The organism is Microbulbifer pacificus (genome assembly GCF_002959965.1).
In the GTDB taxonomy this organism is placed as follows: domain Bacteria; phylum Pseudomonadota; class Gammaproteobacteria; order Pseudomonadales; family Cellvibrionaceae; genus Microbulbifer; species Microbulbifer pacificus_A.
In genome coordinates this window covers 288,357-403,699 of sequence record NZ_PREV01000027.1, presented here as the reverse complement: position 1 = coordinate 403,699, position 115,343 = coordinate 288,357, and the positions used below count along the sequence as shown (strand labels likewise).

Sequence of the window (115,343 nt, the reverse complement as noted above, 5' to 3'; positions counted from 1 at the left end):
TCCACCACGTAGGGGGATTTATTGCCGGCAACGCCAATGGGTTCTCGCACCGGGGTCACTTCTGGCGTAGCCAGCATGTCTACCGGCATCGCAGGGCCACTGTCGCGCATCTGATCAAAAGGGACTTCACCCTTCTCCGCCGGTTTATCCGCCGTTTTCACTGGCACGTTGCTACAGGCGGTGAACAAGGTCAGCAAAAAGGCTATGCCGACCCGGGTTATCCCCAGGGCAATCGTTGTTTTCATGGCTTCCCCCCGGCGCAGGACAAACAGCGCCTGCAACCGCGTTTTATCGTACTCGTTGTTCGAGTCTGTTTTTAACCGGTGCCGGGCACTGCATTGCCCCCGGCGCATTCTATCGCTTTATCGAACAGGGCTGGCCCGGTAATCAGGAACGGCCGCCACGTGCTTTGATGATTTCCTGCCCCAGTTCATAGACCGCCATGGCATACAGACGGCTGTGGTTGTAGCGGGTAATGGTGTAGAAATTATTCAGACCAATCCAGAACTGTTCCCCATCCCGGGTATCCAGGGAGAACACATTGGCGGGCATATCCTTGGTCACTTTGGCGGTGGTCGGGAAGCCCTTGGCTTCAAGCTCACCGACGGTCCATTTCGGTTCCAGATCGTCGTTGACGATGGTCATGTCCGCATTCGGCAGCGGCTGGGTAATGACCGTCACCGGCTCGCCGGCTTTCCAACCGTGCTCGACGAAGTAGTTGGCCACACTGCCGATGGCATCCTCGGTGTCGGTCCAGATGTCCACGCGGCCATCACCATTGAAGTCCACCGCGTAGTGACGGTAACTGGAAGGCATGAACTGGGCAAACCCCATGGCGCCCGCATAGGAACCGTTCAATTTCGTGGGGTCAATCTTTTCATCTCGCGTCAGCAGCAGGTAATTTTCCAGCTCCTTGGTAAAAAACTTGGAGCGCCGCGGATAATCGAAAGCGAGGGTGGTGAGCGCATCCAGCACCCGGTAGCTGCCCATATTGCCGCCGTATCGGGTTTCCACACCGATAATGGCTACGATCAGCTCTGGTGGTACGCCATATTTTTCTTCCGCCTTTTTGAGGGCTTCCGCATTTTTGTCCCAGAAGTCCACACCGCCACGAATACGGGTCGGGGTGATAAAAATTTCGCGGTACTCTTTCCAGGGTTTGGCCTTTTCCGCCGGGCGCTTGATGGCCTTGAGGATGGAGTCCTTGCGCTTGGCTTCCTGCATCAGGGCCTGCAGCTCGACACGATTGAAGTTGTGTGCGGCCACCATGTAATCCACAAAGGCCTGGGCCTGGGCGTTTTCACCGTGCCCCTGCTCCTGGGCACAGGCCCCTAGAACGAGCCCGAGGCCCGCCAACAATCCTGTGGTCCATTTCAAAACAACCGCTCCTGTTTTCATAACGTACTTCCGGCTACTTCTTCCATTATTAAAATCAAACTACTGTTGTGACTGCGGACGCGCCAAAAAGTGGCACGATACACAACAAAATATGAAGCCAGCCTGAACCGTTCCTGAAACGGTTCAGGAATCGGGTCAGAAAAGTACTCTGCGTCTTTCCGTGCTGATGGCCATCAGAATACCGAAGCCCGCCATCAACGTGATCACCGAGGTCCCGCCGTGACTTACCAGCGGCAGCGGTACACCCACCACCGGCAACAGGCCGCTGACCATACCGATATTCACGAACACATACACGAAGAATGTGAGGGTGATACTGCCCGCCAGCAGGCGTCCGAACACATGCTGGGCCGTAAAACTAATATAGATGCCCCGCGCGATGATCAGCAGATACAGAGTCAGCAGAATCAAGGCGCCGCGCATGCCCCACTCTTCCGCCAGTACCGCGATGATGAAATCCGTGTGACTCTCCGGGAGGAAATCCAGTTGCGATTGAGTGCCCTGCATGTACCCCTTTCCGGCCCAGCCACCGGAACCGATGGCGGCCTTTGACTGGAAGATGTTCCAGCCCGCGCCGAGACGATCCGCGTCGGGATTGAACAGGGTGAGCACCCGCTGTCGCTGATAGTCCCGCATGCCCCACATCCACATGGGCCAGGCCGCCAGCGCGCCGAGCAGGCCGGCGCTGCCGATCATCTTCCAGCTGAGGCCGGAGAGATACAGAGCGAAAATACCCGATGCGGCGATCAGGATGGAGGTGCCCAGATCCGGCTGGCGCACAATCAATAACGCTGGAACACCGATGATCGCAAGCGCGCCGATCACAGTCAGGAACGATGGTGGCAGCGCACGCTTGTGCAGGAAGGCCGCCACGGCAATAGGCACTGCCAGTTTCAGCACTTCCGAGGGTTGGAAGCGGAAACCGCCGACCTGCAGCCAGCGCTGGGCGCCCTTGGCGCCTACTCCCACGAACAGCACCGCGACCAGCAGACAGCAGCCGCCAAGATAGAACCATGGGGACCAGCGCCGGTAAAACTCCAGAGGGATTTGCGCCGCAATCACCATGCCGGTGAAGGCCAGCCCCATAAATATCGCCTGGCGCTTCACATAGTGAATCTCCTCGCCAGACGCACTGTAGAGCACCACCAGCCCCACGCCGGCCAGCACCAACAACAGCAACATCAACGGCAGGTCGATATGCCAGCGTCGGGAGAGGCTCTCCGGGCGACGCAGGCTGCTGCCCGCATCCGGCAACCGGTGCATATAGTCACGGCTAGCCACGGGTATATTCCTCCTCGGAAGGCGGCGACATCAGCGGCAACAACGGCGGCCGCCAGGTGTGGGTACTGGCCGTGTCCTCATAGGCACGCGACATCCAATCGTAGAAAACTTCCCGCGCCACCGGTGCAGCCACCCGGCCGCCACCTTCACCATTTTCCACCAGCACCGACACCGCGATCTGCGGATCGTCCACCGGGGCAAAGGCCACAAACAGGGCGTGATCCCGGTGGCGTTCCTTCAGCGCATCGGAATCGTATTTGGCCCCCTGGGCAATGCCCACCACCTGTGCGGTACCAGACTTGCCCGCCACCTTGAAATCGAGATTGGCTCCGGCCTTCTTACCGGTACCATGGGTACTGTAAACCACCGCTTCCATACCCTCGAAGACCAGGTCCCAGTGCTCGGGGCGCGCGTCCACGTGGTGCAGCACTTCCGGCGGCTGCTCCACACCGTCGATGGCCATGACCATTTGCGGGCGGTAATGGGTACCGCGATTGGCAATGGTGGCCGTCATCACCGCCAGCTGTAGCGGCGTGGCCAGCACGAAGCCCTGTCCCAGCACCGCGTTCAGGCTGTCACCCGGATACCAGGCCGCGCCCCGCGCCCCGCGCTTCCACTCACGGGATGGGAAAATCCCGGGGTATTCCCGTGGCAGGTCTATGCCGGTCTTGGCACCGAGACCAAACCGGGTGGCGATATCGTGCATACCGTCGATATTCCAGCGCGAGGCCATATCCCAGAAGTACACATCACAACTCTGCGCCAGCCCCTGGATCAGATCGACACTTTTTCCATGTCCCCAGCGTTTCCAGTCGCGGTAGACGCGGGAATCATTGGGCAGACGGAAAAAGCCCGGGTCGGCAACCCGGGTGTTCGCGGTAATCACACCGGCGGCCAGACCGCCCAGCCCCATCATCGGTTTCAGGGTAGAGCCCGGCGGATACTGCCCCTGCACCACTCGGTTGAACAACGGGACGTCGAGGGAGTCCCGCAGCTCGCTGTAGTCCTTGAAGCTGATGCCGGTGACAAACAGGTTGGGGTCGTAGGAGGGCTTGCTCACAAAGGCCAGCACGCCGCCGGTCTTCACGTCGATGGCCACCACCGCGCCGCGATGTTCGCCAAGGGCATCCGTGGCTACCTGCTGCAGGCGGGCATCCAGGTGCAGAGTCAACTCGGCACCGGGTTTGGGGTCGTGACGTTCCAGTACCCGCAGCACCCGGCCACGGGCATTGGTTTCCACATTTTCAAAACCCACCTCGCCGAGCAGCAAGTCTTCGTAGGAGCGCTCCAGCCCCACCTTGCCAATGCTCTGGGTGCCACGGTAGCGACGCACATCCTCTTCCGAGAACGCAGCGAGATCCCGCTCGGCGATACGCCCCACATAGCCGACGCTGTGGGCAAACAGGTCTGTCTCCGGGTAGTAGCGCACCAGCTCAGCTTCCACGGAAACCCCGGGAAGATCGAATTCATTCACGCTGATGCGGGCGATTTCCTCTTCCGTCAGCCGGTAGCGCAAGGGAACGGATTCGAATGGGCGGCGGCGCTGCAGGCGGCGTTTGAATTTTTCAATGTCGGCATCGTCCAGCTGCACCAGACTGCCGAGCAATTCGAGAGTAGCGTCCAGGTCCTTGACCCGTTCACGCACGATACCGAGGGTATAACTGGCCCGGTTGTCCGCCAGCAGCACGCCGTTGCGGTCGTAGATCAGACCCCGAGTAGGCGGTACCGGGCGCACCTGAATGCGGTTTTCATCCGACTGGGTGCGGTAGCTTTCGTAATTGACGATCTGCAGGTTGTACAGGCGCGCCACCAGTACTCCAAGCAACGCCACGACGCCAAAAATGGCCACAAGCATGCGGTTGCGGAACAGTCGCTGCTCGGTGTGGTGGTCTTTGAAGCGCAGGTTTTCAGACATTTCGGTGAAGTGGGATCATCGGTGGCGCGAAAATGACCACGAAGTGTACACAGTTTTGCCGTCCCTGCGGAGTATCTATAGAGAGTATCTGGGGAGCACCCAGGTCTCCTGAGACTACGGGGTGGCGAGCAAGTTCACATGAACAGGGACTATCTATTTATGGTACGGATGTCCCACCGACAGGGTCCAGGCACGGTAAAGCTGCTCCGCCAGCAATACCCGCACCAGCGGGTGCGGCATGGTGAGCGCCGACAGAGACCATTTCTGGTTAGCGCGCGCCAGACAATCTCTGGAGAGTCCGTCCGGTCCACCAATAAGCAGACACACATTGCTGCCGCCCAGTTGCCAACCCGCGAGCTCTCGGGACAGCTGTTCAGTGCTCCAGGCCTTGCCGGTAACCTCCAGCGCCACCACATGATCCCGCGGACCGATGGCCGCAAGCATGGCTTCCCCCTCTTTCTGGCGGGCCTTTTCCACCAGTGCTGCGGCATTCTTGTTACCGCGATTGCCGAGGGGGATTTCCACCATCTCCAGGGTGAGTTCCCGGGGCAGGCGCTTGGCGTATTCGCCATAGCCCTCCTGCACCCATGCGGGCATTTTGCCGCCGGCAGCCAGGATTCGGATCTTCATGCGCGCGTATCAGTCTGTATGCGGGTCACTGCCATCCGCATTGGCGCGGGTGTTCGGGGTCATGGACCAGAGTTTTTCCAGATCGTAGAAGCGGCGGGTTTCCGCCTGCATCACGTGTACCACCACATCGCCGTAGTCCACCAGCACCCACTCCCCAGTTTCCATCCCTTCGACACCGATGGGACGGAAACCGGCCTCTTTGCCGTCTTCGACGACGTTGTTGGCGAGAGACTTCACCTGGCGGTTGGAGGTACCAGTGCAGATGATGAGGGTTTCCATCACGTCGCTGAGTTCGGATACGTCGAGGGCGGTGATGTCGTGGCCCTTGAGGTCTTCCAGGGCATTTACGGCAATTGTCTTGAGATCAGTCATAACACCTGTATCTGGGGCTTCAGCCCCTGCTTTTAGCTCCGGTAGAGCTGATGAATCTGAATGTAATTGAGTACCCGCTCCGGCAGCAGAAACTGAGCCGAGCGGCCGCGGCCAATCAGGCTGCGGATTGCGGTGGCGGAAATCGGCAACAGGGTCTGCTCCCGCACCAGGATATGCCCGGCCGCCTGCCCGCGAATATCGTCCATGGTCCCGCGGCAGCGGGCCAGCAATTCCGCCACCTCACCGTCCCGTGGCATCTGCCAGCCGGGGCGGGTCACCACTACCAGGTGGGCCAGTTCCACCAGCCGCTCCCAGCGGTGCCAGCCCGGCAGGCCCAGCAGGGAATCGAGCCCCATGCAGAAGCTGATCGAGACTTTCTCGCCCAGCTCCTGCCGCAGTTCTTCCAGCGTATCCACGGTATAGGTGGGTCCGTCTCGCGCCAGCTCGCGCTCGTCCAGCACAAGCTCCGGACACCCTTCCAGCGCCAGCGCCAGCATGTCGCGTCGGGCACTCGCGCCCACCCCCGGTTCGGCGCGGTGCGCCGGCTGGTGGGAGGGCAGCAGGCGCATTTCGTCAAAGCCCAATGCTTCCTTCAGTTCCAGCGCCATGCGCAGATGGCCGAAATGCACCGGGTTGAAGGTGCCGCCGAACAGGGCGATGGTTTTTAAATACGCTCCCAAGTAGCCACCTTACCTTATGCGAAGGTGCTGATACCGGGTGCGGCTTTGTGAGACCGTCTGCGGCCTGGATGGCCGCAGCCGAGCCCCCATGGATGGGTTCACGGCGTGTCTCACAAAGCCGCACCCGGTAGCAGTACCGCCCATGCGCTTTCCGGAAATAACACTCTTTCCGCCACTACTGGCGGATATGCCCGTCCCCGAACACGATCCATTTCTGCGAGGTAAGGCCCTCGAGCCCCACCGGCCCGCGGGCGTGGATTTTGTCGGTGCTGATACCGATTTCCGCGCCCAGGCCGTATTCAAAGCCATCCGCGAAGCGGGTGGACGCGTTGACCATCACGGAAGCGGAATCCACCTCTGCCATAAAACGGCGCGCGCGGCTGTAGTCCTCGGTGACGATGGACTCGGTGTGGCCTGAGCTGTACTGGGCGATGTGGTCCATCGCCGCGTCCATATCCGCGACCACACGGATGGACAGCACCGGCGCCAGATATTCCGTAGCCCAGTCTTCCTCCGTCGCCGGCAGTGCCTGGGGCACGATGGCGCACGTCGCTTCACAACCGCGCAGCTCCACACCTTTCTCACGATAGGCCGCGGCCAGGCGGGGCAGGAAATCCGCCGCCACGGCCTCGGCCACCAGCAACGTTTCCATCGCGTTGCACACCCCATAACGATGGGTCTTGGCGTTCAGCGCAATATTGAACGCCTTTTCCGGATCGGCGCGGTCATCCAGATAGACATGACAAATACCGTCGAGATGCTTGATCACCGGCACCCGCGCTTCGCGGCTGATGCGCTCGATCAGTCCCCTGCCTCCGCGGGGAACGATAACGTCCACGTACTCCGGCATGGAAATCAGTGCACCCACCGCCGCGCGATCGGTGGTATCCACCACCTGCACCGCAGTTTCCGGTAATCCCGCCTGCTTCAGGCCAGTGGCAATGCAGGCGGCGATGGCGCCGTTGGAGTGCAAAGCCTCGCTGCCACCGCGCAAAATCGTGGCGTTGCCGGATTTCAGACACAGGCTGGCGGCATCGATGGTCACATTGGGGCGGGACTCGTAAATAATCCCCACGACTCCGAGCGGCACGCGCATCTTGCCCACCTGGATTCCGGTAGGGCGATATTTGAGGTCACTGACCTCGCCCACCGGATCCGGCAGCTCTGCGATCTGGAGCAACCCCTCGATCATTCCGTCGATACGGGCATCGGTCAGTTCGAGACGGTCCAGCAGCGCCGCGTCGAGGCCGCTGTCACGGCCCTTCTGCATGTCTACAGCGTTGGCCGTCGCCAGTTGCGGTCGCTGGGCATCCAGCTCCGCGGCGATGGCTCTGAGCGCAGCGTTTTTACTTCCGGTGTCAGCGCGGGCCATCAGGCGGGCGGCGGCACGCGCGGCGCGCCCCATGGCCTGCATTCTGGCTTCGGTACCTTCTTGTCCCTGTGCTTGTCCGACCGTGGTCGCGCTCGCCGCGCTCTCGCTGACACTGTTCACCGCTGATCTCCATTCAATTTACGCGTTTTATACGCAATCGAGCGGGATCTGCCTCGATCCCGCCGGGTTTTCCTTTTCGGTACATTGGCGTATACAAATGCACCCCCGGAAAACGGGCGCGCAGTATACCGTAACCTCGCCGGAATTCTGCCCCCACAAAATATGCTCAGGGGGTCTGGCCGGTGCTGATGCGCCCCAGTTTCTGGTGCAGATAGGCGATCCCCAACAGGGCCAGCCCCATCCCCATGAAGGAGGCCACCCGCAACAAGCCTTCGAGCCCCGCCATATCCACAAGGAACAGTTTCACGATCACCAGCGCCAACACCGCCATGCCGCCACGATAACAACGGCGCCAACCGCGCCAACTGCCAGACAGGATCCCCACCACTGCGAGCAACAGCCACACCGCGGAATAGGTGTACAACTCGCCGGTCTCGGTGGCCGTGTCGAGACGAATATTTCCCTGCCACAGGTGGCGCACTTCCAACGATATCCAGATAAAGGCCGCCGCTGCCGACACCAGCCCCGCCAGTCGGCGCACGCGCGGCAGGTACCAGCGGCTTACCAGCCACGCCAGCAGCACAGGACCGGCAAAGGCGGGCAACAGCATGTTCAGCAGCGGCCTGTCGCTCACCGAGCGCCACACCCAGGGCTCGCTGATGGCGGTGGCAAACAGAATCGCCGCATAGTTTGCCGCAGCCGCCAGGATCAACAGACGCCCGTATCCGTCGTACCAACGGGCGAAGCCGTCAATCAACAGACTCTTGCGGTAATACACCAGCCCAAGACCGGTAAACAGCCACATATTGATGACCGCTTCGGTAAAACTGTAGTGAGCGGCAAAGGCATTGCCGCCGTATAGCCAATAGCGACTCTCCGCCCAAAGCGCCAGCACCAGCAGGTGCAGCGTCACCGCTTCGGTCCAACGCGCCAGTGCCGGGTGCTGATCACGCAGGATTCGGGTGGCGAGCCAGGCGCTCAGTGCTGAGCCACCGTAGGTCCACAGAGACCAGTGAGTGCCGTCGCTGTAACTCAGCAGCCAGGGGTTCAGGGTCAGGCGCACCACTACCAGCAGCAACACGCCTTTCAGCAGCCACCCCAACGCCGGCACCTCGAAACGCCGGATGATCCAGGCGAGCGAAACCGCCTGCAGCGCCAGCGCGAGGGTCAGGCTCGCCTGCTCCAGCCACAGGCAGGCCGCGAGACTGTAGGCAAAATGCCCGGCGATAAACAGCCAGACCACCATGGACTTGTGCCAGCTGCGCCCGGCACCGTAACTGCCGAGATACAGGAACACGGCGCCAAACACCGCTGCGTACAGGCACCACCAGTAAAGCGGCAGTCCGTCGCTCGCCAATACGTACCCCAGTGGCAACGACAGCAACGGCGCCATCACTGCTAGAGACGCCCACCAGTATCGTGCGGCGCCGGCGCGGTAATTGAGCAGAGCGAGCCCGGTGAAGAGCCCGGCGGTAATGGCGAGAAACAGGAGGAAGCTACCCTGTAGCGCCGACGGCAATGGCACAAGCTGTACCTGCGCCGCACCCCACTGATCCATCCGCCCGGCCAGCCAGGCCGCCAACTGCCCCAGCAGCAGCAGCCAGGGAAGCGGTGCCAGCGCTGCCCGTCGGCGTGCCGCCGCCAACAGCACCAGTGCCAGTGGGCTCCAGGCCCAGAGCGCAGACAGAAGGGACGAGGACGGGAAACCCTCGCGGAAGATCGACAGACACTGGGCGGCAACCAGTAGCAGCAGACTCGGCAGCAACAACGGAGCGAGTTTGCTCGCGGTCACCCGGTCATCACCGGCATCGCGCCGCTGCAGCGCCCAGTCGCCCTGGATAACGGCCAGCAGCAGGTACGCCAGGGCCGCGAGATAGGGGCCGCGCCAGCCATCGGCCTGGTGCCCGAACATCGAGATTAACCACCACAACAGGGCGCCGGCGAGCAGCCCGAACCACAACCAGCTGCGATACACATGCCGCAGCAGCAACAGTACCGACACGGAAATGATCAGCGCGTACACCATGGCGCCAAGGACGTTGCCGTCACCGGTAGATACCAGAATCGGTACGGAATAGGCCCCCAGCATGCCGATCGCTGCGAGCACCGGACCATGCAGCCGCGCCAGCCACATAGTGACGAGCGCGACCAGCGCGAGCATTCCGAAGGCGAAACCGGGCTCGATCAACTGGTACAGGTGCACCGCAGACAGAATGGCCGCAAACGCCGTTATGGCACCGCCCCCCGCCAGCGCGGCAAACGACGGATGACTGCCGCCGGTCCTGCGGCGCAACACATCCGAGGCAATATACAGGGCCAGAGCGGTGACCAGCCCCATTGCCACGCGCACCCGCGGCCCCAATAACCCCTGCTCTATGCCGTAGCGCGCGAGAAAAACCCCCGACAGTGCGACACAGGCTCCACCAAGCCACACCATCCAGTTCTGCTGCATCCGTTCCCAGAAGCTCTCCCTGGCGGACACCGGATCTGAGGCGGGCTCCGGCGTCGAAATGTCCAGGTCGGGCAGCTCGAATTCATCGAGGGGCGCCGACGGGCCCGAGCTACTGCCCAGGCTACTGGCTGCCGGAGTGGGCACCGGAGGTGCTACCGATGCGATTGGAGGCGTCGCGGCAGGCACCGGCCCCCGCGCCGCGTCGATGGCGGCGTGCAAGCGGCGCACCTCGCCGCGCAGACTTTTCACTTCCGCAAAGGCAAAAATGCCCATGAAGGAGCCGACCACGACGGTCAGAACCAGCAGTACGCCGAGTAAAACCAGATTGTCCATGGATCCCCAAACTTCCGCTTATTGTTATCTCAGTGCTCCGCGGTAATCGCGGCCGTGTTTGCGCCGGACTACTGCCTGGCCCACTGGTCCAGATTGGCGGCGATATGCGCGAGCCGCTCCAGAGGATCCTGGCTGGCCAGCAGCTCCAGCCGCACGGCGTCATCCAGCGGCAGCAGTTGCGCCAGTTGCCACGACAGCGCCTCGGCACTCTCCACCGGCGCAAACTTGAGCGCGAGCACGGCGGTATGCTGTTTGAGCTCATTGAGGACCGCGAGCAGCCCATCGCAGCTGTCCGGCACCGGGTGGGACTCCTCATCCGGCAGCCACTCCACGTCCGCCATCAACAGGCCGTCGTCCTCCGCGTAGGTCTCCAGTATGCGAAAGCGCGACTCTCCTGCCACCTCGATATGCAGCAACCCCTCCTCGCCCTGACTCCAGTCGACGATACGCACATACAGCCCCAGCGGCCAGACATCCGCCGGCCCCACTTCACGACCACTGCGGATCAGCGCGACGCCGAAGCCGGTATCGTTCTTGAGGGATTCCGTCACCAGACGCAGATAGCGCTGCTCAAAAATCCGCAGCGGCAGGGTCACGCCGGGAAACAGCGCCATATGGAGTGGAAAAAGTGGAATCAACGACAAAGTATCCGCCCCTCGGTCAATTTTTAGGGAACCGCTGCACAATGAAAGACGCGGTCTGCTCGCCTCCAATGAGGCCGATAAGGCGACAAAGATACCACTGCTGCCTGCCGGTTAAGGATATGGTCGCAAAGATAAAACAGAAAATAGCGCCAGCTGTTCTATGCTGAAATCAATACGCGGATGTGAATCATAGGGGTACACCATGCGCTGGCGTCAGGGTCGCAGAAGTTCGAATGTGGAAGATCGTCGCGGACAGCCCTCCCCCGGTGGTGGCGGAATGGGCGGCGGGCTCGGCAACCTGCTGGCCCTGGCGCCATTCCTGTTGCGCAGCAAAACTGGCTGGCTGATTCTGCTGGCGCTGGCGGCGCTTTATTTTTTTGGCGGGAACCTGTTTTCCGGCAACACCAATACCGAGTCGCCCACGTTGCCGGATTCGCAAACGGCCCCGGGCACCGCAAGCGCGGGGGCGGAAGATGAGGTGGCTCAGTTTGTATCGGTGGTGCTGGCCGATACAGAGGATACCTGGGGCGGCCTGTTCCAACAGGCGGGCTCCCAGTACACCGCGCCCAAGCTGGTGCTCTACGACGACGCCGTGCGCTCGGCCTGTGGTTTGAGTTCCGCCGCGGTGGGTCCGTTTTACTGCCCGGGCGATGCGAAGGTGTATCTGGATCTCAGCTTCCTGAATGAACTCAAGCAGTTGGGTGCCCCCGGGGATTTCGCCTTTGCTTATGTGATTGCCCACGAGGTGGGACACCATGTGCAGAATCTGATGGGAACCTCGGAAAAGGTCCAGCAGGCGCGCATGCAGTCGGACAAAGTCACCGCGAACCGTCTGTCGGTGATGCTTGAGTTGCAGGCGGATTGCTTCGCCGGTGTCTGGGCCTTTTACGCCCACCGCGACCGCGACATGCTGGAGCCCGGCGATATTGAAGAAGGTCTGCGCGCCGCCGCCGCCGTGGGCGACGACCACCTGCAACGCCGTTCCGGCCGCGCGGTATCCCCGGATGCCTTCACCCACGGCAGCGCAGAGCAGCGCGCCTACTGGTTCAAGCAGGGATTTACCACCGGTGATGTGAACAAGTGCAATACGTTTGCGGCTTTATCGGGGCAGTAATTATTTAAGCTCTTCGTAGCGTGCTGCGAAAGCACTGAACAGATTCAGAGGCGGCGGCGCTACCGGGGTCAGGTTTATGAGACACGCCGTGAACCCATCCATGGGGGCTCTTCCGCGAGGTCCCTCTCGCGGAAGGTCTCATAAACCTGACCCCGGTAGCGCCGCCTTTGCGAATAGTTCATAGACCTAAATTAACTTTTGTCTGGCCCACATAAGCTTCAACCACTAAGCTTCTGCCCTCATTTTTGATATTCAATTTAAAAGGGAGTTTCCCATGCCAAAAGCAACAGCCCGCCACATTCTCGTAGAAAGCGAAGCCCAGTGTCAGGATCTGAAAAAGCAGATCGAAGACGGCGCGGATTTCGGAAAAATCGCCCAGCAATATTCCAAGTGCCCCTCAGGCCGCAGCGGCGGTGATCTGGGTGAATTCAGTCAGGGTCAGATGGTGCCGGAATTCGACAAGGTGGTATTCAACGATGAGTTGAATAAGGTACATGGCCCGGTGAAAACCCAGTTCGGTTATCACCTGCTGGAAGTTACCAGCCGGAAAGACTGATTGACACATTTCTGAGATCGATTCGAAGTATCGATCTCAAAAGCGAAGGTGGCGCTGCCGGGGCAGCCTTGCGAGACCTTCCGCGAGAGGGACCTCGCGGAAGAGCCCCCATGGATGGGTTCACGGCGTGTCTCGCAAGGCTGCCCCGGCAGTGCCACCGCCTCAGGGGTGAGTTAGAGTCACGCAATGTGCGGTTATTCCGCGCTGGTTTCCGCCTGCCACTCAAACAGATTCATCTCGATAAAGAAGAAGGCCACCAGCCACAGGAAGGCGTCCCAGAAATCCAGGAAGCTGCCGTTAAAGCCCCAGTAAATGGCGCATACCAACAGGGTGGAGTACAGCAGGCCCTTCACGATCTGGGAATAGCGCATGATCGCATCGGACAGTTCGTGGCGCAGTTGCAGCCATACGTCAAACGCGAGGATCGCCACCACCAGCAGCCAGGCGCCGGCGTTGATCACATCCACCCAGGCCAGCCACTGAATCTCGCGCCATACCGACGCGTCCCCCACAATCTGTGCGTCCGCCAGTCGCAACAGGTGCACATCCGCCAATGAGCCGCAATTCGCCGCCGTCAGTGCGGTGTAATCATCCTGCTCCAGAACCATCGACCAGCCGCCGCTCGCCGCCAGGTCACAGGCGCTGTCGGTCACCGGCAGCAGATGCGTGAGCGACACCATCTCCGACAGGTAGCCGTAGAACGAATAGGTGATAAACACGTAGCAGAAGGCGGAAATGCCATTGAGCAGCCACTTGGTACTGCCCTTCAGCCGGGCATCCGACAGCACCCAGGTTTCCAGCTCGAAGACCACCAGAAGAAGTACCCATGCGAGGGTGTCGATGGAGTCGTTATAGGCTTCGATGATCTTGCCGAAACTGATGCCATCGGCAAACACCGTGCTTGCCGCGGCGTGATTTTCTACAAAGAATGCGTAGACGTTGTACGTCAGCAGACAGTAGACGGTGTATTTGAAAAGTTTGAACAGCGTATAGCGGTTAACGGGAATACCGGCCAAAGAGACCACCTCAGTCATTGGCGACGCACCTCTGTTAGCGTGTTTTTATTCTGCTTGCGTTATTTTTGTTTAGAGAAGCGTCAATATCGAACAATTATTCGGTTATTGCAACCACTAACCGGCGCCCAGGGGGCGCGTCACACCCGCGGGGCCCCAGTGCTGTGGTTTCGCGGCGGGAACGGCCGGTGTGGTATCACTCTCGGTGTGCGCGGAGCCCGGATCTTCGGTCACCCGCTCGCCGGTACCTGCCGCGGCCTGCTGCTGTCGCTGGCGCTCGACATTTTTTCTCTGACGCTCCGCGCTTTCCCGCTGATGCTCCGCGACGGCACTCTCACCCTCGCGGTCCGCCGCACCGTCGTCAAACAGCCGGTCGAAACGCACTTCCGGATCGGACCATTCGCCATTGATGCGGTAGCTCACACTGGCCACGCGATCCACCTGCTTCTTGAACACCTTACTGATCAGGTAAACCCCCGCCGCCGCCGGCAGACCGCCGGCGAGTGCCGCCACAAAAGCCAGGTTGTTGCCCACCGGCAGCGTCGCCACGAGGGTGAGGTTCAGGTCTTCCCGCTGCAGATTTACACGACCGGCCATCTGCAACTCGCTGGTGGGCCCCACCACCTGGATCGGTACGGCGATCAGCAGTTCGCCGTCCCCCTCAAAATAGACCTCGCCATGTACCTGGTCGAAGGTGAGCCCACTCTGCACCAGATCCGAAAAATCCAGCCGCAGGCGGCGCGCCCAGGTATCGAAGTTGAACAGCGAAAGCAATCGCAGCAGCGACGTCCCCGCATTGTCGCTGGCGCGCAGGAAGCGGCCGCTACGGATATCGATACGGATTTCGCCGTTGAGACTGTTCGGGTTCACCATTGCCGGCGAACCGTTCCAGCGCAGTGCGGTGTCGAATACCGCACTGCGACTTTCGATCGCCGCCTCCTGGCCCCAGGCCTGCAACACATCCCCGAGATTTTCACCGCGCAGGCGGCCGATAAACTGGGATGACTCACCACCTTCCTCATCGCGCATCCACATCAGCTGGGCACCGAGGCGATTGTCCCCCTCACCGCGCCCCTCGATCTGGATTCCACGCATGGCACCGCGAATTTCACTCACCACCAGACGCTCGGCAGACGGCCGCAGGCGGAAAGACCAGGGCCCCATGGGCTCTTCTCCCAACCACAGCTGGTCGGCGCTGAAATCCACATTCGGCAGGCTGGCGAAATCAAAGCCTTTCCAGCGGTCGCTCGGGGGCGTGGTCGCCTCCGGAGGCGCCTCCCCATCCGCCGCTTCACTCCCGGACATCGCCGGCAAACGCAGGTGCGAAAGCTTCACCTGCAGCGGCGTGTCGGAGTGCAGCATACCGGCAAGCTCGCCGGCGGCGGTCTCACTCTCGAACTGCAACTGCCAGTCCTCGCCGACACCACGACCACTCACATGGATGTTGTCGATCCCGGCGGAATCGGAAATCCGCAGCCGGTCTGTGCTCAAATCCAGGATGATGGGCAGGCGGCGGGTATCCGCCAATGCGTCTGGCGCACTTTCCGCACCGGCGATTTCAGCCGCGGGCTTTTCCGCGGTGTAAATCGCAAGTGCCTTCTTCCACGGCTGCAGATCTACCAGCGGCAGGTCGCCAATAATCGAAATCCCCGGTGACTGGGGCAACCTTGCTTCCGCATTCAATGCGATGGAGGCCCGCTCCAGCTGACCATCCACCTGCCAGATCTGGCCCTGAAGATGCTCGCCGTAACTCAGATGGTAGAGATTACCCTGGTCACCGATCGGTACCCGCAATACAAAGCGGGACTTCTGGCCCGCGGGCTTGGTCAGGGGGGCCGGCAGATTTACCGCCACCTGCTCCAGGTCCGACTGCAGCTCCAGAACCGCACCGTAGGGCTTCTGCTTGGCGCTGGCTGGAATGGTGATGCGGGCGGTGTAATCGAGGGCACCGTCGAGCCACCGCAGTTCCGGGCGCCCACTCCAGTGCGCGACGCTTTCGGTCTGCGCCTGACCGCGCACCACTACCTGCGTGTCGCGGTCCTCACCCTGCCCAAGATGCTGTATAGACGCCTTCAGTGGCTGCCCCCAGAGCTGCCCGCGGAAAGCCGATCCTTTGAGCCCCTCGACACTGTGATAACGCACCGTGCCGTTCAGGTGTTCGATGTCGAGTTTCAGGTTCTGCAGCCTCAGCTCTGCGTCCGCAATCTGCAGTTCGATCTCCTGGCTCGGCGCGACATCGGCACCGCCGAGCGGTTGGGCAATACGCAGGGTACCCTGCATTTCTCCGTCCAGCTTCCAGCTGTCGAAAGCCTTGCCCAACTTGTCCCGCAGCGGCGATTCCCGCAACAGTTTGAGCCCATCCGCCGCCGGGCCCGCCAGCTCCGCGTGCACGTCGAGGCGTGAACCGGTCTCTTCTGGCGATATCCGTACCGCCACGTTGGCACCGTCGACATGCCAGAGCCGCGCGCGCGGTGCCACTACCAGGACCTCGCGGTCGTTGATTCCGAGATGCCCATCCACATTTTCCGCCATCGGCCAGCCGGGGGCGTACTCCAGGCTGCTGCCGGCGATATCGGCCTGCAGCTGCACCGTGTGGCGGTTCTCGTGCTGGCCGAGTGCCAGTAGATGCTTGTCTTCCCCTTCGCGATAGCTGTAGCCGCGGTATAGGAAACCGGCGCTGGGGATCACGCCCTTGTTGTGTTTGCCAATACTCTGGTCCAGCCACTGACGCAGACTGTCACTCACCACCACGGGCACCAGATGGCGCTGCTCGCCCACCGCGACATCGCGCAGACCGAGAGCAAGGGTGAAGTCCGCGGGGCGGCTGTGGGGGATCAGCGGAATCTGCAGCAGGAACTGGCCGCGAAAGGCGCCGCCAGCGGGATAAGAGGCGCCGCCAGCAGGGTGGGAATCACTGCCGCCGGCATCGGCACGATCCTCCGTATCGAGGATCAGAGGGCCGGAGTAGACCGACACCGTATTGTGCGCGCGGTCGATATCCCAGGCCACCGTACCGCGAGCCGCACCGAAGGAAAACGGGGATTCATACAGCAGGGGGAAGTGCGCGCTGAAGCCGCTGCCACTGTCGAGTTCCACGCGACCGCCCTGGCCATTGAGGGACAGGTAACCGTTGACGCCGGTCACCGCAGGCGCACCCAGATGGGCACCCGCCGCCACATCGTGGAGATTGGCCGCCACACTGACGTCACCGTCGCGGCGCGTCAGGCGCACGTTCATGAGTTCGCCGGTGGGTTCCAGTGCCTGCAACCATTCTTCCGCTTTCTCTGGAATCAGCTCCAGTACCCGCAGCACCCGATGCCAGGCCTGCAGTTCAATCTGGTCCACCGCCAATTGCAGATTGCCCTGTTGGTCGCCACTCGCCTGCAGGTTCACATCCGGCACTTCCAACTGCTGCCAGTTCAGCCCAAGCTGTTGCAGCACCAGCTCCCAGGACTCGCCGGGGCGCCAGCGCCCGGAGATGTTGCTGGACAACGCATTCAGGGTTTCCAGTGCTCCGCGGGGCCGATCATCCGCCGTCAATGCCTCCTGACTATTGCCGGCGTCTTCCGTCACTTGCGCGAGGCTCAGGTCGCCGCGCAGGCTGTAGCCGTTTTTCGCGTCAGAGCTGAGCCAAAGGCGGCCGCCGGCGAGCTTGCGCCCGGGCCAGTAGAGTTTTTCCGGCAGCGGCGACAACTGGTACAACAGCCCTACCAGATCCTCGTCCACCAGCAGCTCGTTCAGTTGCGCGTATCCGCGCAGGGAAAATTCATCACTGCGACGCGGATTTCCACGTCCCTCCAGCACCAGATGAAAACTCTCTTCACCGCGATGCAGACTCTCCATGGCGCCAGTGACATAGGCCCGAGCCACCAGGCGGTGGAAGGTACCACTGTTTTCCAGCTGGATTTCCCGCAGGTCGAGATTGGCGGACTGGCCGTCATTCAGGGTCAGTTCGATGCTCGCATCCCGCACCAGCACTTTCGGCCCCAACTGAAAGATGCGGGCCGGATCGCCGAGCCGCACACCCGCCGCACTGTCCACGTTCTGCCCGGGACTGGCGGTCGTCGTCAGCGGGAAGCCCTGTACCTGCCAACCGCCCTCGGCTCGCTGCTGCAACTGTGCGGAAAAACCGTCCACTTCCAGGTTTTTCCACACCAGTTCGCGGTTCCACAGGCTCGACAGCAGGTCGAGATGGAACAGGCCGCGGCGCAGCTTCACCTGCCCGTCGGCGCCGATATTGAGACCGTCGATCTGCAGCGCCACCTCCAGTGCCTGCCAGCGCAGGGAGATATGCTCCAGATCCACCGGCGCGCCGAGGCGCTCGGACAGCCAATGGCTGATCTGCGGGCTGTATTTGCCCACCTGTGGCGACAGGATACGTCCGGTCTGTACCAGGATCGCCAGCGCGATCACCAGGGTGACCACCAGCAACCAGAACTTGCGGACGAACCAGCGCAGCCACAGCATCAGGCCCCACCTCCCAAGGTGGTCCCGGCGATGGCCGCGAGAACGCGATCACGCTGACGGCGCCTGCGGCGGCCGGCGTTCACAAGCTCACACCAGAACAATGTCGTACTGCTCCTGGTTGTAAATGGGCTCCACCTGAAACTGGATGGGGCGACCGATGAATTCCTCGAGATCCGCCACATTGGCAGACTCCTCGTCCAACAGCAGGTCGATCACCACCTGCCCCGCCAGCACCATGATCTTGTCGCTGTCATAGGCGCGGGCCTCGCGAATGATCTCCCGGAAGATTTCATAGCACACTGTCTCGGCCGTTTTTAGGGTACCGCGCCCAGAACAGACGCTGCATGGCTCGCACAGCATCTGGCCGAGGGACTCGCGGGTGCGTTTGCGCGTCATTTCCACCAGTCCGAGCTCCGAGACACCGGTGATACTGCTCTTGGCGTGATCCCGCTCCAGCGCCTTCTCCAGAGTGCGCAGCACCTGACGCTGGTGCTCCGGATCCTGCATGTCGATAAAGTCGATAATGATGATGCCACCGAGATTGCGCAGGCGCAGCTGGCGGGCGATGGCGGTGGCCGCCTCGAGGTTGGTCTTGAAGATGGTTTCTTCCAGCGTGCGATGACCGACGAAGGCACCGGTGTTGACGTCGATGGTACTCATTGCCTCGGTCTGTTCGACGATCAGATAACCACCGGATTTCAACGTCACCTTGTTCTGCAACGCCTTGCGGATTTCCTCTTCCACACCGTAGAGGTCGAACAGGGGACGCTCACCGGGATAGTGCTCAATGCGCGGGGCAATTTCCGGGGCGTATTTGCTGGTGAACTTGGCGGCACGGGCGTGGGCCTCGCGGGAGTCGATGCGGATCTTTTCCGTGTGCGGCCGCGCCAGGTCGCGCAGCGCGCGCATGAACAACGGCAGATCCTCGTAGATGATCGCCGGTTCCTTCTCGGTCTTGATGCGCTGTTCCAGCTCCTTCCACAGTTTGTACAGGAAGGGGATATCCCGCAGAAGCTCCTCTTCGCTCACCCCCTCCGCCACGGTACGCAGGATGAAACCGCCGTCGCCACTGTGGCCCTCTTCCGCCAGTTTCGCCGCCGCCACGTCCACCAGTGCACGCAGACGCTCGCGCTCGGCCTCGTCTTCGATGCGGTTGGATATACCGATATGGCGGGTCTGGGGCATGTACACCAGATAACGGGCAGACACCGAGAGATGGGTAGTGAGGCGTGCACCCTTGCTGGAAATGGGGTCTTTCACCACCTGCACCACCAGCGACTGCCCCTCGCGCACCAGCGCGCGGATGTCCGCCACGTCACCCTCACGGGACTCCATGCCGTTTTCATCCAGCGGCGCGATGTCGGAGGCGTGGATAAACCCGGCGCGCTCCAGGCCGATATCCACAAACGCCGCCTGCATGCCCGGCAACACGCGCACCACCTTGCCCTTGTAGATATTACCAACGATCCCGCGGCGGGCGGTGCGCTCGAGATAGACCTCCTGCAGCACACCGTTTTCCACCAGCGCCACGCGGGTTTCCATCGGTGCCACGTTGATCAGTAATTCTTCACTCACAGGCCGGATACTCCCAACTTCATCCCTGTCTGCCAATAGGCGATGCCCGCCCGCTCCAGAAGCCCGGCCAGGGTTTCCAGCGGCAGCCCCACCACGTTGCTGTAACTGCCGTGAATGGACTCCACCAACAGCGCACCCATACCCTGGATGCCGTAACCACCCGCCTTGTCTCGCGGCTCACCGGTGTTCCAGTAACCTTCCATCAAGGCGCGATCCAGTGTGCGAAAGCGCACCCGAGTCTCCACCACGTCACTGAACTCCGCGCCCTCGCCACTCAGGCACAACGCCGTGAGCACCGAGTGCTCACGACCGGACATCAGGCCCATCATGCCGACAAAATCATCGAAATCGCGGGGTTTTTCCAGGACCAGACCGTCGATAACACCGAGGGTATCGGCGCCCAGAGACCATATATCGGTACCCGGCACCGACGCGCGACCGGCGCGGGACTTCTCGCGCGCCAGGCGCAGCACGTAATCCCGCGGGGATTCATCCGTACCGCGGCATTCTTCCACCGCGGTAGCGGCGACGACAAAAGGCACACCGATCTGCCGCAACAGCTCCGCCCGTCGTGGTGATGCGGACGCAAGAATCAGGCGCGGTGTGGGTTCTGGTTGTGGCACGGATTCGACTTATCGTTATGAATTAGGACTAAGAGTTCGGCTGAAGGCCTGATTATAGCGGTCCCGCTCGAAAAATAACCGCACCTGCGATGCGACTTAACATTTATTTGCGAATTGCCAGACGCTCAACGGATTCTGAGGCGCGATGCCATACCACCCAGCCAGGGTGTGACCAATGGCCACAACAGTGCCGTCGTCAGTGCCGGCCACAGGAACGTGAGTCCGGGCACCGTCTTGCCCGCTAGACCATGCACCCAGTTGCCCAGCAACTGGTTGATCCCCACCAGCACAAACACCCACATGAGCTGTTGCCCGGGATTGAAGGCACGGGTGCGGCGATAAGTGAGCAGGCTGAAATAGGCGAGTACCCCGAGAGAAAGGGCGTGGGCGCCGAGTGTCGATCCGGTGACCAGGTCTTCCACCAACCCCACCAGCCAGGCAAACCCCACACCCAGATTTTCCGGCATACGCGTAGTCCAGAAGATGACCAGCAACGCGCAAAAGGAGGGGCGAAACCACTGCCAGTTGGCCGGCAGCGGCATCACCGCCAGCAACAGGGCAACGAAAAAGGTAAACAGGATGAACCAGCGGTTGTGGGCTTCCATGGCATCAATCCAGCGTCCCGTTGCCGAGGCCTCGTGCGGGGTCGACGTCTTCGTTACCAATTACCGCCAGCACAAAACGGCTGCGGTTCATCAGCCCGCGGGGCTGCACATCCACATCGGCGAAGGCTTTGCCTGGATCGCGCTTGACCGCGATCACCTCCCCCACCGGATATCCCGCAGGAAAACGTCCGCCGAGACCGGAGCTCAACAGCAGATCGCCCTCACGGATATCGCTGGTATTCGCCAGATGCCGAAGTTTGAGGCGGTAAAGGTCACCCGTGCCCTCAGCCACCGCGCGCAGGCTGTTGCGCAACACCTGTACCGGCAGTGCGTGATTGGCATCGGTGATCAGCAGGACACGGCTGGAGAAGTCCCCCGCCTCAATCACTTGTCCGAGCAGGCCGCTGGCGTCCATGATGGCGGTGCCATCGCGTATCCCATCACTGCGACCCTTGTCGATGATCAGCACATGCTCTAGCGGGTCCGGGGAAACACCGATTACCTGCGCCACCAGCACCCGCTGGTCGACACTCTCGGCGGAGTTCATCAGCTCCTTCAACTGGGTGTTTTCCGCGCGCACGGCAGCGAGTAACTGGGTCTGCTGCTCCAGCAACATCACCTGGTGCTTGAGGCGACTGTTTTCTTCCACCAACTCTTCGCGGGTACGCAGCTGATCTTCCGCCCAATCACCCACGCGAGACGGTGTTCCGGTGAGCCAGTAGAAAGGTGCGGCAAGGCTGGAGAGACGTTCGCGCACAGGATCCAGCCAATCGGTATAGAGATTGACCAGAATCAGCGCGGTCGCCGCCAGCCCCAGCACCACGATGCGGGATTCCGGCGACGGACCTCGGGTAAATAGCGGTTTAATGGGCGGCCCCCATCGACCTGTTCAGCAATGATGTTGTTATTGGCTGTAGGCGCGATCCATGCGCGGTGATACGGCGGTGCTCATGCATCCCTGAGCGCCGCCGAAGCAGACAGTAACCGGATCAGTTAGTGACCAGGTACAGGCGGCTCTTGTCCATCATATCGAGAGCCTTGCCGCCGCCGCGGGCGACACAGGTCAACGGGTCGTCGGCGACAATCACCGGCAGACCGGATTCTTCCATCAGCAGGCGATCCAGGTCGCGCAACAGCGCACCACCGCCGGTCAGCACCATGCCGCGCTCGGCGATATCGGAAGCGAGTTCGGGGGGAGACTGCTCCAGCGCACTTTTCACCGCCTGCACGATACCGGTGAGCGGCTCCTGCAGCGCCTCGAGAATTTCATCGCTGTTCAGGGTGAAACTGCGCGGCACGCCCTCGGCCAGGTTGCGACCACGCACGTCGATCTCGCGCACCTCGCTGCCGGCATAGGCGCAGCCGATTTCCTCTTTAATACGCTCCGCGGTCGCATCGCCGATCACACTGCCGTAATTACGGCGTACATAGTTGACGATGGCCTCGTCGAAGCGGTCACCACCGATGCGCACGGAATCGGAGTAGACCACACCGTTCAGGGAGATGATCGCGATCTCGGTGGTGCCACCACCGATATCCACCACCATGGAACCACTGGCTTCTTCCACCTTCAGGCCGGCGCCGATAGCCGCGGCCATGGGCTCCTCGATCAGCCACACCTCGCGGGCACCCGCACCGAGAGCGGATTCGCGGATTGCGCGGCGCTCAACTTCGGTGGACTGACACGGCACACACACCAGCACACGCGGGCTCGGGCGCATCCAGCTGTTTTCGTGCACTTTCTTGATAAAGTGCTGCAGCATCTTCTCGGTGACCTGGAAATCGGCAATCACGCCATCTTTCAGCGGACGGATAGCGGTGATGTTACCCGGCGTGCGACCGAGCATACGCTTCGCCTCCACACCCACGGCTTCCACGATTTTGGTGCCGTTGTAGTGACGGATGGCGACGACAGAGGGTTCATCGAGGACTACGCCGCGATCGCGTACGTAGATCAGCGTGTTGGCAGTACCCAGGTCGATGGAGAGATCACTGGAGAACATGCCCCGCAAACGTTTAAACATGGAATTCGGTTACCTTAATTCTGATGTACAACACCTGAAGCAGAATCGGGCTCAGGTGTCGCAGAGCGCTGACACACGGCCCGATTGCGCTTCCGGCGGGGAAAGCGTTACAGGGTAGTTAGTCCACGCAAATAATTCTGTGTTCCGGGCAGCGTTTTCGCCCGATCTTCGCCAAACAGGCCAGCGGCGAGAGGGGCCCTGGCCAGAATCGGCAAACTCTAACAATGGCGCCGGTTCAGAGCAAGGATGAATAATCGCCATCTGCTTCTTTGCGGAGCGTATTGCGGACGACCTACAACGTTCACCAACCAGAGCTTTCAACTGCACACTCAAACCATCTCGGGAGATTCCCCCGCAGATATGCTAAATTTGCGCCCTTCTTTTCCACCGGCCCCCCGCATCCGGGCGGCCGCTTGTAAGCCTTTGAGAAGCTGGAGTCTCTATCCCCATGGCCGTGGACGCGCAAACCGTTGAAAAGCTGGCCGAACTGGCCCGCATCGCCATCTCCAAAGAAACCATCGACGACGTCAGCAGCCGCCTCGGCGACGTCCTGCAACTCGTGGATCAGCTGCAGGCCGTCAATACCGACGGTGTGGAGCCCATGGCTCACCCGCTGGACGAAGTGCAGGTACTGCGTCGTGACCAGGTCACCGAGCCCAATCGCCGAGAGGAATTTCTCGCCCTCGCGCCCCAGACCGAAGCAGGCCTGTACCTGGTACCGAAAGTGATCGATTAGCGGGTCACCAACCGACCCACCAGCCTCACGCGAATACAGAATAGACAAGAAACCGGATTTCCCATGCATCAGTTGACCATCGCCGAGATCATCCGCGGCCTGCGCGACCGGCAGTTCTCCAGCGTCGAGATCACCAGCCATCTGCTGGAACGCATCCAGCAGCTGGACAGCCAGTTCAATAGCTTCATCAGCGTCACCGGCGAACAGGCCATCAAACAGGCCGCCGCCGCCGACGCGCGCCTCGCCCAGGGCGACGCCCCCGCCCTGTGCGGCGTACCCATTGCCCACAAGGACATATTCTGCACCACCGGCGTGCGCACCAGTTGCGGCTCCAAAATGCTCGACAACTTCGTGCCCCCCTACGACGCCACTGTTGTGGATAACTTCCTGCAGGCGGGCGCGGTGAGCCTCGGCAAAACCAATATGGACGAGTTCGCCATGGGCTCCTCCAATGAATCCAGTTTTTACGGTGCAGTGAAAAACCCCTGGGATGTTGAACGCATTCCCGGCGGCTCTTCCGGCGGTTCCGCCGCCGCGGTGGCCGCACAGCTGGTGCCCGGCGCTACCGCCACCGACACCGGCGGCTCCATCCGCCAGCCTGCGGCCATGACCGGCACCACAGGTTTGAAGCCCACCTATGGACGTGTGTCCCGTTGGGGCATGATCGCGTTTGCGTCGAGCCTCGACCAGGGCGGCCCCATCACGCGTACTGCGGAAGACGCCGCGCTGATGCTGTCGGTGATGGCGGGGCCGGACAACAAGGATTCCACCTGTCTCGATCGCCCCACACAGGACTACACCGCCAACCTCAACGATTCCATTTCCGGCCTGAAAATCGGCGTGCCCGCCGAGTACTTTGGCGAAGGCCTCGACCGCGAAGTGGGTGTGCGGGTGCAGGAAGCTCTGAAGGAATACGAAAAGCTCGGCGCAGAGCTGGTGGAAATCAGCCTGCCCCACAGCAAACTGGCAATACCTGCCTATTACGTGATTGCCCCAGCTGAAGCCTCCGCCAACCTGTCCCGCTTTGACGGCGTGCGCTACGGTTACCGCTGCGAAAACCCGGCGGACCTGCGCGACCTGTACATGCGCTCCCGCGGCGAGGGTTTCGGCGAGGAAGTGAAGCGCCGCATTCTTGTCGGCAGCTACGCCCTGTCCGCAGGCTATTACGATGCCTACTACAACAAGGCACAACAGGTGCGCCGCCTGATCAAGCAGGATTTTGTCGACGCCTTCCAGAAGGTCGATGTGATCATGGGCCCCACCGCGCCGAACCCGGCGTTCAAACTCGGCGAGAAAAACGCCGATCCGGTGGCCATGTATCTGGAAGACATCTACACCATCGCCACCAACCTCGCCGGCCTGCCCGGCATGTCCATCCCCTGCGGTTTCGCCCACGGCCTGCCCGTCGGCCTGCAGCTCATTGGCAATTATCTGGACGAGGCGCGCATGCTCAATATTGCGCACCAGTTCCAGCAGGCCAGTGACTGGCACCAACAAATCGCCCCGGCAGCACAATAAGGAGACATGACGTGGAATGGGAAGTCGTCATCGGGTTGGAAGTTCACGTGCAACTGGCCACCCAATCTAAAATTTTCTCCGGCGCCAGCACCGCCTTCGGTGCCGAGCCGAATACCCAGGCCTGCGCGATCGACCTCGCCATGCCGGGCACCTTGCCGGTGCCGAATGAAGAGGCCTTTCGCTTCGCGGTGATGTTCGGCCTCGCGATGAATGCGGAGATCGGCAAGCGCTCCGTGTTCGAGCGCAAAAACTATTTCTACCCGGATCTGCCCAAGGGCTACCAGACCACCCAGCTGGAGCAGCCGATCGTCGGCGCGGGCCAGATCGAGATCCATCTGGAAGACGGCAGCAGCAAGACCGTGCGCCTGCACCACGCACACCTGGAAGAAGACGCAGGTAAATCACTCCATGAAGATTTCCACGGGATGTCCGGCATCGACCTCAACCGCGCCGGCACCCCGCTGATCGAAATCGTGTCCGAGCCGGATATGCGCAGTGCCGCCGAAGCCGTGGCCTACCTGAAAAAAATCCACAGCATCGTGACTTACCTAGGTATTTCCGACGGTGACATGTCCCAGGGCTCTCTGCGCTGCGACGCCAACGTTTCCGTGCGTTTGAAAGGCGAGGAAAAACTTGGCACGCGCGCCGAGATCAAGAACCTGAACTCCTTCCGTTTTATCGAAAGGGCGATCAAGGTAGAGGCCCAGCGCCAGATTGACCTGATCGAAGACGGCGGCAAGGTCGTGCAGGAAACCCGCCTGTACGACGCCGACAAAAACGAAACCCGCTCCATGCGCAGCAAGGAAGTGGCCAACGATTACCGCTACTTCCCCTGCCCGGACCTGTTGCCGGTGGTGCTGTCCGATGAATATATCGAGCAGATCCGCGGCGAGCTGCCGGAATTGCCGGATGCCAAGCGCGCGCGCTTTGAAAGCGGCTACGGTCTCTCTGCGTACGACGCGGATGTGCTGACCCAGGAACGCGCATTGGCGGATTATTTCGAGCAAGTCGCCACCAAATCCGGCGAGCCTAAACTTGCCGCCAACTGGGTGATGGGCGAACTGGCGGCACTGCTGAACCGCGAGGAAAAATCCATCGGGGAGTCCCCGGTTTCTGCGGAGCATCTTGCCGGCCTGATCGCACGCATCAAGGACAACACCATTTCTTCCAAGATCGCGAAGCAGGTGTTTGAGGTGATGGCGAATGGTGAGGGCGATGCAGACGCTGTAATTGAAGCCAAGGGCCTCAAGCAGGTGACGGACACCGGTGCCATTGAAAAGCTGGTAGACGATGTGATCGCCGCGAACGCTGCGCAAGTGGAAAACTACCGCACCGCCGATCCGGACAAACGACCGAAAATGATGGGGTTCTTTGTGGGCCAGATCATGAAGGCTTCTAAGGGGCAGGCTAATCCGCAGATGATCAATGAGATTCTGCAGCAGAAGTTGAACGCCCTACTTTGACATTTAAGTTTTGAGGTATTGGTGGATTTGAAATCCCTCCGGTGGCGGCCAAGCACCGGGTGAGGCTTTTCGAAACCGCGGTGAATACGCCCCTGTACGCTGCGTCGCAAACATCCCTGTTTGCGACGCTTTCGAAAAGCCTCACCCGGCACTTGGCCTTCAATTTGAACTATTGAGCTTCGAAACCTGCGTTTTGATACACATTTATTTCGAACGCACATGACTCCGATGCGAAGGTGGTGCGGGCGGGGCCTGTTTGCGAAACCTTCTAAAACAGGGATGTTTTAGAAGAGCCCCCAAGGATGGGTTCACGGCGTGTTTCGCAAATAGGCACCGTCCGCACCACCGCCACAGTGCAACGGGTTTCCGCAGATCACAGAAACAGGAGCAAACTGTGAGCCTGAAAAAAGACAAACAAAAAGTCCTCGGTGAAATCTTTGACGACGAGCGTATCGCCGGTTTTCTAATTGGCGATGCACCGGAGGGATTTAACCGGGATTTCTACCTGCTGGAGCGCGCCTACCGCGGCATGAAAGTAGAAAACTTCGAAACCTTCGTGCACCTGTTCAAAGAACAGGGACTGGATCTCAATAGCCAGAGCCCCGAAGGCCAGACACTGCTGGCGCGAATCGGCGAGCACGAACAGAGCAGTGAATACGCCGACATCCTGAAGGCCGCAGGAGCGCAGTAAACGATGACATCCAACCCGGCACACGGCGTACACGCACTGATCCGGGGGGCGCAGCTGCTTACCCGGAAAGAGCTGCGCCCATTTATCATCGTCCCCCTGCTCATCAACCTCGTGCTGTTCATTGCACTCGGCGCCCTGATGATCAGCCAGTTCGACGACCTCGGCCGCTTCATCGGCAGCCTCATTAGTGACACCCCCGTCGACACCTCCAACATGTCCTGGTGGCGCGCCATCCTCGCCAAGGGGATCGACTGGGCTGCCGGCGTATTTCAGTGGCTGGCGTGGCTCATCGCCATCGCCGTAGTGCTCCTGTTCTTCCTCGTCTACGGCTACCTGTTCGCCATTATCACCAACATTATTGCCGCACCGTTTAACGGCTTCCTCGCGGAAAAAGTCGAGGAACTGCTCACCGGCCACGCGCCGCCACCGGAGCCGCTGCACAGCATGGTATTTCGCACCCTGGGGCGGGAACTGCGCAAACTGATGTATTTTCTCGGCTGGGGTATCGTGATTTTCATTATTGCCCTGCTCACCAGCTGGACGGTTTTCATCCCCGCCATCCTCACCGCCCTGTGGGGCGCCTGGTGCATGGCGATCCAGTATGTGGATTACCCGCTCGACAACCACCAGCGCTCATTCAGCGAGTTGAAGCGCGTGCTGATGCGCAAGAAACTCACCACCCTCGGTTTTGGCGGCAGTGTGATGCTGGCGAAGATGGTGCCGATCCTGAACATCTTTGTGATGCCGGCGGCAGTCGCCGGTGGCACCGCCCTGTGGGTAGAACGGATCTGGGCCGAGGGTGATCCCGGTAAGGGCCCCAATGGCGGCCCCGGCGGCACAGGGACTCGGGCGGACAGAACACCGCTGCCGCAAGAAAAAAAATGGCCGAAAGGTATTTCCGGCCCCAAAAAATAGAGACCAGCCTCCTCCGCCATAACACCTCGCCCCAATGCCCCGCCGCGATTGTCTAGTCTTGAACAAAGGCAGGACTTCCGGCGGACAGGCAGGGTATATGGACATCGACTGGGACGAAATCCGTTTCGAGGGCAAAAAGAAATATCGCCAGGGAAAGTCCCCCTCCCTGATCGACCCGCTGTATGCCGGCAAAAAGGACTACGAGAAAAAGATCCGCAAGTTGCGCCGCGCCATCGACGAGCGACAGCAGGTGATGTACGCCCATGACCGTTACAGCCTGCTGACAGTTTTTCAGGCACTGGATGCCGCCGGCAAGGACGGCACCATCCGCGCGGTATTCAACGGCGTCAATCCTCACGGCGTCGAGATCACTTCGTTCAAACGCCCCAGCGAAACCGAGCTGGAACACAACTTCCTCTGGCGCACCGCTGTCGCCATGCCACGGCGCGGCAATATCGGCGTGTTCAACCGCTCATACTACGAGGAAGTACTGGTGTGCCGGGTGCACCCGGAGCTGGTGACGAAATATCAGAAAATGCCCGGCGAGCAGACCCGCGATCTGGATGAATTGTTCGCCGGCCGTTTCGAAGCCATTCGCGCCCTTGAGCGCTATGGCGCGGACAACGGCACACTGACCCTTAAATTTTTCCTGAATATTTCCCGTGACGAGCAGCGCAGACGCTTCCTCGCTCGCATCGACGAACCGGACAAGAACTGGAAGTTTTCCGAAGCCGATGTGAAGGAGCGGGCCTTCTGGGACGACTATCAACACGCCTTCGAAGACATGATCAACGAAACCGCAGCACCCCATGCGCCCTGGTTTGTGGTGCCGGCCGACGACAAGAAGAACATGCGCCTGATCGTGGCGAGTGCCGTGCTGGAAGCACTGAAAAGCATGGACATGTGTTACCCGGAGGTATCCAGGGCTCGACGCAAGGAGCTCAAAAAATACCGCGAGCAACTGGCAAATGATTAGGACCAGGCCAATATGAAGTGGCTCCCGCCAGAGCGGCGGGAGCAAAGATGTTAGCGACGGGAACGACCGCCACCACCGCGACGCCCACCGCGATTACCACCACGGTCGCGATCACCGCGATCCCCACTGCTGTATTTCACCTGTACCTTCGGCGGCTCCACCAGCAATTCTTCCGGCGGCACTTCGCATTTCAGCTTGTTGCCGAGCAAATGCTCAATGGGCTCCAGACGCATCGCGTCGTCTTCGCAGGCGAAGCTGATGGACGTGCCGCTCTTGCCCGCGCGACCGGTACGGCCAATGCGATGCACGTAATCTTCCGGCTCTTCCGGCAGGGTGTAGTTCACCACATGGCTGATGCCGTCGATGTGGATGCCGCGGCCAGCCACATCGGTGGCCACCAGCACCTTGGACTTGCCACTTTTGAAATCGTCCAGGGTACGCACGCGCTTGTTCTGTGCCACTTCTCCGGACAGCAGCCCGGCGTTGATGCCGTGGGCCAGGAGGTGCTCGTGCAGACGGCGGCACTGGTCGCGGCGGTTGGCGAATACGATCAGGCTCTCCACCTCTTCCTGCTGCACGATGTTGTACAGCAGCGGGTATTTTTCCTCGCCGGATACCAGGTACACGTGCTGGGTAACGGTATCGGTGGCGACACGCTCCGGCTGGATTTCCACGATGATCGGTTCCGCGGTCCACTGCTCTACCAGGTCGTCCACTTCCGGGGTGAAGGTAGCGGAGAAGAACATGGTCTGACGGTGGGTCTTGCGCGGCGTCTGGCGCACGATGCGGCGCACCTGAGGAATAAAGCCCATATCCAGCATGCGGTCTGCCTCATCGATCACCAGAATCTCTACCTGGTCGAGGAAACAGTCACGATTGCTGACGAAATCCAGCAGACGACCGGGAGTGGCGACGAGAATATCGACCAGGCGCTCGTTCAGGGCCTTCTGCTGCTTCTGATAGTCCATCCCCCCGACCAGTGTGTGGATTTCAAGATCGGTGTATTTGCACAGGTTCTTGGCATCGTCGGCGATTTGCATCACCAGCTCGCGGGTCGGCGCGATAATCAGCGCGCGGGCCTCGCCGGCATAACGCTCGCCGTCGAACGGGTGCTTGAGCAGGTCGTCGATAACGGTAATGAGGAAGGCCGCAGTCTTGCCCGTGCCGGTCTGGGCCTTACCCACAAGGTCGTGGCCGTTAAGGGTATGCGGGAGTGACTGGCCCTGGATCGGCGAGCAGTACTGGTAACCCAGGTCGGCGATGGCGTGCATCAGCGGCAGCGGCAGATCCAGATCGTGGAAGCGCACCTTGCCCTCCTGCTCCGGCACCTGGAACTCGTCCAGACTCCAGGGCTTCTGGGGCACCGGCTTGCGTGGGGAGTCCTTGCGGGCGCGGTCTTTCTTGGGCGATTCATCTCTGGGTTGCTCTTTTCCGGGCTGGGCACGCTGGTCGCCCCGGTCGCCGCCCTTCTCGTTACCACTCTTGGAACCGCGGTGTCGGTTGCGCTGGCGACGGCCTCCGGACTGGTCTTCACGCTCCTGGCGGGGCTTGCCGGACCCGGCTTCGGCCATTTTTTTGCCCTCGGGCGCCGGTTCGGACTTGTCTTTGGAACGACGGAAAAACTTACCTATCAACGGATTGCTCGCTCAAATGTGCAAAGGTCCACCGGGTGTGGGCCTGAGAGCCACCTGGGCCAGAGATACAGCCGGGGCGGCAGGGGTTAAATAATCGGCGAGTATATCATCTATATGCCGAAATACAGGTAACGACATCGCCGGGCTCAATCCCGTACGATGTTCTGCCGGCGTGCGATCCAGTAGTCCAGGCTCACGTAGCGCCCACCGCCGCCAAACAGCAGCGCCAGCAACATGACGAAGTAAGTGGCCGCAAACTCAATGCCATTCTTCAGCACAGTGAAGCCGCCCGCCTCGGTAAGCCAGGGGTAATTGCCGTTTGCCTTGAGTAATTCCACCGCCTTGTCGCGGCGCTCGATCGCTTCCTCGATCAGGTCCCGCCGCCACTCCCAGGGCATGGTCAGGGTCTGTTCCGGCAGCGCGTGCCAACCGTACTGCCAGTGAGCACTTACCGCCGCCACCGCCATGGTCACCAGCAAAGGGATCGCCGCAAGCCGCACCCCCAGACCCAGCACCAGCGCCATACCGCCAAGAAACTCCGTCAGTGCCGCAAGCCACGCCAACAGGTGTGGTGCCGGCAGACCAAGCCCCCAGTCGGGGTTGCCGAACCAGGCCGCCACGTCAGCGATACTGCCGAGCTTGTTCCACCCCGCCAGAATAAAAATGGGCCCCAGAAACAGGCGCAATGCCAACAACCCCAGTCCATCGAAGGGCCGCAGAATCCGCAGGAAACACCGATAAATCCGATTGAACCCGTTGTCTGTGCCCGCCATAATCCGCTCCCGACAATCCACGCACCTGTTGCCCTCGCCATCCGACTGATCCGGAAACCGCGCCTACACTCTCGCCGGACCTTTCCCGACCAGTTTAGTCAGCCGTACAGATTCCCATGCCAAAGCTCTACAAACGCGCCACAGCCACTGAGCTGCGTCACCTCACCAACCTCGGCGGACCACTGGTGGTCAGCAATCTGGCGGTGGTGAGCATGGGGGTTACCGATACCATCGTTGCCGGCCAGTCCGGGGAAGTGAACCTCGCAGGGCTCGCGCTGGGCTCCAGTATCTGGGCCGTATGCGCGGTCACCTTGATCGGCATGCTGGCGGCCGTCTCCCCGGTGGTGGCAAATCTGCGCGGCGCGCGAGATGAAGCCGGCTGCGCGCGCCAGATGCGCCAGTCCGTGTGGATTGCGCTGATTGGCGGCCTGCTGGTGGCCGCCGCGCTGCTGGCCGCGCCGTTATGGAGCCAGTGGATCCAGACCGAGGAGCCGGTTCGACGGGTAATGGCACAGTACCTGCAGGCACTGGCTATCGGAACCCTGCCCTTTGCCTTTGGCAGTGCGCTGCGGGGTTACTGCGAAGGCATGGGGCAGGTGCGCCCGGTAATGCGGATTTATCTTGCCGCCGCAGCTCTGAACATCCCACTGGATATCCTGTTCGTGTTCGGCTGGGGACCGGTGCCCGCCATGGGGGGCGCCGGCTGCGGTCTTGCCACCAGTATCGTATGCTGGTGTATTGCCATCGCGCTTTACTGGCACGCCGGTTACGACCGCGGCGCTTCCCACGTGTATCGCGCTCTCGATCTGAAACTGCTGCCGCCACGCCCGCACTGGCCAACGCTCAGACATCTGCTGGCAGTGGGTATGCCCATCTGTATTGGCGCCGCCAGTGAGGTGACATTCTTCGCCAGCCTGACCCTGCTGCTCGCAGCCTATGGCGCCACCATTGTTGCCGCGCACCAGATCGGGCTCAGCATCGGCTCCATTTTCTACCTCGTCGCCCTCGCGCTGGCGCAGGCGGTGAGTATCCGCACGGCGCAGGTACTGGGGCAGAACCGCCCGAAACGGGCGCGTTTTGTCAGCACGGTGGGAGTCGGCACCGGCTTCGTGTACGCCCTGCTTACCGGCCTCATCCTGATCGGCCTGCGGGATCTGCTGGTGCTCGCTTACACCAGCAATCCCGACATCACTGCCGTGGCGAGAAATCTGCTGCTGCTCGCCGCCGCCTTCCAGCTGGTGGACGTAACCCAGGCGATGGCGGCGGGCGCACTGCGCGGCTATCGCGATACCCGGGTGCCTATGTACCTGCAGTTGTTTTCCTACTGGATAGTGGGGCTCGCCAGCGCCTGGTGGATCGGCGAACATTTCTGGGGTGTGTACGGCTACTGGGTCGGTATCTGTATCGGCCTCGGCACTGCCGCCGCACTGCTGCTGATGCGTCTGTGGCGCACCAGCAGACGCCAGCTGGACAAGTCACTGGCAACCGGTGAGCATGGGCACAACTTGAGCTGACCGCGCCGCGACCGGACCAGATCGCGAATTCGCCAAATATCGCGCAAATTCGCGGAAACCCTTTGGCTATACTCGCGACTCGCGCCCACTGCCTCAGACACCTGAATCGACCGTTTTCCCGCACTGGAGTATTTCATGCGCCGCCGCTCTCTGAGCCTCTCCCTGATAGTGTCCCTCACCAGCGTCTCAGCCCTGTTTACCTCGCCTCTGTCCGCGAACGAACCCACGGTTGAAGAGCCGGTACCATCGGCTCAACTCAGTACCGACACCAAAGCTGGTGAAAACAAAGGCGATGAATCCAAAAAACCGGCCATGCCACAGGCGAAGAGCATCGAGCTGGACAAACCGGTGAGCGAACAGGAACTGGTGGCTCCGTCTGTCGAAGATTCGACGCCCGATACGGAATCAGCCCCGGATACCCCGCCGAAACCCGACACGGAACCGGCCCGGAGTCAGGCTCAGGAAGAGTCCCCGCTGGAGCCGGCCGCTCCCGAGAGCCGCCCACTGCGGCTGCTTCGCGCCGAAGTGCCACCCGCCACCTCCACCCGCCTGGCCTGGTCGCCCAGCCAGCATTTTGAAGGTGTCTACAGCGCCACCCCGGTACTTGTGGTCAACGGCGCCGAGCCCGGTCCGACGCTTTGCCTGACGGCAGCAATTCACGGGGATGAATTGAACGGCATCGAAACCGTGCGTCGGGTGATGTACAACCTGGACCCCAAAACGCTGAAAGGCGCGGTGATTGGCGTGCCCATCGTGAACCTGCAGGGCTTCCACCGCGGCTCCCGCTATCTCACCGACCGCCGTGACCTCAATCGCCACTTCCCCGGTGACAAACGCGGTTCCTCCGCCTCGCGCATCGCGCGTTCGTTTTTCAACGAAGTGGTAGTGCACTGCAACGCCATTGTCGACCTGCACACCGGTTCCTTCTACCGCACCAACCTGCCACAGCTGCGCGGCGACCTCACCGACCCCAAGGTGGTAAAACTGACCAAGGGGTTCGGCTCTACGGTCGTACTGCACAGCAAGGGCGCCAAAGGCACCTTGCGCCGAGAAGCGGTTGAAGCGGGTATCCCCACCGTAACCCTGGAGGCCGGCGCGCCGATGGTGCTGGACGAGCCCTCCGTAAGCCACAGCGTGAAAGGCATTCGCACCCTGCTCAATCAGCTCGGCATGGTGAGCAAATTCCGCCTGTGGGGTGAGCCGGAGCCGGTGTACTACAACTCCACTTGGCAGCGCGCCACTACCGGGGGCATCATTTTCAGCAAGGTGCAGCTGGGACAGACGGTGAGCAAGGGGGATCTGCTCGGCACCGTCACCAATCCGATCACCAATGTACGCAAGGAAATCCGTTCCCAGTACAACGGTCGCATTCTGGGCATGGCCATGGACCAGGTGGTACAGCCGGGCTTTGCCGCCTACCACATCGGCATCCAGGCGCCACAGGAGCAGATCAGCCCACCCGCTGAGGTGACCGCGGAACCGGCACCGGAAGTACCCGCCACTACCGAGGCCGCGCCTCCGGCGCCGGCAGCCGACAAGGACGACGCCGTGGATGAACCGGCGACCGATGCACCGGTGCAATCCACCGAGGAAACGCAGCAGAAACTGGACAACGACGAGGGGCGGGATGAGGACTGAGGTTCTGACGGGTAGCGGTTAGGGGCAGAACACACCTATTACTTCATAGGAATCAGGCAACACTTTCATCTAATTCAAGCCTGCCTGTACCCCTCGTCATAGAAGGGGCAACAAACATGACGGGATTTCCAGCTTCGTGGTATTGCAGCGCGCATGGCGTCACGTATCTTCCAGAGAACACCTCACAACCTGTTTAACTGCTCCGTAACGTTGTCCAGTTTCTCCTTGATTATCAGTTCTTCCGGACTGGAAAACTCTCTTGAGGAGAGAATGCCATATGTGAATTGACGCCCCTCAGACAGTTTCTCTTTCGGGTTAACGCCACTTCCCGCCTCTGATGAAATGAACTTCATTTGGTTTTCAATTGACTGCAAGACATTATTGCTTCCATTCTTTTTTACGTACTTTGAAATTTCATTTAAAGCTTCATCCGAAGCGGCTTTCAGCGCGCGAAAGTTCATATCTAAATTAATCCATTTAAGCTATTCACAGATGCTTTTGTGGTGTCATTAATCAACAACTGAATACCACCACCATTTGTTTGGACTGGACTGTCCGGGGTGGTCCACTTGTCCAGTATTGGTTTAGAGAATGACGTCAACCCGTCTCCTTTGGGCATTTTAAAGGCCTTCAGAGCCCGACCATCTCCACTGATTCCAAGCATGTCTGGCGTCTGACTTCCTATTGGATCAAACCAGTTTCCCGGATAACCGTGGCTCTTGACGTACTGATACATGTACTCCGGCGGTGGATAGTTAACCACCTCTAGAGGCTTATTCAGATCTATCCCCCCGACAATTGTTCCATCTATGTTTCCGAGCGCATCGCTGATTTGAGATTCAGTAAATTCATTTTTCTCCATGTAATAACGAGCAACTTTATCTCTTGCCCTGATTTGCTCAGGTGTCTTACCAGGATTTTTGGCCAGTTCAATTTCACGCTTGGACGACAAGCTGGAATTTGTCTTTGATTTGATTCGTTGCGCCTCAGGAGTGATTTTGACCGGCACAGATACGTCCATTTCACCGATACTCTCAAAGTCCTCGAAACCGGGTGATTGCTTGGCCGGGGCATTGCGGTCCCTGAGCAATCTGGACTTTTTGACCTGCTCCCCAAATTCCACCAGCAACTCTCCCACCTTGCGGAAGCGGGCAAAGTATCGAGTCAGGTTTGCCGCACTCGCGGCGAGGCCTGTGCCACCGGTGACCGCGGCGAGGAGTATGGTGAAGAGAACTTCGAAGGCTGCGGCGCCGGAGAATTCGGTGATTTCTATCGTGTGCTGCGCACTGACATAGTCTTTGACGAAACGGCGCAAGTCGGCCTGCAGGGAGGGATCTTCCCAGATCAGATCCGCGAGCTCTATGGCGTGCTGGAACTGCTGCCGGGTAATTGCCGTGGGGTCAAAACCGAGCGCCTGCACGATCTCGCGCTTCTCCGCGATCAGCATTTCATCCCGATAGGCGGCGAGCAGGCTTTCACCACTCTCGTTGCGTTGCAACGCGCGCTGTGTGGCGCGCACACCCCGCAGGCTGCGCTGTAGTGGGTTGAGCACATCATTGACTTCTTTCAGCCACTGCGCAAAACCTGCTCCCGCCTGCCACAGGCCGGTAAGAAAGGCGCCGGTATAAATGAGGCCCCGGTTGACGGATGTTTCCTGTTGCAAACGCCGGGCGTGATGCGCCGCTTCCGCTTTTTCGGCGGCTACGATAGTAAGCAGTGCCTGGCGAATCTTTACCCGCAGTATGCTGCGAGTATCCTGCGGATTTTCATTCTTCGATGTTTTTGCCGCGTCAACCTGGACAAACCGGAGGTTTCCCCGATGAATCGCATCGAGAATCTGCGGCCAGCGGTCGGGGAGAAATCTTGAGCCAATATGGGGATGATGTGCCTGAGTCTGGAACAGATTCGTCGATTCCGTACTCTGCCAGCCCGGACCAGAATTCACCGTCAGGCCGAACTCAGGGTGCCAGTCGGTCCACTGGAATAATTCGTCTTCGGCAGCTGCCAACTGGAGATAGTCGATGCGCTCAAGCGCATCTATCGCCGTGAAATAGTCACTGGCAGCCAAGGAGGTTATGCGATCATCAGAGGTGAGTTGGTACGAATTTCCCAAATTATCCGTAAGGGTATAAAGAGACATGTCCGTGTCTTCCACCTGCAACGAGGATTGTGGTGTGAAATTATCACGAACCGGAAAATAACTGAAAGAACCTATATACGGAATGAAAGACCGACGTCGTCCGTATCAGAGTGAACTCACCCGATCAATGATTGGCGTGGGATCAAAATGCAGCGGCTCAGGCTGCAGGGTGATGTGGTCGATATCGAAACGCTGATGCAGGGTTTGGCGCAAACGCTCCAGTACCCGCGGCCAGGCCGCGAGGTCTTCCACCACAATGTGTGCGGACAGGGAAATAGAGCTGCTGTCGAGGCGCCAGATATGCAGATCGTGGACGGATTTCACACCGTCCACCGCCGCCATGGTTTCCCCCACCACCGGCAGACTCAACTCTCGCGGCACCCGCTCCATCAAGACGTCTACTGCATCCCGCAACAATTTCAGGCTGGAAAAAAGGATCAGCAAGCAGATCAGTACCGACAGCAGCGGGTCGATGGGTGTCCAGCCGGTGAAATAGATCACCGCACCCGCCACCAGTGCCGCCACCGATCCCAGCAAGTCTCCCATCACATGCAGCAGTGCTCCGCGGATATTCAGGGTCTGCTCGCCGCGGTGCAGTACCCAGGCGACCACAATGTTCACCAGCAGGCCAACGGCGGCAATCAGCATCACCATCCCGCCCTGCACTGGTTGCGGCTCGCGCAGACGATTGACAGCGGCAACGCTGATGCCGATCACGATCAGCAGCATCAGCACGGCATTGACCACCGCTGCCAGCACTTCCGCACGCCCCCAGCCGAAGGACATTTCACGGCTGGCGGGCTTGCGCGCCAGCAATGCGGCGACGGCGGCGAGGGCGAGGGAGAAAGAGTCGGTGACCATGTGCCCGGCATCACCGAGCAGCGCGAGGGATCCGGAAATCCAGCCGCCGATGGCCTCCACCATGGCAAACGCGAGCGTAATGACGAGCCCCCAGATCAGGGGTTTCAGGTGATTGGTGCCGTGGTGATGGTGTGTGTGGTCGTGCATGGATTCCTTCCACCGACGATTGTTTCCGGGCGTCTGGCCAGTGGTCCATACGGAAAGGTCGGTAACGTCGGTAACAAAGGAGCGCCGCCAAAGCATTCAGATCAAGGTGAGAAAGCGCTGGAGGCTTTGGCAAAGCGAACGGTTACACAACGTTCCACATGGACCACTCGGGCCTGTTAACACTAAATTCGCCCCAGAGTGATACGTTCCCGCCCGGCATAGTCAAGGCGGGTTTCCACTTCGGAATATCCATTTCCCGAAAAAATGGTGCGCACAGCCCGCCCCTGATCCCAACCGTGCTCGACCGCCAGCAGGCCGCCCACAGTGAGATGCGCGCGCGCCGCGCCGACGATCTCGCGGATATCCGCCAGCCCCGCCTCCTCCGCAACCAGCGCCGACAGCGGCTCGAAGCGCACATCCCCCTCGCGCAAGTGCGGATCCTGCGGATCAATATAGGGCGGATTACTGACGATCACATCAAACGTGCGATCCGCCAGGGCCGAAAACCAGTCACTCTGCAGAATTTCCACATTGGAGAACCCGAGCTGCTGACTGTTTTCCTGTGCCAGCGCCACCGCCGCGGGCATACGGTCCACCGCGACAACCTGCCAGCGGGGCTTTTCGCTGGCGAGAGCCAGTGCGATGGCGCCAGTGCCCGTGCCCAGGTCCAGAAGTCGCGCCTGCTCCTGTGGGCACAGCACCAGCACCGTTTCCACCAGCACCTCGGTATCCGGGCGAGGAATCAGCGTGGCGCGATTGACCTTGAGTGGCAGCGACCAGAATTCGCGGCTGCCGGTGAGATGGGCCACAGGTTCACCGGCAATACGGCGTTTGAGCAGGCGCTCGAACTGCGCCTGCTGGAGCTCGTCGAGGGCATGTTCCGGCCAGGTGTAGAGCCAGGCGCGGGACTTGCCGAGCAGATGGCAGAGCAGCACCTCCAGATCCAGCCGCGGGCTGTCGCTCTCCGTGAGTTCCTGCGCGCGCAGCAGGTTTTCCTTCACCGTGGCCATGAAATCAGTGCTGCCCCAGCGCCGCCAGCTGATCCGCCTGGTATTCGGTGCGCAGCGCGCCGATGACCTCGTCGAGCGCGCCCTGCATCACTTCGTCGAGTTTGTACAGGGTGAGGCCGATGCGGTGATCGGTGAGGCGCCCCTGGGGAAAGTTGTAGGTGCGGATACGCTCGGAGCGATCACCGCTGCCCACCAGATTGCGGCGCGCGTCGGAGATTTCCTGGGCGGCGGCGGATTCCTGGGCATTGTTCAGCTTGGCCTGCAAGAGTGCCATCGCCTTGGCGCGGTTCTTGTGCTGAGAGCGCTCGTCCTGGCACTCCACCACGATGCCGGTGGGAATATGGGTGAGGCGCACGGCGGAATCGGTCTTGTTCACATGCTGGCCGCCAGCGCCGGAAGCGCGGTAGGTATCCACGCGCAGGTCCGCCTTGTTGATCTCAATGGCGTCGCGCTCGTCGGGCTCCGGCATGACCGCTACGGTGCAGGCAGAGGTGTGAATACGCCCCTGGGACTCGGTTTCCGGCACTCGCTGCACGCGGTGTGCGCCAGACTCGAACTTGAGTCGGGCGTAGACATCCTCACCCACCACACGGGTGATGATTTCCTTGTAACCGCCGTGTTCACCGGGGTTTTCGCTGATCACCTCGATACGCCAGCCCTGTTTTTCCGCGTAGCGGGAGTACATACGGAACAGATCGCCGGAGAAGATCGCCGCCTCATCGCCGCCGGTGCCGGCGCGGACTTCCAGGTAGACGTTTTTGCGATCGTTGGGGTCACGGGGCAGCAGCAGGGTCTGCAATTCTTTTTCCAGCGGTTCCAGCTGGGCCTCCGCCTCGCGCAGTTCCTCCTGGGCCATCTGACGCAGTTCCGCGTCGCTGTCATCGAGCATTTCCCGCGCGGCAGCCATATCTTCCTGCAGAGTTTTGAAGCGCTGGTAGCACTTCACCACTTCTTCGAGCTCCGCGTATTCCCGCGACAGGTCGCGAAATTTGTCCTGGTCACTGATGGTTTCCGCATCGCCCAACAGGGCGGAGACCTCCTCGTGGCGCTCTACCAGGTGGTCGAGTTTCTGTTGTACCGAAGCTTTCATTACTTGTGATTCTTCTTCTCCGGCGCATTGGCCGAATTGTCCGTGTCCTGGCCGGGATCTTCCGGCTGCAGGCCAATGATTTCCCGCGCGATACGCAGCCGCTCCAGGTCACCGTCGGCGGTGGCCTGACGCAGCGCCACGGTGGGAGCATGGATCAGCTTGTTGGTGAGGGTGCGCGCCATCTGCTCGAGCAGCTGCTCCGGGTCGCCACCGGCGCGCAGCTGGATCAGCGCTTTTTCCAGTTCGTCCTTGCTCACCGCCTGGGCCTGTTGGCGGTAGCTGCGGATGGAATCCACCGCCTGCAGGCTGCGCTGTTCGCGCATGAAGACCTGCGCAGCGGCGTCGACGATATGGTGTGCGGCCTCCGCGGCCTGCTCACGCAAACGCTTGCCCTCGTCAATCACGCCGCGCAGGTCATCGACGGTATAAAGGTAGACATCATCGAGTTTCGCCACCTGGGGTTCGATATCCCGCGGCACCGCGATATCCACCATGAACATGGGGCGATGACGACGCTGCTTGAGCGCGGTTTCCACTGCGCCCTTGCCGAGAATCGGCAGCTGGCTGGCGGTGGAGCTGATAACGATGTCCGCCCGTGGCAGGTACTCGGGAATGTCCGCCAGCAGGATCGCCTCGGCCCCGAAATCCTCCGCCAGCGACTGCGCCCGACTCAGGGTGCGGTTGGCAACGATCAGCTGTTTGACGCCCTTATCCAGCAAATGCCGGGCCACCAGCTCTATGGTTTCGCCGGCGCCAATCAACAGCGCCGTCTGCTGGCCAAGATCGGTAAAAATCCGCGACGCCAGGGACACCGCGGCGTAAGCCACGGACACCGGGTTCTCGCCAATCGCGGTTTCGGTGCGCACCTTCTTCGCCACCGAAAACACCTGCTGGAACACGTTGTGCAGGGTAGAGCCGACACTGCCGGATTCCCGCGCGACAGCGTAGGCGGATTTCATTTGCCCCAGAATCTGCGGCTCACCGAGTACCAGGGAGTCGAGCCCGCAGGCTACCCGCATCATGTGGCGCACCGCCTGCTCATCGGTAAACTGGTAATAGCAATCGGCCAGCTGGTCCAACGGCACCCCGTGGTATTCAGAGATCCAGGACAACAGCGCCTCGGGGGCTACCTCGCCGTAGATTTCGGTGCGATTACAGGTGGACAGGATAGCCAGCTCGCGGCACTCAAGAGCCGTGCGAGCCTCCGCCAGCGCACTGGGCATCACTTCGGGGGCGAACGCCACCCGCTCGCGCACGGCGACCGGCGCGCTGTCGTGATTGATTCCCAGGGCAATGATTGGCATCGGTTGTCGTCGTCTCTACTACGGCGCCGCAGTGCGCACTCTCCGGCTGGCCAGGCGGGAAACTCTCCCGCCACTGACTGAAATGGCCGCACATTGTCCGGGCCCGTCGGGCCCCGTGCAAGCGGTATCACCCTATCCATGTAATAGCCCAACCCACCGGGCAGACTGGCCATTTCCGCCGCAACCCGAGCAGTGCCGTGCAGTCATGGCGCATTTAACTACGGTTTAATTAGGTGCTGACTTTGCCACCGCAGCCGGTCAACGGCCAACGGGTGCGGATTTGAGAACTAGAATTATACGGCGATAACCCGGAAAAATACGCCAACAGGCGCCCCATCACCCGGACCGGTGCGGCAGCAATGCTACTGTCCACCCCGCCCCGCAGCGAGGATTCGCAGCGGGATCAACCCCTGGTTGGCAGATGGTCGGCGCGAACGTACGGACACGTTTCTATGCAGCTTTTCTTTGCATCTCTCTTCACCCCCTGGTTTGCCCCACCACTTGCAGCCAAACACCCCACCCCCGGCAGCGGGGCCGAACGGCCGACATGGCCAGTAGAACCACAGCAGCTGCAGCGCCGCAGCCGGCGATTGGCAGCAGCAATCTCCATGGCGGTACTGTGCGCCTGCACTCAGCAGCCCCCGCAACCGGGTACCCAGGCGCCGGTGGTGACCTCGTCTTACGAGAAGAACGCCAACGATGGTCGCGGAAGCGCCACCCCCGCAGCGGACAGCAAAGCGGATGAGGATGAGAATTCGGCACCTGTAAGTACTACACGGGGCGAAGTGGTTGCCGACAATGCGGACGCGCAAGACAAGGTCAAGCCATTCCCCATTGAAACCTTTTACACCCTGCTGGTGGCGGAAGTTGCCGGCAACCGCGAGCAGTATGACCTGGCGCTCGCCAATTACTACTTCCAGGCCGAGCGCACCAAAGATGCCGGCGTCGCCGCTCGCGCCACACGTATTGCGCGTTTTCTCAATGCCCGTCGCGCCGCCCTGCGCTCCGCGCAGTTATGGGTAGAGCTGGAACCCGAAAACAGGGAGGCACAGCTTGCCGCCACCGCCGAATTGACCCTCGCCGGTGAACTGGACAGCGCCATGCACCATGCGGAGCGCGCACTGGAACTGGGCGGTGATGCGCCGTTGCAATCGGTAGCCGCCACCGTGGTCGACAACGAAGAACTGGCCAAAAAAGTCCTACCGGAGTTCCAGCGCCTGTCGCAGAAGTTCCCCAACAACACCGAAGTATCCCTGGCACTGGCTATGGTACTACGCGCCAACAACCAATCCGAACAAGCGTTGCGCATTACCCGTGTTGTGCAGGAACAGGACCCGGCGCTGCTGGATGCCCCACTGCTGGAATCCCATATTCTGATCGACATGGGACGCGAAAAAGAAGCCCGCAAACTGCTGGAGAATCTTGTTGCCCTCTACCCGAAAGAGAGTCGACTGCGCCTGCAGTACGCACGCCTATTGATCCGCGATGACCTGGAGTTGGCGCAGCAGCAATTTCTCGAACTGGTTAAGCAACGCCCCAATGACGGCAATCTGATGCTGTCACTGGCACTGATTCAGTACGAAACCAAACAGTTCGACAAAGCCAAGCCATTGCTGGAAAAACTACTGGTGATGGAAGAGCACGAATCCGCGGCACATTTTTATCTCGCGGGCATAGCCGAACAGGGCGGCGATATCAAACAGGCCGTTACCCACTACCGTATGGTGCGACCCGGTAGCGATTATGTGCAGGCCATCACCCACGGTACTGCACTGCTCACCGCGAATGGTCATCTCGCGGAAACCGATGCATGGTTTGAAGAACTGCGCCAGCGCCATCCCGGCCAGAAGGAACAGTTTTACCTGCTACAGACGGAACTCCTGACCAAACACGGTTATCTCAAAGAAGCACAATCCGTTCTGGCCGGCGCGATTAAAATCAGCGACGACAGTAATCGTCTGATTTATGCCCACGCCATGACCAGCGAACAACTGGGAGATGTGGAAAACTTTGAACTGGGTTTGCGTAAATTGTTGTCGCGCGACCCGGATAATGCGAACCTCCTGAACACATTGGGTTACAAACTGCTTTCCTATAACGACCGCCTCAACGAGGCGCTGGCGCTGATCACCAAGGCGTTGGAATTGAGCCCGGACGACCCCGCCATCATCGACAGCATGGGTTGGGCGCACCACCGCCTCGGCAATCACAGCGAAGCGGTGAAATATCTGCAAAAGGCACTCTCCCTGCTTCAGGACCACGAGATTGCCGCACATCTGGGCGAAGCCCTGTGGGCACTGGGTGAACACCAGCAGGCGATGCAGGTATGGGAGCAGGGACTGCAGTTGAACCCGGAAAGCAAACTCATTCCAGAGGCCATGCAACGGCTGCAGGATCAACAAAGACTGGAACAGCATGTTACGGAAAGCTGAAGTTCTCTCTCTGTCCCGATTTACACCACTGAACACATTCGCAACACGTTTGACGGCCGCGCTGTTGTTGCTGACACTCGCGGCCTGTAGTGCACAGAAACCACAGCCCCAGCAACCGCCCGGGCAAGCCACCCAGGCGCAGTCCGCCGCGGCACTGCAGCGCTGGGAAGTCAAAGGCAAATTGGGCGTGCGCTCACCAAAAGAAAACGGCAGCGCCAATCTCACCTGGCAGCAGGCCAGTGGCAATTACCGCATTCACCTGAGCGGCCCATTGGGCGCCGGCGCCACGATGATCAGCGGCTCACCTACCGGCGTCAGCCTTCAGCGCGGCAACGATCCCGCGGTTATCGCATCAAACCCCGCGCAGCTGACGGAAGAAATCATGGGCTGGCCGCTCCCGGTATCGGAAATGTTTTACTGGGTGCGCGGCCTTGTTGCGCCGGGCGCAGTCAGCGGTGAGCAGAGAAACGCTCAGGGACAGCTGCTGAGGCTGCAGCAGGCCGGATGGCAACTGGATTTTAGCGGCTATCAGTCTGTCGGCCCCTACCAGCTGCCCACCCGTATTACCGCCGCCACTAATCAGGCCGCGGGCCCCGTCAGCGTGACCGTAGTGATCAAGGAGTGGGAGCCAAAGTAAGACCTCCTTATTTCGCGGTAGCCACTCAACACGCGTGCGCCCTGCCCCAAGGGCGTCCATGTACGTATTCGCAAACGCGGGCGGCTGTTACCATAGCCGCCCGTGTTCGCAGCCTTGACCACCGCTACCGAAAATATGAATCCCCCCATCCTGACCCTGACGGCCCCCGCCAAGCTCAACCTGATGCTTCGGATCCTCGGCCGCCGATCCGACGGTTACCATGAACTGCAAACCGTGTTTCAGCTGCTGGATTACGGTGACACGCTGACATTTACCCACATGAATGACGGCGCCATTGCACTGGAATGTCCCGGCGTGGATGTCGCCCCCGAAAACAATCTGATTTACCAGGCGGCGCAGCTGATCAAACAGACCTGCGGCGACCACACACTGGGCGCGCATATTTCGGTAAGAAAAGTTCTGCCGGCGGGCGGCGGCGTGGGCGGCGGCAGCAGCGATGCGGCAACGACCCTGCTGGGACTTAATGCACTCTGGCGCTCCAAGCTCGGTATCGACACGCTTGCCGAGCTCGGCAGGCAGCTCGGCGCCGATGTACCCGTGTTCGTGCGCGGTCACTCGGCTTTCGCCGAGGGCGTGGGCGAACACCTGACGCCAGTTTTCATCACACCCCGCTGGTATCTGGTGCTGACGCCCGACTGCCACGTGAGCACTGGCGCGTTATTTTCCGATCCGCGTTTGACAAGAGATTCCGCCGCAATTACATTAGCGGCCCTTCGCGACAGGCGGCTGGATACACGCTGGCTCGATGAGTATTCGGGCAATGACTTTCAGCCACTGGTCGAGAACCTCTACCCGGATGTGCGGATGACCAGAGAGTGGTTGGCGCAATACGGGCAGGCCTTCCTTACGGGAAGCGGCGCCTGTGTGTTTGCCAGCTTCGACTCGGAAGCGGCGGCGCAAAATGTGCTTGCCAAGCGTCCCGCGGGATGGAGAGGTTTTGTTGCCAGGGGGGTAAACGAATCACCCACCCACCGGCAACTCGCGAAATTTGCAGCTTCAATCTAGATTGATCAACTGCAGCATTGCAGGGGCGTAGCCAAGCGGTAAGGCAGCGGGTTTTGATCCCGTCATGCGAAGGTTCGAATCCTTCCGCCCCTGCCATATTTTCAGATGGCAGTGAGCTTTGCGAAAACAGCGAGCCCTGACAGGTTCGAGCCGGAGCTGGCGAAGCCAGCGGAGACCAGCGAGCCGCGGGCGAAGCTAATCCTTCCGCCCCTGCCATTCTATTTAAGTTTTCTGAAATTCATCCATGAATTCCAGAAAAGACGCTAAGCGCGGCGTATGTCCGCACTTAGCTCCCGCCAAACCAGCGGTACTGGTTTGCGGGCGAGCCCTCCATGGCTCGCTTTGGAGCTTCGGGGCCACCCCCGATTACCGGCCAACCTGGCTCACCCTCACAACACTTGCATCCATGGTCGCCCAATGAACCGGCATCACACTATTCTGCAAGCAGTTCTCGCTCCGCAATTCACCTGAACTTCACTACTATCTCTACTTACCAACAGAAAAGGTACTCGCAGTGGCTGACTTAATGGTCTTCACCGGCAACGCAAACCCGGAACTGGCACAAAAGATTGTTGACCATATGGCAATTCCACTGGGAGAGGCGGTGGTCAAGCGCTTCTCCGATGGTGAGATCGCCGTGGAGATCACCGACAATGTGCGCGGCCGTGACGTGTTCGTGGTGCAGTCCACCTGCCAGCCCACCAACCGCAACCTGATGGAACTAATCCTCCTGGTGGATGCACTGCGTCGCGCCTCCGCTGGTCGTATCACGGCCGTCGTCCCCTACTTCGGCTACGCCCGTCAGGACCGCCGCGTCCGCTCCCAGCGGGTACCGATTTCCGCCAAGGTGGTTGCCGACATGATGGTGAGCGTGGGTATCGACCGGGTTCTGACCGTCGACCTGCACGCGGAGCAGATTCAGGGCTTCTTTGATGTACCAGTAGATAACGTCTACGGCTCTTCCGTACTGCTGGATGATATCGAGCGCCAGAATTACGAAAATCTGGTGGTGGTTTCTCCGGATATCGGCGGTGTGGTGCGCGCACGCGCCGTTGCGAAAAGCCTGGATTGCGATCTGGCCATTATCGACAAGCGCCGTCCGGCGGCGAATGTGGCCGAAGTCATGAACATTATCGGCGAGATCAATGGACGCACCTGCCTGCTGGTGGACGACATGGTGGATACCGCCGGCACCTTGTGTAATGCGGCCAACGCCCTGAAAGAACACGGCGCCAAGAAAGTCATCGCCTACTGCACGCACCCGGTACTCTCCGGCAAGGCAATCGACAATCTGAACAACTCCGTTCTGGATGAACTGGTGGTCACCGACTCCATTCCGCTGGGCGACAAGATGGAAAAGGCCCCGAAAATCCGCCAGCTGACCCTGTCAGCCATGCTGGCGGAATCCATGCGCCGCATCAGCAACGAAGAATCCCTGTCGGCCATGTTCCGCTCGTAAGCGCCACGCGTAAATCCCGCTTTACACGGCCGCCCTTTTAGCGCTGGCATTCCCCAGCGCTTCCCCTTAGAATACGCGCCCGCCCGGCACTGCCGGGCGTTTACTATTGGGCAATTCAATAGATTTTGTCCGATTTATAGCAATCCCAGAGGGTTCCGGTCGCAGGGCCTTCTGGACAGACAACCCGAGGTTTACCCCATGTCTGAATTCAAACTGAATGCCAGCGTCCGCAGCGACGAAGGGAAAGGTGCGAGCCGCCGCCTGCGTCGTGAGGAAGCGAAAGTTCCGGCCATCGTTTACGGTGGCAAAGCCGAGCCACAAAACATTGCGCTGCTGCAAAAAGACATGTTCAAGGCTCTGGAAAACGAAGCGGTTTACTCCTCCGTTCTGACCCTGGACATCGATGGCAAGGAAGAGAGCGTTATTCTGCGCGATCTGCAGCGTCACCCGGCCAAGGCCATCCTGCTGCACGCTGACTTCCAGCGCGTTTCCGCCAACACCAAAGTTCACGTGAAAGTGCCTGTTCACTTCCTGAACGAAGACAAGTGCAAAGGCGTTAAAGCCGGCGGCATCGTTTCCCACACTCTGACCGAGCTGGAAATCAGCGCACCGGCTGCCAAGCTGCCCGAGTTTATCGAAGTAGACCTGGCCAACCTGGAGCTGGACGGCAACATCCATATTTCCGACATCAAACTGCCGGCTGGCGTTGAGTCTGTGGCCCTGTCCCACGGTGCGGACCACGACCTGGTTGTTGCCTCTGTGCACAAGCCGCGCGGCGCCATCGAAGCTGACGCTTCTGCCGCAGAAGGCGAAGAGTCCGGCGAGTAATCCGCTGGCAATTTAAGGTAACAGTACCTTGAGTAAGGCTCCGGACACGCCCATCCAGTTGATTGTGGGCCTGGGTAACCCAGGCCCCGAATACGACCGGACGCGGCACAATGCCGGAGCCGACTTTGTCTCCGAGCTGGCCCGTATCCACGGCATCCAGCTCGCGCCAGACAGCAAATATCACGGCCTCTCCGGCCGTGTGCGAATCGGCGGGCGGGAAATCCGCCTGCTGATTCCCACCACCTATATGAATCGCAGTGGCCAGGCAGTGGGCCCGCTGGCGAACTTCTTCAAGATCCCCGCCGAAGCCATTCTGGTCGCTCACGATGAGCTGGATCTCCCCTGCGGCACCGCGCGCCTGAAAAGTGGTGGTGGACACGGGGGCCACAATGGCCTGCGCGATATCATCGCAGCGCTCGGCAACAATCGCGACTTCATGCGTCTGCGCCTCGGTATCGACCACCCAGGCAACGCCCGCGATGTGGCCAATTACGTGCTGCAGCGCGCGCCGCGCACCGAGCAGGATCAGCTGGCCGAAGCCATCGATCGCGCGGTGGATGTGATGCCCGCCGCCGCGGCTGGCGACTGGAACGGGGCAATGAAAACACTGCATACCAGCGCCAAATAACCGCTTTCCCTTTTAAACGGCGAAACGCCCCGTGCGCTTTCAGCCACACCAACAGGATTCAGACCATGGGTTTTACTTGCGGCATCGTCGGCCTGCCCAACGTGGGCAAATCCACCCTGTTCAATGCCCTGACCAAAGCGGGCATCGACGCGGAGAACTTCCCCTTCTGTACCATTGAGCCCAACGCGGGCATCGTGCCGGTCCCAGACCCCCGCCTCGACAAGCTGGCGGAGATCATCAAGCCGCAGAAAGTGATTCCCACCACCATGGAATTCACCGACATTGCCGGCCTGGTCGCCGGCGCCTCCAAGGGTGAAGGCCTCGGCAACAAGTTCCTCGCCAACATCCGCGAGACCGACGCCATCGCCCACGTTGTGCGCTGCTTCGAAAACGACAACGTAATCCACGTAGCCAACCGGGTACACCCGGTGGCGGACATCGAAGTAATCAACACCGAACTGGCACTCGCGGACCTGGATACCGTGGAAAAGGCACTGCAACGCTATAGCCGCGCCGCCAAGGGCCAGGACAAGCACGCGATTCGGATGAAGGCACTGCTGGAGAAAATTCAGCCGCATCTCAACGAAGCCAAGCCGCTGCGCTCTTTCGGCCTGAACAGCGACGAGCTGGCGGACCTGCGCGAACTGAGCCTGCTCACCATCAAGCCCACCATGTACATCGCCAACGTGGACGAAGACGGTTTCGAGAACAACCCGCACCTGGATGCGGTGGCGGCCATCGCTGCGGAAGAGAACGCCGTGCTGGTGCCCATCTGCAACAAGCTGGAATCCGAGATCGCCGAGCTCGACGACGACGAAAAACTGGAGTTCCTCGAAGGCCTGGGCATGGACGAGCCGGGACTGAACCGCGTGATCCGCGCCGGCTATCAACTGCTGGGCCTGCACACCTACTTCACCGCCGGTGTAAAAGAAGTGCGCGCCTGGACCATCCCCCTGGGTGCCACCGCGCCGCAGGCGGCGGGAAAGATTCACACGGATTTCGAGAAAGGATTCATCCGCGCGGAAGTCATCAGCTACAACGATTTCGTCGCTCATAAGGGTGAAGCGGGGGCCAAGGAAGCCGGCAAGTGGCGCCTGGAAGGCAAAGAGTATGTAGTGGTCGACGGTGACGTTGTGCACTTCCGCTTTAACGTCTGACCCCCTTCACTCTTTGATCCGATTCCGGATCTGCTCCGCGGGGCTTCAAAAGAGCCCCGCGCAAACCGCCCCGCTGCACCCAATACCAAAGGTTGCCATGTACCAATCCAACTGGAGAGTCGGTCTGCCCCTGGCACTGACCACGGCCTTTCTGTGGGCTCTGCTGCCCATTGCCATGAAAGGCCTGATTGCCGACATGGACTCCACCACCATCACCTGGTACCGCTTTTTCGGTGCAGCCCTGTTTGCCGGCACCTGGTATGGCTGGCGACGCGAACTGCAGCTGGGCAATCTGTTTCGCGGCAGATTATTGCCTTACACCCTGCTGGCCGTAGGCGGTCTGCTGACCAATTACATCGCCTACGCCACCGGCCTCAACTACATCACGCCTGGCGCCCTGCAGGTCCTGATCCAGCTCGCGCCACTGCTGCTGTTGATTATGAGTGTGATATGGCTCGGCGAACGCTTTTCCCCTCGCCAGTGGCTGGGTGTAGGGCTGGTGTGTGTTGGACTGGCACTGTTCTTCAACCTCCGCCTGCAGGATTTGCTGAAGGGTGAGGACAGGGAATATCTGCTCGGCGTTGGACTGGCGGTGATCGCCGCGATTACCTGGGCGGTCTACGGGCTGTACCAGAAAAAGATCGTTGCAGAATCCCGCCCCCACAACCTGCTAATGCTGATTTATCTGGCAGGCACCCTGTGCTTTCTGCCGGTGGCCAAACCCGCCGTTTCCCTGCATCTGGATACTCTGGGCTGGTCACTACTGCTGTTCCTCACCGCCAATACCCTGATTGCCTATGGCGCCTTTGCCAAGGCCATGGCCTCCTGGGAGGCCTCTCGCGTCAGCGCAACCCTGGCCCTGGTACCACTGCTGACTTTGGCTCTGAGCAGCGTTATCAGCGCCCTGTGGCCCGGATACATCGAGGCAGAGCCAATGAACTGGATCAGCTGGGTTGGCGCGTTTAGCGTCGTCACAGGCTCCCTGCTTGCCGCCATCGGCCGCGGTCGCTGAGGCTTTCCCCGCTGTATCGGGCACACGCTAAGCTACTGATTAATTTAGCAAAAAGAGTGTTGACAGGCCCATCCCATACCCCTATTATTCGCGCCCTCGGTTAGCCGAGTTTGGTTGTGGCAAGATAGCTCAGCTGGTTAGAGCGCAGCACTCATAATGCTGAGGTCCCGAGTTCAAGTCTCGGTCTTGCTACCATCTCCTCTACAGGTGCCTCGGCACCTGTTTAGAATCAAGCACTTACATTTGCTTAGAATCACCTAGGCACCGTTTTAGCGGCATTCTCAACAGAGTGCATCTAAAAAATGGATCTAAAGTGCATCTATCGACGCGGTAACCTCCTCTACTACCGCTGGCAAATCCCCCCAGATCTACAAAGCATAATTGGCAAGCGTGTCTATATGCGCTCGCTCCAAACCTCCTGTAAGTACCAAGCTGCGTCCCGTGCCGGTACACTCCAATCCGCTGTAGATAAAATCAAAGAAGCGCGCGCAATGACTCCAGATCGACAAGAAGCCGGTTATCAGAAGCTAATCCGCAAGCTATGGCAGCAATTGCAGGAAGGCAGTACACATCGCCCTAGTACGCTTGAGGAGCTACAGATAGAAAGAGAGAAGACGCGAATAGTTTTGGATTGGTACAACCAAGGGACGCTGTCGGAAGATGGGAGGTTCAGCAGCGATAGGCCGTCTGTGTATGAGCTGACAGACCGTTTTATCAGGAAGACTTGGCCAACTATCCCAATGGACCAGATCAGAGATAGTGAGCACTACGAAAGATTCATTGGTGATGTAGTGAAGCTGATCCATGTAGCTGGTGAGACTCGAATGCAAACGCTATCACCAGAGCACAACAAGCCAGAACTACCGGACTTCCTCGCCACACCAGAAAAGCCGATTCAAAAGCGACTGAGTGACGTTATCCAGCCCTACACAGCGTACAAGAAGGGGAACAATCCTAAGCTGTCTGACACTTCCCTTGAGGCGTATAGGGATAGTATCAATGACCTTATCTTTGTGTTGGGTAATAGACCAGTAGATGACGTGTCATTTGAGGATGCACAACACTGGCGCGACACTATGCGCAAGTTACCAGCCAACAGAAATAAACGTTTTCCCGGCAAGGGATTGAATGACCTTCTGGCATTAAAGCTAAGTGATGACCAGCGTCTATCTTCCGCGACCATCCATGACAAGTTGCAGTATCTGAAAGGCATTTTTAAATGGCTGTTTGCTACCAAGCAGATAGCCCATAGCCCATTTGAGCTGGTAACCATTCAGGCTGAAAAAGTATCATATTCTGAATTCTCTATTCCAGATTTGAAAAAACTTTTCACCAGCGACCTATATACACCAGATAGTAAATATTTCCGGCGCAGTACAACCAAACCCACACACTGGTGGCTTGCTCCCATGATGCTGTTTACTGGTGCCAGACCGGGTGAACTACTACAGCTCAATGTATCTGACTTCAAAATAGAGGATGGCGTATTGTTTGCTGACCTCACAGATGATGATAAACAGCTTAAGAGCAAGGCCGCGAAACGTAGAGTACCGATGCACCAGCAATTAATAGAATTGGGTATTCAGGACTATCTACAGGAACTGGAAAGACAAGGTATAGAAAGATTCTTCCCTGACTTCAAACTCGGTCAGAGGGCATCCACAGAAGCTACAAAATGGTTTAATGAAAGGTACAGAGGATCTTTCTTACCAGACAGCTGGAAACAAGATAAGAAAACACTTTATTCCTTCCGCTCTACTCATATCACCGATGCGCTGAACAATGGTGTAAACCTTCGAGAGCTGCAATCCTATGTGGGTCATGAATCTGGCCAAATGGGAGCTACCAAGCATTATGATCGCGGTGTTACCCTACCCCAGTTGAAATCAGCTGTTGACACAGTTTCATTCGATGGATTGTGCTTGGATCACCTTATAGACCAATGGCGCGATTTATAACAAACGGGTGGAAACGATAAAATTTATTATGCTGTCAAGCCCAAAAATCAGTTAAATTGGCAGCGCTCAGGTACAACATGCTCAGTAAAACCGTATAACAATGGGGCCTCACCAATAACCCCTCTAGGAGGGAATCGTTATGCTGAAGCACGTTCGACAAGTCATCGGTATTGTTGTACTTACCGCTAAAATCTATCCACGTGGTTTGTGGAATGACACAAAAATTGTTTTCATTATTTGGTGGTATCTGTTCCAGAAGTTGGCACCGATTGTCCGTCGCTACTTCTAAACAATATCGCTTTAAAACTTTGCCCCTCATCTAGGGGCTTTTTTGTTGGCTATCATTTCTAACTCTTTAAATTTTCCCAAACAGACTAACCACTGTATGTTTACACACCCCCCTATCTAGCGCTACACTCGTGACGTTGTTCACATTTTTGGATGTGTACCAGCTCAGCCCGAATAGGTGGCCGATGTATGGGTATTGAGGTTTTCGTACTGCTCATATTGTACGTTATATAGCCAGCTCTCCTATTCCTCTGAGATATTCAGTTATCTATTGAGGATCTTTCCCTATGCCCCAGTTTATTGTTAACCGTAACGCTTACCGAAATACTAATGGTATTGGCTATGCTCACGAAGTGCACAATATCAGCATAATCACGGATTGTTTGCCGGAAACTCACAACTGGATAGCCTTAGGAGACCACCCTAACTGCTTCTCTGCGATAACAAAGGCAAACGAAATTCTTACTGGCCTATCTCCTTACCAAGCAGATGGATGTGCCCACTGCACACCTCTGTGCCATACCCGCTAATTATCCATGTTTTCACTGCAAATGGATTTGCAGTTACTGCAGTTAATATTAGCCAGATAACATTCAAGTAAGTACGCAGAGAACTAACCCAGCATGGCCACTTGTAGTTCCGATACCTGCAACCTTCCAGCAATACACGGTAAAACTGAGTGCCCTCTTCACTGTGAAAAGTCTACTTACAATAGTGATAGCCAAGGCATTCAACTTACTAGGCTGTTCAAAGACACTCTCTGCATATATTTAACGCAAATAATGGGTGCAGAGTTTGAAGATAAAACACAAAAACCACGCAGCGTTTTAGAGCGCCACCTATATAGTGGGCATGATGACCCAAACAAACGCTACTCCAAGTTTCTCAAAGACAAAGTAATAAACCTACTCAACATCCAGTTCCCCGACAGAAGAAGTCACGATCCGAATGACTATCTGAAAATATTATCTAAGTTAAAGGGAATTCATTTTCAAGACTGTACATTTTCTGCGGGATCAATAGATCTCCATGAGACAAGCATTTTTTTTGATGGCTGTAGTTTTGTTGCGGACTACTGGGTTACAGATGCTTTAATGCTAGAAAACGATAGTGATGCGCTATATAGTTTGTGCAAATTTAAATCAGACGTCAAAATCTCACATAACAAAGACGAAGAGATTACCTCCCCCCTATTCTCTAATTGCGAATTTGAAAAAACTTTGCACCTTAGCTCAACAGCTTTTCCCTTTAAGGTTTTCAGCGATGAAATTTCATCCCGCAGAAAGTTAGCAAAAATCTATATATCTGATGCAACCTTCAAAGAAAAATTAATCCTGAATGGGTACAACATTCAAAGTTTGATAATAGAAAATAGTGAACTCCACTCAAAATTCGAATTTAAATACAACGAAGTTATTAAAGCTCAAGTAAATAACACAAACTTTCTTGGTTTAGTTGATACTTACAAATCCAAATTTCGATACTTTTGGGTAAAGAAGAGTATCTTTGATAAAATAGCCACCTTCGAAGAGTGCGAATTTGGGATAGAAAACCCGTTAGACACTGACGAGGTACTAACTGCTAAATTTAATCATGTTACATTCTTGGATTTCACCAACTTCAGGGACTCCAAGTTTTATTTTGGACTTGACATTAGGAATACAAACCTAAAAGAACCTCCGAACTTTCTTGGAGCAAAAGTTAAGCCGGAACATACCAACCGAGAAACATTTAGAATAATCAAGCAGTCTTTCGACAAAATTGGGAATCAGATCGAAGCCAACAAGTACTTTTCTGAGGAGATGAAAAAATATAAAGAAGATATCTCAGAAACTGGAACCAAAAGAGAGAAATTCATTCTATGGGTCAATGAAAAATCTTCAGACTTCGGTCAAGACTATTTATTGCCCATTAAGTGGATAGCTCTGTCCTCCCTAATTTACTACCTTTTAGCGATAGCTAAGGAAAAAAATTGGCTTTATCAGGTACTTCCATGTTGTGGAAATTTCTTGAGTAACGTATCAACCTACTTGAACGGTTGGGCTGGACACATACTCCCTTTCCAAAAATTTTTAGAACCGGGAATGGAGCTAATAAGCCTGTTCTTTTATGTGATATTCGCTGGATTAATCTGGCAAACGGTAGTTGCAATCAAAAGGCATACTCGCCGTTAACCAAAAGACCTCAACACAAAGACTACTTAAAGGCATTAAGAAGAATGGAAAGTAGGAAGTATAAAAGCACCTATTCCGGCTGGGTAGATCACCCAAACTTCGCACAATGGGCATGGATTACAGGGACTGGCTTTAGTTCTCTGATAGGAATCAGTATCTTTTTTACTTCTCAACTTGACTGGGATCTTAGTATCGAGGGGGTTACATATTTTTTCTTCACTGGACTCAGACTTCCCTTTGCATTCCTAGCTGGGATGTTAGCTGTACTAGGTTTGTGGGTATCGAACTTCAGATCGGTTCAACAAAACAAACAAATTGAAGTTGCAGAATCACAAAACGCGTTTAGTAACTATTTCAAACACCGAGAACATTTAAAGTCAGAACTTGAGACCATAACTAAGAAATCCAATAAGCCTGATGGAGCCATCCTCGAAAGCTATGACATGAACGCACTCCACAGCTTGATATTTCCCATGGCAAAACATGGTGATCTTTTGTGTGAAAATTTTTATAAAAATGTAGTTACCCTTAACAAGGAAATTAATGCTGAAATATCAAAAGTCAATGATTACCAGGAAAATTTTAGTCTTAGCAAGTCAGCCATAGATGAAATTGCAAAATCCACCGCATCAATTAATAAAACCACAGGGAAATTAATTGAGGGTTTCTGCAATGAATATGGGGTAATAGTCGACTGTAGAATTTCTATCATGAAGGCGGCCTCAAACAATACGGAAACATACTTAAAGTCTGCAATGTCAAATTGGAAAGAGGCAAATAAAATATTCTCGATAATTATTGGCTGTTCTTTCTCCCCAAACAGCTATACACAAATAGAGCGCATCACTGAACAGTGTAGCGTTTTCCCTTGGGACAAGACACGCTATATAGAAATTACAGATCCAGAGCATAAAACGTTTAATGAAGCTTTTCCGTAAGATCGACAGTTTAGTTATCGCCCCTTTTACTGGTGTTTTTTATTTAAAATATCTCTTGATTCTTTGCCGAGGTGCTGAACACACTCCCCCCTTCCCTTCTAGAAGCTTTCATGAATTTAAAATATCACATGAGGCCTTCTGTATAGCCTTTAGAATTGTCTAAAACTATCTCCCAATACCACTCCCTACTGCTTCAAAATCAGCTATTAGAAGCCCATACAGGAACAAAAAAGGCCAGCGTAAAGCCAGCCCTTGATAGCAACACAAAGAGGAAAGAACGCTACATTCCCAGTCGATCAATTACGCGCTTCACCGTCATCGGTTTATATTCAGCACCTCTCGCTGTACGTAATCCAGCATTGTTGAGGGTGTCAGCCATTGCCTGTAAAGAATGAGTTGCAACCATTGGTAAAAGTATGCCTGAGAGCTTCTGAGCTTCATTCTCAGCCTGTTTACGTCTTACCTTATTGCGTTCGTTGGTCTTATCTCTGAGGCCGCCTAAACGCTTCCCCTTGGCTTTAGCTTCTGCCAGTGCTGCTTTGGTTCGAGTAGAGATAAAGTCCCTTTCCTGTTCAGCCAATGCCGCATAAATGTGCAACTGGAATTTATCAGCGGTGGGCATCTGCGCCACTTTGAAATCAAGCTTCTTATCATCCAGTAGAGAAGCGATAAACGATACTTTCCGGCTCAATCGATCCAGCTTAGAGACCAATAGTACAGCCTTCTCAGCCTTTGCCAGCTTGATTGCCTTATGCAACTCAGGTCTATCACTGTTCGCCCCAGATTCAACGTCTGTGAACTCCTGAAGCACTTCATAAGGGGTAGATGAATAGTTTTCCAAGAAGAGATTTATATCTCGCTTCTGTGCTGCCAGACCTAACCCAGACTCACCTTGCCGCTTGGTAGATACGCGGAAGTACAAAACATACTTGATCATCCATAACCCCGAAACAGTAACTTAAGAGGGGAATATAACATGTAACTACGTGGGTTGTGGGTGTGAAATCAGGGGAAAAATCAGCGGTTGAATAATCATTGCACACCCTGAGCTGTAGAGTTTTCGTACACCCCAGCACCATTACAACTACCTGTTTTTAAACAGTGGAAAGTTAATCGAGAGGCGATTCAAAGGGGTTAGGCGCGACCTCAATCTAAGCGCCCCCCTCAATACTGTTACTGTGCTGATTCTGGAGCAAATCGGTCTGGGTACATCATATTTCCACAGTTCTCTCTTTCACAAATAACCACGGTTAATCCTGCTTTAAACTTTTCCTGCAGAATCTGTAAGCATTTATCGAGTGAAGGTTGATCTGTCCGCTTCCTAAACGGGTATTCACGTTTATAGCCACAGTCACAGACCCAAATGATGCTCGCCATTACTAAACTCCCTTGGTTACATTGATACGTTGAATTCCCATTGTAGAACTCGACATGCTGGATTCTGCATGTGTTGGCCGAACAGGTGAGATCTGACGCCAAAGAAATTTCAGAAGTTCAGATACATAGTTTTTAGAGACCTTTCTATGAAAAATCTTCTTGCGATTCTCTTGGTATTTATCTCATTGCCAATATTGGCGACAGAAGTGAACCCAACTCAGCTGATCTGTGGTGGGTCACTAAAAGATGATAAAGGAAAGCTAATCAGTAAAACTCACTGCACGGAAAAAAGGATAATTGTCCGAGATGATAAAGGAGGTCTTCTATTCACCGTAGATAGAAGCTCAGGACGAATTACCGGGAAAAATGGAGTCTACATTGCCAAGGTCACCGCGCCACTATAGACCCCGGTATTACAGATTGCTCTGTCAGAGGCTTCTAGAATGGACTAACCAAGTCTTCATCGAATCTAAGTCCCTCTAACTTAAACTCTTTGCACAGTGCTTTAAATGAAGTTGTACAGTAGAGAGTGTTTACGCCTTTCAGTTTAGATTTGAAAATGAATCTCTTGGCTACATCATCACTGTTAAATTCCAGATATTCTAAGCCCATATCAGTTCCGTTAACATACTTCTTAACTGTGTGGGCCTTATCCTCTTCACCAAATGATTGGCAATTGAAGATATACATCTTTTCACCGTTACAAGTGATTGGTAGAAACTCACCTTCGGATTCCAAGTATCTATTTAATGAATCGTAGGCTTTCTGGTTTAAAACCAAACTTGCTGCATCCCAAAGAGAAACATCGGGAATTTCACTACTTGTTTTAGATAAGGGCTGAAAATTATCTGAAACTGAATCATTCCAAATAGATTTGAGAGACTCGTTTGTAGCTGGAAACTGCATCAGAGTATCAATCAGCGCTATGTCTCCGAGCTGTTCGGCCAATTGCACTATGTCCAACTGTAACGCCATGAATTTTTCTGGTATGGCTTTTAGTTGATAGACGGTGTTCATACTTCTGCTTTCCATTGTGCATCTTTCGGCATTGTGATTTTCTCAGGGTATCCACCGAACTTAAGCATGGTTTTAACCTCTCTGAGTCGGCTTGTGATAGTTAGCTCAGTAAGTCCGGGCAATGAGAAGATATCGGCAATCCAAGTTTCATAATTGTATCTGTGAATCTCTTTGTGAGCTGGTGCCTTCGGGGTTGCCCAATGGCCTTTATGCTCATACTTGCGAGGCAGCCAAACACCATTGATAGGGTCATTTATGCCTATGCCGTGTAAATGCAGATTAAGACGTGAGCGCATCATTCGAGGTTTCTGCCAGCGACCTGAGCCCATAACAATGTGGTGCGGATCGTGATTCCTACTTGGTTTCGGCTCGCTAATGGCTGTCAGATGCATGGCAAGCTTATCTGTAGGGTGGTGATCTTCCTTCAATAGTTCACTTGTAGACTTGGACTTGTTAGCGTCTCTGTAGGCATCAAGCTTTGCCTGTATATCTGCCAAGACTTCTACGTGTCTACGTTGTTGCTGTAGGTGGTCCCAGTCTTGCTTTCTGGCATGCTCTCTCGCCCTTGCCTGATCTGGTGTTTCATCCCTAGGGGCGTTCTGGGCCAATTTATTGTGGTATGCCTTGGCACTCTGCTCAAACTGATAAATGGCGAGTTCAAGAGGGTTAGGGGCTACAGGGGGAGCGTTTGGGGCTCTTTCTTGTTGTGGCATCTGATTCTACCTATACAATCCATTGCTATTGATTCAGATTGTCCGATTTCTCAAAGGTAGGTTCAATATCAGTTCTATGATGATTAGATGTACCATCGTACCACCAAGGGAATCATGTCTAACTTGGCACTTAGTTTAGTAAGTGTTTTATTGAAAGAATTCTAAGGCTCGATCACTCGAAATTGGCTATTTATCACCAGTGTTTACAGGGGCTGTGGAGGCAATTGGACACCACCCCAGTAGGTAGATATGGGTTAGCTAAGTTGGACACTTTTTCCAAGGGTTATCGCTGTATATTTGGAAAATCCAAACAACTGTTCTGCTTTCCGTGCACTACTACCATCTTGCACCATGTAGGCAATTACGCGCTCTTTAGTCTCTACGTCTATCTGCCTATAGTTATTATTATGATCGGTTAGAAAACGAACAAACCTTAGACATAGGGAAAAAAAGAAAAAAAGAAGAAAAGGTTCTGTCCAGATAAATTAATATAGACCCCCTTATTTGTTGCTATGTCTGAATCTTGCTCTGCAAGATGAGAAAGCAACGCAAGATCTATTCCCCGATAAGTATTAATAGAGTATTCGTTTAGGAATAGATCTTGTATTAAGAGCACATTTAGCTTGATTCACTTAGATAGATATACATCTAGATTCAGTAGTCTGGATCAGGTGGGAAGAAAGCCGTAAAGCCCCCACCACCCGCAACAATCAACTAGTTTACACTCAACAATCTTTCAGGATGCTTAAAATCAACACCTGTATGCTTGATGATTGCCTGAATCCATACCTGTTTAATCGTCTCTACATCTTCTACCTCGCACACAACACCGTCGTGGATAGTTAAGATTGCAATCTCATTTTCAACACCAAACTGAATGACGTCCATAATAATGTTTGATTCTGTGTGCTGGGATATATGCCAAGTGTCACCATGACCGAGAAACTGTTCTATCGCATTGTGCTTATCAAGAATTGCCGCAATGATCTCTTTCAGTGTTACGTCCTTTCCAGTACTTCGCCGATACATTTCAATGATAAAGGTAGACCATTGATCAGACTTGTCTTTCTTACTCTTCTTAACTGGATTAATGACAGTGTTGTAAATCTGGTTAACCAACGCTTTACGGCTTCTTGATTTCATGTTTAAGGCCGTAACAATAACGTTCTTTGTCAGCTTCCGTGCTTCTGGATAGTGCCAGACAGGTTCGAGCAAATCACAATAGTAAAGATCCTCTGTTTCTGTGGTTACATCCAACCCTAAGCGAGCATAATTCAGCATCAAATCACATGATCGAATGTCTATCTCTCTTGTCTCAACCCCATCGATTCGAATATCAGAACGGTATTCAGAGTGGATCAGTGATTGCCAGCCCGCGTACAAGCGTCCACCAGATGAAAAGGTGTCGTCTTTAAACTTTCTGGTGTAATACTTTTGAGAATCCTCAATTGTGTAGTGTTTCTGAGCATCTTCAATCACGACACCCTTGCAGGAAACCACCACTCTTGAGAGTAAATTATTGTAATCCTCAATAATCTTACTCCCGTACTGTTTTGTGTTAACTGAAAAATCAGGAACACAAAGTTTACCTTTCTTTTTAAAAGCAACTTGTGGGGGCTGAATACACTTCAAATTTTTACAATCAAGAAAGTCCTCGAACTCCTTTGTAATCAGTTTTATCTTCGTGGCTTCTGCCTTACCATCTTCTACAGAGCCCTTTCTAAGGTCGATGATTCCATGATCAGCCAGTGAATAGACCAAAGGCTGTAACACCCAGCCAGAGCATCGAAAGATTCTAAATTGAAAGGTTTCTGGGTCGTTGTGCTTGTTGTCCATCAAGATACGCAGACACTTATCCGGATATCTATCTTCTATACGTAGTAAATTCAGCAGTAATTGTTCCAGTGTTCTAATCTGCTTTCTTGTTGGCGATGTAATCCCAACTGAACAGAATGTATGAGACAGAAGGGAATCTAAATGCTCTTGATCACCTGTGTAGGTCATCTCGTGGAGCCAAAGACTGTTTTCTTCACTATGCCAGTAAGTTTTGGCTTTCCGGCTTCTTGAGGGACGGGATTTCCAATAGTTTTTGCGATCTACAGAAATATTATTATTTGGTGTTACGATCTCTTGGTTCAAACTTTTCCTCCTGCATGCTATGTACGTTGTGATTGAGATAGTGTTCAATTGCAATATTCATAAATTCACTCGTTGTGAGTTCGTGTTTATCTAAGTGCCGGTTGATTAGTGGCATAAAGTTTTGCTTGATATAGACATTCAGCTTTTGAAGTTTTTCGTTATTTCGCATTCATTAGAATCCTCCTTCATAAATTTCAGACGTAAAAAAACCGCTCATAGCGGCCTATAGATTCTGAATGTAGGGTACTGGCGCAAGATTGGCGCTGTGTAGTTACACTAATTCACTCTGCTATAGGCGTCACCATTGGTTTGGCTAAATTAAAAATAAACAAAATAAAAAACGGACTCAGTTGTCCGACTCGCGCAATGTACAAGCGAAAATATAGAAAGTCGAGACTTGTAATTTTCTAACATGCCATTTTCGAGAGCTTATTTTTAAATCGATATACAATAAGAATTATTGGTTATCTTTTGATCACAGGAACTTAGCTATGGCGGCAGTGCGCTCTGCAGATTTCTTGGCTTTATACCTCTGTTCCCGCTCCTGTCTCACTTCAGTCTTCATTCTCAAGATTTCAGATAATATGTCATCCTCCTGTTTTATTTTGTGGCTTTCGAAAGCATCCCACTGCTCCGGTTCTTCATCTTCAAAAAGCTCTTGCTTACCTTCGATTAAGTGTTTGTTTAATTCTTGATAATTAATCATGTTGCTCTCCTCTTAGTTGAATAACGCTTCCAGCTCTTCGATAGATAGGCAGGTATCTTCTTTTGCTTGCTGCTCTTGCTTTCGCTTCTCTTCCATAGCGGTTAGATACTCATAATCCTGTCGAATCAGCGGTTCCAAAGTCTCCAGCTGACTTTTAATAAGAGATGAGCGAGTGAAGGTTACATGCAAAATTTGCCTATCGCGGTCTACAGCTTTATCTATAACGATAATATCTTCGTCTTCTACAAATGTTTTGATGGTGTCTACCTCTTCTTTGTTGAGGCTGAACTTAATGTACGAAGGCCCAGTGAGAATTTTGTTTGTAATAAGTGAATATTTATTGCCGGGGATAGATTGCACAGAACTGGCAAACTTAACCTGAATGGCATTGCCGTTACGTAGAATGTTCTGAATCTGCAAGCGGATACCTTTCCAATCGGCTCCGTTCTGGGCGAAGTATTCGGCTACGCTAACGTCGCGTGTTTGAGAGTTAAAATGATATTTCATAAATTTTCCTTTTTTGAAATTTATATTTATCCCTTTTGAGTTAATAAGCCCGGCACTGGCAAAAGGATAAGGAGAATCCAGTACCGGCTGTATTCACTGTGGTTGTGTGAATTCTTAGAATAAAAAGAGGCAGTCGCGCAGACCGCCTAAAGGGAAACACCAACTCGACGTTTCCAAGGATGATCAGCACCCACAACTGGCTCCCCGAAGTAAAGAAGAGTAGAGCGTCTTAAAGTTGTCTGAGTGGAGAGGGGTTCTCAGCTGGGCTAATTCATTGAGCTGTAGACAGACAACAGAAATCTGCCTCAACTATTTAAAATAATTAAGTTAAAAGTTAGTAAGTTGGATTTGAGCAGGGAATGGATTGATTGTTTTTATTTACATCTATATTTTTTGATGCCCTTTCGCGTAAGCAAACCGCGGGAGCGGCCCATGGGGCATCAAAAAATATAGATGTAAATAAAAACGCAGATAAATCTGATAACTTATTCTTTATATTACCACGAATTCCGGGTGTTTGTCAATGCCTAGCATGAAAATTGCTGACTTTGCAAGCATATTTTACGCTTCTTTACAGTTTGGTTGTTTAGTGGTCTTCCGGCTATTCGCCTCTCCCAAAGTGATCGTCGCCTTTTTATAATCTTGCGACCTTCAATTCAGCCGTAATAGCTTGTGATCGACACATGGCCAGTAAGCAATTAGCATCTGGCTATCCGTCATGGATCGCGGATAGTTTCAAAATGGTAAATTCTTAATGGGCTGGCTTTATCGCTGGCCCTTTTTTATCTGGCTCAACCTGCTTGGATAGCTCGGCAGTGCCTTACCCTGCCCTGAATCTCTTCCCTTAGCCCCCTGCCGCTTTTAATCATCAAGCTAGCGCTGATCATTTGCCGCAGTTCGATAGGCACCACTTCATAGTAATACTGACCTGATACATGAGTGATACGCCGGATTCTGAGTGGTTCACCATCAACCTGAATGCTATGCCAAGCTGTAGCCCGTCCTCTCGCTTCCAGAATTGCCATTTGGAGAGCTTTTCTAAGCCCCAAGCTCTTTTCATAGCAATAAGTACGACAGCCACCAATCAGAACGCATATCGAGTAACAGCCCTGCTCAAGGGAAATGATCATTTTGAGGTCATCAATCTGGATTCTATGGTCTGACACTCTGGCACCCGGGAATACTGTACATCCATACAGTTATACATCAATGGTGACAACCTGCCAAGAGCTGGTACTATCGAGTCAACTAAAAACAACCCCAAGGATTGGTCCCGGAAGAATAGCTATGCAAAACCGAATGTTATTCAAATTGTTCCTACTACCTATAGCTTTGCTGCTTGGCTCTATCGTTTCAATGTTTGTCCTGGGCAATCTATTACCCTCCCATTTCGAAGCCATCCCAATGTTTTCCAAACTGTCGGAACAGAGTCTGAATTCTGCTCCTTGGGTCGGTGCCTTATTGCTTCTCGGGTCTATTGTCTTCTTCTGGATCAGCTTTGCCAGATTATGGAATTGGCAAAAGGGTAGTGCTGCAAGCTGCTCAGAATGCGGGGGCATGGTTGACCAGAAGTTAGGCAGATACGGGCGTTACTTGCACTGTCTGGCATGTGGCAAGAATGAGAGCATCTGAAAGAATTAAATAGAGAATTAGATACGTATGGATACATCAGAAGACGTTGAAGAAGTACTTAAATTTTTTCCTCCTGCTGAAAAAGCTCGAATTACCCGAGCGCTGAAGAAGATTGAAGATAGTGCTGAAAGAAAGCTAAGGAAACTTCAGTCTACGATTGATACTTATTCAGAGAAATTGGTAAAGCTTGAAGCTCGGGATAGAGAGCTATCTGATCGAGAAAAAGCTATTGCCGACGTTGAAAGCGAGCTTAATGAGCCAAGAACCCGCGCGCAAGAAATTCTCGATAGATTCGAATTTTTCTTGGTTGAGCTTGAGGGCGATGAAGTCAATGAAGGTACAAAAAATAAGGTTGAGATGGCCTACAAGGAGATTGAGGAAATTCGTAGCAAGGTAAAAAACCTTTCAAACGACGCCGACGACGCAAGGGAAGTATTGTATGGTGTTGACACCAATGAAGCGGACAACGGAGCAATTGGCAAACTTTACGATACGCAGGTTGAGCTTGAAAAGCTGATCGAAAAGTCCAGCTCATTTTTAGGGAGAGTTACTACGGCCAGCCTCTCGAATGACTTTAATAGTTCTCGGAAATCCTATGGGGGATTAAGTTTGTTCGCGTGGCTTTTTGCCGCCATTCCCCTCTCTGCCTTGGGTTGGATCGCCTATGAATCACTAAAAAATGGATTTACTGTACCCGCCGGAATGACAATGTTGGAATTCGTAGCCATCAGGACGTTACTCGCTTTTCCACTATTAGCCTTATCTGGATTTGCAGCTTCAGTTGCATTCAGATGGGATAGACTCGCCGCCGAATATAGGCATAAACATTCAGTTGCTAAATCATTTGAAGGCTATAAGAGTGTTGTAGAAGAGCTATATAAGGATGGAAGCGATAAGGAGATGCTGCAAAAACTTTATGACAAAGCACTTGACGCGTTTGGTCACAACCCGAATTCAAACGCAGACGGAGCAGACAAGCCAAATCGTTTCTTGATCCAAGAAATCAAAAATTTGATAAAGCAGAGTTCTGCTAATCCAAAGTAGTCAATCAGGAGAGCGTCAAATGGCAATCGATCCACAGAACATAGAAATACAACGTGGCAAGTCTGAAGATGGAGCCACTATTCAACCTTATACATACTGGTATATTGATTTGAATAGTGATTGTGTCAGAACTGCTGAGGCAATCAACCCAGCCATTTTGACTACAGTTCTTAGGGAAATTTTTGACTGCTCCATCATCGTTGCAACGGGCGGTGAGAATCCTGATCTATTGGTATGGAAAGAATCGCAAGAGATAAGGGATAGCCTTATGGGGATTGATACGGACGAACAAATAGCCGTTCTCATGGATAGGGAGCCTACTTGCTATTATCGAAGACCGTAAACATAAATTGGGAATTGCTTCCTAATTCACTATTTTTCGATCTCCCGAATATTCCGTAGAGGTTGCCCTTTTTACTGGCTGCACCATTAGAGGTTCTCCACCGTGAACAATATCTGGGTGAAGAAAAGGTTCAAAAGATGTGGTGTCTTCATTTCCAGAAAGCCATTCTTCGATAAAGCTCGGTTCTTGTGGAGCAATCATTGGGAATGATTTTTCATGGTATTTTTTAGTGGCGGGATGAGCGTCTAATGTGATGATTGAACAACTCAACGTGTCCCCCCAAGTCTTATACAGCCCACAAAAGAAAAATGGAGAATAGTTATCTCCCCAGCTGAATTCGACTGGGTTCTTGCCGTTCTGAGATTCTACCCAAGCAGTGGCGGGGATTAGGCAGCGAGACTTTCGGTACTCTGGTCGCTGTCCCAATTTCTTCCAATTACTATTGATCGACCAGTATTTTTTGTGAGGCTTCCAACTATTACCATCACGCTCTAAGTATAAGTGCCATATGGCGTTTTCAATCTCGGGCTGATCGTGGCGCGCGGTGACTATGCTGACTTCTGTAGTAGGCCTAACACGTCGCTTGAAAATCATATTCTGAGGATGATGTACGCCGTATTCCTCTAAGAACCTCTCTATTCCGGCATCATCATTCACGTCGAAAACACTGCACATTATTGCGCGCCCCTATTCCATTATTCCCATCTCTGCCAGCCATTACAGTTAAAAGAAATACTTCTCATTTGCATATTTGGTGGATGGCTTGGCGCTGTAATGGCGTGAATAGCTTTGGTAAGGGGGGAGATACCCTACATCAAGTGATCACGATAATAGGTGTACAGGACGACAGCCAGTCGAATTACAGCAAATACGCACCCACTATAGCCCCCAACATTGCTCGACCTATATCCCGTTCACACACGATACAGACCAATCCAGCCAACAGAGCTGCGCCAGCTGCCATGTCGATTTTCCAGACTACTACTACTACGAGCACCACTACGGGCACCAATACAGATACGAACATAGAAAACCTCACTCAGTGATATACCCCCGTGATTGGAGGCATGTCCGTAATCTGCCCGTTACTCAATCCGCCATGTGCCCTGACCACCCGGTCTCAGATAGCCCTCATGGCGGATATGCAACTACCTAAAGTTCTACAGGCCATCTACAAACACTCCCGCCATGCTCAATAAATAACCAACAATGATGCGTCTATTTCTGCAACTAAAAGTGCATCTAAACTGTTGACTCCCCTAGAGTTTTCTATAGAATGCGCAGCCTCAACGCCGCATTGGACGGTGCTTGACAGGTATCAAGGCGTGTCTATTTAGATGGTCTCGGTCTTGCTACCATCTTCCGCCAGCGAGACAGCTCTCGCGGCACTTCACAGGGGCGTAGCCAAGCGGTAAGGCAGCGGGTTTTGATCCCGTCATGCGAAGGTTCGAATCCTTCCGCCCCTGCCATTTTAAGAAGGCGATCCTTAACGGGATCGCCTTTTTTATGGCATGCCAAAGCCAAAGTCGAAACACGGGGATAACGGGACAGACTTACTCCCGCAGCCTACACAACGCCAGCAAACATAAATCAGGCTGAGGGTGACCTGAAACCCCCGGGAACCAGCATTGGTGCAGAATGATTTGCACCAGCAGACACCGGGCGAGCATTACCTTTGCTTCGCAGCCATTCAAACCCCAACAGGCAAACCAATACCGCGCCCGCGAACACCGTCATTCCGGCCAGCCCCAGAGTGTTACGTTCCGTGTACCCGGTCCACAAGTACTGCCCGATACACAGAATTGCCACCACCAGCAATGTAGGCTTGCGTCCAATCAATCCCACAACAAAGACACCGAGCGGTGCTCCGAGGGCCACCACAGGGGCCGCCGCCAACCAGTTGCCCAGCACACCGGGCTGCCAGGTCCCCGTCACGCTTTTGACCGCAACCCCTACCAGTGAGGTAAAGGCCATGATGATGACCGAAGTCGGAATGGCCACCTTGAGATCCACCCGACACAAAAGTACCAGCAGCGCATAGATGACCATATCGATACCAACGCCGGTAATGGCCGCAGCCATTCCCCCGGCACAGAAGCCGGCAATCACCCCAAGTCGGAATTCAGTCGCAGACGATTTCGTACCGACCCCGGAATGAGAAGTGATCTCCTGCAGCCGATACAGGTGCAACACCCCGAAACTGCCCCAGATCACCGCAAACGCCAATTTAATCCAGAGCTCCGGAATCAGCGGTGAGAGAAACAGAATGCCCAGTGGAGTACCCAGAACCGCACCCAGCATTGCACCTCGCAACATGCTCCAGGCCAGCGGCTGACGACGACAGAGAATAAAGATACTGGCGCTGACCATACCGATGGACTGCACCGCGAAACTGAAATCCCGCCCCAGACTCGCAGGCATATCAAAAAGCAGCACAAGAACAGGAAAACCGACAGTACCACCACCCATGGGGGTAGAGCCGGCGGCATAGCTGCCAATCGCCATGGAGAGGGCCATGGGCCAATGATCGGCCACCACCGTCCAGAGATTCTGACTGGCAACAAACCCGCCCCATAGGCCATAGAAGCAACACAGCCAGATTATCCAAGGGATATATCGCGCACGATACAGACTCATCGGAAACCTCTAGCGCGTTTTTTGGATTGCACCATCTGCAGGAATTCTTCGTGCATCATTGTACTAGCCTTTGCTCGGCTCAGAATCTGCTCGAAGCGCTCGAACGTGGAATTTATCTCGCTTTCAGATAAAGCGAAACGAGGCGCTGGGTAGTACTGCATTCCATATAGAACGTAGCGATAGTTGGCATCGGTAAAGATACTAGCAAAGCTCCCTGCAAAATCCTGATACTCACAAATCTTGCGCTGCCAAAGGGGAAGCTTTGATTTCAGCCAAGAACAACCATCGACAGTAGCCGGAGCTGCTCGCCAAAAGGCGCTATCGTCGCGGTTCGAGAGGCAGTAATGAAGCACGATGAATTGCTTCAGGTCCTGATAAAACCCCCGCAACTTTTCATTATAAGAGTCGCGCAACCCACAACTACCGTCGTCCGCCGCTAGATGTGTGGCGAGCAGGCTCACGCCGAGGTGGATCATGTGCAGACCAGTAGACTCCAGTGGTTCAATAAAGCCACCAGACAGGCCAATAGCCACGCAGTTTCCAATCCAGAAATCATCTCTGCAACCAACTTTCATATCCAGGTGTTTGCACTTAATTACACTGGACTCGACCCCTAGAAAGGCCCGCAGTTCTGATTCTGCCTGCTCAGGTGTAAGCCGCTTGCTATCGTATACATATCCACTTCCCTGGCGGTTGACCAGGTCAATCTGCCAGGCCCAGCCACAGGAAAGCGCCGTTGCCACAGTATAAGAGCGCGGCTTTTCGTCACTGGGAAGCTCTCGCTGAATCGCTACAGCCTTGTCACACGGCAATACATCAGCAAAAGAAACCCAATTGTCTTTCTTGAGCTTCTCGATTAGCAGCCCGCGAAACCCTGTACAGTCTATGAAAAAATCGCCAGCAAACCGCCCCTCGCTCGTAAGGACAGACCGGATTTCTCCCGCGACAACTTCTACATCTGTAACCGTCGCTTCAATATGGCGGACCCCCTGCTCTACCGCTTTACGCCTTAGAAAGCGCGCAAGCAGTGTCGCATCGAGATGGTATCCATATGGAACTGCCGCCTGGTATTGTGGCGAAGATACGCCCTTAGGGCAGTGCCCCCACTTGATCAGGTGGGAGTTAACACTCACACCTTCATCATAGCGCTCTTCCGCAGTGCGATTCCCCACAAACCAAGCAGTGGAAATATCGACAGATCCGCCCGGCTGCTGCTGGTCAAACGGGTGGAAATACTCGTGTGTTTTTCCCTCAACCGGCTTCATCCAGTTGCGAAACATGATGCCAGACTTAACCGTAGCATTGGTCTCTGCCATCAACTCGGCTTCATCCAACCCCATGGCACCGAAAAAGAAACGGATACTGTGTACCGTCGCTTCCCCGACGCCAATAATACCGATATCCGGGCTTTCAATGACGTTAATCTGATAATTCTGGACTTCGCGATTGAAGTAGCGATTGAGATAAATGGCAGCCATCCAACCGGCGCTACCACCACCCACGATATTCAATGTTTTTGAACTGCTAGGCTGCATAATTTGTTAGACTTTTTGCAGGCCGAACTTTTTGATTTTTTCGATCAGCGTGCGATGTTCCGGAAGCTTACTGAGCAACTGACTGGAAAAATTTGCGATTTCACTCATTCGACTCTGGGCAGTGGGCATCATGGAATACCGCCCCGATACAGACTTGTCGATCCGCGTATCAAACTCCATGCCGTATAGGACATATTGATAATTCGCCAGATTGAAGATTTCCAGCTTACTGGGGAACTCATAGGTACTGGGAGGTTGAAATACCCACAATTTCAACTTCTCCATGAGCGATTCGGGAATCGTCGATGCCTCACTGTTCTCAACCCAGAAAGGGTGATCTCTGCGCTGACTTATACAGTAGTGCAATTTGATAAAATCAATCACTCGATCCCAAGCATACTGGACCGCCTGATTGAACTGTCGCGCTACAATTGGCATTACCGAGCGATTAACCGGGAATATATCGGCAAGCATCCTTGCAGTGGCGTCATATACCAATATTCCAGTTGCTTCGAGAGGCTCTACAAACCCTTGGGACAAGCCAATCGCCACGCAATTATTCTGCCAGTAAGTTTCCCGGTGCCCAACTCGCATGGGGATTTTTCTAACCAACAACTTCCCTTCATCATCACCGAGGTAGCTACGAAACACAGTTTCCGCTCGGTCGTGATCGGTGTGTGCGCTGGAATATACATAACCGGTGCCTCGCCTTTCTGACAATCCGATATCCCATATCCACCCACTTTCCTGCGCAGTCGAAATGGTAAAACTGGGAATCGGTGCATTCTCTACTGCATATGGAAGCTGAGCGGCCAGCGCATAGTCAGCGAAAAGGACGTTGCGTTTATCGACAAACCCAACCCCCATTGCCTGCCCCAGCAACAAAGATGCAAAACCGGTGCAATCTACAAAGAGATCCGCCTCGATATGCTCCCCAGTATTGGTAGCTACAGAAGAAATATTGCCGGAATCATCCCGGTGGACCTGCTGTATATCCGCCAGACGGTGTGTTACCCCGAGCTTTTCCACCCCATGACGGGTCAGTAGTCGCGCAAACTTCGCCGCATCTAGGTGGTATGCATAGCTCACGATACCCTCGAATTCGGGCACTGTCATATCCTTTGGGCCCAATCCCCGGTCACACACTGCCCCCTGTACGGACACCGCGTCCACATAACTGCGGCCCAGGGAGTTTTGCAACCAATAGGGCGTCAAATCACCTGCCCCGATATCGGGGTAGTCGAATACGTGGTGATAAAAATCCGGCCCCGCTGCTCCGGGCGGACGTACCCAATTGGCAAACTTGATACCCTGCTTAAAGGTTACATCACACTCGCGTACAAACTCGGTTTCACTGATACCGAGGTAACGGAGAGACTCCCGAATTGCAGGGACCGTGCCTTCCCCGACACCAATCGTGGGGATATTTTCTGACTCGACCAGCGTTATCTGAACGCCAGCAGGGGAGGAGGAGGAAAGCTTTTTAGCAAGGTGACAGGCCGACAACCAGCCGGCCGTGCCACCCCCAACTACCAATACACGCTTGATTTGATCAGAGCTACTGATAGTCATATGGTATCAAGCACAATAAGGATCAGGCACTGGCCTGCATCTTGGCCAGACGGGAAAACTGGTGCAATGAGCCCAGTTGAGCATAGAGAGGCGCCAAGAAGCCACGCTTGCGGAAATCGGCGAAGTCTTCTTCACTCAACTCGCCCAGCTTCTTCTCATCAACCATGTAGATTCCACTAAGATTGATCTTCTCCTCACCTGCATTGATGGCAACATTCTGCGTGGTCAGCAGATCTTTCTCGGCCAGAATGGTAATGAATGCCTTGGTCATCTGGTCACTTTCCAGGTAGCCAACCAACGCTTCTTTCTTCGCTTTCAGGTATTCGGACTCTTCACCACTCTCGGTGAACAAAGCATTACCTTCTGCCTCACCAACTACCGGGCTGTTTTCGATCAGACCAACCATCAGACGGTCTTTGTTCTCCCCAGCTGGCGCTAGCACGAACGGATGGTTGCGCACGGCACCCGGAACGAAAACACCGTTCCATTTATCACCATCGACGAATAGGTTTTCGCCTACTTTCAGCCCCATGAGAGCTACGGATTGGAACTGCCCAGTATCAGAGTTCTTTACAAAAACAATTGGGTATTCCGCACTCAGACGGGCGAATTCATGAGCAGTGACAGGCAGCATGTGGGCATTCTTAACGTGCTCAAAGGTCCCCAATTCACGAACTTTAAGCTTACCGTGAACATCACTGCGCAGTGGAACGATTTTCGGGGCTTCTACGTTGGTCATACAACACCTTATTGGATTTGAAGTTATTCTAGAGAAACCCGCCTAGTATATTTTTCATACGAAAAAAGGGAAGTAAAAACTTCCCTTTTCTCTTAACCCCTATTCAGTCCTGAAAATCAGAACTTATAGGATGCACCCAAGTTGATACGGCGAGCAGTTTCGTACTCAAACAGCGGGAAGCCTTGAGCAAACCCATTCGCATCTGGGAACTGGTTGTTACCAAGCTGTACAGACTCTTCCGCCAACAGATTGTTCACGTCAAGCTTAACATCCAGGTTTTCAGTGGCGTACCAGACGGCACTCAGGTCGAGGCTGCCGAAGTCATCGTGCAGACGGTTACCGTAGGAACCGGCCTCACGAATCATGTACTCACTACGCCAGTTATAGGCAAGGCGAGCAGAGAACATGTCATTTTCGTAGTAGCCGGTCAGGTTGTATACGTTCTCGGAGCTGTCGCTCAGGAACGGATTACCGTCAGTGAAGGTGTCTTCGTCGGTTGAAGTGTCGGTCCATGTATAGTTGGCGATGGTACCAAAGCCATTACCAAAGTCATGCTGATAACCAAGCTCAATACCGCGAATGGTCGCACTCTCACCGTTATCTTTTTCTTCAACCTGCCAGCCCAGAGCCGCTTCACTATCAGGCAGTTCGAAAGGAACCTCAGCTGCGGTAGCATTGTAACGGTTGATGGTTACAAAGTTGCTGACATCCTTGTAGAACACGCCAGCAGACAGCAGAGAACCTTCGGCGAAGTAGTATTCAACACCCAGGTCAAACTGGTTGGCAGTGAACGGCTCAAGGCCAACGTTACCAATCGTCCAGATCTGGTTGTTGTCTACACCATCATTTGCACCCAAGGGGCTTGGGTTAACATACATATCCACATACTGTGGGCGAGCCATAACCTTGGCAACGGACGTACGCAGGATCAGTTCTTCAGTCAGGTCATAAGCCAGATTGAAGCTCGGCAGGATCTCAGTGTAGTCCGCTTTGGTTTTGGTCTTCTGACCCTCCAGGTAATAAACAGAGGCTGCATCGGTAGAAACGTAGCGAACACCGAAGTTACCGCGAACACGATCACCGGCGAAGGTGGCCATTGCGTAAAGCGCAGAGTTGGTTTCTTCAATCTCACTATAAGCGCCGAGATCTTCAACCTTACCCGTAATGGAGGCCTTGGCATAGGCTTTCAGCGCCTCGTCATCGAGCTTCACGATGTCGTAGCTACCGGAGCCAGCAGAGATGGTACCATCAACAATATCGGCAGTCTCAATAACAGCGTCAAAACCATCGGCTTGGGTGAATTCAAAGCGACGACTGGTAGAGTTGTGATCCGCTGTTTTAATACCGGTTTTGATGCTATTGATCAGACCCAGCTCAACATCAAATTCCAGGTCCGCCTGGAAGTATACCTCATCATCGGTTTTAGGCGTCGCGTTAAAGTTAGTACCGGTACCCATAACAACAGTACTTGGGATATAGCTTGACATATCAAAGCCATCAGTGATGTCCCAAGTCTGGCTACCGCCAGTAAAGTCATAAGTTCCGTCGATCAGCTCACCGCCAGAACCGTCTTCAACGACCATCTCAAAGTCGGTACCACCGGTTGAAGAGGTAGAACCAGCCTGCACGCTCAGCTCGTAGCCCTCACCAGAATAAGTTACCGCCAGATCGAACACATCGGAATTCATGGTTGCTTCACGCGGACGGGCCTGCCAGTAAGCGCTATACAGCGGGCCTGCCGCCGGAACACCAACGCCGTCGGCATTTACCACCCCCTGATCAATCCACTTTGAGGTTTCCCCCATACCACTGTAACACTGCGGGCTATGGCCATCTTCACCAGGTGCAACCTGACCCCAGCCACAATCGCCCTGGGTCAACCACAGCGCGTAGTTAGTGTTGTTGGCTTCCATCTGCATATCCATCGCATTGAATACGATGTCGAGATTTTCGGTAGGCTGATACTGGAAGGTTGCGGAAACAGCTGAGCGCTTACGCTCCTGCTCAAATGCAACAGGACCTGCACCCCACTGCCAAAACGCTTCGTTACCCTGGCGCTGTAATTGACGGTCTTGAGCTACCGCTGAAACAAGCACACCGAAGGTTTCGGAGTCATTTTTCCAGCTGGCGAGACCAGAGAACTGCGGGTCGGTAGAGTCGGAATCGGACTGCTGAGAAGCTTCCACTGAAGCGCGCAGAGTCATGGAGTCCAGGTCAAGCGGCTTGCGGGTATTGATTACCACTGTACCACCCACACCACCTTCAGCGAGGTCAGCCTGGGAGGACTTGTAAACTTCGATATCGCCAACCAGCTCGGACGGCAGCAGCTCGTAGTTGAAGCTGCGCTTGGCAGGCTCGAGAACGAACCAACCGGTGGACGCAACATTCTGGCCATTCAATGTAGTCAGGGTCAGGTCGTTACCCGCACCGCGGATAGATACCGCCGCACCCTCACCAAACTGGCGCTGGATGGTAACACCGGGAACACGCTGCAGAGACTCTGCTACGTTTTTGTCCGGGAACTTGCCGATATCTTCTGAAGAAATAGCGTCGACAATAGAGTAAGAATCGCGTTTAGTACTGAGCGCATCCTGCAGAGATCCACGAATACCAGTAACGGTAATCTCTTCAAGAGCACTTTCCTGAGCAACTGCCAGCGGAGCCACCAGGCTACCACCCAGTACAGCCGCACTGATTGAGAGAGCGAGTTTGTTGCGCTTAAGCATCGATTTCCCCTTCCTTTTTTATAGATATAAAGGTTTGGTTAGAAACTTTTATTCACCTTGTACCGCCAAATGATAGCGCTGTCATTCATTTTTATGATAGCGCTGTCATTCTCACGATCGACAATACACACAATGGAAGGAAAAAGCTACAACGGGAAAGCGAAAATATCTGGCCAATTTAGGTGTTTTGGCCATCACAAACTGTCTTAACTGACTGTTGGTATGGGAAGTACTGGGATATCTGAAGCCGGGTAAGGATGCGATTTACTCCGCAGAGTGACTTACCGGTTCTGACAATTCGTTGTTGCTATCCCCTGGATAGCACTCCCAGCCGTGACCGGAAGTGCTATTTAGGGTTCGGTTACGGAGAAGGGGTTACTCGATTTCCTTGATCCGCATGGAGCTGGTACCGCCACCCATATTCAGGCGTTCGCCTTGGGTGATCAGAATACGCTGGCCTTTTTTCAACTCAACACGAGAGCTGAGAACTTCGGTAATGGCATCAGTCAGGTGACCCAGCGGTACGGATGCCGGATCAAACTCAATGGGCTCGACACCGCGCAGAAGTACTAACTGGCGCGCCACCTGCGGATGACGGGTCAGTGCATAGATCGGCAATTGGGTAGTCGCGCGGGACATAATCCGGGGGGTGCGACCAGATTCGGTCAGCGCCGCGACCGCACACAGGTTTTCCACGCGCGCAGCGGATTCGATGGCGGCCTGGGCGATCACAGTATCGATACTTTCAGAACCAGACCGAGCAGGCGCCGGGCGGTTGGTGGTACCCAGATACTGCTCGGCACCCACCACGATCTGCGCCATGGACTCCACCGCCGCAACCGGGAAGTCACCGGCGGCCGTTTCGGCAGAAAGCATGACCGCATCTGTACCATCCAGCACCGCGTTGGCCACATCCATAACCTCCGCGCGGGTCGGCGTCGGATTGGTAATCATGGACTCCATCATCTGGGTTGCAGTGATCACACCACGGTTCAGCGCATTGGCGCGGTTGATCAGTTTTTTCTGTACGCCTACGAGAGCGGCATCACCAATTTCCACGCCCAGATCGCCGCGGGCAACCATGATGACGTCAGAGGCGAGGATGATGTCATCCATCTGCGCGTCATTTTCCACCGCTTCGGCGCGCTCTACCTTGGCGACGATAGCAGCGTTGCTGCCGGCTTCACGCATGGCTTTGCGCGCAATTTCCAGATCTTCGCCACTGCGCGGGAAGCTTACCGCGAGGAAATCCACCTCCAGTTCAGCTGCCAGTTTGATGTCCTGGTAATCTTTTTCCGTCAGTGCCGGCGCCGACAGGCCGCCACCCAGCAGGTTGATACCCTTATTGTTGGACAGCTTGCCGCCCTGCAATACACGGCAGAAGAGCTTGCTGTTAGTACCACCCGTAACTTCGAGGCGGATTTTGCCATCGTCCAACAGCAGAATATTGCCAGGTTTGCAGTCCGCAATCAGAGAAGGGTAATCCACGCCCACACGCTGCTGGTTGCCCCCCTCTTTCGGGCAATCGGCATCGAGGGTGAACTCGGCATTATTCTCAAGAAAAATACTGCCCTCAGCAAAACGGGCGATGCGAATTTTCGGCCCCTGCAGGTCGCCAAGAATGGCCACCAGCTTATTTTGCTCGGCTGCCGCGCGGCGTACTTCCGACACACGTTTGCGATGGTCATCAGCACTGCCGTGGGAAAAATTCAGACGTACGACGTTCACGCCGGCACGGATAATCTCGTCAATAACACGCGGCTTGTCGGTACCCGGGCCAAGCGTGGCTACAATTTTTGTATGGCGATTCATAATGGCGATATTTGTTTTTGAATTGAATGTGAGACGTATTTATTGCAGCCATTTACCGACTGCCGTTCGAATCAGAAACCAAGAGCGGGCATTGCGCCCGCTCCGGTGAAACATCAAAAGCAGATTAGCGTTTCAATGCCTCATTGAGATTTAAAGGCCTTGAGCCTTTGCCATCGCCAGGCTGGTGTCGAGCATACGGTGAGAGAAACCCCACTCGTTGTCGTACCAAGCCATTACCTTCACCAGATTACCGTTCACACGCGTATGGTTGGCATCGAAATGGCTGGATGCGGTGGTATGGTTGAAATCCACAGATACCAGCGGCTGCTCGCAGAAAGACAGCACGCCACCTTTGATGGTGCCGGCTGCGTCGTTCATGATCGCGTTGATTTCTTCCGCAGTGGTATCGCGGCCAGCGATGAACTGACAGTCCACCAGAGACACGTTGTTCACAGGCACCCGTACCGCCATACCGTCCAGCTTGCCCTGAAGTTCCGGCAGAACCAAACCGACAGCGGCAGCGGCGCCGGTCTTGGTTGGGATCATGTTGTCGGCGGCTGCACGCGCACGATAGATATCCTTGTGCACCGCATCCTGGGTGTTCTGGTCGTTGGTGTAGGCGTGCACGGTGGTCATGAAACCGCGCTCAATACCGATCGCGTCATTCAACACCTTGGCAACCGGCGCCAGACAGTTAGTGGTACAAGAGGCATTGGAAACCACTTTGTGTTCGGCGGTAAGCTTGTCGTCGTTTACACCGTAAACCACGGTCAGGTCCGCATCTTTGGACGGAGCGGAAATCAGCACGGCTTTGGCGCCCGCTTGCATGTGCTGGGCAGCCGCTGCCTTGTCGGTAAACAGACCGGTACATTCCAACACCAGATCTACATTCAGCTCAGCCCAAGGCAGATTTGCCGGGTTGCGCTCCTGGCAAACCTTGATGGTGTCGCCACCAATAACCAGATTCTCTCCCTCCACGGCCACTTCGGTGTTGAAACGACCGTGTACGGTGTCGAAACGAGTCAAGTGCGCATTGGCTTCTACCGGGGCCAGATCGTTGATGGCAACCAGTTGGATGCGGTCGTTGTAGCCAGACTCATAGATCGCACGGGTTACGTTGCGGCCGATGCGTCCATATCCGTTGATAGCAATTCTGAGTTTCATATCGCTACACCCTCTGTGTTTTAAAGTTTATGAATTTTTGTATACCAGCGCCGGGTGTACTCCCCCCCGCACGCTGCGAAATTAACTGCTCATTGAATCCGTTTCCGGACTCCGGCTTCCGAGTCACCCCTTCAGCAGAGAGGCCTCTTTTGCCAAACGGGTAATCTCCGCCCAATTTTTTTCCGCCACCAGTTTTGAAGGCGCCATCCAGGAACCACCCACGCACACAACATTGGAAAGCGACAGGTATTCTTTAGCATTGCCCGGGCTGACACCTCCGGTGGGGCAGAATTTCACCTGCGCCAATGGCCCACCGATGGACTTCAGCATCGGTACTCCACCGGCAGCCTCCGCGGGGAAGAATTTCTGGTAGCGGTAGCCGCGCTCCAGCAGGCGCATCACTTCAGAGGGATTGGCTGCTCCCGGCAACATTGGAACAGATACACCATCAGCGGCATCCAGCAGGGCTTCGGTAGCGCCCGGGCTCACCATGAACGTGGCCCCCGCATCTACGGAGCGGCGAATGTCGGCGGCGCTCAGTACGGTGCCAGTGCCCACATGTGCATCTGGCAGATGTTTGGCAATCTCCTCTACCGCAGCCAGCGCTGCTTCGGTACGCAAGGTGACTTCCAGTACATTCAAACCGCCTTCTACCAGTGCCTGCGCCAGCGGCAGCGCATCGGTGACGTTATCAATGACCAGTACCGGAACTACACCAGCCTGCTCCAAAACGGGTACGAGTGACTCTTGCATTGCAAATTCCTAAAACTCTCTAATTCCTAAATGTTCACAGGCGTTTTGCCAATTCCATTAGATTGCCTGTTCGCCGGCAGTCAAAAAATCAGGGCGCCCAATACACAGTGACCGGCTTCAACCTCTGTTTGAGAATACTGCGCACCGGCATTTCGCTCTCATCATCCCCCAGCAGCGCCTGACGGTAGACCTTGAGCTTTTCCTCCCCGGTAATCAGCAATTTGATTTCCTTCGCCTGCAAAATCGCAGCAAGCGTAAGTGTCATGCGCTCGGTGTGCACTCCCGTCACCGCACTCTGCTTTGCGGTGATGGCTTTGCACAATTTATCGGAATTCGGATTCAACGCCTCGGTGAGGCCTTCAGCGTGGGGAAAAAACGACGCCGTGTGACCATCGTTGCCCATACCCAGTACGCACACGTCAAATGGGCGCGGCAATTCCTGAAACGCGCGTTCACATTCCGCCTCACCTTCCGCCGGAGTAGCTGAAGCATTTTTCATTCCCAGACATGGTGCTTTTGCGGCCTCGTTCTGAAGCAGCGTGTTGGTAATGAACGCAAAATTACTGCCCGCTTCACCCTTATCTACCCAGCGCTCGTCTACCAGTGCCACGTTGACCTGCTGCCATGGAAGGGGGCGGCGGGAGAGTTCGCGGTAAACCGGCTCCGGCGAACTGCCGCCACTTACCAGAAATGTTGCCTGACCGTTGACCTTGATACCCGCGTGCAAAGCCGCAGCGCACTCATTGGCGAGCGCCAATGTAAGCCTTTCTCTGTCTGCAAAAAATTTTTCTTCGACCATGTCTAAAGACCGTTTGTTACTCGTGAGCGTTTTCCGCTGACGCTAGATCAGGGGTTAAACCAGTGGTGACCGTTTTCCGCCAACAAATGGTTGGATGCCTGCGGTCCCCAGGTACCCGCACGATAGAGTTGCGGCTGGTTGCTGGTATCGCGCCAGTGGTCGATGATCGGGTCGACCCAAGCCCAGGCTGCCGCCACTTCCTCGCGGTGAATAAACAGCGCGGAATTATTTGCCGCGGCGTCCAGCATCAGGCGTTTATAGGCATCACTCTTGAAACTGTCGTAGGTATCGGACAGGGACAGGTTCAATTCCACCGGTTGCAATTCCATGGTGAGACTGTCCATTTTCTTCGCCATCAAAACGAGTTTGATACTTTCTTCGGGTTGCAGGCGGATCACCAAGCGGTTCGGCAGTACCTCTCCGGCTTCCGGCTGATAGACACTGTGGGAGACCTTTTTGTACTGGATCACGATTTCCGCGCAGCGCTTTTCCATACGCTTGCCAGTACGCAAATAGAAAGGCACGCCAGTCCAGCGCCAGTTGTCGATATGTGCCCGAATCGCAACGAAGGTTTCCGTGGTACTGTTCGGCGCTTTCAGCTCTTCCAGATAGCCCGGTACCAGTTCCTTGCCGAGTCCTCCGGCAACGTACTGCCCACGCACAATATTTTTGTCGACTTCCTTGCCTACCAGCGGACGCAGTGCTTCCAGCACCTTGATTTTTTCCGAGCGGATATTGCGCGCGGACATGCTGTTAGGTGATTCCATTGCAATCAGACACAACAACTGCAACAGGTGGTTTTGCACCATGTCGCGCAGTGCACCGGTGTCGTCATAAAAGCCCGCGCGGCCTTCCAGGCCAACGGTTTCTGCGATGCTGATCTGAATATGATCAATGGTTTTCGCATCCCACAAGCGCTCGAACAGTACGTTGCTGAAACGCAGGGCCAGCAGGTTCTGTACGGTTTCCTTGCCCAGATAATGGTCAATACGGAAAATGCTCTCTTCCGGGAAATACTCGGCGATTTTGCTGTTGATTTCGTCGGAGGTTTTGGCGTTATAGCCCAGGGGCTTTTCTACCACCACACGGGAGTTCTCGTGGATCAGGCCCTTGATGGAAAGATTTTCACAACACGGACCGAACACCGCCGGCGGAATCGCCAGGTAGAACAAGCGCGTGCGCGAGGTATCGTTGCCGAGCAGGTCAATCAACAGATTCCACTGGTCGTCCGGCTTGGAGATATCCAGGGATACCGCGCGCAGCATGGAACTGAATTCCTTCCAGCTTTTTTCGTTGTATTCGCCATCGCGCAGATGCGTTTTCAACGCCTGTTGTGCGGTCTTGATATAGGTGTCCGCCTCTTCCTGACGACGTACCACCGGCAGAATACGCGTATCTTTGTTGAGGCCGCCTTCGATAAAGGCGCGGTACAGTGCGGGAATCAGTTTGCGCAGCGACAGATCGCCGCCGCCGCCGAACAGTACCATGTCAAATGAATTAGCCATTGTGATTGCTCTCAAACTGTAACGCGGGCCGGAGGTTCTCGGCCCGCAGAATCTGGTTAAAAAAGAATGCTCGCACCGGTTTCCGCGCCGCTCGCAAGCTTGCGCATATTGGTGAACAGGTCTCGGCCCATACCGATGGCATTGCCGGACAAATCGCATTCCGCCAGCGGCCGTACCGCCAGCTCCTCATCACTTACGTGAACTTTGAGAACACCGGCATCCGCATCCAGTTCAATGAGGTCACCATCCTGAATTTTCGCAATCACGCCGCCTTCCAGGGCTTCCGGAGACAGGTGGATTGCCGCCGGCACCTTGCCTGATGCACCGGACATCCGACCATCGGTGACCAGCGCCACTTTGAAGCCGCGGTCCTGCAACACACCAAGTGACGGTGTCAGCTTGTGCAGCTCGGGCATGCCATTCGCCTGCGGTCCCTGGAAACGCACCACCGCGACAAAATCTTTTTCCAACTCACCGGCCTTGAATGCGGCGAGCATGTCGTCCTGGCTGTTAAACACCACGGCCGGCGCCGTAACTTTCAGCTGAGGGGTTTTCAGTGCGGATACTTTGATCACGCTGTTGCCGATATTGCCCTGCAATAACTGCAGACCGCCGTGGCTGGAGAATGGGTCGCTGGCGGGGCGAATCACATCCGGATTGCCGGACTCTTCCGCAGTTGGACGCCACACCACTCCGTCCTTGTCTTCATTCAGGAACGGATCATAGGTGTAGGGCTCAAGGCCGGAATCGCCGAGTACCGTGCTCACGTCACCATGCAGTAAACCCGCACCCAGCAGCTCGCGAATCAGGAATTGCATACCACCGGCAGCGGCAAAGTGGTTGATATCTGCGGTGCCGTTCGGATACACGTGACACAGCAGCGGCACGATCTCGGAAAGCTCCGCCATATCCTGCCAGGTGATCTGGATCCCCGCGGCGCGCGCCATGGCGATCAGATGCATGGTGTGGTTGGTGGAACCGCCGGTAGCATGCAAGCCGACAATGCCGTTTACGAACGCTTTCTCGGTGAGGATTTTTGCGATCGGTGTATAGCTACTGGGCTCGGTGATCTGCACCAGCTGTTTTACCGCGGCCCTGTTCAGCGCGTCGCGCAACTCCGTGCCCGGATTGACAAAGGAGCTGCCCGGAAGCTGCAGGCCCATGATTTCCACCAGCATCTGGTTGCTGTTGGCCGTGCCATAAAAAGTACAGGTACCGGCACTGTGGTAGGAGGCACTCTCCGCCTCCAACAGCTCCTTGCGCCCTACTTTGCCCTCGGCGTAAAGCTGTCGAACACGAACTTTTTCCGCATTGGCAAGGCCGGTTGGCATGGGACCTGCAGGAATGAACATGGCCGGCAAGTGGCCAAAAGACAGAGCCCCGATAACCAGCCCGGGAACGATCTTGTCGCAGATACCCAGATACATGCCGCCGTCGAACATATCGTGGGACAGGGAAATGGCCGTGGCCATCGCAATCACATCGCGGGAAAACAGCGACAACTCCATACCCGGCTGCCCCTGGGTGACACCGTCACACATGGCGGGCACACCACCGGCAACCTGTGCGGTAGCGCCATTGCGCAAAGCCTCCGCCTTCAGCATTTCCGGGTAGGTCCCATAAGGCTGGTGCGCCGACAGCATGTCGTTGTAGGCATTGATAATGGCCAGATTGGGGCCTTGGCCGGAGGCTATCAGGTTCTTGTCGTGGTCGCTGGACGCCGCCATGGCGTGGGCCAGGTTACCGCAGGACAGCTTGTGGCGAGCGCGCCCTTTGCCCTGAGCGTGCTCGACCTGGGCCAGATACCTGGCCCTTGTCTCTTCGCTGCGGCGGATGATCCTGTCGGTAACCGCCTGTAACTGACTGTTTACCACTGTTTTGTTTGCCATTTGTCTAACTCTTCGTTTTTTATCGGCTTGCCGCACGCTGCTATCAAGACTGCAGTTAAACCTGTTCTCCGGCAGGCTCGGCTGCCTCTACTTCAGGCAGCCCCGTGGACGTAACCGCGCCGCTTATCCGGCGGTAGTATTCGATCAGTTGAGCAGTGGAACCGTCCTCTCCCGCCAGCGAGCCGGAAGCCAGTTTTGGCTCCAGTTTGCTGGCCAGGCCTTTACCCAGTTCCACTCCCCACTGATCAAAGGAATAAATTTGCAGAATTGCACCCTGAGCAAAGATTTTGTGCTCGTAGAGTGCAATCAGCGCTCCCAGTGATCGGGGGCTCAACTCCTTCAAGAGTATTGTGTTACTTGGCTTTCCACCCCTGTGTACTTTGAACGGGGTAAGCCTTTTTATTTCTTCCGGCGACAGGCCCTTGGCGGCCAGTTCACGGGCAACCGACTCGGCATCCACGCCGTTCATCAGCGCCTGGCTCTGAGCGAACATATTCGCCAATAGAATCTCGTGGTGGCCTTCGAGGTCATGCCCTGGGGCCACGCTGCCAATAAAATCCGCCGGCACCACTTCCGGGCTCTGGTGCAGATACTGATAAAACGCATGCTGCCCATTGATACCCGTTTGCCCCCAGATCAGGGGCCCGGTGGTGTAGTTCACTTCCACCCCGGCACGGGTGGTCGACTTGCCGTTACTCTCCATGTCTGCCTGCTGCAAGTAGGCAGGCAACATGTGCAGCGCATGCTCATAAGGCAGCACGGCATGGGCCGGATAACCCATGAAAGTGCAGTACCACACACTGAGCAACGCCATGATCACCGGCGCATTTTCATGCAACGGAGCCTCACGGAAATGCCTGTCCATACCCGCTGCACCGTCCAGCAGCGCACGGAAATTCTCAAACCCGCAGGCGATCGCAATAGGCAGGCCGATGCTGGACCAAAGCGAGAAACGCCCACCTACCCAGTCCCAGAAGCGAAACACCCGCGCCGGCAACACACCAAATTTCTGCGCTGCATCCGGACTGGCGGTCACGGCCACAAAATGTTGTTGCAGCAGGGATTCGGCCGACAGTTCCGGTGCCGCCCGTTGCAGCCATTTCAGCGCACTACGAGCGTTGGTCATCGTCTCGCTGGTAGTAAAGGTCTTGGACGAGACAATAAATAAAGTCGATTCGGCATCCAGGCCGGCCAGCACATCCGTGAGCTGGGCTCCATCCACATTGGAGACAAAATGCACTGCGACATCGCCCTTCCGGTGGGCACGCAACGCCTCAATGGCAGTCTGCGGCCCGAGATGGGAACCGCCGACACCGAGATTGACCACATCGGTAATTCGTTTGCCGCTGTAGCCAGTCAGGTCGCCATTATGTAGTAAAACTACAAACTCTTTCAAGCGCTCCAACTCGGCACTGACCTGACGTGTAACGGACACTCCTTCGATCTCGACATCCTGGGCCAACCCGCCGCGCAGTGCCGGGTGCAGCACCGGTCGCCCCTCGGTGGCATTGATGGGTTTACCGGCGAAAAAGTCCGCCCGCCACTGCTCCAGATTCGCTTCACGGGCAAGGTCTAACAAGTTGGCGAGAACACTGCGGTCGAGCTGGCTTTTGGAGTAATCCAGTAAAAACTCGGGAAGTTCCAGCGAAAAATTGCTAGCGCGCGCCGGATCTTCAGAGAATAAGTCTGCGAGACGGCGCTGCTGCACTTCCGGCACCCGAGCTTGCAGCTGTTTCCAGATGGCAGATTGAGAGATAGATGAATGAGATTGTGCATCTTGCATGATGAGCCCCCTGAGAGTGGCGCCAGCTGGGATTTAGCGGGCACCGTTTATTCTTGTCTAACCTTTTTCTTTGCCCGGCCGCGCCACATTACCCCGGATTCCGTAGCGACAAACCGAAATGACAACGCTGTCAAATTGGCGTCAGCGTCACATAGATGCAGAAAACTGTCAATCCAGTTTGTAGTTTTGCTCCAAAGCCCCCCCATCGGATACCGCAAGGTTCAAAAGGGATGGAAGGACGAAAATTGAGGAAGCCCCCTGCGGTCACCGATCCAGTACGGGGAAACAGACCACGACACAGGGATTACTGCGCGACTGACCAGAAAGCCATCGTCCCAAAGGCGTGAACCGGGTAAACTGCCCGGCTAAGCAACAAACGGATCCATTCCGGAGTTTCCGCCGCAGAGACACCGATAAAAGGAACACAGCCGATCATGAAGAGCACCATCAACGACGTGGCCGCAAGGGCCGGGGTGTCGATCAAGACCGTTTCGCGGGTCATCAACAATGAGCCTTCCGTGCGACCGGCGACACGCAAAAAAGTGATGGATGCTGTGGAAGAACTCCACTATCAGCCGAACCTCGCGGCGCGCAACCTGGCGGGCACCCGCAGCTACACCATCGCCCTTATCTACGACAATCCCAACGCCTACTATGTGATCGACATGCAAAACGGCATTCTCGAAACCTGCAAGGCACGGGGTTACGAGCTGCTGATTCACCCCAGCAACTCCCGCTCCGCCAGAGTGAATGACGAATTGCGCGCATTGGTGGAGCACTCGAAAGTAGCTGGCGTGGTGCTGACCCCACCCTTTTCTGAGACCCAGTCTGTGATCGACGAAGTGAAAAAGCTCGGGCTCGACTACGTGCGTATTGTGTCCAGCGGCGCCGCGGCGGGCGACGAAGACAACTGCATTCAGGTGGATGACGCCGCTGCATCCTTTGACATCACCAAGCATCTGATCGAACACGGCCATAAGCGTATTGGCTTTCTCTGCGGTGGCGAGGAACACGTCTCTACTCATGGTCGCCTGGACGGCTACAAGGAAGCGCTGCAACAGGCGGGCATTTCCATCGACCAGGACCTGATTGTTCCCGGCGAGTACTCCTTTGATTCCGGGGTTGCAGGCGCCAAAGCGCTACTGAATGTCGACAACCCTCCTACCGCCATCTTTGCCAGTAACGACGAAATGGCGGCCGGCGCGCTGTTTGCCGCGCGCCTGATGCATATTGCGATTCCGGAACAGCTCTCCATTGTCGGCTTCGAAGACAGCCCCTTCTCCCGCCAGACCTGGCCAAAGCTCACCACCGCCCACCAGCCCAACAATGAAATTGCCCGCTGTGCCGCAGCGCTGGTACTCAACAAGGCGCGCAGCAAAGGCACCACAGAAACGGCCTCCGCCAACAAGGATGCGGGTATTACCAAGAAGTTCGTGCCAGAGCTGCTGGTACGCGATTCAACCGGCAAGGCGCCGGGCTGATGTTCACAACGACCATTCGGCTCGCTGAAAAAATGCAGGCAAAAAAAAGCCCTCACTAAGGAGGGCAAAGATGACGAGAACCAAAGAGAGAAACTTCATAGAGAAGCTCAATCAACTAAATCCGTTTAAATACAGCTTCCTGAAAACAAACAATCTGACTGATTTGATGCCGCGCGGGTAACCATCCTGGCCACCCGCGCCAGCTGGATATTATTTCCAGCTGCGCATCTTGTGGCCTTTCACCGCGTAAAACAGAATGAACAGGTAGGCCGGTATCGCGAGGATGTAGGCCGCCTGACCGTCGCCAGTATCGGCAAAGTGTCCGTACAGCGGCGGCAGGATCGCACCACCGGAAATTCCCATGATCAGCAGCGCGGCACCTTTGGATGTAAACTTACCCAGCCCTTCCAGCGCCAGCGGCCAGATCGCCGGCCAGCACATAGCGTTGGCGAAGCCCAGCAGTGCTACGAAGTAAACCGCATTCGGAATTTCAGGCAGACCGAAATGCGCCAGGGTTGCAGCAGACATGGCAGTGCTTTCCAGCGAACCGCTCATCACTGCGAAGGTAAATACAATACCCAACACCGCGGAGATCAGCAGAGCGGTCTGCTGGCTGATAAAACGCGGAATCGCGATGGTGCCGTAGATATAACCCAGCACCATGAACACCATGGTGTAGGACGTCAGTACAGAAGCAACGGCAGTATCCAGGCCTGCCTGCTTACCCAGCAGGCCAATGGCGTCCCCCGCAATTACTTCGACACCAACATAGAAAAACAGAGCGACGGAACCAAGCACCAGCTGCGGGAATTTTTTCAGCCCCATCAGCGTTACCGCAGCATCCTCCTGACCTTCCACCACTTCATCTTCGATATCGGGCAGCGGTGCAAACATCATCGCGATAGCGAGCACCAGGCCGAGCACGGCCATGCCAATGTAGGGCGTTACCAGTTGTCCGGCCAGCTCATCCAGCTTGACGTCTTTGGCGGCGGTATCCAGAAGCGCGAGTTCCGCGTCAGACACGCCACTGATTCCAGACATCACCATCGCGGCAAATACCAGCGGGGCAACAATACCGGCACCCTTGTTCAGCAGCCCCATGACGCAGATACGTACAGCGGCAGTTTCCGCGGAACCGAGTCTGACCACATAAGGGTTTGAAGCAGTCTGCAAAATGGTGAGACCAGAGCCAACCACAAACTGTGCCAGCAGGAAAATACCGAACATACGACTGTACGCTGCGGGGATAAAAATCAGTGCACCGACGGCCACCAGCGCCAGACCAAGAGCCATGCCGACCTTATAGCCGGTGCGCTCGATGATCGCCGCCATCGGCATCGCCATCACGGTGTAGGCAATATAGAACGCGGAAGTCACCAACATCGCCTGAAAGGCGCTGAGCTCACAGATGGTCTGCAAAAACGGAATCAACGCCCCGTTTAACCAGGTTACGAAGCCAAAAATAAAGAACAGCAGACCAATGATGGCCATCGGCAGAATGCTGCTGCGCGACTCGCGCTGGGCTATGACTGCGGTATTCATCGTTTCACCTTTAATTATCGTTATCGAGCATCAATCAAGTTCGTCATCGGATTTTTATTACTTTGTAGGAGCCTGCTTGCAGGCGAACCGTTCGCCTGCAAGCAGGCTCCTACAAAAAGGTCTATTCACTTACTGAGAAAACTTCCCGCCCACCAATCCAGGTTTTCTGCACCTGGAGTGTGTCATCGATAAGAATCATATCGGCCGGCGCGCCGGCAACAATGCGCCCGGCATTGGTGCCCAGATACTGCGCCGGGTACAGGCTCGCCATGCGCAACGCCTCGGTTAGTTCCACTCCGCACCAGTCGCGGATATTGCGCACCGCGCCGATCATATCCAGATGTGATCCAGCCAGCTCGCCGGTGGTGGACGTCAGCTTGTCGCCATCGCGAGTGACGATACGCTCAAACAGCGGAAAGCTCATTTCCTCGCTGCCCACCAGAGACATCGCATCGGTGACCAGCATGATCTTGCCGCGGGGCTTGGCCTTCATTGCCAGAATCATCGCTTCAGGACTCACATGGTGACCATCGGCAATCAATCCACACCAGCAGCCGTCGCTGATCAGCGCAGTGCCCACCATACCGGGGTCGCGCGAGTGCAGCGGTGACATCGCGTTGTACAGATGTGTAAATCCGGTCGCGCCTGCGGCAATCGCGGCTGCTGCGGTTTTACCATCGGCATTGGAGTGGCCAAGACACACCTTCACACCGAGCGACACCAGTTTGGCGACATCTTCGGGGGGCACATTCTCCGGTGCCAGGGTGACCATTTTCAGGCCGAGATCATCCCGGGCATAAATTGCCAGCTCTGCGTCACTGAGCGGGCGAATAAACTTTTCTTCGTGAGTACCTTTTTTCGGTGTGCTCAGGTGCGGCCCCTCAAAGTGCACACCACGCACACCGGGCACCCCTTCTTTCAGAGCAGCGCTGACTGCGTCCGCAGCCTCCTGCATGACATCCACCTGATCGGTGATCAGGGTTGGCATAAAGCCGGTGGTACCGAAGCGGGCATGCGCCTCCGACATTTTACCCAGCGCGTTCACGCTGGTGTCGTTGTTGAACAGGGCACCGCCGCCACCGTTCACCTGAACATCGATCAGACCCGGAGCGAGTAAACCGTCGAGGCGCACGGCATCGGGCGCCGGCGTACCGCCGACGGACGTCACTTTTCCGTCGGCAATCGTCAATGCCACATCGCGATGCAGCTGCTCACCATCGAATAACTGTTCTGCGATAAACGTCTGTGCCACTTGCCCGCTCCCGAATTTCGCCGCCACCCAATCAGATGGTCTGGGTGACTTTTTTCAGGCCTGCCGGCTCATCCGGATTGATGCCGCGGCTGACCGCCACATGAGCGACGTCGAGATAGAAACGCTGCAACAGCGCCAACGGTGCTACACGCGGATGCACACCTTTACTCGGCACGTGCAAGTTGATCAGGGTGCCGCCGCGACGGATGATGTCGGCGATCTGTTCGCTGTGCGCCTTGTAGGATTCATCCTCAATAGGCACATTCACCACGGTAAGCTTCTGCTCCACCAGGGTTACCGGACCGTGCAGGAATTCCGCGCTGGAGAAGGACTCCGCGTGGATGTTGCACACCTCTTTCAATTTCAGCGCCAGCTCGCGGGTGATGCCGTAGCCGGGACCACGCCCCAGAACCACCAGGTTCTTCACCGCGGCCAGGTCTTCCGGACGCAGCTGAACATCGGATTCGATGGCTTCACCCAGAGCCTTCGGCAGCATCTCAACACCGGCTTTCAGCTCCGCGTCCTGGGTCCAGTTGGCGACCAGCTGCAGTACCGCAGACAGAGTACACAGATAGCTTTTGGTGGCGGCAACCGCGAGCTCCGGGCCCGCCTTCAACGGCACAACCTGGTCGACGATATCTTTGATCGGTGCGGTCTCGTCGTTCACCAGCGCGATGGTATAGGCACCAGCATCTTTCGCCATTTGCGCCTGAGCCAGAATATCGGGGCTGCGGCCGGACTGGGAAATCACAATAACCAGCGCATCTTCCAGCTTCAGCTTTTTGCCGTACACACTGGATACAGAAGGCGCGGCGGCGAAAGTCGGCGTACCGGTTTCGATTTCAATCAGGTACTTGGCGAACACGCCAGCGTGGTCGGAAGAACCGCGTCCCACAATCATCACGAAGCGCGGCGGTTTGCTACGCAGGCGCTCGCCCAAATCCGCCATGATCGATGCGTTGTTCTGCAGTTGTTCGGTAATCCGGCTCGGGGCCTCGCGGGCCTCGGTTTCCATTACTGTCATCGCCATAGATGCACCCGCCTTGCTGGCTTCAGTGGAGTTCACTGCGCTCATAAATCCTGTCCGTAAATTCCGTGTGTTTTTGTCGTCTGACAACTTGTGAGTTCTAGCTAAAGCGCCCGCGTATCCAAAGAGCGGTGCGCGAATTGAGATAGCCCTTTATCCGAAAAGCGCCTTGGCATCCGCCTCTTCCGCCTTGGATTTGCCGTCGCCCAGTGCCGCGAGGGAGTGCTGGGCGAAGTAGACGCAACCCAGCTCTGGCGGATCCAGCGGATCGGATACCCGCTCCGCCACATGGGGCTTCAGCCAGGGCTTGAGGCGCGGCGCGAGACCGCCAATCATGGTCAGGCGCGGCGGCTTGCTCTCCATCAACTTGTCGGCAAGATCGCTGATATACGCAGCACCATCGCGCATGATCGAGACCGCAACCGGACAGTCAGCTTCCGCGCACTCCACTACCGGCACCGCCAGTTTGGCGTACTGACTGGAGGGCTTGCCGGCCATCATTTCAATCACGTCATAGGGGTCCGAAGTCCCCAGCGCATGCTGCAGCGCCTGCTTCAGCATGGAGTCCTGAGCCAGCCCCTCCATCGCCATCAACAGATACTTGACCGCTTCCATCCCCAGCCAGGCACCACTGCCCTTATCGCCGTGCGGGAAACCGTGACCACCGACAATCTCACTGCGGCCGTTGACCCACGAATAACCCACGGAGCCGGTGCCAGCGATAATGACCGCACCGTCTCCACCACGATGGGCGCCGAGACAGGCGGAATGCTGATCGGTAGTCAGGAACATTTGTTTGAAGGGGTGTGCCCAGGCACTCATCTCGTTATAGAGGCGAGGCATATTCACGCCGGCCAGGCCGACACCGGCCACCAGCTCGCCCAGGGTTTCCGCCGGCAGACCGGCGTCCGCCACCGCCAGCGCGGCAGAGCGAACAATGGAATCAATGGTCTGAGCATAACCATGAAGGGGGTTGGCAGGTCCGGAGACTCCGGTACCCAGCAGGCGGTTGTCGGCATCAAATACAGACGCACGGCACTTACTGCCACCGCCATCAACGCCAACGTAGAGAACGTCCCTACTATCTCTTAAAGCAACCATCGAATCCGGCCCCTGAGATTTCTATTGTTATTTGTCCCACCGAATGCCCCCACCGCAGTTCCTGCGCCCCAGGGAGATCCGGCGCGGCGCACCATGACGCCTGTGCCAATATGTGAGAAATACTACAAGACAAATGACAGCGTTGTCATGCCTTTTTTCAAAAAAACCAACAAGATTTTGTCAAGAATATGCCGTTTTACCGTCCCAAGTGGTGAAAAAAACGACAAATAGTCATTCTGGCCGGACACAAGCGCAGAGTGTGCGACTACACAAATCACCGTGCGATAGGACCTCCACTGTGGCAACGGAAGCGAGTTCAACCTTATTGCAATAACTTCGTCACAGTTTTCTGCGATAAAGCGCGCGCTCGATGGCCACTGCCGCAAGGTGCTTATTGGCCGGACAGCGAGGAAGTCAGATTTCACTAGCAGGGGGAACCATGGGTATCCACAGGGGCGCGATACAGATCATCTCAGGTGCCATTTTTACCGTTGCGGCACTGCTGCTGGGCAGCCTGGCACACGCCAATGAAGGCACTGCGAAAACCCTGTTCCGTCTGACCGGCTCGAATACCATTGGTGCGGATCTGGCACCGGCGCTGGTAAAGGATTATCTGGCGTCCATCGGTGCCAGCGATATTCACCAGCGCAGCGAAGGTGAGAAGCACTGGATCAGTGCCCGCCTTCAGAATGAGGACATTGTCGTCCCGATTATCGCATTGGGCTCCAGCACCGGCTTCAAGGCGCTGGACAATGGCAGCGCGGACATCGGCATGGCATCACGCAGAATCAAATCCAGCGAGGCAACCGCCCTCGTCCGCTTTGGCGATTTTACCGGCCCACAGGCAGAACACGTCATCGGTCTCGACGCCCTGGTAGTCGCGGTGCACAAGGACAACCCGGTTTCCCAACTGAGCGTGGCGCAGCTCGCCGACATCTATAGTGGCAGGATCCGCAATTGGGCTCAGCTTGGCGGCCCAGACCTTCCCATACGCCCCCTGCACCGGGACATGGAGTCCGGTACCCGCGCGACCTTTGATGAAGAGGTCTTTGGCGGCAGTCGCGCGGCGGCGCCCTTCACTTACGAGGTGTCCGGGAACCACGAAACCCGCGCCCTGGTGGAGCGAGATCCCACGGCCATCGGCTACCTGCCCTTTGCCGACGCCGACGGACTGCATAAGGTCGCCATCAAGTCCGGTGACCTGGCGGCCGTAGTTCCGGACCGCGGTATTATCGCCACCGAGGACTTTCCGCTCACCCGCCGCCTTTATTTATACCGCAACCCGGGCCGTTACCATCCGCAGGTGGACAGCTTCCTGCATTTCGTGGAATCCAGGGCCGGCCAGCAGATCGTCGCCGATACCGGTTTTATCAACCTTACCCCGGTGGCGGTAAAGGTGGCGCCCTATACCAACGCACCGGACAACTACCGCGAGCTGATGGAAAACGGCTCTCGCCTCAGTATCTCCTTCCGTTTTGCCGACGGCAGCACCGAGCTCGACAACCGCGCCCTGCGGGATCTTCACCGGCTGCAGGATTTCATGGCCGTGGAGGAAAACCGCCACCTCTCACTGACCCTGGTCGGCTTTTCCGACCGCAAAGCCAACGCCAACATCGCCGATCTGATCTCCCGTTTTCGCGCCCTTAAAGTTCAGGGGGCGCTGCTGCGGGACCACCAGATGGGCGACAGCCAGATTATGGCCGTTGGCGCCTTCGCGCCGCTGACCGCCGACAGTGAACAGGGGCCGGTGAAAAACAGTCGGGTAGAGGTCTGGATCAACTGACCTCTCACGAGCGGTGCCCCGGCCCACAAATTAGTAGCGCAGCAACTATATTTACCGCCATGAGTACCGCTTCCCTACCGGGCTGCAGACAGCCCACCGCGCCCGCAACGCGCCTCGCCATACTACTGCTGGTGGCTCACCTTCTGCTGCTCGGCGGTTGCTCCAGCATTCGCCTGGTCTACGGCCACCTGGACTGGTGGATGGACCACACCCTCAACAAGTACCTGGATCTTAAGGGCGCCCAGAAAGATCTGCTCTCCCAGCGGGTGGATGAATTTCATCGCTGGCACCGCCAGACCCAGCTGCCCCGCTACGCGGACTACCTGGACCAGCTCGCCGCTGAAGTGGACACCCCCAACGCCACCCCCGCGCGCCTGCTCGAGATCGAGCGCCAGGTGGACGAGTTCTGGCACAGTTCGATCGCCATGCTGAGCGACCTGCTATTGCCGGTACTGGTCCAACTGGACGAGGCACAAATCCAACAGCTGGCGGAAAACGCCCGCAAGGAACGGGAGAAGTCCCTGAAAAAGTGGCAGAAAGAACGCAACAAGCGCGAGAAGGAATTCCGCAAACAGGCGGAGCGCTGGCTCGGCGATCTCACACCGGAGCAGAGCGCCATGGTCGACCGCGAACTGGCCACCACCACCTTTGATCCGGAACGTCGCGATGCCCAGCGCCAGCGCTGGACCAACGCCTTTATTCAGACGCTGCAAGACAAACCCGCGGGCTACCAGAAGACTCTGCGAGACCTTTTGATCAACCCTCAGTCACTGTGGTCAGACGACTACCGCCGGATGCAGGACGAACTGCGCGCCCAGGCCCGAAATCTCGGCAGCGAAATCCTGAAGAGCTCCACGCCGGAACAGCGTCAGCACCTCAAGACCACCCTGCGGGATTACGCCGCCGACTGCCGAATTCTCGCGGCACAAAAACCCTAGAAGCCTACCCGCGTATCCACGCGCCCAGTCGGTTTCACATGCAACAATTATTCGCTGAAAACCCCTGTTTTTAACGGCTTTTCCGGCAAAAACAGTACAGAAAACATGACGCACTCCGCCCACTACTGATAAGCTCCCCCACCGCAACAACAACCGCCACTTACCCGTCAACAGGAGAGGAATTTCCGTGCGTATCGAGACCGCCCAACGCGAGCAGCTACAACAGTGGGAAAATGAGCTGGAGCAACAGTACCAGCGCATTTGCCAGCACAACCTGAGCCTGGACCTGACCCGCGGTAAACCGGCGGCGGATCAACTGGCACTGTCCGATAGCCTGGATGGCATCCTGAACGGCGACTACCGCGCGCCCGACGGCACCGACACCCGCAACTACGGCGGTCTCGAAGGCATCGCTGCCGCGCGCGAACTGGGCGCGGACATTCTCCAGGTGCCCTTCGAAGAGGTCCTCGCTGGCGGCAGCAGCTCCCTCACCCTGATGTACCACGCGGTGCTCACCGGCTACCTGTTCGGCTTTGCCGGCAACCAGCCATGGAAAAACCTGCAGGCGCCGAAGTTCCTGTGCCCGGTACCCGGTTATGACCGCCACTTCGCCATCTGCGAACAGCTGGGCATCGCGCTCGAAACCGTACCCATGACGGCCACTGGCCCGGACATGGATATCGTTGAAAAGAAAATTCGCGAAGACCAGGAGATTATCGGTCTTTGGTGCGTTCCCAAGTTCTCCAACCCCACCGGCGTTACCTACGACGCGGATACCGTTGACCGTCTGGCGCAGCTGGCCAAGATCGCCAACCCCGGCTTCCGCATTTTCTGGGACAACGCCTACGCCATTCACGATCTGGACCACCAGGTGAAGCTGCCGAATATCCGCGAAGCGGCACTCGGCAACGACACGGCCGATTCGGTTCTGCAATTCGCATCGACCTCCAAGGTCACCCACGCCGGCTCCGGTGTTGCCTTCGTGAGCGCGAGCCCGGCCAACCTGGAGTCCCTGAAAAAACAGATGTCCGCCATGACCATCGGCCCGGACAAGGTGAACCAGCTGCGCCATGCGCGCCTGTTCCCGGAGCTGACCCAACTGAAAGAACACATGCAGAAGCATGCGGAAATTCTGCGCCCGAAGTTCGCCTGTGTGCTTGAGCATCTCGACAAGAACTTTGCCGATACCGACCTGGGGCAGTGGGAAAAGCCACAGGGCGGCTACTTTGTCTCCTTCAACACCCGCCCGGGCTGCGCCCAGGAAGTGATCCGCCTGTCGGCGGAAGCCGGAGTAAAGCTCACCCCCGCCGGCGCCACCTTCCCCTACGGCAAGGACCCGGAAAACAGCAACATCCGTATTGCGCCAAGCTTCCCGCCGCTGGAAGAACTGGATACGGCGATGTCCGTATTCGTGCTGTGCGTAAAACTCGCCACCGTGCGCAAGGCGTTGGAAGCGGCCTGATTTTTTCACCGCTTCAGATACAAAAAAAAACCGGCTAGACGCCGGTTTTTTTTGTAGCCCGATCAACGCGCTTTATAAGAGCCTGCTGGGTCGTTCGGGGTTTTCGCCTCTCCGCACGCTCACAAAAGAATAAATCAGACTTCGTTGCGCCGCGTCTGCCAGGTAATCGGTCGCGCGTACTGGGCCACTTTGTCCTCCACCCCCAGCAGCATCGCAAACAACGCCATGCGCACAAGCAGGCCGTTGTCGGTCTGGCGGAAAATGGCGAGACTCGGATGCTCATTCAGATCGGAATCCAGCTCATTGGCCTCGGCGCGGGAGTCCCGTGGCAGCGGGTGCATGATCACGGTGTTGGGCTCGGCGTGGCGGGTGAAAATATCCCGGTTCAGACGGAAACGCCCGCGGTAGCGATCGGCCTCCGCCTGAGACGCAAAGCGCTCCTCCTGGATACGGGTGGAATACACAATATCCACATGCTTGATCGACGGCTCCAGCTGATCGGTGATCGTCACCTGGTGCCCCGCCTCACGCAGCTTCTCCACCACCGCCGCCGGCATGGCCAGCTCCCCCGGTGACACCAGCACCAGCTGCACCTTCTCAAACAGACACAGCAGTTTGCACAGGGAGTGCACCGTACGACCGTGTTTCAGGTCACCGATCATGGCGATACGGAAATTGTCGAGTGAGCCCCCCTTGCCTTCCAGCTCCTTGCGGATGGTGTACAGATCAAGCAGTGCCTGGGTGGGGTGCTCGTTGGCACCGTCACCGCCATTCACCACCGGCACCCGGCTCGCCGCGGCAAACTCCGCCACAGAACCGGCCTGCGGGTGACGCATGCAAATTATGTCGGAGTATCCGGAAAGTACCCGCGCAGTGTCGTACAGGGACTCCCCTTTTGCCAGTGAGCTCGCGGAAACCCCCACCGTCTCGCGCACGGTGCCGCCGAGCAGGTTGAAGGCGCAGCCGAAGCTCACCCGGGTGCGGGTACTGGGTTCGAAAAACATATTGCCGAGAATCGCGCCCTCGAGAACCCGGGTGACTTTCTCCCGGCGGGCGTAAGGAACCATGGTGTCTGCCACCGCAAAGATGCGGTCGATGTCACCGCGCTCAAACTGGCTGACCGAAAGGATATTGGCGCCGATAAAGTCCATTGTTGCTCCACTGTCTGTGCCAAAAGGCTGCGCCGGGATCGCCGGCGGCTTTATCGGGCGCGTATTCTACGCGCGCGGTGGGTTACCGAACAGAGAATTAGTTTCGCCGAAGGTATCCTGCAGGCGCTATGTGAGAGGCGCTATCCGAGCAGGGTATCCCCCCAGGCCTCCAGCTGGTCCAGTAGATCGTTGCGCTCGGGAAACGACTCCCGCAGCGCCGCGATTTCCTCGAAATAGGGCTCCATGGTGATGCTCGCCCCAAACGCGGGATCCGTCAGGCGCTGATAGCGCCACTCTTCCCAGCGCTCCAGCTCCTCCTCACTCAGGGTGTCAGGGAAGTTGCGCGCTCGCAGGCGAAAGAGTAGCTCCGGCAGACGCGAATCGGAAAACGGAAACGATTCCGCCAGCGCTTCTGGACCACGGGTCGCCAGTGCGGCGTGAATCTGACGACACAGATCGCGGTCGGCGTCATTCATAAAACCGTCGTAGAGCCGCGCCTCCACGTCTTTCGCGGGGAACTCGCTGTCGAGAAAGACCCTGTGGAGTTTGTCCGTCAAATCCAGCCCCTGCAGCACCCGCCAGTTGGCTTCACAGGTGGCCTTGTCGATGCCGAGTTCCGCCGCGCGCTGGTCCGAGAGCATGTTCGCCGGCGCAAGCACCGGGCAGCGGTTCATGTGGATCAATTTCAGCCCCGCCGGCAGCTCGCCTTCACCCAGCTTGTCGCGGGCGGTGTAGAGACGCTCGCGCAGGGCATCGGCGTCGAGATCCAGAATCGGTTGCGGATCCATGGCGAGGTTCGCGCAGATCACCGCATTGCGATTGACTGGGTGCATGGCGAGCGGCAACACGTAAGTAAGGTGTCCCTGGGCGGCCGGCACCTTGCCGGAAACGTGCAGTAGCGGCTTGCGCTCGCGAGGGTTCAACAACTTCGCCACCTCCTGCTTGCGGCGCAGGTTGTAGACGTAATCGTAAAGTTTTGGCTGTTTCTGCCGAACCAGCCGCGCCATATCGATGGTGGCACGCACATCGGAGAGCGCATCGTGCGCGCCCTCGTGGCTGATACCGTTGGCCGCGGTGAGTTCTTCCAGACGGAACGACGGTACCCGCACGCCATCCGCCACTTCCCGCTGCGGCCACACGATACCCTCCGGGCGCAGTGCATAGGTGAGGCGCACCATGTCGATGATGTCCCAGCGGCTGTTGCCAGAGCGCCACTCGCGCTCATACGGGTCGAGCAGGTTGCGATACAGGGTGTGGCGGGTGACCTCATCGTCAAAGCGCAGGCTGTTGTAGCCAACGCCACAGGTGCCGGGCGCACCCAGTTCGCGAAGAATACACTGGATAAACTCGAGCTCCGGCACCCCTTCCATCAGCGCCTTTTGCGGCGCCAGTCCCGTCACCAGCGCCGCCATCGGCTGCGGCAGGCAGTCGCTCGCCGGTCTGGCGTATATCATCAGCGGTTCGCCAACGATATTGAGGTCCTCGTCCGTGCGGATTCCGGCGAACTGGGACGGCTTGTCCGCACCGGGGTTCGTACCCCAGGTTTCATAGTCATGCCAGTAAAGAGTGGTTCCCATAGCGCCGCGTCCGTCCGATTCGAGAAAGCGGTCATGTTACCGCAAATGGCGCGAATGCTGTCTGGACACTCACACCGAGCATGCACCAAGCTAGCGCAACCGGAAATCATTCACATAACAAGGAGCTTCCATGTCCGTAAATCCCATCCCCGAAGGCATGAACACCGTTACCCCCTATCTGTGCGTGAAAGGTGCCGCCGCCGCGATCGACTTCTACTGCAACGCCTTCGGCGCCACCGAGCTCTTCCGTATGGCCGGGCCGGACGGCCTGATCATGCACGCGGAGCTCCAGTTGGGTGATACCCGCCTGTCCATCGGCGACGATAATCAGGAAGGTAGCCCCCTGCATGCGCCCCAGGGCATCTGCTCGGTGGGGCTGCTCTTCTACACCGAAAAGGTGGACGAGATATTCGCCAAAGCCATAAAACTGGGCGCCACCTCCATCAATGATCCCGCCGACCAGTTCTACGGTGACCGTACAGGCACCCTCAGGGACCCGTTCGGCATGGTGTGGTTTGTGGCCACGCATATCGAGGATGTGTCGGAAGACGAGCTGGCGAAGCGCGCCGCAGAACTGGGGTGATTTAAACCACTGACATTCGAAGAGAAGGTGTTGATGCCGGGTACACACTGGTGAGACCTTCCGCGAGAGGGGCCGAAGGCGCCGCGAAGATATGGAGCGGCCGGGCCACCTCACGGAAGAGCCCCCATGGATGAGGTGAGGGGGAGCGCCTAACTCGTGTCTCACCAGTGTGTACCCGGCAGCAGTACCGCCACGGTCTACATTCACGCGCTAACACGGAGCTGAGACTATCCCGCGGTTGCAAACCCCCCAACGCCCATTAAAATCCCGCCTTCTTCTATATTGTCCAGAACGTCCACGGGATCACGCCCAGTTATGAATATTCGCCAGCAGCTCAATGATATCTTCCAGACCGCCATGACCGCCGCGGGCATTCCCGCCGACTGCAGCCCTGCGGTGGCCCCGGCCAAGAAGGCGGGCTTCGGTGACTACCAGGCCAACGGCGCCATGGCTGCGGCCAAGAAAGTGGGCAGCAATCCGCGCGAGCTGGCAGCGAAAATTATCGACAATCTGGGCGAGCAGCCCATGATCGAAAACGTCGAAATCGCCGGTCCCGGCTTTATCAACATCCACCTGAGCAACGCCTGGCTGGCGAAAACCCTTGCCGCCGCCCGCGCCGACGCGCGCCTCAATATTGCCAAAGCGGCAAAACCACAGACCGCGGTACTGGACTACTCCCACCCCAACCTCGCCAAAGAAATGCACGTGGGCCACCTGCGCACCACCATCATCGGCGACGCCCTCGCCCGTCTGCTGGAATTCCAGGGCCACAAGGTCATCCGCCAGAACCACATGGGCGACTGGGGCACTCAGTTCGGTATGTTGCTGGCGCACCTGGCCGACAAGATGGAGAACCAGGATGCCGAGGTGGCACTGAAGGATCTGGAGGTCTTCTACCGCGAGGCCAAAGTCCGCTTCGATGAAGAGGAAGGCTTCGCCGACCGCGCCCGCGAGTATGTGGTGAAACTGCAGGGTGGGGACGCCGACTGCCTGAAGTTGTGGCAGCGCTTTATCGACATCTCCATCAGTCACGCAGAAGAAATCTACCAGAAGCTGGGTGTCACCCTGAAGCGTGCGGACGTGTACGCCGAAAGCCAGTACAACGACGACCTGCCGGTGCTGGTGAAGGACCTGGTGGATCGCGGCATCGCCGTGGAAGATCAGGGTGCCATCGTCGCCTTCCTGCCGGAAATGGCAGACAAAGAAGGCAACCCCAGCGTTGTCATCATCCAGAAAAAAGGCGGTGGCTACCTCTACGCCACCACCGACCTCGCCGCCATCCGCTATCGCGCCAATGTGCTGAAAGCGGACCGCATCCTGTACGTGGTCGACGCGCGCCAGACTCTTCACCTGCAGCAGGCGTTTACTGTGGCACGCAAGGCCGGCTACATCGCCGACAGCCAGACCCTTGAGCACTGCCCCTTCGGCACCATGATGGGCGACGACGGCAAGCCGTTCAAAACCCGTACCGGTGGCACCGTGAAACTGGCCGAGCTACTGGATGAAGCCGTGGAGCGCGCGACGGCATTGGTGGCGGCGAAGAACCCGGATCTGAGTACAGAAGAGCAGGCCGAGATCGGCCGCGTGGTGGGGATTGGTGCAGTGAAGTACGCCGACCTCAGCAAAACCCGCACCAACGATTACATCTTCAACTGGGATTCCATGCTGGCGTTTGAGGGCAACACCGCGCCCTACCTGCAATACGCGTACACCCGCGTGCGCAGCATCTTCCGCCGCGCCGGTGTGGAGCCGTCAGCACTAACCGGTGACATCAGACTCGGCACCGACGCCGAGCGCGCCCTCGCCATCAAACTGAACCAGTTCGGCGAGGTACTCGACCAGGTGGCAAAAGACACCTTCCCTCATGTGCTGTGTACATACCTGTACGAACTGGCCAGCGCCTACATGGGATTCTACGAGGCCTGCCCGGTACTGAAGGAAGGCGTGAGCGACGAGGAAAAGCTGAGCCGCCTGCAGCTGTGCGACCTGGTAGCACGCACACTGGCTACCGGTCTCGACTTGCTGGGGATCGAAGTGCTCGAGCAGATGTAAAAGATCGCAAGACAAAACGGCAGGAACATCGTTTTGCGCAGCCGAAGGCTGCCCGAGGGGTAAGGGCCAGGGATGGCCGGAATGAAATCAGGCGCTTTCCCGGGAAAGCGCCTGTTGCAGAAATTGCTGGGCGTTCGCGAGGTCCGCGTCATGAATCAGCCACAGCTCGGAATGCCAGTCGATATTGCCAAAACTCTGCGGCTGCCCCTGTGGCGTTTCAATGCGGATTTTCTGGGTGAGCACAGAATACCCGGCCGATTCCATCAGGTTGCGCAGGTAGCTGCCGAGCAGCTGATCGTTGGTGGTGAAAATTTTGCTCGCCATGGCTGTGCGACTGGTTAACCTTTCAAAATCTCTCAGCGCCGGGCTTGTGGCCCGCCCTTCGAGTCCTTTTTCGATTCAGCTCCCTTTCCAACTTCACGGCAACTTGGGATAGAGCGCTGCCGGAAAACTGGAGGGGAGTAAATTAAAGATAGACCAGCACACCAGTAAGCAGCGGAAACCCGGGAGGAAAACAGCGCTGCAGGGCCATGCGGAAATCTACCCATGCGATTTGGTGGCCGCCAGCTCCAGCGGCGGAGTCTGCCCAGTGGCGTCAGGTACTGATGCCCCGGGTAAGTTCGAAACGTACAGCTGGTAGTTGTTTTTGCCGTGGCGCTTGGCATGGTACATAGCGATATCCGCCTTTTGCAGAATGGACGCCAGTGTCTCCTGCCGGTCTTCCACCGCCACCACCCCCACACTCATAGTGACAGTGATCAGGTTGTCGGTAATTTTTACCGGCTGTGCGACGGTATTGAGCAGCTTTTCCGCCAATATCCGATAGGCATCCGGCTCCCGGATCGCACGCACAAACACACAGAATTCATCACCACCGAGACGAGCGACGATGTCACCGCAGCGCATCGCGCTCAGTAGTCTGCGCGCAATCACGCGCAGGAGTTCATCGCCCCCCTGGTGCCCAAGGGTGTCATTCACCTGCTTGAAATCATCCAGATCGATAAAGAACAGGTAGCCCCTTTCATGGACAGACTCCGGCTGGTGCCGTGCCAGCTCCAAATGAAATTCCAGCTGCTCCATCAGGCTGAAGCGGTTGCTGAGCCCAGTAAGGCTGTCGTGCATGGCGATCTGCTCGAGTTGCGCCGTTTTGCGGCACACCATGTCGTTCATGTCTTCGAGCTGGTCACAAACGGTTAGGCCGGTGTTATCGAGCACATCCAGCTCGTCGTATCGCTCCATCGACTTGTGCACCGGTCGGATCAATCGGCGTGCGTCATCGAATCGCCCATTGGTAAGCAGTGGCAGCGCTTCGGCCAACCGGCGCAAACGCACGATGGGCCGCCACAAGGTACCGGCCACAGCCGCACAGAAAATCAGCGCCCCGAGCACAGAAAACAACAGTAGTAACTGTATCGACTCGTCGATGTGCTCCACCTGTGCAGACACATCCTCGATAAACACAAACTGCGCACCCGCGGGGTCTACATCCACGCTCATGGTGCGGACATCGAATTGCCGCTGCTCCAGAGTATGTGCCCTCGCCCGCTGTAACCCACTCAGCGTATCCACCTCCTCCGCCACCCGATGGAGCAGAGGCAACATTCGTTCGCGGGAAGTAAGGGAGAGTACCTCCCGCTGCCAGCTTTCCAGATACCGGCCATCCGCATTCCGCGGAGCTCCACTGCGCAGCGGGGACAGGACACCGATATCGGTTCCGGTCATTTCACGAAAGCGCCGCAACTGCTCGTCGAGCGGGCGGTCCACCTGCAGAATGTAATCGCCTTCGCGGGCGCGCATCGGTACCGCGAGGCTCTGCACGCAGACCGGTTCGCAGTGCACCACTTCCAGAGGCTTCCCCTGCAACAGCACCTGTCGCACCTCATCTGCGCTCAGCCGGTTGTGCGGCGCCCCCCAGCTAAACACCGGATCACTAGCGGCACTGTAGATTTTCAGCCCGTGGAGACCCCAGCTCTGCTCCAGTGCCAGCCACTGGTGATCGAGATTTTTATGCAACCCTTCCAGCGAGGAAATCTGCCCGCGATCACTGAGCGCCACCATCTCCGCCAGGCGCGTGAGCTCCTGACGAGATGCCTGTAACAGTCCGGTAATCTGAAACTGGAAATTGAGATAGCGATGCTCGCGATTTTTTGCCAGCAGGGATTGCAGGCTGCCGTTACCCAAAAGGATAAAAAACAGGCACATGGCGACCACAAGCAGCAGCGAGAGCAGGCTGGCCTTGAAGCGCAGGGTGTTGATGTTGGCCGATGGCACCACGGTTTAGCCCCCAATCCTTGGGAATAATGCGGTAGTCGCGGTGGCGTTTTGGCACTGGCGAGGGCACTGGAACACAGCCCGGCCAGCACTTTTTATTCACACAGTATGGCTCCAACCCCACAGTTTTGCCGGCGGCTCCCGGCACCGCCAGAAGAAAATAACGCCAAATACTCAGAAGCAGGATTTATGTCACAAAAATGCCCACAATCCAGCACAGGTTTGAGCGGATTGGCCACGAATTGCCGACAATCACCGCGATTGCTAAGATGCGCGCCTTCCGGCCCCGGTAATCCGGGACAAGATTCCGGCAAGTGACACCGATTGGGCACGCAGAACCCGCCATCCCGGTATGACCCAGTACCGTTTTTGATGACGTGCGGTCACGGACCTGCCGGCCCGGATAACAAAACAGGCCTATGCCATCGGCCTGTTTTGCTATTTTTTACCGGTGTCCTCCTTACCCGAGTCCTCCGGAACTTCCCCGGCCACCGCGCGCCGGCAGCACACAGTGTTTACAGGAATCCACCCACCATGACCCAGCCTTCCCTCAAGCAGTTGGAACAGCACGATGCTTTTATCCGCCGTCACATCGGTCCGGATGCCGCGCAGACCCAGGCCATGCTCGACACCCTCGGTGTCGCCAGCCTGGAAGAACTGATTGAAAAGACCGTTCCCGCCGCTATCCGCAAGTCCGACGACCTGGACCTGGCGGACGCCGTAGACGAGCAGGAAGCGCTGGCGGAGCTGAAAGATCTCGCGCGCCGCAACAAGATCTTCCGCACCTTTATCGGTATGGGTTACCACGACACCATCACCCCCAACGTGATCCTGCGCAACGTGCTGGAAAACCCGGGCTGGTACACCGCCTATACCCCCTATCAGCCGGAAATTGCCCAGGGTCGTCTGGAAGGCCTGCTGAACTTCCAGCAGATGATCATGGACCTCACCGGGATGGAACTGGCCAACGCCTCCATGCTGGACGAAGGCACCGCCGCCGCGGAAGCGATGGCGATGAGCAAGCGCCAGATGAAGCGCAACAAATCCAACACCTTCTTCGTGGACCAGGACTGCCACCCGCAGACCATCGCGGTCGTGAAGACCCGCGCCGAGCATTTTGGTTTTGACGTGGTTGTAGGCAACCCCGACACCGATCTGACCGACGACATCTTTGGTGCACTGTTCCAGTACCCGGGCTCCACTGGCAAGGTGCGCGACCTTACCGACCTGATCGCCAAGGTCCACGCCGCCGATGCACTGGTAACCGTGGCCGCGGACCTGATGAGCCTCGTCGCCCTGAAGGCCCCGGGCGAGATGGGCGCTGACGTCGTCGTCGGCTGCAACCAGCGCTTCGGTATCCCCATGGGTTACGGCGGCCCGCACGCCGGTTTCTTCGCTTTCCGCGAAGCCTACAAGCGCTCTGCCCCCGGCCGTATCATCGGCGTCTCTGTAGACAGCAAGGGCAAACGCGCCCTGCGTATGGCCATGCAGACCCGCGAGCAGCACATCCGTCGCGAAAAAGCCAACTCCAACATCTGTACCTCCCAGGTACTGCTGGCGGTAATGAGTGCGTTCTATGCGATTTACCACGGCCCGCAAGGTCTGAAGACCATCGCCGCGCGCATCCAGCGCCTGACGGACATCCTGGCCGCCGGCCTGCAGCAATCCGGTTTCGAACTCGCCCATGACAGCTGGTTCGACACTCTGACCGTGAACGTGGGCGACAAGCAGTCCGCGATTTATGACCGCGCCATCGCCGCCGAGATCAACCTGCGCAAAGTGGGCGACGACGCCCTGGGTGTGAGCCTGAACGAAACCACCAAGCTCAAGGACGTGTCCGAACTGCTCGCCGTGTTCACTGGCGGTGACCACAACCTGGATCTCGGCAAACTCGACAGCGAACTGGCCGCCAAGGGCGTCGCCGGTGTGCCTTCTTCCCTGCAGCGCAGCAGCGAGTTCCTGACTCACCCGGTATTCAACACGCATCACTCCGAAACCGAGATGCTGCGCTACCTGAAGACCCTGGAGTCCAAGGACATCGCACTGAACCACAGCATGATTCCGCTCGGCTCCTGCACCATGAAGCTGAACGCCACCGCGGAAATGATTCCGGTGACCTGGCCGGAGTTCGGCAAGCTCCACCCGTTCGTGCCCGCCGATCAGGCCGAGGGCTACCGCGAGATGTTCAGCCAGCTGGAGCAGATGCTTGCCGCCTGTACCGGTTACGACGCCGTGAGCCTGCAGCCGAACGCCGGTTCCCAGGGTGAATACGCCGGTCTCGTCGCCATCAAGAAATACCTGGAAGCAAAAGGAGAAGGTCAGCGCGATATCTGCCTGATCCCCGCTTCCGCCCACGGCACCAACCCGGCCTCCGCGATGATGGTCAGCATGAAGGTGGTTGTGGTTGCCTGCGACAGCAAGGGCAACGTTGACATCACCGATCTCAAAGCGAAAGTGGAAGAACACCGCGATCGCATCGCCGCGCTGATGGTCACCTACCCGTCCACTCACGGCGTATTCGAGGAAGGCATCCGCGAAATCTGCGAGCTGATCCACGATGCCGGCGGTCAGGTGTACATCGACGGCGCCAACATGAACGCCCTGATCGGCGTTGCCGCGCCGGGCAAGTTCGGTGGCGACGTATCGCACCTGAACCTGCACAAGACCTTTTGCATTCCCCACGGCGGTGGCGGCCCCGGCATGGGCCCAATTGCGGTTGGCGAACACCTGAAGCCCTACCTGGCCGGTCACCCGGTGACCGAGGTGCCGGGTAACAACCCTGCGAACGGCACCATCTCCGCGGCGCCCTGGGGCTCCGCGAGCATTCTGCCGATCAGCTGGATGTACGTGCGCATGATGGGTAAAACCGGTATGAAGCTGGCCACCCAGACCGCGATACTGAACGCCAACTACGTGGCCAAGAAACTGAGCGAACACTACCCGCTGCTGTACAAGGGTACCAACGGCTTTGTTGCGCACGAGTGTCTGATCGACCTGCGCCCATTGAAGGAAGTGAGCGGCATCGCCGAGGAAGATATCGCCAAGCGCCTGATGGACTTTGGTTTCCATGCGCCCACCATGTCATTCCCGGTGGCCGGCACCCTGATGATCGAACCCACTGAGTCTGAGGCCCAGGAAGAGCTGGACCGTTTCGTGCAGGCCATGGCCATCATCCGCCAGGAAGCGGAAGATGTGGCGAGCGGCAAATACACCGCGGAAGACAACCCGCTGCACAATGCCCCCCACACTCAGGACGATGTGATGGCGGACGAGTGGACCCACCCCTACTCCCGCGAAGTCGCCGGCCGTCCAGCCGCCTGGCTGAAGCACCACAAGGTGTGGCCCGCCTCCAATCGCATCGACAACGTCTACGGTGACCGCAACCTGATCTGCTCCTGCCCTCCGGTTGAGAGCTATATGGACTGAGTCCAGCCAGAAACAAAAAAGCCGGGAATCTTCCCGGCTTTTTTGTTTGAATTCATCTTTTGTTTGAATTCATCTGCTCAGATTGCCAGCTCTTCCCGCTGACGGCGGCGGTGGCTACTGATTGCCAGGGTCAGCAACAGCAAGCTCGCCATCACCATGAAGATACTTATCCCCAGATACTCACCACCCAGAACACCGAGGAAGCCCGCCTCCTTCACCACAACGTTGGTATGCGAGTATTTTGCAGCCGCCATACCCGTGTAGTGCATGCCGCAAACTGCTACGCCCATGATCACCGAACTGCCGAACATCTGCCATTTGCCCCGCATGTGGAATGCAATCCACAGTGCTGCACAGGAGGCAATAACCCCGATGATGATGGAAACAATCAGGATATTCAGGTCATAACTTACGTCCATCGGCATGATCATCGCCGCCATTCCCATATAGTGCATCCCGGCAACGCCACACCCCATGAATACACCAGCGGAGACGAGTTTCTCCAGCGTGAACAAACCTATACCGGCGATAGCGAGACCGATAGAACAGGCCAACATCGCAATCAGAGCGGAAAGAGCAGTAAGAAACGTATCATAAGTGACGGACATACCCATGTCGTAAGCGAGCATGGCAATAAAGTGCATTGACCAGATAGCACCGCCGCCCATGGCTATCCCCGCTCTGATAATAGCGCCTCTTTTTTCTTCCATATCCCGCGCCGACGGAATGGCAACCGCCATCTGAAGCGCCGTGAACGACCCCAACACCGACACGACAAAAGACAACACGACAAGCAATGGGTTGTATTCCGCAACCATAAGATTTCCCCTTTATTTATTTTCAGATAACTGCTGCTATGTCCGTATAAAACGCTTGTAACATCAATCCACTATTTCAAAAACGCACTCGTGCTCCCCTTCACTGCGACATTTCACCTCACGCACAACGACCCGGCTGCTTGCGCCGGCCTCATGCAGAAGCCCCTGGAGAAAGCCGCAAAAAAACTCACCATTTCGGCAGCGGGTTCCCGGCATGCAAAATGGATTGTTCTTGACGTGAATTGCGTAATCCCTGGTTTCTGCCGGCAGCAGGGTTTTCACCGCAGGCAAGGCGATCTGACGCACAGCACTCAGGAGATCCAATTGCCCGCCCAGCGCGTAATCCCGCTTGTATACCCAGGCACCAACCCGCGTACCGACGTACTTGAGGCTTGCACCCCAACGGTCGGAAGGGATCTGCTGCTGGAGATCCAGCAACTGCGGAAAAATTTTGGGGTAACTTCTGGCCAGAGAAGGCAGTATTGCTTCAACAATTTCAGTGGCTGGCGTGGTAGCAGATGCCCGCTTCTGGGGCGGCGGAGCGGTTGGCGCCTTACGCGCGGCAGGGGCCGCTTGTGGTCGCTGTGGCGCAGCGACAGGCGCCGCAGTGGACGGTGCGTGGTTGGCTTCAAAATGGGTAACCAGTGGATGAGAACTGAGTCGGTCTTCCAACTCCAGCAAACGCCCCTGCTCCCCCTTGAGCCGCAACCACAACTCAACGCCATTCGGGGTGTTAGCCATTCGCTGCCGAAGCAAGGTAAAACCACACGCGATGACAACATTTCCCATCGCGATCAACAGTCCATCCTTCTGGTAGGAATACACCGTAACTTCAACTTCCATGCACGATCCTTAATTCTTCTTGTCAGGTTATGCGATCTAGCCGTCTCCAGAACGAAACTTGCTGCACTGAATCTGGTTAGTGGGCCGAAATTATCTCCACTACTCTTCGAGTAGCAGTCCTTCCCCAAGACGTTCTGATTTAGGAAAAACTTCTTAGTCTTTTAGCCCTGAGAAGTAGTTTCGTCAAATCAGTTTGTTTTAACGCCAGCCATTCTGACTCCGGAGTCAGAAAGAAAATATAAACTGCCTCCAATTAGTGACTTTCTAGCGTTTTAAATTTGTCACTTCCGTTCAAACAAAAAGCGAAACGCGCAAATAACAGCCACATTATGTGAGACGTAAAGAACGTATACTTTGCAAAAAAAAACCAACAATCAACTTAAATCAAAATAAACAAATCAAATAATGCAAAATATTAGATGAAACATCCTAACCGGATTAGGTGGAAAGACATGACAATTAGCGTGATAGCCAAAGCCTATAGCTAATATCAGAGCGGCATTTTCACATGCGAACAGTTAAACAGTTCACAGGATAGGAAAATTCATTTTTTGGGGGAGCGAGGCGACCGACCGACGCCAACAGAACAGCTGGTCATTATTAAGCCGTATTACGCTGCGAATGATTCACGTAAACAAAAAAATGCGCCACACAAGGCAGCGCCAGCCGTTATTCAAAGGTAATGATTATCGCTCCGCCGCGTCCCGGCACTCGCCGCGAATCTCACCACCGAGCGGAGACACCACGCGATCAATAACAAAGTACCCATCGCGGCAGAAACGGGTTTCCTTCAGTTTCAGATCCAGCGCATAGTTGATATCCATCCGCTGGCCGCGCACTGGGCGGCGCATATCCTCGCTGCGCATCACACCACTGCGCGTATTCGGGCTCTCGGTAAATGGACCGCGGATTTCCGGTACCGCCATTTCCAGGGCGTAGGTAAAGCGCTTGGCGCCGTTGGCAGAAACCTCGGTGTGGAAAGACTCTTTCAGCCCGGGATTGGGGGCAGAGGGCTCACTGGCGCAAGCGGACAAAAGCAGAAGTACCGGCGCGGGCAAAACGCAGATGGGCAATGGTCTCAACATTCTTTCCTCGTCTGACTCTTATTTGAACACAACGGTGCGATTGCCGTGGATAAACACCCGCTCTTCCAACACCAATTGCAACGCGCGACTCAGTACCTGCTTTTCCACATCGCGCCCGGCCGCGGCCATATCTTCCGCCGAATAGCCGTGATCCACGTGGATTACATCCTGTTCGATGATCGGCCCTTCATCCAGATCGTCGGTAACAAAGTGCGCGGTGGCACCGATGATTTTCACTCCGCGTTCAAAGGCCTGCTGGTATGGCTTGGCACCGATAAACGCGGGCAAAAACGAGTGATGGATGTTGATGATACGTCTGTGATAATGAGCCACGAATTCGGACGTGAGTACACGCATATATTTGGCGAGGATCAGATAGTCCGGCTGATAACTGTCCACCAGCTGCATCACCTGCTCTTCATGCCGGGCGCGCTCAAGGCCTTCTGCCGGCAGCCAGTGAAAGGGGATATCGAATTTCTCTACCAGCGACTGCAGATTATTATGGTTGCCTATGACCGCGGCGATCTCCACATCCAGCGCACCGGAATAGCACTTCATCAGAATATCGCCCAGGCAATGGGCTTCCTTGGTCACCATCAGCACCAGGCGCTTGCGCCCACTCGCCACCAATTTGCGCTCGGCACCTTCCGGCAGAGTCATATCCAGGTCTTCCAGGAAGGTGTCATCGTTAAAGATGCCTTCCAATGCCGTACGCATGAAGAAGCGGCCTTGGGCGCGGTCCACAAACTCGTCGTTCTTGGTGATATTGAGCTGGTGCTTGTAACAGATGTTCGTGATCCTGGCGATCAGCCCCTTGGCATCCGGGCAGTCCGTTAGCAGTATCTTCTTTTCCATGGGTAAAAATCAGACGTATTGTTCAGAAGGCTGACTATACACTATGTGCGTAATTCTACCCCTCATACAGACCGTTAATTGACCAATTTCAGGGGCTTTATGGACAAGCAACTCTTCAGTGAACACCTGGCCATCCTGCGTAAACGTTACGACGAAATCCTCGACCAGTGCGGCTACGAGACTGTCAACGTGTTCAGCGGTGCACCCTCGGTGCAGTTTCTGGACGACAACTATTACCCCTTTCGGGTAAACCCGCAGTTCAAAGCCCTGGTGCCGGTGACCGACAACCCCAACTGCTGGGTGATCTACCGCCGCGGGCAAAAGCCCAAGTTGCTGTTCTACCGCCCAGTGGATTTCTGGCACTACGTACCGCCCGCCCCCCAGACCTTCTGGAGCGACGAATACGATATCGAACTGCTGGCCAAACCGGATGAAGCCAAGGCATTCCTGTCCGGTGAAAACGCCGCATTTATCGGTGAAACTGCGAAACTCGAAGGCTGGGACATCGGAGAACGGAACCCCCAGCACCTGATCGACCGCCTGCACTGGGCGCGCGCTTACAAAACCCCCTACGAAATGGAATGCCTGCGGGAAGCCAACCGGATCGCGGTGCGCGCACACAAAGCCGCGGAAGATGCATTCCGGGCGGGAGCCAGCGAGTTTGATATCAACATCGCCTACCTGAAAGCCGCGGGCCAGGGCGAAAACCGCATGCCCTACGGCAACATCATCGGTCTCAACGAGCACGGGGCAATTCTGCACTACACCCACCTCGGCACCGAACCGCTACCGGAAAACGACCGTCGCAGCTTCCTGATTGATGCCGGTGCCGACTGCAACGGCTATGCCGCAGATATCACCCGCAGCTACGCCTATCGTAATGGCGAATTCGCGGATCTCGTGAGCGCGATGCATGAAAAGGAACTGGAGCTGGTCGCGGGCCTGAAACCGGGCGCTTCCTATGTGGATCTGCACAGGGACTGCCACCACAAAATCGGCGAGCTGTTACAACAGTTCGGCGTGATCAAAACCTCACCGGAAAGCGCTGTAGAGTCCGGTCTCACCGGAACCTTCATGCCCCATGGCCTCGGCCATTTCCTCGGCCTGCAGGTGCACGACGTGGGCGGCCACCAGACGAGCCCGGAAGGCGGTAACACCCCACCACCTGCGGAATTCCCCTTTCTGCGCACGACGCGCACCATTGAGGAAAATCAGGTATTCACCATAGAACCCGGCTTGTACTTTATCGAAAGTCTGCTGGCAGATCTGAAAGAGTCCCAGCTCGCGGATGAGGTGAACTGGGACAAGGTAGAAAAGCTGCGTCCGTTCGGTGGTGTACGGATTGAAGACAATGTGATCGTGCACAAGGATCGCGTCGAGAATATGACGCGGGATTGTTACTGACCGAATACACTTCGCAGGAACCTGCTTGCAGGCGAACGATTCAGCGCTCAGGACCGTTCGCCTGCAAGCAGGCTCCTACAGGTCATACCAGTTCCGCTCGTACGGTGCGGGTAGCTTCCACCATATTCAGCAACGCGGAACCCACCTCCGCCCAGTTGCGGGTCTTGAGGCCGCAGTCCGGGTTCACCCAGAGTTTTTCCGCCGGGATCACTTTCAGCAACTGATGCAACCGCTTCACCAGCTCCGCGCGCTCGGGCACGTTGGGTGAGTGAATATCGTAAATGCCCGGGCCAATTTCATTGGGGTAACCGCCGCCGTCACCCGCAAATGCCTGCAGCAGACGCAGATCGGAACGGGCGGATTCGATGGTGATGACATCCGCGTCCAGTGCCACGATCGCATCCATGATCGCGTTGAAGTTGGAATAGCACATGTGGGTGTGGATCTGGGTGTCCGGCCGTACCTGGCTGCAGGTATAGCGGAAACAACCCACCGCCCAGTCGAAATACTCTTTGTGGCCGGATTCACGCAACGGTACGCCCTCGCGCAGCGCCGGTTCGTCGATCTGAATGATACCAATGCCCACCGCTTCCAGATCCTGGACCTCGTCGCGCAGCGCTTTTGCGATCTGCAGGCAGCTGAGCGCACGGGGAATATCCTCGCGGGGGAAAGACCAGTTCAGGATCGTCACCGGCCCGGTGAGCATACCCTTCACCGGCTTTTTACTCAGACTCTGGGCATATTCGCTCCACTGCACAGTCATCGCATGAGGACGGGAAATATCGCCGGCAATAATCGGCGGCTTTACGCAGCGTGAACCATAGCTCTGTACCCAGCCGTTGCCAGTGTGGACGAACCCATCCAGCTGCTCGCCGAAATACTCCACCATGTCGTTGCGTTCGGCTTCACCGTGTACCAGCACATCGAGACCGAGAATTTCCTGGCGGCGGATCGCCTCGGCAATCTCCGCACGCAAATGCGCATCGTAATCCTGTTGGGAGATTTCCTGGTTGCGGAATTTACGGCGCACTTCGCGCAACACATCGGTCTGCGGGAAAGAGCCGATAGTGGTGGTCGGCAGCAGCGGCAGTTGCCAACGGGTGCTTTGCACAGCAGCGCGCTCTGGGTACGCCTGCGCACGCCAGGTGCTCGCCAGTTCTTCGCGCACATCCGCTTCACTGCGGCTTTCGGTTTTGGAAAAGGCAGACAGAGTCTTCGCTCCCGGTTCCAGCGCATGTTTCAGTGTTTGCAGTTCGTCGAGCTTTTGGCGGCTATAAGCGAATTTCTGTTTGCGTATGTCCGCCAACGCCGTTTCGGTTTCCAGATCCACCGGTGTGTGTAACAGCGAGCAGCTCGCGGAGAGCCACAGGCGGTCGCCGAGCTGCTCCGCAACCGGCGACAGTTCCCGCTGCCAGCGCGCGAGGTCTGTACGCCAAACGTTGCGCCCGTTGATCACCCCCACAGACAGCACTTGGCGCTTATTGAGGGCCGCAACCGCCGGGGCTACTTCTTCCGGCGCGCGCACCGCATCGATATGTACACCATCTACCGGTAGCGCAAAGGCCAGCTCAAGATTTTCCCGCAGCGGAGAGAAATAGGTGGCGAGCAACAGCTTACTGCCGCTGGCTTTGGCGAGGTTTTCATAAGCCGGAGCAAAGGCATCACGCCACACTTGCGGCAAATCCAGACCGAGGATCGGCTCATCGATCTGCACCCATTGCGCAGCGGCGCTGGCCAGTTGCTTCAGTAATTCGACATAGCACGGCAGCAAACGGGGAAGCAGATCCAAAGAGCTGCCCTCTCCGCGGCCGAGCCACAGGTACGTCAAAGGACCGATAATAACCGGCTTGACGTTGTGCCCCAGGCTCTGGGCTTCCTTCACTTCCGCCAGCAGCCACTCCGCATTCAGTTGGAATTGCTGGTCCCCGGAGAATTCCGGCACCAGATAGTGGTAGTTGGTATCGAACCATTTCGTCATCGCGCTCGCGGCCACCGGTTCGCCGGACGGTGCGCGACCGCGGGCGAGACGGAAATACTGGTCCAGCCGATTGTCCGCGGCCCCCTGTTCGAAGCGCTCGGGGATCACACCAAACATCAGCGAGTGATTGAGCACCTGGTCGTACCAGGCGAAATCCCCAACGGTGGTGAACGCCAGTCCGGCGGCCTGCTGTGCCTGCCAGTTTTTGCTGCGCACCTGTGAACCCGCGGCCAGCAGCGCCGGCTGATCAATCTCGCCTTTCCAGTACGCCTCCTGGGCGCGCTTCAGCTCGCGTCGGGCGCCAATACGCGGATAGCCGAGGATGTGTGTCTGTGCCATGTCCTTTCCCCAAATTGATAGAGAGCCGGCGCATAAAGGGCCGGTTACTGAATTTCGGGGTTGATTCTGCGGCCCGCTCCATGTTCAATCAATTTCATATTTTTTGCTCTGAACATGAATATTTCTAAACATGATTGAACTCAGACATCTCAAAGCCCTCACCACCCTGCGGGAGACCGGCAGCATGGTGCGTGCCGCGGAGCGCCTGTATCTGACCCAATCCGCGCTTTCGCACCTGTTCCGGGAGATGGAAGACCGACACGGGCAGCCACTGTTCGTACGTAAGTCCCGCCCGCTGCGTTTTACCAGCGCGGGCCTGCGGTTACTGCAATTGGCGGACGACGTGTTACCCCGGGTCGCGGTGGCACAGCGGGATCTTGCCCGGCTAGCCTCCGGCCAGGCGGGACGACTGAATATCGCCATCGAATGCCACAGCTGCTATCAATGGCTCATGCCAACCCTGGATGCCTACCGCGACGACTGGCCGGAAGTAGAGCTGGATCTGTCCAGCGGCTTTCACTTCGCGCCGCTGCCGGCACTGGTGCGCGGCGATCTGGATCTGGTGGTCACCAGTAATCCGGACGAATCCCTGAAAGGTATCCACTACGAACCACTGTTCAGTTTTGAAATGTGCCTGGCGGTGAGCCGCAAACACGCGCTCGCGGAAAAGAAATGGGTGGGACCGGAGGACCTTGCACACGAAGTGCAGATCACTTACCCGGTGGAACGGGAACGGCTGGATATTTTCCAGCACTTTCTCGATCCCGCCGGCATAGAACCCGCCGCGGTGCGCACCGCGGAGCTGACGGTAATGATGGTACAGCTGGTGGTGAGCGGACGCGGTGTATGTGCACTCCCCAACTGGGCGCTGCACGAATATTTACAGAAAGGGTTTGTGAGCCAATTGCGCCTGGGTAAAAACGGTTTGTGGAGCACACTGTACGCAGCGGTACGGGAAGAAATGTTGGAGCAGGCATTTCTGCGGGATTTTTTTGTCACCGCCAAAGATACCTGCTTCGCGAATCTGAATGGTGTGCGTCCTGCATGAATGTGCGGACGGGAATTTTTGAATGGGGATGCACGAGACGCAACAAGCCGGGAGGAGTGAGAAATTCCTCCTCCCTCCTCTGACTGATCTGTGTTAGTTTCCCGCACTCAAACCTCACTGTTGCACGGGAAATGACACGGATATGTCGTTCATCACCCTTACGGATAATTTGGGAAATTCGTACCAACTCACCTCTGGTGATCGCATAACCTCCTTGGCTGCCAGTGACTATTTCACGGCGATAGATGCGCTTGAGCGCATCGACTATCTCCAGTTGGCAGCTGCCGAAGACGAATTATTCCAGTGGACCGACTGGCACCCTGAGTTCGGCCTGACGGTGAATTCTGGTCCGGGCTGGCAGAGTACGGAATCGACGAATCTGTTCCAGACTCAGGCACATCATCCCCATATTGGCTCAAGATTTCTCCCCGACCGCTGGCCGCAGATTCTCGATGCGATTTATCGGGGAAACCTCCGGTTTGTCCAGGTTGACGCGGCAAAAACATCGAAGAATGAAAATCCGCAGGATACTCGCAGCATACTGCGGGTAAAGATTCGCCAGGCACTGCTTACTATCGTAGCCGCCGAAAAAGCGGAAGCGGCGCATCACGCCCGGCGTTTGCAACAGGAAACATCCGTTAACCGGGGCCTCATTTATACCGGCGCCTTTCTTACCGGCCTGTGGCAGGCGGGAGCAGGTTTTGCGCAGTGGCTGAAAGAAGTCAATGATGTGCTCAACCCACTACAGCGCAGCCTGCGGGGTGTGCGCGCCACACAGCGCGCGTTGCAACGCAACGAGAGTGGTGAAAGCCTG

Annotated in this window: 91 protein-coding genes and 3 tRNA genes (2 of these 94 cut by a window edge); 37 read left to right on the top strand and 57 right to left on the bottom strand. The window is 56.4% G+C overall.

Features of this window, described 5'->3' with window-relative positions:
* The 10 genes from C3938_RS12490 to C3938_RS12445 form a co-directional block, all read right to left on the bottom strand.
* Positions 1-245, bottom strand: partial view of a septal ring lytic transglycosylase RlpA family protein gene (locus C3938_RS12490; protein ID WP_105103624.1) — the 5' end (the start) only. The gene continues 655 nt to the left of window position 1, outside the view; 245 of the gene's 900 nt are visible here — the first part of the coding sequence; it begins with the start codon at positions 243-245; its stop codon lies beyond the left edge, outside the window.
* Positions 246-387: 142 nt separating this feature from the next.
* Positions 388-1,377, bottom strand: coding sequence for a lytic murein transglycosylase B (gene mltB / locus C3938_RS12485; RefSeq protein ID WP_233998868.1), 990 nt, complete (start codon positions 1,375-1,377; stop codon positions 388-390).
* A gap of 156 nt (positions 1,378-1,533) precedes the next feature.
* Positions 1,534-2,679 (bottom strand): rod shape-determining protein RodA, encoded by a 1,146-nt coding sequence (rodA, locus tag C3938_RS12480; RefSeq protein WP_233998867.1) that lies wholly within the window; start codon positions 2,677-2,679, stop codon positions 1,534-1,536.
* Complete coding sequence (gene mrdA, locus C3938_RS12475) at positions 2,672-4,594, bottom strand: penicillin-binding protein 2 (RefSeq protein WP_105103621.1); 1,923 nt, start codon at positions 4,592-4,594, stop codon at positions 2,672-2,674. Before mrdA ends, rodA begins: the two co-directional genes overlap by 8 nt.
* Before the next feature lie 153 nt (positions 4,595-4,747).
* Positions 4,748-5,224: a 23S rRNA (pseudouridine(1915)-N(3))-methyltransferase RlmH gene (gene rlmH, locus C3938_RS12470; RefSeq protein ID WP_105103620.1), complete on the bottom strand. Its 477-nt coding sequence runs from the start codon at positions 5,222-5,224 to the stop codon at positions 4,748-4,750.
* Positions 5,225-5,233: 9 nt separating this feature from the next.
* Entirely contained in the window at positions 5,234-5,596 is a 363-nt protein-coding gene (gene rsfS, locus C3938_RS12465; protein ID WP_105103619.1) for a ribosome silencing factor, read from the bottom strand.
* A 32-nt stretch (positions 5,597-5,628) separates the two neighbouring features.
* Positions 5,629-6,276, bottom strand: coding sequence for a nicotinate-nucleotide adenylyltransferase (nadD, locus tag C3938_RS12460; RefSeq protein WP_105103618.1), 648 nt, complete (start codon positions 6,274-6,276; stop codon positions 5,629-5,631).
* Between the two features lie 175 nt (positions 6,277-6,451).
* On the bottom strand, positions 6,452-7,768 hold the full coding sequence (locus tag C3938_RS12455; protein WP_105103617.1) for a glutamate-5-semialdehyde dehydrogenase: 1,317 nt from the start codon (positions 7,766-7,768) through the stop codon (positions 6,452-6,454).
* A 166-nt stretch (positions 7,769-7,934) separates the two neighbouring features.
* Positions 7,935-10,553, bottom strand: coding sequence for a DUF2339 domain-containing protein (locus C3938_RS12450; RefSeq protein WP_105103616.1), 2,619 nt, complete (start codon positions 10,551-10,553; stop codon positions 7,935-7,937).
* Positions 10,554-10,621: 68 nt separating this feature from the next.
* The gene (locus C3938_RS12445; RefSeq protein ID WP_233998866.1) at positions 10,622-11,191 is read right to left on the bottom strand and encodes an LON peptidase substrate-binding domain-containing protein; all 570 of its coding nucleotides are present in this window, start codon (positions 11,189-11,191) and stop codon (positions 10,622-10,624) included.
* 208 nt (positions 11,192-11,399) lie between these two features.
* On the opposite strand from C3938_RS12445, the gene C3938_RS12440 reads away from it, so the two are divergent.
* A complete protein-coding gene (locus tag C3938_RS12440) occupies positions 11,400-12,311 on the top strand; it encodes a neutral zinc metallopeptidase (protein ID WP_105103614.1) in 912 nt (303 codons plus the stop codon).
* Between the two features lie 250 nt (positions 12,312-12,561).
* Complete coding sequence (locus tag C3938_RS12435) at positions 12,562-12,867, top strand: peptidylprolyl isomerase (RefSeq protein ID WP_325027408.1); 306 nt, start codon at positions 12,562-12,564, stop codon at positions 12,865-12,867.
* Positions 12,868-13,061: 194 nt separating this feature from the next.
* On the opposite strand, the gene C3938_RS12430 is transcribed toward C3938_RS12435, so the two are convergent.
* The 7 genes from C3938_RS12430 to C3938_RS12400 all read right to left on the bottom strand — a co-directional run bounded on the left by C3938_RS12430 (position 13,062) and on the right by C3938_RS12400 (position 23,174).
* Positions 13,062-13,901 carry a hypothetical protein gene (locus tag C3938_RS12430; protein ID WP_105103612.1) on the bottom strand — a complete coding sequence of 280 codons (840 nt, stop codon included), beginning with the start codon at positions 13,899-13,901 and terminating at the stop codon, positions 13,062-13,064.
* Positions 13,902-13,997: 96 nt separating this feature from the next.
* The gene (locus C3938_RS12425; protein ID WP_105103611.1) at positions 13,998-18,347 is read right to left on the bottom strand and encodes a YhdP family protein; all 4,350 of its coding nucleotides are present in this window, start codon (positions 18,345-18,347) and stop codon (positions 13,998-14,000) included.
* An 87-nt stretch (positions 18,348-18,434) separates the two neighbouring features.
* The gene (gene rng / locus C3938_RS12420; RefSeq protein WP_105103610.1) at positions 18,435-19,922 is read right to left on the bottom strand and encodes a ribonuclease G; all 1,488 of its coding nucleotides are present in this window, start codon (positions 19,920-19,922) and stop codon (positions 18,435-18,437) included.
* Complete coding sequence (locus C3938_RS12415; RefSeq protein WP_105103609.1) at positions 19,919-20,545, bottom strand: Maf family protein; 627 nt, start codon at positions 20,543-20,545, stop codon at positions 19,919-19,921. The genes rng and C3938_RS12415 overlap by 4 nt, the downstream gene beginning before the upstream one ends.
* Positions 20,546-20,670: 125 nt before the next feature.
* On the bottom strand, positions 20,671-21,150 hold the full coding sequence (gene mreD / locus C3938_RS12410; protein ID WP_105103608.1) for a rod shape-determining protein MreD: 480 nt from the start codon (positions 21,148-21,150) through the stop codon (positions 20,671-20,673).
* A gap of 4 nt (positions 21,151-21,154) precedes the next feature.
* Positions 21,155-22,018: a rod shape-determining protein MreC gene (gene mreC, locus C3938_RS12405; protein ID WP_105103607.1), complete on the bottom strand. Its 864-nt coding sequence runs from the start codon at positions 22,016-22,018 to the stop codon at positions 21,155-21,157.
* Between the two features lie 121 nt (positions 22,019-22,139).
* Positions 22,140-23,174, bottom strand: coding sequence for a rod shape-determining protein (locus tag C3938_RS12400; protein WP_105103606.1), 1,035 nt, complete (start codon positions 23,172-23,174; stop codon positions 22,140-22,142).
* Between the two features lie 448 nt (positions 23,175-23,622).
* On the opposite strand from C3938_RS12400, the gene gatC reads away from it, so the two are divergent.
* The 6 genes from gatC to C3938_RS12370 all read left to right on the top strand — a co-directional run bounded on the left by gatC (position 23,623) and on the right by C3938_RS12370 (position 29,473).
* A complete protein-coding gene (gene gatC, locus C3938_RS12395; protein WP_105103605.1) occupies positions 23,623-23,910 on the top strand; it encodes an Asp-tRNA(Asn)/Glu-tRNA(Gln) amidotransferase subunit GatC in 288 nt (95 codons plus the stop codon).
* Between the two features lie 63 nt (positions 23,911-23,973).
* The gene (gene gatA, locus C3938_RS12390; RefSeq protein ID WP_105103604.1) at positions 23,974-25,428 is read left to right on the top strand and encodes an Asp-tRNA(Asn)/Glu-tRNA(Gln) amidotransferase subunit GatA; all 1,455 of its coding nucleotides are present in this window, start codon (positions 23,974-23,976) and stop codon (positions 25,426-25,428) included.
* A gap of 11 nt (positions 25,429-25,439) precedes the next feature.
* Positions 25,440-26,891: an Asp-tRNA(Asn)/Glu-tRNA(Gln) amidotransferase subunit GatB gene (gene gatB / locus C3938_RS12385; RefSeq protein ID WP_233998864.1), complete on the top strand. Its 1,452-nt coding sequence runs from the start codon at positions 25,440-25,442 to the stop codon at positions 26,889-26,891.
* Between the two features lie 394 nt (positions 26,892-27,285).
* Positions 27,286-27,582, top strand: a complete 297-nt coding sequence (locus C3938_RS12380; RefSeq protein WP_105103602.1) for a PA4642 family protein — start codon at positions 27,286-27,288, stop codon at positions 27,580-27,582.
* A 3-nt stretch (positions 27,583-27,585) separates the two neighbouring features.
* Complete coding sequence (cysZ, locus tag C3938_RS12375) at positions 27,586-28,497, top strand: sulfate transporter CysZ (protein ID WP_233998863.1); 912 nt, start codon at positions 27,586-27,588, stop codon at positions 28,495-28,497.
* Between the two features lie 97 nt (positions 28,498-28,594).
* Positions 28,595-29,473, top strand: a complete 879-nt coding sequence (locus C3938_RS12370; RefSeq protein ID WP_105103601.1) for a PPK2 family polyphosphate kinase — start codon at positions 28,595-28,597, stop codon at positions 29,471-29,473.
* A gap of 50 nt (positions 29,474-29,523) precedes the next feature.
* Here the strand turns inward: C3938_RS12370 and rhlB are convergent, their stop codons facing one another.
* Positions 29,524-31,044 (bottom strand): ATP-dependent RNA helicase RhlB, encoded by a 1,521-nt coding sequence (gene rhlB / locus C3938_RS12365; RefSeq protein WP_105104498.1) that lies wholly within the window; start codon positions 31,042-31,044, stop codon positions 29,524-29,526.
* A gap of 209 nt (positions 31,045-31,253) precedes the next feature.
* Positions 31,254-31,880, bottom strand: coding sequence for a DoxX family protein (locus C3938_RS12360; protein WP_105103600.1), 627 nt, complete (start codon positions 31,878-31,880; stop codon positions 31,254-31,256).
* Positions 31,881-31,996: 116 nt separating this feature from the next.
* Between C3938_RS12360 and C3938_RS12355 the strand changes: the two genes are divergently transcribed.
* Complete coding sequence (locus C3938_RS12355; protein WP_105103599.1) at positions 31,997-33,394, top strand: MATE family efflux transporter; 1,398 nt, start codon at positions 31,997-31,999, stop codon at positions 33,392-33,394.
* 135 nt (positions 33,395-33,529) lie between these two features.
* Positions 33,530-35,032, top strand: coding sequence for a succinylglutamate desuccinylase/aspartoacylase family protein (locus C3938_RS12350; RefSeq protein ID WP_105103598.1), 1,503 nt, complete (start codon positions 33,530-33,532; stop codon positions 35,030-35,032).
* 182 nt (positions 35,033-35,214) lie between these two features.
* On the opposite strand, the gene C3938_RS12345 is transcribed toward C3938_RS12350, so the two are convergent.
* From C3938_RS12345 to hemA, 6 genes are all read right to left on the bottom strand, one after another.
* Positions 35,215-35,493: an immunity protein Tsi6 family protein gene (locus C3938_RS12345; protein ID WP_105103597.1), complete on the bottom strand. Its 279-nt coding sequence runs from the start codon at positions 35,491-35,493 to the stop codon at positions 35,215-35,217.
* A 2-nt stretch (positions 35,494-35,495) separates the two neighbouring features.
* Positions 35,496-37,172 carry a hypothetical protein gene (locus C3938_RS12340; RefSeq protein WP_158681678.1) on the bottom strand — a complete coding sequence of 559 codons (1,677 nt, stop codon included), beginning with the start codon at positions 37,170-37,172 and terminating at the stop codon, positions 35,496-35,498.
* A 105-nt stretch (positions 37,173-37,277) separates the two neighbouring features.
* The gene (locus C3938_RS12335; RefSeq protein WP_105103595.1) at positions 37,278-38,180 is read right to left on the bottom strand and encodes a cation diffusion facilitator family transporter; all 903 of its coding nucleotides are present in this window, start codon (positions 38,178-38,180) and stop codon (positions 37,278-37,280) included.
* 182 nt (positions 38,181-38,362) lie between these two features.
* Positions 38,363-39,190 carry a peptide chain release factor N(5)-glutamine methyltransferase gene (prmC, locus tag C3938_RS12330; RefSeq protein ID WP_105103594.1) on the bottom strand — a complete coding sequence of 276 codons (828 nt, stop codon included), beginning with the start codon at positions 39,188-39,190 and terminating at the stop codon, positions 38,363-38,365.
* Positions 39,191-39,194: 4 nt separating this feature from the next.
* On the bottom strand, positions 39,195-40,280 hold the full coding sequence (prfA, locus tag C3938_RS12325; protein WP_105103593.1) for a peptide chain release factor 1: 1,086 nt from the start codon (positions 40,278-40,280) through the stop codon (positions 39,195-39,197).
* Positions 40,280-41,584: a glutamyl-tRNA reductase gene (gene hemA / locus C3938_RS12320; protein ID WP_105103592.1), complete on the bottom strand. Its 1,305-nt coding sequence runs from the start codon at positions 41,582-41,584 to the stop codon at positions 40,280-40,282. Before hemA ends, prfA begins: the two co-directional genes overlap by 1 nt.
* A 590-nt stretch (positions 41,585-42,174) precedes the next feature.
* On the opposite strand from hemA, the gene C3938_RS12315 reads away from it, so the two are divergent.
* The 13 genes from C3938_RS12315 to C3938_RS12255 all read left to right on the top strand — a co-directional run bounded on the left by C3938_RS12315 (position 42,175) and on the right by C3938_RS12255 (position 56,121).
* Positions 42,175-44,016, top strand: coding sequence for a tetratricopeptide repeat protein (locus tag C3938_RS12315; RefSeq protein ID WP_233998861.1), 1,842 nt, complete (start codon positions 42,175-42,177; stop codon positions 44,014-44,016).
* A complete protein-coding gene (gene lolB / locus C3938_RS12310) occupies positions 44,000-44,653 on the top strand; it encodes a lipoprotein insertase outer membrane protein LolB (protein WP_105103591.1) in 654 nt (217 codons plus the stop codon). Before C3938_RS12315 ends, lolB begins: the two co-directional genes overlap by 17 nt.
* Before the next feature lie 135 nt (positions 44,654-44,788).
* Complete coding sequence (gene ispE / locus C3938_RS12305) at positions 44,789-45,679, top strand: 4-(cytidine 5'-diphospho)-2-C-methyl-D-erythritol kinase (RefSeq protein ID WP_105103590.1); 891 nt, start codon at positions 44,789-44,791, stop codon at positions 45,677-45,679.
* Between the two features lie 21 nt (positions 45,680-45,700).
* Positions 45,701-45,775 (top strand) — tRNA-Gln (locus C3938_RS12300).
* A gap of 430 nt (positions 45,776-46,205) precedes the next feature.
* The gene (locus C3938_RS12295) at positions 46,206-47,138 is read left to right on the top strand and encodes a ribose-phosphate pyrophosphokinase (protein ID WP_105103589.1); all 933 of its coding nucleotides are present in this window, start codon (positions 46,206-46,208) and stop codon (positions 47,136-47,138) included.
* A gap of 198 nt (positions 47,139-47,336) precedes the next feature.
* Positions 47,337-47,966: a 50S ribosomal protein L25/general stress protein Ctc gene (locus C3938_RS12290; RefSeq protein ID WP_105103588.1), complete on the top strand. Its 630-nt coding sequence runs from the start codon at positions 47,337-47,339 to the stop codon at positions 47,964-47,966.
* A gap of 28 nt (positions 47,967-47,994) precedes the next feature.
* Entirely contained in the window at positions 47,995-48,594 is a 600-nt protein-coding gene (gene pth, locus C3938_RS12285; protein WP_105103587.1) for an aminoacyl-tRNA hydrolase, read from the top strand.
* Between the two features lie 65 nt (positions 48,595-48,659).
* The gene (gene ychF / locus C3938_RS12280; RefSeq protein ID WP_105103586.1) at positions 48,660-49,751 is read left to right on the top strand and encodes a redox-regulated ATPase YchF; all 1,092 of its coding nucleotides are present in this window, start codon (positions 48,660-48,662) and stop codon (positions 49,749-49,751) included.
* A 97-nt stretch (positions 49,752-49,848) separates the two neighbouring features.
* Entirely contained in the window at positions 49,849-50,763 is a 915-nt protein-coding gene (locus C3938_RS12275) for a DMT family transporter (RefSeq protein WP_105103585.1), read from the top strand.
* A gap of 118 nt (positions 50,764-50,881) precedes the next feature.
* Positions 50,882-50,958 (top strand) — tRNA-Met (locus C3938_RS12270).
* A 107-nt stretch (positions 50,959-51,065) separates the two neighbouring features.
* Complete coding sequence (locus C3938_RS12265) at positions 51,066-52,721, top strand: site-specific integrase (RefSeq protein ID WP_105103584.1); 1,656 nt, start codon at positions 51,066-51,068, stop codon at positions 52,719-52,721.
* Positions 52,722-53,632: 911 nt separating this feature from the next.
* The gene (locus C3938_RS12260; RefSeq protein WP_158681677.1) at positions 53,633-55,183 is read left to right on the top strand and encodes a hypothetical protein; all 1,551 of its coding nucleotides are present in this window, start codon (positions 53,633-53,635) and stop codon (positions 55,181-55,183) included.
* Between the two features lie 44 nt (positions 55,184-55,227).
* Entirely contained in the window at positions 55,228-56,121 is an 894-nt protein-coding gene (locus C3938_RS12255; protein ID WP_105103582.1) for a hypothetical protein, read from the top strand.
* Positions 56,122-56,401: 280 nt separating this feature from the next.
* Here the strand turns inward: C3938_RS12255 and C3938_RS12250 are convergent, their stop codons facing one another.
* A complete protein-coding gene (locus tag C3938_RS12250) occupies positions 56,402-57,058 on the bottom strand; it encodes a recombinase family protein (RefSeq protein ID WP_105103581.1) in 657 nt (218 codons plus the stop codon).
* Between the two features lie 586 nt (positions 57,059-57,644).
* Here C3938_RS12250 and C3938_RS17880 point away from each other — a divergent pair.
* Positions 57,645-57,902, top strand: coding sequence for a hypothetical protein (locus C3938_RS17880; protein WP_158681676.1), 258 nt, complete (start codon positions 57,645-57,647; stop codon positions 57,900-57,902).
* Between the two features lie 34 nt (positions 57,903-57,936).
* On the opposite strand, the gene C3938_RS12245 is transcribed toward C3938_RS17880, so the two are convergent.
* The 5 genes from C3938_RS12245 to C3938_RS12220 all read right to left on the bottom strand — a co-directional run bounded on the left by C3938_RS12245 (position 57,937) and on the right by C3938_RS12220 (position 62,580).
* Positions 57,937-58,515, bottom strand: a complete 579-nt coding sequence (locus C3938_RS12245) for a hypothetical protein (RefSeq protein ID WP_105103580.1) — start codon at positions 58,513-58,515, stop codon at positions 57,937-57,939.
* The gene (locus C3938_RS12240; protein WP_105103579.1) at positions 58,512-59,228 is read right to left on the bottom strand and encodes an AHH domain-containing protein; all 717 of its coding nucleotides are present in this window, start codon (positions 59,226-59,228) and stop codon (positions 58,512-58,514) included. The genes C3938_RS12245 and C3938_RS12240 overlap by 4 nt, the downstream gene beginning before the upstream one ends.
* Before the next feature lie 714 nt (positions 59,229-59,942).
* A complete protein-coding gene (locus C3938_RS12235; protein ID WP_158681675.1) occupies positions 59,943-61,367 on the bottom strand; it encodes a hypothetical protein in 1,425 nt (474 codons plus the stop codon).
* A 475-nt stretch (positions 61,368-61,842) separates the two neighbouring features.
* The gene (locus tag C3938_RS12225; protein WP_105103576.1) at positions 61,843-62,073 is read right to left on the bottom strand and encodes a hypothetical protein; all 231 of its coding nucleotides are present in this window, start codon (positions 62,071-62,073) and stop codon (positions 61,843-61,845) included.
* 12 nt (positions 62,074-62,085) lie between these two features.
* Complete coding sequence (locus tag C3938_RS12220) at positions 62,086-62,580, bottom strand: hypothetical protein (RefSeq protein WP_105103575.1); 495 nt, start codon at positions 62,578-62,580, stop codon at positions 62,086-62,088.
* Between the two features lie 1,659 nt (positions 62,581-64,239).
* On the opposite strand from C3938_RS12220, the gene C3938_RS12205 reads away from it, so the two are divergent.
* Both C3938_RS12205 and C3938_RS12200 read left to right on the top strand, forming a co-directional pair.
* The gene (locus tag C3938_RS12205) at positions 64,240-65,256 is read left to right on the top strand and encodes a hypothetical protein (protein WP_105103572.1); all 1,017 of its coding nucleotides are present in this window, start codon (positions 64,240-64,242) and stop codon (positions 65,254-65,256) included.
* Positions 65,257-65,275: 19 nt separating this feature from the next.
* Entirely contained in the window at positions 65,276-65,599 is a 324-nt protein-coding gene (locus C3938_RS12200; RefSeq protein WP_105103571.1) for a hypothetical protein, read from the top strand.
* A 21-nt stretch (positions 65,600-65,620) separates the two neighbouring features.
* Here the strand turns inward: C3938_RS12200 and C3938_RS12195 are convergent, their stop codons facing one another.
* Positions 65,621-66,256 (bottom strand): SOS response-associated peptidase family protein, encoded by a 636-nt coding sequence (locus tag C3938_RS12195; protein ID WP_233998858.1) that lies wholly within the window; start codon positions 66,254-66,256, stop codon positions 65,621-65,623.
* 737 nt (positions 66,257-66,993) lie between these two features.
* On the opposite strand from C3938_RS12195, the gene C3938_RS12190 reads away from it, so the two are divergent.
* Positions 66,994-67,068: transfer RNA gene (locus C3938_RS12190), tRNA-Gln, on the top strand.
* A gap of 121 nt (positions 67,069-67,189) precedes the next feature.
* Here C3938_RS12190 and C3938_RS12185 read toward each other — a convergent pair.
* The 12 genes from C3938_RS12185 to pgi all read right to left on the bottom strand — a co-directional run bounded on the left by C3938_RS12185 (position 67,190) and on the right by pgi (position 84,513).
* Positions 67,190-68,236, bottom strand: coding sequence for a sulfite exporter TauE/SafE family protein (locus C3938_RS12185; protein WP_105103569.1), 1,047 nt, complete (start codon positions 68,234-68,236; stop codon positions 67,190-67,192).
* The gene (locus C3938_RS12180) at positions 68,233-69,738 is read right to left on the bottom strand and encodes a tryptophan halogenase family protein (RefSeq protein WP_233998977.1); all 1,506 of its coding nucleotides are present in this window, start codon (positions 69,736-69,738) and stop codon (positions 68,233-68,235) included. Before C3938_RS12180 ends, C3938_RS12185 begins: the two co-directional genes overlap by 4 nt.
* A gap of 39 nt (positions 69,739-69,777) precedes the next feature.
* Positions 69,778-71,343, bottom strand: coding sequence for a tryptophan halogenase family protein (locus C3938_RS12175; protein WP_199775595.1), 1,566 nt, complete (start codon positions 71,341-71,343; stop codon positions 69,778-69,780).
* A 22-nt stretch (positions 71,344-71,365) separates the two neighbouring features.
* On the bottom strand, positions 71,366-72,082 hold the full coding sequence (locus tag C3938_RS12170) for a SapC family protein (RefSeq protein ID WP_105103567.1): 717 nt from the start codon (positions 72,080-72,082) through the stop codon (positions 71,366-71,368).
* Between the two features lie 116 nt (positions 72,083-72,198).
* Complete coding sequence (locus C3938_RS12165; RefSeq protein ID WP_105103566.1) at positions 72,199-74,808, bottom strand: TonB-dependent receptor; 2,610 nt, start codon at positions 74,806-74,808, stop codon at positions 72,199-72,201.
* A gap of 375 nt (positions 74,809-75,183) precedes the next feature.
* Entirely contained in the window at positions 75,184-76,620 is a 1,437-nt protein-coding gene (gene pyk / locus C3938_RS12160) for a pyruvate kinase (protein ID WP_105103565.1), read from the bottom strand.
* 150 nt (positions 76,621-76,770) lie between these two features.
* Positions 76,771-77,784: a type I glyceraldehyde-3-phosphate dehydrogenase gene (gene gap / locus C3938_RS12155; protein WP_105103564.1), complete on the bottom strand. Its 1,014-nt coding sequence runs from the start codon at positions 77,782-77,784 to the stop codon at positions 76,771-76,773.
* Between the two features lie 123 nt (positions 77,785-77,907).
* Positions 77,908-78,537, bottom strand: a complete 630-nt coding sequence (locus tag C3938_RS12150; protein WP_105103563.1) for a bifunctional 4-hydroxy-2-oxoglutarate aldolase/2-dehydro-3-deoxy-phosphogluconate aldolase — start codon at positions 78,535-78,537, stop codon at positions 77,908-77,910.
* 88 nt (positions 78,538-78,625) lie between these two features.
* Complete coding sequence (gene pgl / locus C3938_RS12145; RefSeq protein ID WP_105103562.1) at positions 78,626-79,336, bottom strand: 6-phosphogluconolactonase; 711 nt, start codon at positions 79,334-79,336, stop codon at positions 78,626-78,628.
* Positions 79,337-79,383: 47 nt separating this feature from the next.
* On the bottom strand, positions 79,384-80,841 hold the full coding sequence (gene zwf / locus C3938_RS12140; RefSeq protein WP_105103561.1) for a glucose-6-phosphate dehydrogenase: 1,458 nt from the start codon (positions 80,839-80,841) through the stop codon (positions 79,384-79,386).
* 56 nt (positions 80,842-80,897) lie between these two features.
* A complete protein-coding gene (gene edd, locus C3938_RS12135) occupies positions 80,898-82,730 on the bottom strand; it encodes a phosphogluconate dehydratase (RefSeq protein WP_105103560.1) in 1,833 nt (610 codons plus the stop codon).
* A 55-nt stretch (positions 82,731-82,785) separates the two neighbouring features.
* On the bottom strand, positions 82,786-84,513 hold the full coding sequence (gene pgi, locus C3938_RS12130; RefSeq protein ID WP_105103559.1) for a glucose-6-phosphate isomerase: 1,728 nt from the start codon (positions 84,511-84,513) through the stop codon (positions 82,786-82,788).
* A gap of 434 nt (positions 84,514-84,947) precedes the next feature.
* Here pgi and C3938_RS12125 point away from each other — a divergent pair, with 434 nt between their 5' ends.
* Positions 84,948-85,994, top strand: a complete 1,047-nt coding sequence (locus C3938_RS12125; protein ID WP_105103558.1) for a LacI family DNA-binding transcriptional regulator — start codon at positions 84,948-84,950, stop codon at positions 85,992-85,994.
* A gap of 210 nt (positions 85,995-86,204) precedes the next feature.
* Here C3938_RS12125 and C3938_RS12120 read toward each other — a convergent pair whose 3' ends face one another.
* The 4 genes from C3938_RS12120 to nagK all read right to left on the bottom strand — a co-directional run bounded on the left by C3938_RS12120 (position 86,205) and on the right by nagK (position 90,916).
* A complete protein-coding gene (locus C3938_RS12120) occupies positions 86,205-87,536 on the bottom strand; it encodes a sugar MFS transporter (protein ID WP_105103557.1) in 1,332 nt (443 codons plus the stop codon).
* A 121-nt stretch (positions 87,537-87,657) separates the two neighbouring features.
* Entirely contained in the window at positions 87,658-88,788 is a 1,131-nt protein-coding gene (gene nagA / locus C3938_RS12115; protein WP_105104495.1) for an N-acetylglucosamine-6-phosphate deacetylase, read from the bottom strand.
* A gap of 31 nt (positions 88,789-88,819) precedes the next feature.
* Positions 88,820-89,863 (bottom strand): glucosamine-6-phosphate deaminase NagB-II, encoded by a 1,044-nt coding sequence (gene nagB-II, locus C3938_RS12110; protein ID WP_233998857.1) that lies wholly within the window; start codon positions 89,861-89,863, stop codon positions 88,820-88,822.
* Between the two features lie 105 nt (positions 89,864-89,968).
* Complete coding sequence (gene nagK / locus C3938_RS12105) at positions 89,969-90,916, bottom strand: N-acetylglucosamine kinase (RefSeq protein WP_105103556.1); 948 nt, start codon at positions 90,914-90,916, stop codon at positions 89,969-89,971.
* Positions 90,917-91,355: 439 nt separating this feature from the next.
* Here nagK and C3938_RS12100 point away from each other — a divergent pair, with 439 nt between their 5' ends.
* From C3938_RS12100 to C3938_RS12090, 3 genes are all read left to right on the top strand, one after another.
* Positions 91,356-92,699 (top strand): substrate-binding domain-containing protein, encoded by a 1,344-nt coding sequence (locus C3938_RS12100; RefSeq protein ID WP_158681674.1) that lies wholly within the window; start codon positions 91,356-91,358, stop codon positions 92,697-92,699.
* Between the two features lie 59 nt (positions 92,700-92,758).
* Positions 92,759-93,637: a DUF6279 family lipoprotein gene (locus tag C3938_RS12095; protein WP_105103554.1), complete on the top strand. Its 879-nt coding sequence runs from the start codon at positions 92,759-92,761 to the stop codon at positions 93,635-93,637.
* Between the two features lie 187 nt (positions 93,638-93,824).
* Positions 93,825-95,099, top strand: coding sequence for an aminotransferase class I/II-fold pyridoxal phosphate-dependent enzyme (locus tag C3938_RS12090; RefSeq protein WP_105103553.1), 1,275 nt, complete (start codon positions 93,825-93,827; stop codon positions 95,097-95,099).
* A gap of 134 nt (positions 95,100-95,233) precedes the next feature.
* On the opposite strand, the gene C3938_RS12085 is transcribed toward C3938_RS12090, so the two are convergent.
* Positions 95,234-96,250 carry an aspartate carbamoyltransferase gene (locus tag C3938_RS12085; protein WP_105103552.1) on the bottom strand — a complete coding sequence of 339 codons (1,017 nt, stop codon included), beginning with the start codon at positions 96,248-96,250 and terminating at the stop codon, positions 95,234-95,236.
* A 140-nt stretch (positions 96,251-96,390) separates the two neighbouring features.
* The gene (gene sbcB, locus C3938_RS12080; protein ID WP_105103551.1) at positions 96,391-97,827 is read right to left on the bottom strand and encodes an exodeoxyribonuclease I; all 1,437 of its coding nucleotides are present in this window, start codon (positions 97,825-97,827) and stop codon (positions 96,391-96,393) included.
* Positions 97,828-97,957: 130 nt separating this feature from the next.
* Between sbcB and C3938_RS12075 the strand changes: the two genes are divergently transcribed.
* Together C3938_RS12075 and argS are read left to right on the top strand one after the other, a co-directional pair.
* Positions 97,958-98,410 carry a VOC family protein gene (locus C3938_RS12075; RefSeq protein WP_105103550.1) on the top strand — a complete coding sequence of 151 codons (453 nt, stop codon included), beginning with the start codon at positions 97,958-97,960 and terminating at the stop codon, positions 98,408-98,410.
* A gap of 315 nt (positions 98,411-98,725) precedes the next feature.
* On the top strand, positions 98,726-100,462 hold the full coding sequence (gene argS, locus C3938_RS12070; protein WP_105103549.1) for an arginine--tRNA ligase: 1,737 nt from the start codon (positions 98,726-98,728) through the stop codon (positions 100,460-100,462).
* 87 nt (positions 100,463-100,549) lie between these two features.
* On the opposite strand, the gene C3938_RS12065 is transcribed toward argS, so the two are convergent.
* Both C3938_RS12065 and C3938_RS12060 read right to left on the bottom strand, forming a co-directional pair.
* Complete coding sequence (locus tag C3938_RS12065) at positions 100,550-100,786, bottom strand: hypothetical protein (protein WP_105103548.1); 237 nt, start codon at positions 100,784-100,786, stop codon at positions 100,550-100,552.
* Positions 100,787-101,002: 216 nt separating this feature from the next.
* Positions 101,003-102,736, bottom strand: a complete 1,734-nt coding sequence (locus C3938_RS12060) for a diguanylate cyclase domain-containing protein (protein WP_105103547.1) — start codon at positions 102,734-102,736, stop codon at positions 101,003-101,005.
* A gap of 531 nt (positions 102,737-103,267) precedes the next feature.
* Here C3938_RS12060 and gcvP point away from each other — a divergent pair.
* Positions 103,268-106,159 (top strand): aminomethyl-transferring glycine dehydrogenase, encoded by a 2,892-nt coding sequence (gene gcvP, locus C3938_RS12055; RefSeq protein WP_105103546.1) that lies wholly within the window; start codon positions 103,268-103,270, stop codon positions 106,157-106,159.
* Positions 106,160-106,236: 77 nt separating this feature from the next.
* Here the strand turns inward: gcvP and C3938_RS12050 are convergent, their stop codons facing one another.
* The 4 genes from C3938_RS12050 to purU all read right to left on the bottom strand — a co-directional run bounded on the left by C3938_RS12050 (position 106,237) and on the right by purU (position 109,760).
* The gene (locus C3938_RS12050) at positions 106,237-106,977 is read right to left on the bottom strand and encodes an MHYT domain-containing protein (protein WP_105103545.1); all 741 of its coding nucleotides are present in this window, start codon (positions 106,975-106,977) and stop codon (positions 106,237-106,239) included.
* 63 nt (positions 106,978-107,040) lie between these two features.
* Positions 107,041-107,820, bottom strand: coding sequence for a hypothetical protein (locus C3938_RS12045; protein WP_105103544.1), 780 nt, complete (start codon positions 107,818-107,820; stop codon positions 107,041-107,043).
* Between the two features lie 686 nt (positions 107,821-108,506).
* Entirely contained in the window at positions 108,507-108,905 is a 399-nt protein-coding gene (locus tag C3938_RS12040; protein WP_158681673.1) for a hypothetical protein, read from the bottom strand.
* Positions 108,906-108,923: 18 nt separating this feature from the next.
* Positions 108,924-109,760 carry a formyltetrahydrofolate deformylase gene (gene purU, locus C3938_RS12035; RefSeq protein WP_105103542.1) on the bottom strand — a complete coding sequence of 279 codons (837 nt, stop codon included), beginning with the start codon at positions 109,758-109,760 and terminating at the stop codon, positions 108,924-108,926.
* A 99-nt stretch (positions 109,761-109,859) separates the two neighbouring features.
* On the opposite strand from purU, the gene pepQ reads away from it, so the two are divergent.
* The gene (gene pepQ / locus C3938_RS12030) at positions 109,860-111,164 is read left to right on the top strand and encodes a Xaa-Pro dipeptidase (RefSeq protein WP_105103541.1); all 1,305 of its coding nucleotides are present in this window, start codon (positions 109,860-109,862) and stop codon (positions 111,162-111,164) included.
* A gap of 82 nt (positions 111,165-111,246) precedes the next feature.
* Here the strand turns inward: pepQ and metE are convergent, their stop codons facing one another.
* Positions 111,247-113,481: a 5-methyltetrahydropteroyltriglutamate--homocysteine S-methyltransferase gene (metE, locus tag C3938_RS12025; protein WP_105103540.1), complete on the bottom strand. Its 2,235-nt coding sequence runs from the start codon at positions 113,479-113,481 to the stop codon at positions 111,247-111,249.
* A 130-nt stretch (positions 113,482-113,611) separates the two neighbouring features.
* On the opposite strand from metE, the gene C3938_RS12020 reads away from it, so the two are divergent.
* Positions 113,612-114,529 carry a LysR family transcriptional regulator gene (locus tag C3938_RS12020; protein ID WP_105103539.1) on the top strand — a complete coding sequence of 306 codons (918 nt, stop codon included), beginning with the start codon at positions 113,612-113,614 and terminating at the stop codon, positions 114,527-114,529.
* 142 nt (positions 114,530-114,671) lie between these two features.
* Positions 114,672-115,343 carry the beginning of a hypothetical protein gene (locus C3938_RS18095; protein ID WP_199775594.1) on the top strand. 1,002 nt of this gene lie beyond the right edge of the window, so only the first 672 of its 1,674 coding nucleotides appear in the window; the start codon lies at positions 114,672-114,674; the stop codon falls past the right edge of the window.

Bases quoted from the DNA above. Each gene is read 5' to 3' on its own strand.
- C3938_RS12340 (WP_158681678.1), bottom strand. From the start codon at position 37,172: ATGTCTCTTTATACCCTTACGGATAATTTGGGAAATTCGTACCAACTC.
- C3938_RS12175 (WP_199775595.1), bottom strand. From the start codon at position 71,343: ATGACTATCAGTAGCTCTGATCAAATCAAGCGTGTATTGGTAGTTGGG.
- C3938_RS12085 (WP_105103552.1), bottom strand. From the start codon at position 96,250: ATGGACTTTATCGGCGCCAATATCCTTTCGGTCAGCCAGTTTGAGCGC.
- C3938_RS12225 (WP_105103576.1), bottom strand. From the start codon at position 62,073: ATGATTAATTATCAAGAATTAAACAAACACTTAATCGAAGGTAAGCAA.
- C3938_RS12355 (WP_105103599.1), top strand. From the start codon at position 31,997: ATGCCAAAGCTCTACAAACGCGCCACAGCCACTGAGCTGCGTCACCTC.
- sbcB (WP_105103551.1), bottom strand. From the start codon at position 97,827: ATGGGAACCACTCTTTACTGGCATGACTATGAAACCTGGGGTACGAAC.
- ispE (WP_105103590.1), top strand. From the start codon at position 44,789: ATGAATCCCCCCATCCTGACCCTGACGGCCCCCGCCAAGCTCAACCTG.
- C3938_RS12095 (WP_105103554.1), top strand. From the start codon at position 92,759: ATGAGTACCGCTTCCCTACCGGGCTGCAGACAGCCCACCGCGCCCGCA.
- C3938_RS12050 (WP_105103545.1), bottom strand. From the start codon at position 106,977: ATGGTTGCGGAATACAACCCATTGCTTGTCGTGTTGTCTTTTGTCGTG.
- nagK (WP_105103556.1), bottom strand. From the start codon at position 90,916: ATGGTTGCTTTAAGAGATAGTAGGGACGTTCTCTACGTTGGCGTTGAT.
- rhlB (WP_105104498.1), bottom strand. From the start codon at position 31,044: ATGGCCGAAGCCGGGTCCGGCAAGCCCCGCCAGGAGCGTGAAGACCAG.
- nagB-II (WP_233998857.1), bottom strand. From the start codon at position 89,863: ATGAGCGCAGTGAACTCCACTGAAGCCAGCAAGGCGGGTGCATCTATG.
- edd (WP_105103560.1), bottom strand. From the start codon at position 82,730: ATGGCAAACAAAACAGTGGTAAACAGTCAGTTACAGGCGGTTACCGAC.
- C3938_RS12150 (WP_105103563.1), bottom strand. From the start codon at position 78,537: ATGCAAGAGTCACTCGTACCCGTTTTGGAGCAGGCTGGTGTAGTTCCG.
- pyk (WP_105103565.1), bottom strand. From the start codon at position 76,620: ATGAATCGCCATACAAAAATTGTAGCCACGCTTGGCCCGGGTACCGAC.
- C3938_RS12170 (WP_105103567.1), bottom strand. From the start codon at position 72,082: ATGACCAACGTAGAAGCCCCGAAAATCGTTCCACTGCGCAGTGATGTT.
- C3938_RS12430 (WP_105103612.1), bottom strand. From the start codon at position 13,901: ATGACTGAGGTGGTCTCTTTGGCCGGTATTCCCGTTAACCGCTATACG.
- C3938_RS12265 (WP_105103584.1), top strand. From the start codon at position 51,066: ATGGATCTAAAGTGCATCTATCGACGCGGTAACCTCCTCTACTACCGC.
- C3938_RS12275 (WP_105103585.1), top strand. From the start codon at position 49,849: ATGTACCAATCCAACTGGAGAGTCGGTCTGCCCCTGGCACTGACCACG.
- C3938_RS12350 (WP_105103598.1), top strand. From the start codon at position 33,530: ATGCGCCGCCGCTCTCTGAGCCTCTCCCTGATAGTGTCCCTCACCAGC.
- C3938_RS12240 (WP_105103579.1), bottom strand. From the start codon at position 59,228: ATGCCACAACAAGAAAGAGCCCCAAACGCTCCCCCTGTAGCCCCTAAC.
- C3938_RS12125 (WP_105103558.1), top strand. From the start codon at position 84,948: ATGAAGAGCACCATCAACGACGTGGCCGCAAGGGCCGGGGTGTCGATC.
- C3938_RS12100 (WP_158681674.1), top strand. From the start codon at position 91,356: ATGGGTATCCACAGGGGCGCGATACAGATCATCTCAGGTGCCATTTTT.
- C3938_RS12040 (WP_158681673.1), bottom strand. From the start codon at position 108,905: ATGTTGAGACCATTGCCCATCTGCGTTTTGCCCGCGCCGGTACTTCTG.
- C3938_RS12245 (WP_105103580.1), bottom strand. From the start codon at position 58,515: ATGAACACCGTCTATCAACTAAAAGCCATACCAGAAAAATTCATGGCG.
- hemA (WP_105103592.1), bottom strand. From the start codon at position 41,584: ATGCCAATCATTGCCCTGGGAATCAATCACGACAGCGCGCCGGTCGCC.
- C3938_RS12075 (WP_105103550.1), top strand. From the start codon at position 97,958: ATGTCCGTAAATCCCATCCCCGAAGGCATGAACACCGTTACCCCCTAT.
- metE (WP_105103540.1), bottom strand. From the start codon at position 113,481: ATGGCACAGACACACATCCTCGGCTATCCGCGTATTGGCGCCCGACGC.
- prmC (WP_105103594.1), bottom strand. From the start codon at position 39,190: ATGGCCACGGTGAAGGAAAACCTGCTGCGCGCGCAGGAACTCACGGAG.
- gap (WP_105103564.1), bottom strand. From the start codon at position 77,784: ATGAAACTCAGAATTGCTATCAACGGATATGGACGCATCGGCCGCAAC.
- C3938_RS12185 (WP_105103569.1), bottom strand. From the start codon at position 68,236: ATGAGTCTGTATCGTGCGCGATATATCCCTTGGATAATCTGGCTGTGT.
- lolB (WP_105103591.1), top strand. From the start codon at position 44,000: ATGTTACGGAAAGCTGAAGTTCTCTCTCTGTCCCGATTTACACCACTG.
- C3938_RS12045 (WP_105103544.1), bottom strand. From the start codon at position 107,820: ATGGAAGTTGAAGTTACGGTGTATTCCTACCAGAAGGATGGACTGTTG.
- gatC (WP_105103605.1), top strand. From the start codon at position 23,623: ATGGCCGTGGACGCGCAAACCGTTGAAAAGCTGGCCGAACTGGCCCGC.
- C3938_RS12290 (WP_105103588.1), top strand. From the start codon at position 47,337: ATGTCTGAATTCAAACTGAATGCCAGCGTCCGCAGCGACGAAGGGAAA.
- mrdA (WP_105103621.1), bottom strand. From the start codon at position 4,594: ATGTCTGAAAACCTGCGCTTCAAAGACCACCACACCGAGCAGCGACTG.
- C3938_RS12440 (WP_105103614.1), top strand. From the start codon at position 11,400: ATGCGCTGGCGTCAGGGTCGCAGAAGTTCGAATGTGGAAGATCGTCGC.
- rlmH (WP_105103620.1), bottom strand. From the start codon at position 5,224: ATGAAGATCCGAATCCTGGCTGCCGGCGGCAAAATGCCCGCATGGGTG.
- C3938_RS12450 (WP_105103616.1), bottom strand. From the start codon at position 10,553: ATGGACAATCTGGTTTTACTCGGCGTACTGCTGGTTCTGACCGTCGTG.
- purU (WP_105103542.1), bottom strand. From the start codon at position 109,760: ATGGAAAAGAAGATACTGCTAACGGACTGCCCGGATGCCAAGGGGCTG.
- C3938_RS12370 (WP_105103601.1), top strand. From the start codon at position 28,595: ATGGACATCGACTGGGACGAAATCCGTTTCGAGGGCAAAAAGAAATAT.
- zwf (WP_105103561.1), bottom strand. From the start codon at position 80,841: ATGGCTAATTCATTTGACATGGTACTGTTCGGCGGCGGCGGCGATCTG.
- C3938_RS12360 (WP_105103600.1), bottom strand. From the start codon at position 31,880: ATGGCGGGCACAGACAACGGGTTCAATCGGATTTATCGGTGTTTCCTG.
- C3938_RS17880 (WP_158681676.1), top strand. From the start codon at position 57,645: ATGAAAAATCTTCTTGCGATTCTCTTGGTATTTATCTCATTGCCAATA.
- C3938_RS12295 (WP_105103589.1), top strand. From the start codon at position 46,206: ATGGTCTTCACCGGCAACGCAAACCCGGAACTGGCACAAAAGATTGTT.
- C3938_RS12205 (WP_105103572.1), top strand. From the start codon at position 64,240: ATGGATACATCAGAAGACGTTGAAGAAGTACTTAAATTTTTTCCTCCT.
- mreD (WP_105103608.1), bottom strand. From the start codon at position 21,150: ATGGAAGCCCACAACCGCTGGTTCATCCTGTTTACCTTTTTCGTTGCC.
- gcvP (WP_105103546.1), top strand. From the start codon at position 103,268: ATGACCCAGCCTTCCCTCAAGCAGTTGGAACAGCACGATGCTTTTATC.
- rsfS (WP_105103619.1), bottom strand. From the start codon at position 5,596: ATGACTGATCTCAAGACAATTGCCGTAAATGCCCTGGAAGACCTCAAG.
- C3938_RS12165 (WP_105103566.1), bottom strand. From the start codon at position 74,808: ATGCTTAAGCGCAACAAACTCGCTCTCTCAATCAGTGCGGCTGTACTG.
- C3938_RS12200 (WP_105103571.1), top strand. From the start codon at position 65,276: ATGGCAATCGATCCACAGAACATAGAAATACAACGTGGCAAGTCTGAA.
- C3938_RS12425 (WP_105103611.1), bottom strand. From the start codon at position 18,347: ATGCTGTGGCTGCGCTGGTTCGTCCGCAAGTTCTGGTTGCTGGTGGTC.
- pgl (WP_105103562.1), bottom strand. From the start codon at position 79,336: ATGGTCGAAGAAAAATTTTTTGCAGACAGAGAAAGGCTTACATTGGCG.
- C3938_RS12065 (WP_105103548.1), bottom strand. From the start codon at position 100,786: ATGGCGAGCAAAATTTTCACCACCAACGATCAGCTGCTCGGCAGCTAC.
- C3938_RS12255 (WP_105103582.1), top strand. From the start codon at position 55,228: ATGGAAAGTAGGAAGTATAAAAGCACCTATTCCGGCTGGGTAGATCAC.
- C3938_RS12400 (WP_105103606.1), bottom strand. From the start codon at position 23,174: ATGTTTAAACGTTTGCGGGGCATGTTCTCCAGTGATCTCTCCATCGAC.
- C3938_RS12020 (WP_105103539.1), top strand. From the start codon at position 113,612: ATGATTGAACTCAGACATCTCAAAGCCCTCACCACCCTGCGGGAGACC.
- C3938_RS12260 (WP_158681677.1), top strand. From the start codon at position 53,633: ATGGCCACTTGTAGTTCCGATACCTGCAACCTTCCAGCAATACACGGT.
- cysZ (WP_233998863.1), top strand. From the start codon at position 27,586: ATGACATCCAACCCGGCACACGGCGTACACGCACTGATCCGGGGGGCG.
- gatA (WP_105103604.1), top strand. From the start codon at position 23,974: ATGCATCAGTTGACCATCGCCGAGATCATCCGCGGCCTGCGCGACCGG.
- C3938_RS12120 (WP_105103557.1), bottom strand. From the start codon at position 87,536: ATGAATACCGCAGTCATAGCCCAGCGCGAGTCGCGCAGCAGCATTCTG.
- argS (WP_105103549.1), top strand. From the start codon at position 98,726: ATGAATATTCGCCAGCAGCTCAATGATATCTTCCAGACCGCCATGACC.
- C3938_RS12335 (WP_105103595.1), bottom strand. From the start codon at position 38,180: ATGCACGACCACACACACCATCACCACGGCACCAATCACCTGAAACCC.
- pgi (WP_105103559.1), bottom strand. From the start codon at position 84,513: ATGCAAGATGCACAATCTCATTCATCTATCTCTCAATCTGCCATCTGG.
- C3938_RS12345 (WP_105103597.1), bottom strand. From the start codon at position 35,493: ATGAACTTTCGCGCGCTGAAAGCCGCTTCGGATGAAGCTTTAAATGAA.
- pepQ (WP_105103541.1), top strand. From the start codon at position 109,860: ATGGACAAGCAACTCTTCAGTGAACACCTGGCCATCCTGCGTAAACGT.
- C3938_RS12220 (WP_105103575.1), bottom strand. From the start codon at position 62,580: ATGAAATATCATTTTAACTCTCAAACACGCGACGTTAGCGTAGCCGAA.
- C3938_RS12250 (WP_105103581.1), bottom strand. From the start codon at position 57,058: ATGATCAAGTATGTTTTGTACTTCCGCGTATCTACCAAGCGGCAAGGT.
- prfA (WP_105103593.1), bottom strand. From the start codon at position 40,280: ATGAAAGCTTCGGTACAACAGAAACTCGACCACCTGGTAGAGCGCCAC.
- ychF (WP_105103586.1), top strand. From the start codon at position 48,660: ATGGGTTTTACTTGCGGCATCGTCGGCCTGCCCAACGTGGGCAAATCC.